This is a genomic window from Arthrobacter sp. BGA-UO-ETr-C19 (genome assembly GCF_059568005.1).
This window is the reverse complement of sequence record NZ_JCAQPC010000006.1, coordinates 1-113,487: the sequence shown is the minus strand read 5'-3', so window position 1 is coordinate 113,487 and position 113,487 is coordinate 1. Positions and strand designations below refer to the sequence as shown.

102 protein-coding genes, 1 pseudogene and 1 riboswitch (1 of these 104 only partly in view) are annotated in these 113,487 nt (G+C 67.4%); of the genes and pseudogenes, 57 read left to right on the top strand and 46 right to left on the bottom strand.

The features are described from left to right. A protein-coding gene (locus tag AC57BR_RS01535) for an MFS transporter (RefSeq protein ID WP_496358032.1) crosses the window boundary here: on the bottom strand, positions 1-764 show its 5' portion. It extends 556 nt beyond the left edge of the window; 764 of the gene's 1,320 nt are visible here — the first part of the coding sequence; the start codon lies at positions 762-764; the stop codon falls past the left edge of the window. Positions 765-994: 230 nt separating this feature from the next. Between AC57BR_RS01535 and AC57BR_RS01530 the strand changes: the two genes are divergently transcribed. From AC57BR_RS01530 to AC57BR_RS01475, 12 genes are all read left to right on the top strand, one after another. Further along, on the top strand, positions 995-1,825 hold the full coding sequence (locus AC57BR_RS01530; RefSeq protein ID WP_496358031.1) for an IclR family transcriptional regulator: 831 nt from the start codon (positions 995-997) through the stop codon (positions 1,823-1,825). 158 nt (positions 1,826-1,983) lie between these two features. Beyond that, entirely contained in the window at positions 1,984-2,865 is an 882-nt protein-coding gene (locus tag AC57BR_RS01525) for a shikimate dehydrogenase (RefSeq protein WP_496358030.1), read from the top strand. Continuing rightward, positions 2,865-4,811 carry a bifunctional sugar phosphate isomerase/epimerase/4-hydroxyphenylpyruvate dioxygenase family protein gene (locus AC57BR_RS01520; protein ID WP_496358029.1) on the top strand — a complete coding sequence of 649 codons (1,947 nt, stop codon included), beginning with the start codon at positions 2,865-2,867 and terminating at the stop codon, positions 4,809-4,811. Before AC57BR_RS01525 ends, AC57BR_RS01520 begins: the two co-directional genes overlap by 1 nt. Positions 4,812-4,840: 29 nt before the next feature. Next, the gene (gene pcaH, locus AC57BR_RS01515) at positions 4,841-5,746 is read left to right on the top strand and encodes a protocatechuate 3,4-dioxygenase subunit beta (RefSeq protein ID WP_496358028.1); all 906 of its coding nucleotides are present in this window, start codon (positions 4,841-4,843) and stop codon (positions 5,744-5,746) included. Continuing rightward, positions 5,739-6,329 (top strand): protocatechuate 3,4-dioxygenase subunit alpha, encoded by a 591-nt coding sequence (pcaG, locus tag AC57BR_RS01510; RefSeq protein WP_496358027.1) that lies wholly within the window; start codon positions 5,739-5,741, stop codon positions 6,327-6,329. Before pcaH ends, pcaG begins: the two co-directional genes overlap by 8 nt. After that, positions 6,326-7,849, top strand: coding sequence for a lyase family protein (locus AC57BR_RS01505; RefSeq protein WP_496358026.1), 1,524 nt, complete (start codon positions 6,326-6,328; stop codon positions 7,847-7,849). Before pcaG ends, AC57BR_RS01505 begins: the two co-directional genes overlap by 4 nt. Beyond that, positions 7,842-8,660 carry an alpha/beta fold hydrolase gene (locus AC57BR_RS01500; protein WP_496358025.1) on the top strand — a complete coding sequence of 273 codons (819 nt, stop codon included), beginning with the start codon at positions 7,842-7,844 and terminating at the stop codon, positions 8,658-8,660. Before AC57BR_RS01505 ends, AC57BR_RS01500 begins: the two co-directional genes overlap by 8 nt. Further along, positions 8,657-9,139: a 4-carboxymuconolactone decarboxylase gene (gene pcaC, locus AC57BR_RS01495; protein WP_496358024.1), complete on the top strand. Its 483-nt coding sequence runs from the start codon at positions 8,657-8,659 to the stop codon at positions 9,137-9,139. Before AC57BR_RS01500 ends, pcaC begins: the two co-directional genes overlap by 4 nt. A 78-nt stretch (positions 9,140-9,217) precedes the next feature. After that, entirely contained in the window at positions 9,218-10,420 is a 1,203-nt protein-coding gene (locus AC57BR_RS01490; RefSeq protein WP_496358023.1) for a thiolase family protein, read from the top strand. Positions 10,421-10,423: 3 nt separating this feature from the next. Next, entirely contained in the window at positions 10,424-11,122 is a 699-nt protein-coding gene (locus AC57BR_RS01485; protein ID WP_496358022.1) for a 3-oxoacid CoA-transferase subunit A, read from the top strand. Between the two features lies 1 nt (position 11,123). Further along, a complete protein-coding gene (locus tag AC57BR_RS01480) occupies positions 11,124-11,807 on the top strand; it encodes a 3-oxoacid CoA-transferase subunit B (RefSeq protein WP_496358021.1) in 684 nt (227 codons plus the stop codon). Between the two features lie 128 nt (positions 11,808-11,935). After that, positions 11,936-12,772, top strand: coding sequence for an IclR family transcriptional regulator domain-containing protein (locus tag AC57BR_RS01475; protein ID WP_496358020.1), 837 nt, complete (start codon positions 11,936-11,938; stop codon positions 12,770-12,772). A gap of 81 nt (positions 12,773-12,853) precedes the next feature. Here AC57BR_RS01475 and AC57BR_RS01470 read toward each other — a convergent pair whose 3' ends face one another. From AC57BR_RS01470 to AC57BR_RS01455, 4 genes are all read right to left on the bottom strand, one after another. Continuing rightward, positions 12,854-14,593, bottom strand: coding sequence for a DUF222 domain-containing protein (locus AC57BR_RS01470; RefSeq protein ID WP_496358019.1), 1,740 nt, complete (start codon positions 14,591-14,593; stop codon positions 12,854-12,856). Between the two features lie 282 nt (positions 14,594-14,875). Next, positions 14,876-16,150, bottom strand: a complete 1,275-nt coding sequence (locus AC57BR_RS01465; RefSeq protein WP_496358018.1) for an ArgE/DapE family deacylase — start codon at positions 16,148-16,150, stop codon at positions 14,876-14,878. Between the two features lie 97 nt (positions 16,151-16,247). After that, complete coding sequence (locus AC57BR_RS01460) at positions 16,248-17,579, bottom strand: MFS transporter (RefSeq protein ID WP_496358017.1); 1,332 nt, start codon at positions 17,577-17,579, stop codon at positions 16,248-16,250. A 203-nt stretch (positions 17,580-17,782) separates the two neighbouring features. Continuing rightward, positions 17,783-18,967, bottom strand: coding sequence for an RsbRD N-terminal domain-containing protein (locus AC57BR_RS01455; protein WP_496358016.1), 1,185 nt, complete (start codon positions 18,965-18,967; stop codon positions 17,783-17,785). Between the two features lie 191 nt (positions 18,968-19,158). On the opposite strand from AC57BR_RS01455, the gene AC57BR_RS01450 reads away from it, so the two are divergent. The 8 genes from AC57BR_RS01450 (at position 19,159) to AC57BR_RS01415 (ending at position 28,903) form a co-directional block, all read left to right on the top strand. Continuing rightward, positions 19,159-20,913, top strand: coding sequence for an amidohydrolase (locus AC57BR_RS01450; protein ID WP_496358015.1), 1,755 nt, complete (start codon positions 19,159-19,161; stop codon positions 20,911-20,913). Then, on the top strand, positions 20,910-22,241 hold the full coding sequence (locus tag AC57BR_RS01445) for a M20 family metallo-hydrolase (RefSeq protein ID WP_496358014.1): 1,332 nt from the start codon (positions 20,910-20,912) through the stop codon (positions 22,239-22,241). The genes AC57BR_RS01450 and AC57BR_RS01445 overlap by 4 nt, the downstream gene beginning before the upstream one ends. Before the next feature lie 101 nt (positions 22,242-22,342). Continuing rightward, complete coding sequence (locus AC57BR_RS01440) at positions 22,343-23,614, top strand: Re/Si-specific NAD(P)(+) transhydrogenase subunit alpha (protein ID WP_496358013.1); 1,272 nt, start codon at positions 22,343-22,345, stop codon at positions 23,612-23,614. Next, positions 23,614-23,997, top strand: a complete 384-nt coding sequence (locus AC57BR_RS01435; protein ID WP_496358012.1) for an NAD(P) transhydrogenase subunit alpha part 2 — start codon at positions 23,614-23,616, stop codon at positions 23,995-23,997. Before AC57BR_RS01440 ends, AC57BR_RS01435 begins: the two co-directional genes overlap by 1 nt. After that, a complete protein-coding gene (locus AC57BR_RS01430; protein WP_496358011.1) occupies positions 23,994-25,367 on the top strand; it encodes an NAD(P)(+) transhydrogenase (Re/Si-specific) subunit beta in 1,374 nt (457 codons plus the stop codon). Before AC57BR_RS01435 ends, AC57BR_RS01430 begins: the two co-directional genes overlap by 4 nt. A 161-nt stretch (positions 25,368-25,528) precedes the next feature. Continuing rightward, a riboswitch (cyclic di-AMP (ydaO/yuaA leader) is annotated at positions 25,529-25,699 on the top strand. A gap of 3 nt (positions 25,700-25,702) precedes the next feature. Beyond that, positions 25,703-26,650: a LysM peptidoglycan-binding domain-containing protein gene (locus AC57BR_RS01425; protein ID WP_496358010.1), complete on the top strand. Its 948-nt coding sequence runs from the start codon at positions 25,703-25,705 to the stop codon at positions 26,648-26,650. A 295-nt stretch (positions 26,651-26,945) separates the two neighbouring features. Next, positions 26,946-27,359 (top strand): YybH family protein, encoded by a 414-nt coding sequence (locus AC57BR_RS01420; protein ID WP_496358009.1) that lies wholly within the window; start codon positions 26,946-26,948, stop codon positions 27,357-27,359. After that, on the top strand, positions 27,356-28,903 hold the full coding sequence (locus AC57BR_RS01415; protein ID WP_496358008.1) for a purine-cytosine permease family protein: 1,548 nt from the start codon (positions 27,356-27,358) through the stop codon (positions 28,901-28,903). Before AC57BR_RS01420 ends, AC57BR_RS01415 begins: the two co-directional genes overlap by 4 nt. A 19-nt stretch (positions 28,904-28,922) precedes the next feature. Here AC57BR_RS01415 and AC57BR_RS01410 read toward each other — a convergent pair whose 3' ends face one another. Beyond that, entirely contained in the window at positions 28,923-29,834 is a 912-nt protein-coding gene (locus tag AC57BR_RS01410; protein WP_496358007.1) for an ArgP/LysG family DNA-binding transcriptional regulator, read from the bottom strand. Positions 29,835-29,903: 69 nt separating this feature from the next. Here AC57BR_RS01410 and AC57BR_RS01405 point away from each other — a divergent pair, with 69 nt between their 5' ends. Next, on the top strand, positions 29,904-30,509 hold the full coding sequence (locus tag AC57BR_RS01405; RefSeq protein WP_496358006.1) for a LysE/ArgO family amino acid transporter: 606 nt from the start codon (positions 29,904-29,906) through the stop codon (positions 30,507-30,509). A 52-nt stretch (positions 30,510-30,561) separates the two neighbouring features. On the opposite strand, the gene pdxR is transcribed toward AC57BR_RS01405, so the two are convergent. After that, positions 30,562-31,947, bottom strand: coding sequence for a MocR-like pyridoxine biosynthesis transcription factor PdxR (gene pdxR, locus AC57BR_RS01400; RefSeq protein WP_496358115.1), 1,386 nt, complete (start codon positions 31,945-31,947; stop codon positions 30,562-30,564). 126 nt (positions 31,948-32,073) lie between these two features. Here pdxR and AC57BR_RS01395 point away from each other — a divergent pair, with 126 nt between their 5' ends. The 3 genes from AC57BR_RS01395 (at position 32,074) to AC57BR_RS01385 (ending at position 35,290) form a co-directional block, all read left to right on the top strand. After that, positions 32,074-32,979 (top strand): dihydrodipicolinate synthase family protein, encoded by a 906-nt coding sequence (locus AC57BR_RS01395; protein ID WP_496358005.1) that lies wholly within the window; start codon positions 32,074-32,076, stop codon positions 32,977-32,979. Between the two features lie 11 nt (positions 32,980-32,990). Continuing rightward, on the top strand, positions 32,991-34,238 hold the full coding sequence (locus AC57BR_RS01390) for an MFS transporter (protein ID WP_496358004.1): 1,248 nt from the start codon (positions 32,991-32,993) through the stop codon (positions 34,236-34,238). A gap of 134 nt (positions 34,239-34,372) precedes the next feature. Then, positions 34,373-35,290, top strand: a complete 918-nt coding sequence (locus AC57BR_RS01385; protein WP_496358003.1) for a diacylglycerol/lipid kinase family protein — start codon at positions 34,373-34,375, stop codon at positions 35,288-35,290. An 84-nt stretch (positions 35,291-35,374) separates the two neighbouring features. On the opposite strand, the gene AC57BR_RS01380 is transcribed toward AC57BR_RS01385, so the two are convergent. From AC57BR_RS01380 to AC57BR_RS01350, 7 genes are all read right to left on the bottom strand, one after another. Next, complete coding sequence (locus AC57BR_RS01380; RefSeq protein ID WP_496358114.1) at positions 35,375-36,070, bottom strand: maleate cis-trans isomerase family protein; 696 nt, start codon at positions 36,068-36,070, stop codon at positions 35,375-35,377. 66 nt (positions 36,071-36,136) lie between these two features. Continuing rightward, complete coding sequence (locus tag AC57BR_RS01375; RefSeq protein WP_496358002.1) at positions 36,137-37,558, bottom strand: amidohydrolase family protein; 1,422 nt, start codon at positions 37,556-37,558, stop codon at positions 36,137-36,139. Between the two features lie 47 nt (positions 37,559-37,605). Beyond that, on the bottom strand, positions 37,606-38,385 hold the full coding sequence (locus AC57BR_RS01370) for an aspartate/glutamate racemase family protein (protein ID WP_496358001.1): 780 nt from the start codon (positions 38,383-38,385) through the stop codon (positions 37,606-37,608). Beyond that, entirely contained in the window at positions 38,382-39,065 is a 684-nt protein-coding gene (locus AC57BR_RS01365; RefSeq protein WP_496358000.1) for a GntR family transcriptional regulator, read from the bottom strand. The genes AC57BR_RS01370 and AC57BR_RS01365 overlap by 4 nt, the downstream gene beginning before the upstream one ends. Positions 39,066-39,122: 57 nt before the next feature. After that, positions 39,123-40,655 carry an amidase gene (locus AC57BR_RS01360; RefSeq protein WP_496357999.1) on the bottom strand — a complete coding sequence of 511 codons (1,533 nt, stop codon included), beginning with the start codon at positions 40,653-40,655 and terminating at the stop codon, positions 39,123-39,125. A gap of 11 nt (positions 40,656-40,666) precedes the next feature. After that, complete coding sequence (locus tag AC57BR_RS01355; RefSeq protein WP_496357998.1) at positions 40,667-42,034, bottom strand: MFS transporter; 1,368 nt, start codon at positions 42,032-42,034, stop codon at positions 40,667-40,669. A gap of 179 nt (positions 42,035-42,213) precedes the next feature. Then, positions 42,214-43,572, bottom strand: a complete 1,359-nt coding sequence (locus AC57BR_RS01350) for an MFS transporter (RefSeq protein WP_496357997.1) — start codon at positions 43,570-43,572, stop codon at positions 42,214-42,216. A 272-nt stretch (positions 43,573-43,844) separates the two neighbouring features. Between AC57BR_RS01350 and AC57BR_RS01345 the strand changes: the two are divergent. After that, a pseudogene (locus tag AC57BR_RS01345) lies at positions 43,845-44,827 on the top strand (aldo/keto reductase). A gap of 131 nt (positions 44,828-44,958) precedes the next feature. Beyond that, positions 44,959-45,465, top strand: coding sequence for an HPP family protein (locus AC57BR_RS01340; RefSeq protein WP_496357996.1), 507 nt, complete (start codon positions 44,959-44,961; stop codon positions 45,463-45,465). Here AC57BR_RS01340 and AC57BR_RS01335 read toward each other — a convergent pair. Continuing rightward, positions 45,413-46,360 carry an amino acid-binding protein gene (locus AC57BR_RS01335; protein ID WP_496357995.1) on the bottom strand — a complete coding sequence of 316 codons (948 nt, stop codon included), beginning with the start codon at positions 46,358-46,360 and terminating at the stop codon, positions 45,413-45,415. The genes AC57BR_RS01340 and AC57BR_RS01335 overlap by 53 nt on opposite strands. 247 nt (positions 46,361-46,607) lie before the next feature. On the opposite strand from AC57BR_RS01335, the gene AC57BR_RS01330 reads away from it, so the two are divergent. Further along, the gene (locus AC57BR_RS01330; RefSeq protein WP_496357994.1) at positions 46,608-47,600 is read left to right on the top strand and encodes an SMP-30/gluconolactonase/LRE family protein; all 993 of its coding nucleotides are present in this window, start codon (positions 46,608-46,610) and stop codon (positions 47,598-47,600) included. A 160-nt stretch (positions 47,601-47,760) separates the two neighbouring features. Then, positions 47,761-48,837 carry an FUSC family protein gene (locus AC57BR_RS01325; RefSeq protein WP_496357993.1) on the top strand — a complete coding sequence of 359 codons (1,077 nt, stop codon included), beginning with the start codon at positions 47,761-47,763 and terminating at the stop codon, positions 48,835-48,837. 31 nt (positions 48,838-48,868) lie between these two features. Here the strand turns inward: AC57BR_RS01325 and AC57BR_RS01320 are convergent, their stop codons facing one another. From AC57BR_RS01320 to AC57BR_RS01310, 3 genes are all read right to left on the bottom strand, one after another. Beyond that, positions 48,869-49,330 (bottom strand): hypothetical protein, encoded by a 462-nt coding sequence (locus AC57BR_RS01320; RefSeq protein WP_496357992.1) that lies wholly within the window; start codon positions 49,328-49,330, stop codon positions 48,869-48,871. After that, the gene (locus AC57BR_RS01315; RefSeq protein ID WP_496357991.1) at positions 49,327-51,708 is read right to left on the bottom strand and encodes a molybdopterin oxidoreductase family protein; all 2,382 of its coding nucleotides are present in this window, start codon (positions 51,706-51,708) and stop codon (positions 49,327-49,329) included. Before AC57BR_RS01315 ends, AC57BR_RS01320 begins: the two co-directional genes overlap by 4 nt. Before the next feature lie 159 nt (positions 51,709-51,867). Further along, positions 51,868-53,238, bottom strand: coding sequence for an MFS transporter (locus AC57BR_RS01310; protein WP_496357990.1), 1,371 nt, complete (start codon positions 53,236-53,238; stop codon positions 51,868-51,870). A gap of 106 nt (positions 53,239-53,344) precedes the next feature. On the opposite strand from AC57BR_RS01310, the gene AC57BR_RS01305 reads away from it, so the two are divergent. The 3 genes from AC57BR_RS01305 (at position 53,345) to AC57BR_RS01295 (ending at position 56,508) form a co-directional block, all read left to right on the top strand. After that, positions 53,345-54,094, top strand: a complete 750-nt coding sequence (locus AC57BR_RS01305; RefSeq protein WP_496357989.1) for an IclR family transcriptional regulator — start codon at positions 53,345-53,347, stop codon at positions 54,092-54,094. A 128-nt stretch (positions 54,095-54,222) separates the two neighbouring features. Then, positions 54,223-55,407 (top strand): 4-hydroxybenzoate 3-monooxygenase, encoded by a 1,185-nt coding sequence (locus AC57BR_RS01300; RefSeq protein WP_496357988.1) that lies wholly within the window; start codon positions 54,223-54,225, stop codon positions 55,405-55,407. A 69-nt stretch (positions 55,408-55,476) separates the two neighbouring features. Continuing rightward, the gene (locus AC57BR_RS01295) at positions 55,477-56,508 is read left to right on the top strand and encodes an FAD-dependent monooxygenase (protein WP_496357987.1); all 1,032 of its coding nucleotides are present in this window, start codon (positions 55,477-55,479) and stop codon (positions 56,506-56,508) included. 59 nt (positions 56,509-56,567) lie between these two features. Here AC57BR_RS01295 and AC57BR_RS01290 read toward each other — a convergent pair whose 3' ends face one another. The 4 genes from AC57BR_RS01290 to purB all read right to left on the bottom strand — a co-directional run bounded on the left by AC57BR_RS01290 (position 56,568) and on the right by purB (position 59,991). Continuing rightward, positions 56,568-57,002 (bottom strand): acyl-CoA thioesterase, encoded by a 435-nt coding sequence (locus AC57BR_RS01290; RefSeq protein ID WP_076799544.1) that lies wholly within the window; start codon positions 57,000-57,002, stop codon positions 56,568-56,570. Positions 57,003-57,079: 77 nt separating this feature from the next. After that, positions 57,080-57,583 carry a GNAT family N-acetyltransferase gene (locus AC57BR_RS01285; protein ID WP_496357986.1) on the bottom strand — a complete coding sequence of 168 codons (504 nt, stop codon included), beginning with the start codon at positions 57,581-57,583 and terminating at the stop codon, positions 57,080-57,082. A gap of 167 nt (positions 57,584-57,750) precedes the next feature. After that, positions 57,751-58,416 (bottom strand): histidine phosphatase family protein, encoded by a 666-nt coding sequence (locus AC57BR_RS01280; RefSeq protein ID WP_496357985.1) that lies wholly within the window; start codon positions 58,414-58,416, stop codon positions 57,751-57,753. Between the two features lie 132 nt (positions 58,417-58,548). After that, positions 58,549-59,991, bottom strand: a complete 1,443-nt coding sequence (gene purB / locus AC57BR_RS01275) for an adenylosuccinate lyase (RefSeq protein ID WP_496357984.1) — start codon at positions 59,989-59,991, stop codon at positions 58,549-58,551. Between the two features lie 203 nt (positions 59,992-60,194). Here purB and AC57BR_RS01270 point away from each other — a divergent pair, with 203 nt between their 5' ends. Next, on the top strand, positions 60,195-60,518 hold the full coding sequence (locus AC57BR_RS01270) for a hypothetical protein (protein WP_496357983.1): 324 nt from the start codon (positions 60,195-60,197) through the stop codon (positions 60,516-60,518). Next, a complete protein-coding gene (locus AC57BR_RS01265; RefSeq protein ID WP_496357982.1) occupies positions 60,518-62,017 on the top strand; it encodes a hypothetical protein in 1,500 nt (499 codons plus the stop codon). The genes AC57BR_RS01270 and AC57BR_RS01265 overlap by 1 nt, the downstream gene beginning before the upstream one ends. Here AC57BR_RS01265 and AC57BR_RS01260 read toward each other — a convergent pair. Continuing rightward, the gene (locus tag AC57BR_RS01260; protein ID WP_496357981.1) at positions 61,971-62,399 is read right to left on the bottom strand and encodes a phage holin family protein; all 429 of its coding nucleotides are present in this window, start codon (positions 62,397-62,399) and stop codon (positions 61,971-61,973) included. The two genes, AC57BR_RS01265 and AC57BR_RS01260, sit on opposite strands and share 47 nt — an antisense overlap. Positions 62,400-62,458: 59 nt before the next feature. On the opposite strand from AC57BR_RS01260, the gene AC57BR_RS01255 reads away from it, so the two are divergent. The 5 genes from AC57BR_RS01255 (at position 62,459) to AC57BR_RS01235 (ending at position 68,263) form a co-directional block, all read left to right on the top strand. Then, on the top strand, positions 62,459-63,577 hold the full coding sequence (locus AC57BR_RS01255) for a histidinol-phosphate transaminase (RefSeq protein ID WP_496357980.1): 1,119 nt from the start codon (positions 62,459-62,461) through the stop codon (positions 63,575-63,577). Between the two features lie 148 nt (positions 63,578-63,725). Continuing rightward, on the top strand, positions 63,726-64,952 hold the full coding sequence (gene pdhA, locus AC57BR_RS01250; RefSeq protein ID WP_496357979.1) for a pyruvate dehydrogenase (acetyl-transferring) E1 component subunit alpha: 1,227 nt from the start codon (positions 63,726-63,728) through the stop codon (positions 64,950-64,952). After that, positions 64,952-65,932, top strand: a complete 981-nt coding sequence (locus tag AC57BR_RS01245) for an alpha-ketoacid dehydrogenase subunit beta (protein ID WP_496357978.1) — start codon at positions 64,952-64,954, stop codon at positions 65,930-65,932. The genes pdhA and AC57BR_RS01245 overlap by 1 nt, the downstream gene beginning before the upstream one ends. 89 nt (positions 65,933-66,021) lie before the next feature. Further along, entirely contained in the window at positions 66,022-67,542 is a 1,521-nt protein-coding gene (locus AC57BR_RS01240) for a dihydrolipoamide acetyltransferase family protein (RefSeq protein WP_496357977.1), read from the top strand. Between the two features lie 91 nt (positions 67,543-67,633). Then, on the top strand, positions 67,634-68,263 hold the full coding sequence (locus tag AC57BR_RS01235; protein WP_496357976.1) for a phosphatase PAP2 family protein: 630 nt from the start codon (positions 67,634-67,636) through the stop codon (positions 68,261-68,263). Positions 68,264-68,277: 14 nt separating this feature from the next. On the opposite strand, the gene AC57BR_RS01230 is transcribed toward AC57BR_RS01235, so the two are convergent. The 3 genes from AC57BR_RS01230 to AC57BR_RS01220 form a co-directional block, all read right to left on the bottom strand. Continuing rightward, positions 68,278-68,619: a hypothetical protein gene (locus AC57BR_RS01230; protein WP_494021558.1), complete on the bottom strand. Its 342-nt coding sequence runs from the start codon at positions 68,617-68,619 to the stop codon at positions 68,278-68,280. Between the two features lie 161 nt (positions 68,620-68,780). Continuing rightward, a complete protein-coding gene (locus AC57BR_RS01225) occupies positions 68,781-69,212 on the bottom strand; it encodes a universal stress protein (RefSeq protein WP_496357975.1) in 432 nt (143 codons plus the stop codon). A 59-nt stretch (positions 69,213-69,271) separates the two neighbouring features. Then, complete coding sequence (locus AC57BR_RS01220; RefSeq protein ID WP_496357974.1) at positions 69,272-70,567, bottom strand: aminotransferase-like domain-containing protein; 1,296 nt, start codon at positions 70,565-70,567, stop codon at positions 69,272-69,274. A 125-nt stretch (positions 70,568-70,692) separates the two neighbouring features. Between AC57BR_RS01220 and AC57BR_RS01215 the strand changes: the two genes are divergently transcribed. Beyond that, positions 70,693-71,583 carry an isocitrate lyase/PEP mutase family protein gene (locus AC57BR_RS01215; protein ID WP_496357973.1) on the top strand — a complete coding sequence of 297 codons (891 nt, stop codon included), beginning with the start codon at positions 70,693-70,695 and terminating at the stop codon, positions 71,581-71,583. A 25-nt stretch (positions 71,584-71,608) separates the two neighbouring features. Here the strand turns inward: AC57BR_RS01215 and AC57BR_RS01210 are convergent, their stop codons facing one another. After that, the gene (locus AC57BR_RS01210) at positions 71,609-72,589 is read right to left on the bottom strand and encodes a GerMN domain-containing protein (protein ID WP_496357972.1); all 981 of its coding nucleotides are present in this window, start codon (positions 72,587-72,589) and stop codon (positions 71,609-71,611) included. A 214-nt stretch (positions 72,590-72,803) separates the two neighbouring features. Beyond that, positions 72,804-73,370 (bottom strand): NAD(P)H-dependent oxidoreductase, encoded by a 567-nt coding sequence (locus AC57BR_RS01205; protein ID WP_496357971.1) that lies wholly within the window; start codon positions 73,368-73,370, stop codon positions 72,804-72,806. A gap of 123 nt (positions 73,371-73,493) precedes the next feature. Between AC57BR_RS01205 and AC57BR_RS01200 the strand changes: the two genes are divergently transcribed. Beyond that, a complete protein-coding gene (locus AC57BR_RS01200) occupies positions 73,494-74,129 on the top strand; it encodes a TetR/AcrR family transcriptional regulator (protein WP_496357970.1) in 636 nt (211 codons plus the stop codon). Then, the gene (locus tag AC57BR_RS01195) at positions 74,126-75,193 is read left to right on the top strand and encodes a Gfo/Idh/MocA family protein (protein ID WP_496357969.1); all 1,068 of its coding nucleotides are present in this window, start codon (positions 74,126-74,128) and stop codon (positions 75,191-75,193) included. The genes AC57BR_RS01200 and AC57BR_RS01195 overlap by 4 nt, the downstream gene beginning before the upstream one ends. 75 nt (positions 75,194-75,268) lie before the next feature. On the opposite strand, the gene ald is transcribed toward AC57BR_RS01195, so the two are convergent. Beyond that, positions 75,269-76,387, bottom strand: a complete 1,119-nt coding sequence (gene ald, locus AC57BR_RS01190) for an alanine dehydrogenase (RefSeq protein ID WP_496357968.1) — start codon at positions 76,385-76,387, stop codon at positions 75,269-75,271. Between the two features lie 234 nt (positions 76,388-76,621). Between ald and AC57BR_RS01185 the strand changes: the two genes are divergently transcribed. Beyond that, positions 76,622-77,839: a PucR family transcriptional regulator gene (locus AC57BR_RS01185; protein ID WP_496357967.1), complete on the top strand. Its 1,218-nt coding sequence runs from the start codon at positions 76,622-76,624 to the stop codon at positions 77,837-77,839. An 8-nt stretch (positions 77,840-77,847) separates the two neighbouring features. On the opposite strand, the gene AC57BR_RS01180 is transcribed toward AC57BR_RS01185, so the two are convergent. The 4 genes from AC57BR_RS01180 to AC57BR_RS01165 form a co-directional block, all read right to left on the bottom strand. Beyond that, positions 77,848-78,162, bottom strand: coding sequence for a hypothetical protein (locus tag AC57BR_RS01180; protein ID WP_496357966.1), 315 nt, complete (start codon positions 78,160-78,162; stop codon positions 77,848-77,850). A 127-nt stretch (positions 78,163-78,289) separates the two neighbouring features. Then, positions 78,290-79,009: a cache domain-containing protein gene (locus tag AC57BR_RS01175; RefSeq protein WP_496357965.1), complete on the bottom strand. Its 720-nt coding sequence runs from the start codon at positions 79,007-79,009 to the stop codon at positions 78,290-78,292. A 1-nt stretch (position 79,010) separates the two neighbouring features. Continuing rightward, positions 79,011-79,787, bottom strand: a complete 777-nt coding sequence (locus tag AC57BR_RS01170; RefSeq protein WP_496357964.1) for a FadR/GntR family transcriptional regulator — start codon at positions 79,785-79,787, stop codon at positions 79,011-79,013. 135 nt (positions 79,788-79,922) lie between these two features. Next, positions 79,923-80,357: a helix-turn-helix domain-containing protein gene (locus AC57BR_RS01165; RefSeq protein ID WP_496357963.1), complete on the bottom strand. Its 435-nt coding sequence runs from the start codon at positions 80,355-80,357 to the stop codon at positions 79,923-79,925. A gap of 48 nt (positions 80,358-80,405) precedes the next feature. Between AC57BR_RS01165 and AC57BR_RS01160 the strand changes: the two genes are divergently transcribed. Further along, positions 80,406-81,257, top strand: coding sequence for an alpha/beta fold hydrolase (locus tag AC57BR_RS01160; RefSeq protein ID WP_496357962.1), 852 nt, complete (start codon positions 80,406-80,408; stop codon positions 81,255-81,257). A 56-nt stretch (positions 81,258-81,313) separates the two neighbouring features. Here AC57BR_RS01160 and ptsP read toward each other — a convergent pair whose 3' ends face one another. Beyond that, a complete protein-coding gene (gene ptsP, locus AC57BR_RS01155) occupies positions 81,314-82,999 on the bottom strand; it encodes a phosphoenolpyruvate--protein phosphotransferase (RefSeq protein WP_496357961.1) in 1,686 nt (561 codons plus the stop codon). A 162-nt stretch (positions 83,000-83,161) separates the two neighbouring features. On the opposite strand from ptsP, the gene AC57BR_RS01150 reads away from it, so the two are divergent. The 3 genes from AC57BR_RS01150 to AC57BR_RS01140 are packed head-to-tail and all read left to right on the top strand — an operon-like array spanning position 83,162 to position 87,125. Further along, complete coding sequence (locus AC57BR_RS01150) at positions 83,162-83,890, top strand: TetR/AcrR family transcriptional regulator (protein ID WP_496357960.1); 729 nt, start codon at positions 83,162-83,164, stop codon at positions 83,888-83,890. Positions 83,891-83,943: 53 nt separating this feature from the next. Continuing rightward, the gene (locus AC57BR_RS01145; protein WP_496357959.1) at positions 83,944-85,962 is read left to right on the top strand and encodes a PTS mannitol transporter subunit IICBA; all 2,019 of its coding nucleotides are present in this window, start codon (positions 83,944-83,946) and stop codon (positions 85,960-85,962) included. After that, a complete protein-coding gene (locus AC57BR_RS01140) occupies positions 85,962-87,125 on the top strand; it encodes a mannitol-1-phosphate 5-dehydrogenase (RefSeq protein ID WP_496357958.1) in 1,164 nt (387 codons plus the stop codon). The genes AC57BR_RS01145 and AC57BR_RS01140 overlap by 1 nt, the downstream gene beginning before the upstream one ends. A gap of 508 nt (positions 87,126-87,633) precedes the next feature. Here the strand turns inward: AC57BR_RS01140 and AC57BR_RS01135 are convergent. Next, complete coding sequence (locus AC57BR_RS01135) at positions 87,634-88,506, bottom strand: SDR family oxidoreductase (protein ID WP_496357957.1); 873 nt, start codon at positions 88,504-88,506, stop codon at positions 87,634-87,636. A 97-nt stretch (positions 88,507-88,603) separates the two neighbouring features. Here AC57BR_RS01135 and AC57BR_RS01130 point away from each other — a divergent pair, with 97 nt between their 5' ends. From AC57BR_RS01130 to AC57BR_RS01120, 3 genes are all read left to right on the top strand, one after another. After that, positions 88,604-88,984 carry a winged helix-turn-helix transcriptional regulator gene (locus AC57BR_RS01130; RefSeq protein WP_496357956.1) on the top strand — a complete coding sequence of 127 codons (381 nt, stop codon included), beginning with the start codon at positions 88,604-88,606 and terminating at the stop codon, positions 88,982-88,984. An 89-nt stretch (positions 88,985-89,073) separates the two neighbouring features. Next, entirely contained in the window at positions 89,074-89,517 is a 444-nt protein-coding gene (locus tag AC57BR_RS01125; RefSeq protein WP_496357955.1) for a MarR family winged helix-turn-helix transcriptional regulator, read from the top strand. A gap of 26 nt (positions 89,518-89,543) precedes the next feature. Continuing rightward, positions 89,544-90,770 carry an MFS transporter gene (locus tag AC57BR_RS01120; protein ID WP_496357954.1) on the top strand — a complete coding sequence of 409 codons (1,227 nt, stop codon included), beginning with the start codon at positions 89,544-89,546 and terminating at the stop codon, positions 90,768-90,770. Between the two features lie 118 nt (positions 90,771-90,888). On the opposite strand, the gene AC57BR_RS01115 is transcribed toward AC57BR_RS01120, so the two are convergent. The 3 genes from AC57BR_RS01115 to rraA form a co-directional block, all read right to left on the bottom strand. After that, complete coding sequence (locus AC57BR_RS01115; RefSeq protein WP_496357953.1) at positions 90,889-92,325, bottom strand: sugar porter family MFS transporter; 1,437 nt, start codon at positions 92,323-92,325, stop codon at positions 90,889-90,891. A gap of 268 nt (positions 92,326-92,593) precedes the next feature. Beyond that, positions 92,594-94,246 carry an MDR family MFS transporter gene (locus AC57BR_RS01110; RefSeq protein WP_496357952.1) on the bottom strand — a complete coding sequence of 551 codons (1,653 nt, stop codon included), beginning with the start codon at positions 94,244-94,246 and terminating at the stop codon, positions 92,594-92,596. Positions 94,247-94,367: 121 nt separating this feature from the next. Then, positions 94,368-94,856, bottom strand: a complete 489-nt coding sequence (gene rraA, locus AC57BR_RS01105) for a ribonuclease E activity regulator RraA (RefSeq protein WP_496357951.1) — start codon at positions 94,854-94,856, stop codon at positions 94,368-94,370. Positions 94,857-95,072: 216 nt separating this feature from the next. On the opposite strand from rraA, the gene AC57BR_RS01100 reads away from it, so the two are divergent. The 6 genes from AC57BR_RS01100 (at position 95,073) to AC57BR_RS01075 (ending at position 100,691) form a co-directional block, all read left to right on the top strand. After that, on the top strand, positions 95,073-96,374 hold the full coding sequence (locus AC57BR_RS01100; RefSeq protein WP_496357950.1) for an MFS transporter: 1,302 nt from the start codon (positions 95,073-95,075) through the stop codon (positions 96,372-96,374). Between the two features lie 198 nt (positions 96,375-96,572). Then, entirely contained in the window at positions 96,573-97,154 is a 582-nt protein-coding gene (locus tag AC57BR_RS01095; protein ID WP_496357949.1) for a TetR/AcrR family transcriptional regulator, read from the top strand. Positions 97,155-97,443: 289 nt separating this feature from the next. Beyond that, positions 97,444-98,649 (top strand): NAD(P)-dependent malic enzyme, encoded by a 1,206-nt coding sequence (locus AC57BR_RS01090; protein WP_496357948.1) that lies wholly within the window; start codon positions 97,444-97,446, stop codon positions 98,647-98,649. Positions 98,650-98,777: 128 nt separating this feature from the next. Then, positions 98,778-99,281, top strand: coding sequence for a DUF456 domain-containing protein (locus AC57BR_RS01085; RefSeq protein WP_496357947.1), 504 nt, complete (start codon positions 98,778-98,780; stop codon positions 99,279-99,281). A 26-nt stretch (positions 99,282-99,307) separates the two neighbouring features. Further along, entirely contained in the window at positions 99,308-100,270 is a 963-nt protein-coding gene (locus tag AC57BR_RS01080; RefSeq protein ID WP_496357946.1) for a hypothetical protein, read from the top strand. A 61-nt stretch (positions 100,271-100,331) separates the two neighbouring features. Then, complete coding sequence (locus AC57BR_RS01075) at positions 100,332-100,691, top strand: YybH family protein (RefSeq protein WP_496357945.1); 360 nt, start codon at positions 100,332-100,334, stop codon at positions 100,689-100,691. Positions 100,692-100,727: 36 nt separating this feature from the next. On the opposite strand, the gene AC57BR_RS01070 is transcribed toward AC57BR_RS01075, so the two are convergent. Beyond that, positions 100,728-101,375 carry a LysE family translocator gene (locus AC57BR_RS01070; protein WP_496357944.1) on the bottom strand — a complete coding sequence of 216 codons (648 nt, stop codon included), beginning with the start codon at positions 101,373-101,375 and terminating at the stop codon, positions 100,728-100,730. Between the two features lie 104 nt (positions 101,376-101,479). On the opposite strand from AC57BR_RS01070, the gene AC57BR_RS01065 reads away from it, so the two are divergent. Continuing rightward, positions 101,480-101,935 carry an Lrp/AsnC family transcriptional regulator gene (locus AC57BR_RS01065; protein WP_307098179.1) on the top strand — a complete coding sequence of 152 codons (456 nt, stop codon included), beginning with the start codon at positions 101,480-101,482 and terminating at the stop codon, positions 101,933-101,935. 111 nt (positions 101,936-102,046) lie between these two features. On the opposite strand, the gene AC57BR_RS01060 is transcribed toward AC57BR_RS01065, so the two are convergent. Together AC57BR_RS01060 and AC57BR_RS01055 are read right to left on the bottom strand one after the other, a co-directional pair. After that, positions 102,047-104,761: an FG-GAP repeat domain-containing protein gene (locus AC57BR_RS01060; RefSeq protein WP_496357943.1), complete on the bottom strand. Its 2,715-nt coding sequence runs from the start codon at positions 104,759-104,761 to the stop codon at positions 102,047-102,049. Between the two features lie 185 nt (positions 104,762-104,946). After that, positions 104,947-105,438: an Lrp/AsnC family transcriptional regulator gene (locus AC57BR_RS01055; protein ID WP_496357942.1), complete on the bottom strand. Its 492-nt coding sequence runs from the start codon at positions 105,436-105,438 to the stop codon at positions 104,947-104,949. A gap of 339 nt (positions 105,439-105,777) precedes the next feature. Here AC57BR_RS01055 and gluQRS point away from each other — a divergent pair, with 339 nt between their 5' ends. Next, positions 105,778-106,659, top strand: coding sequence for a tRNA glutamyl-Q(34) synthetase GluQRS (gene gluQRS / locus AC57BR_RS01050; protein ID WP_496357941.1), 882 nt, complete (start codon positions 105,778-105,780; stop codon positions 106,657-106,659). Positions 106,660-106,670: 11 nt separating this feature from the next. Here the strand turns inward: gluQRS and AC57BR_RS01045 are convergent, their stop codons facing one another. The 5 genes from AC57BR_RS01045 to AC57BR_RS01025 all read right to left on the bottom strand — a co-directional run bounded on the left by AC57BR_RS01045 (position 106,671) and on the right by AC57BR_RS01025 (position 112,906). Continuing rightward, the gene (locus tag AC57BR_RS01045) at positions 106,671-107,921 is read right to left on the bottom strand and encodes a low temperature requirement protein A (protein ID WP_496357940.1); all 1,251 of its coding nucleotides are present in this window, start codon (positions 107,919-107,921) and stop codon (positions 106,671-106,673) included. Positions 107,922-108,028: 107 nt separating this feature from the next. Further along, positions 108,029-109,354 (bottom strand): ATP-binding protein, encoded by a 1,326-nt coding sequence (locus AC57BR_RS01040; protein ID WP_496357939.1) that lies wholly within the window; start codon positions 109,352-109,354, stop codon positions 108,029-108,031. A 109-nt stretch (positions 109,355-109,463) separates the two neighbouring features. Next, positions 109,464-109,964 (bottom strand): universal stress protein, encoded by a 501-nt coding sequence (locus AC57BR_RS01035; RefSeq protein ID WP_496357938.1) that lies wholly within the window; start codon positions 109,962-109,964, stop codon positions 109,464-109,466. 65 nt (positions 109,965-110,029) lie between these two features. Next, positions 110,030-111,400, bottom strand: a complete 1,371-nt coding sequence (locus AC57BR_RS01030) for an MBL fold metallo-hydrolase (RefSeq protein ID WP_496357937.1) — start codon at positions 111,398-111,400, stop codon at positions 110,030-110,032. A gap of 114 nt (positions 111,401-111,514) precedes the next feature. Further along, positions 111,515-112,906 (bottom strand): FAD-binding oxidoreductase, encoded by a 1,392-nt coding sequence (locus AC57BR_RS01025; protein ID WP_496357936.1) that lies wholly within the window; start codon positions 112,904-112,906, stop codon positions 111,515-111,517. Between the last annotated feature and the right edge of the window lie 581 nt (positions 112,907-113,487).

The window sequence follows — 113,487 nt, the reverse complement described above, 5'->3', positions numbered from 1 at the left end:
AAGGCGCAGCAGATGACGCGGAGGACGTCGCGCCAGTGGGCCTTGAGCAGGTCCGCCACGGGCAGCTTGGCGATCTGGGCCGACTTCTGGGCGGCTTCGAAGGCCGGCGGCTCGTGCAGGGTGCGGCGGATGAAGAAGGCGACCAGGACAACAACGGCGCTGAGCCAGAAGGGGATCCGCCAGCCGATGCCGTATTTGATCTCGTCGGGCAGCGCGAGGACCGGAATGAAGACGAGGGCCGCCAGGATCTGTCCGCCCTGGGTACCGGTGAGGGTCCACGAGGTGAAGAAGGAACGCTGGTTGTCCGGAGCGTGCTCCAGGGTCATGGAGGAGGCGCCGGCCTGTTCACCGGCCGCGGAAAGACCCTGGCAGAGCCGGGCCAGCACCAGCAGCGCCGGAGCCCACCAGCCCACCGTGTTGAAGTCCGGCAGGCAGCCGATCAGGAAGGTGGAGGCACCCATGAGGACCAGGGTGAACATGAGGACCTTGCGCCGGCCTACCCGGTCACCGAAGTGGCCCAGGACAACGGCGCCGACGGGCCGGGCGATGTAGGCAAAACCAAACGTCGCAAAGGACATGATGGCGGCGTTGGCGTCAGCGTTCGGGAAAAACACGTGCGGGAAGATCAGTGCGGCTGCCGAGCCGAAGATAAAGAAGTCGTAGTACTCGACGGCGCTGCCGAGGAAGCTGGCAAGGGCTGCCTTCTTCGGTGTCCCGGCCGGGGCAACAGTGCCCGGCGCGGCGGACGGAATGGTCTGGCTCATGGTGTTCCTTCAGGGGGACGACGTTGTCGCGGGATGGATCAGGGGTCGCGGCCGCCGTCCTTGTTGGGCAGGGGGCGGCTGGAGGTCCTTGGTAAGACCGACCCGGACTAAGTAGCCACATGGTGAGAGCTACTTGTGCGATACAGCAATGATGGCTGTGAGGGCAGTCACCTGTCAAGAAACCTGCTCACGATCTAGAAATAGCTCTCACATTGTGGCAACATCGAACTATGAGTGTGAAGGAAGCCACAGGCGAAGACGCCTCCCCAGATGCCCCCGTTGCAGCAGCAGGACCCGCCAAGGGCGAATCCCGCACCGACATGGTGGGCAAGGCCCTGGGACTGCTGGTCCTGCTGGGGGATGAGCCCCGCGGAGCCAGCGCGGCGGAGCTTTCCCGGCGCGCGGACCTTCCGTTCAGCACTACTTACCGGCTCCTTGGCTCCCTCACCCGTGACGGGTTCGTGGACTACGAGCCGGACGGCCGCCGCTACCACCTCGGACTGCGCATCTTCCAGCTGGGCCAGCGGGTATCCAACCACCACGGCTTTGCCGGCACGGCGCTGCCCATACTGCGCCGGGTTACCGAGGAAACGGGGGAGGCCACCATCCTGTCCGTCCGTGACGGCATCCACCACCTCACTGTGAACAAGGTGGACGGCCCGCAGACGTTCCGCGTGACCAGCGATCCCGGCCACCTCGGTGCCCTCCACACCACCTCCGTCGGCAAAGCGCTCGTCGCGTTTGCTGAGGACGAGGACCGCGAACGGCTGCTCGAGGAGCTTCCGCTGGAGCCTCTGACCGCTCTGTCCATCACCGACCGGGACGCCTTCCGTGCCGAAATCGAGAAGGTCCGGCGGCAGGGATATGCGGTCATGGATGAGGAAAACGAGCTGGGCATGCGCGCCGTGGCGGTGCCGGTCTTCAACGCCCAGGGCATTGCCTTCGCCTCCCTGGCCACTGCTGTTCCGGTGTTCCGGCTCAGCATGGAGGCGCTGGTGGCGCTGGTTCCCCTCCTGCAGGCGGCCGCCGTCGAGCTTTCCGCCCGGCTGCCCCAGCGCTAAAGCGCGCCGGATGGGCTGCCCAGATCTATTATGTTCGTATCTAGAACAAGAGTGCATCATATGAACTTTTCCTGTACTGTTATCCGTATCACCGGGCCAGCACGGGGTGCAGCAGGCGCCCAAGCTGACCGAGTGCCGTTGTCAAAGGAGCCGCACGCATGAGCAATCGAACCGAGTCCTACCTCATAGGACTTGTCGGGGATGGCGTGATGCCGTCGCTCTCGCCCCACATGCACGAGCGCGAAGGCGACGTCCAGGGCGTCCGCTACCTGTACCGGCCCATCGACCTGCACGAGCTCGGCCTGCCGGCCGCCGCCGTCGGCGACCTGCTCCAAAGCGCCTACCGGATGGGCTTCAACGGGCTGAACATTACACACCCGTGCAAGCAGCTGGTCCTCGAGCACCTCGACGAGGTCGCCCCCGACGCCGAACGCCTGGGCGCCGTCAACACCGTGGTCATCCAGGACGGCCGGTTCATCGGCCACAACACAGACTTCTCCGGCTTCGCCGCCGCCCTCGCCTCCGGACTTCCGGAGGCCAGGCTGGACCGCGTGGTGCAGTTGGGGGCGGGCGGCGCCGGATCCGCCGTCGCCTACGCCCTGCTCACGGCCGGCGTGCAGACGCTGGAGCTCGTGGACATGGATCCGGTGCGCGGCGCCGAACGCGCCGCCGAACTTGCCGGCTTCTTCCCGGACCGCACCGTCACCGCGCGCACGACGGCGGAGCTGCCGCAGCTGATGCCCGCCGCCGTCGGGCTGGTGCACTGCACCCCCGTGGGCATGGCCGCCCACCCTGGCACCCCGCTGGACATGGCGCTCGTTGAGACCCGGCACTGGGTGGCGGACATCGTCTACCGCCCCATCGAAACCGAGCTCGTCCGCGAATCGCGGGCCAAGGGCTGCCAGGTGCTGGACGGCGGACGCATGGCCGTGGGCCAGGCCGCCGACGCCTTCCGGATCTTCACCGGACTCGAGCCCGACGCCGAACGGATGCGCGCCCACTTCCTGGAACTCATCGCGGCAGAAGAGGTGGCCGTCTGATGCGCACCGGAATCGCCACCGTCTGCCTCTCCGGCACGCTGAAGGAAAAGATGCAGGCCTGCGCCATCGCGGGCTTCGACGGCATCGAAATCTTTGAGCAGGACCTGGTCACCTCATCGCTCAGCCCCGAGGACGTCCGCAAGATGGCCGCGGACCTGGGCCTCACGCTGGATCTCTACCAGCCGTTCCGGGACTTCGACAGCGTGACCGAGGACCTGCTCGCCGCCAACCTCCGCCGGGCCGAGGCCAAATTCCGGCTCATGTCCCGGCTGGGCATGGACACCATCCTGGTCTGCACCAACGTCGCCACCGCCACAATCGACGACGACGACCTCCGCGCCGCGCAGCTCGCCGCCCTGGCCGCCCTCGCCGGTGAGCACGGCGTCAAGGTCGCCTACGAGGCCCTCGCCTGGGGGAAGTACGTCAACGACTACGAGCACGCACACCGCCTCGTGGAGAAGGTGGACCACCCCAACCTCGGCACCTGCCTGGACTCCTTCCACATCCTGTCCCGGGACTGGGACACCGCGCCCATCGAGGACATCAGCGCGGACAAGATCTTCTTCGTGCAGGTGGCCGACGCCCCCAAGCTCTCCATGGACGTGCTCTCCTGGAGCCGGCATTACCGCGTCTTCCCGGGCGAGGGCCAGTTCGAGCTCGCCAAGTTCATGGGCCACGTGGTCCGCGCGGGCTACACCGGACCCGTCTCGCTCGAGGTTTTCAACGACGTCTTCCGCCAGTCCGACGTCGAACGCACCGCCGTTGACGCGATGCGCTCGCTGATCTGGCTGGAGGAGCAGAGCGCCAAGTGGCTGGACACGAACGCACCGGCCTCCTCCGGTGGTGCCGGGGGCACTGTTGCTGGTGGTCCTCCGGCCCCTGGCCGCCGTCGGTATCCCATGGAACTGGCAACGCTCCCCCGGGTGGCGGAGCCCGCCGGCTTCAACTTCGCCGAGGTTAAAGCCGCGGACACCGGGGTGCTGGAAACGGTCCTCGGGCAGCTTGGCTTCGAGTTCAACGGCCGCCACCGGACCAAGGACGTCCAGCTCTGGACCATGGGCCATGCCCGGGTGATCATCAACGAACAGGCCCCCGAGGCCGCCGAGCCGGCCATCGCCGCCCTGGGGTTCGACGTCGACTCCCCGGTGATTGCCTCGGCCCGCGCCCAGCAGCTCAAGGCCCCCGTGGTTCCCCGGAAGAGCCAGGCCAACGAGGAAGTGTTCCAGGGCTTCGCCGCTCCGGACTCCACCGAGATCTTCCTGTGCCAGGGCAACCCGGACGGAACCGCCGCCTGGACCGCAGAATTTGGGCAGCCGCGGGAGTTCGGTGAGGGGCTCGAGGTACCGTCCGGCGCCCGGACCGCTGTGATCGACCACGTGAACCTGGCCCAGCCGTGGCAGCACTTCGACGAGGCTGTCCTCTTCTACACGAGCGCGCTGGCGCTGGAGCCGCAGCCGTACGCCGAGGTCGCCAGCCCCAGCGGGCTGGTCCGGTCGCAGGTCATGCAGACCTCGAACCGGGACGTGCGCCTGGTCCTGAACCTGGCCCCGGTCATCCAGCAGGACGGCACGGACCCTGGAAAGATGCCCCGGAAGACCTACCAGGAGCACATCGCGTTCGCCGTGGATGACCTGGTGGCCACAGCCCGCGCCGCCCGCGACCGGGGACTGGCGTTCCTGCAGATCCCGGAAAACTACTACGAGGACCTGGACGCCCGCTTCGACCTCGACCCCGGTTTCCTGGACACGCTCCGGGACCTGAACCTGCTGTACGACCGCGACGCCGACGGCGAGTTCCTGCACTTCTACACCGCCACGGTGGGCAGTGTGTTCTTCGAAATGGTGGAACGCCGCGGCAACTACGACGGCTACGGGGCGCCCAATGCACCGGTGCGCCACGCCGTCCAGTACGACCACCTGCATGACCTGACCCAAACCAACCACTGATTCCAACCACAGATTGAAAGGAGGCTGCTGTGCCTGAAGACGTGAATCTCGCAACGTACAACGCCGACGCGCTGACCGAGGACCTGTCGGACGCAGTACCTGCAACCCCGGCCGCCGCCCCGACGGCTGTCCCCGCTGAAGCGCCCCGCGTGGAAACCCAGCAGGATCTCAGCGCGGAGATCAAGGCCCTCGGAGACGCCTACGCCCGGGCTCTGAAGGACGGTGCTGCGCCGGAAACCCAGCCGCGCCTGGACTTCCCGCCCTACCGCAGCAGCCTCCTGCGCCACCCCACCAAGAGCCTGCACCACGCGGACCCGGAAACCATCGAGCTGTACGCCCCGGCGTTCGGCCACCAGGACGTCCACGCGCTGGAATCGGACCTGACAATCCAGCACAACGGCGAGCCCCAGGGTGAGCGCATCATCGTCGCCGGCCGCGTGCTGGACGGTGACGGCCGCCCGGTCGCCGGCCAGCTGGTGGAGATCTGGCAGGCCAACTCCTCCGGCCGCTACATCCACAAGCGCGACCAGCACCCGGCACCGCTGGACCCCAACTTCACCGGCGTGGGCCGCTGCATCACGGGCCCTGACGGCTCTTACCGCTTCACCACCATCAAGCCGGGCGCCTACCCGTGGAAGAACCACCTCAACGCCTGGCGTCCCGCGCACATCCACTTCTCCCTGTTCGGGACGGAGTTCACCCAGCGGATCGTCACCCAGATGTACTTCCCGGGCGACCAGCTCTTCCCGCTGGACCCGATCTACCAGTCGATCGTGGACCAGGACGCCCGTGACCGCCTCGTGGCCACCTACGACCACGACCTGACCGAGCCGGAATGGGCGCTGGGTTACAACTGGGACATTGTCCTGACGGGGTCCAAGCGGACCTGGACCGAGAACGAGGCGCTGGGCGCGGAAGGCGACGACCATGAGTAACTCCACCAAGCTTGTTCCCACCCCGGGCCAGACCGTGGGCCCGTTCTACGGCTACGCCCTGCCCTATGACAAGGACCGCGAGCTACTGGCCCCCGGCTCCCCGGGATCTATCCGCCTCCAGGGCACCGTCTACGACGGCGCCGGGCACGCCATCCCCGACGCCATCCTCGAGATCTGGCAGCCGGACTCCGAGGGCAACATCGTCCACCGGACCGGTTCTTTGGTCCGCGACGGCTACACCTTCACCGGCTTCGGCCGCAGCGCTGTGGGCAACTCCGGCGTCTACACCTTCACCACGGTCAACCCCGGCCCCACCGAACCCGGCGCAGCAGCCTTCATCTCCGTCGCAGTCTTTGCCCGCGGCCTGATGAACCGACTCTTCACCCGCGTGTACCTGCCGGAGAACGAGGAGGCGCTGGCGAATGACCCGCTGCTGTCCTCGCTGGACCCCGAGCGCCGCGAGACGCTGATCGCACGCCGCGACGCCGACGGCGGGCTCACCTGGGACATCCGCCTGCAGGGCGAGGGCGAAACCGTCTTCCTCGACTTCGAGGGAACCGGAACCGGGGGCGCCGCAAAGTGACCGGCTTCCAGGCAGCGGGCGCCGACGGGCTCGGCGACGTCGGGCTGCTCAGCCCTGTGTCGGCGTCGCCCCTCGTGGCGGCACTGACCGGTGACCGGGCCGTCCTCGCGGCGATTCTCGCCGTCGAGGCCGGCTGGGCCGCGGTGCTGGAGCAGCATGACCTCGCTCCCGCCGGCTCCGCTGCCGTGGTGGCCCACGCTGCCGACACCTCCCGGTACGATCTTGCCGATATCGCCAGGCGAGCCCAGGGCGGCGGAAACCCGGTGATCCCGCTGCTGGCCGATCTCCGGGCCCAGGTCAAGGCGCTGGACACTGCCGGCGTCAACGCCGCGAAGGCAGTGCACACGTCACTGACCAGCCAGGACGTGCTGGACACGGCCCTGATGCTGGTGGCGCGGAACACCGTTGAGGCGCTGCTCGCCGACGTGAAAGGCACGACGGCGGCGCTCGCCAGACTGGCGGAACGGCACGCGGATACGCTGTGCGTCGGCAGGAGCCTGACCCAACACTCGCTGCCGTTCACGTTCGGGCTTCGGGCGGCGCAGTGGTTCTCCGGCCTGGCGGCCGCGGGACGCCGGCTTGAGGCGCTGGAGCTGCCGGTGCAGTTCGGCGGCGCGGCGGGCACGCTCGCCGCCGGCACTGTGCTCACATCAAAGGCTGTGCTGGCTTCCAAGGCAGGGCTGACGGGCTCTGGCACGGACCCCTTTGCACTCTCCGACGCGCTGGCCGCCCAGCTGGGCCTCGCCGCCGCCCCCGCGCCGTGGCACACCAACCGGCTGGCCGTGACGTCGCTCGGCGACGCGGTTGCCTCGGTGATGGACGCCCTCGGCAAGATCGCCGCGGATGTCCTGTTCCTGAGCCGTCCCGAGGTGGCCGAAGTGGCTGAACCGCGCGCCCCGGGCCGCGGAGTGTCCTCGGCGATGCCGCAGAAGCAGAACCCTGTGTTGTCTGTCCTGGTCCGCAGCGCCGCCCTGCAGGCTCCCGGCCTGGCTGCGCAGCTGCACCTTGCCGCGGCCACCTTCAACGACGAACGCCCCGACGGTGCGTGGCACACCGAATGGCCGGCCCTGCGCCAGCTGCTCGCCCTGGCCCTCGGCGCCGCCGGCCACATGCGGGAACTCGCGGAGGGGCTGCAGGTTTTCCCTGACGGCATGCGGCGGAACCTGGACCTGTCCGGCCCGCTGCTGCTCAGCGAAGGCGTCTCCGCCGCGGTGGCGCCGCTTCTTCCCGCCGGCGAAGATGGCACCCCCGGGGCTGGCCTGGACGGGAAGCAGCAGCTGCAGGCCGTCGTCGACAAGACGCTGCAGGCGCCGCCGGCCGAACAGGCGGCCACCTACCGCCGCCTGCTGCGCGAGGCCGTCCCCGCGGACAGGCTCTCCGACGCCCGGCTGGAGGAGCTGCTCGACCCCGCCAGCTACCTCGGGCAGGCAGCCGAGATCTCGCGGCGGATCCTGGCGGCCTTCCCGGATTTTGCGCTTACTTCAACCGAACCAGACGGAAACGGAGATTCCCGTGGCTAAACCAGCAGTGAAGGCAGTGCTGCTTTCCCCCCAGCGCGCGCTGGGGGACAAACCGCTCCTGATCGTCGGGCCGTCACTCGGCACCTCCTCGGTGCTGTGGGCCCAGGTCGGCTCGCTCCTGGGCAACGACTTCGATGTCGTCGCCTGGGACCTGCCCGGACACGGTGTCTCAGCCGCCGCCGACGAAACGTTCAGCGTCGCGGACCTGGCGGACGCCGTCGTCGAACTTGTTGACTCGATCGCCCCCGGCGAGAAGTTCCACTACGCCGGAGTGTCCCTGGGCGGGGCCACCGGCCTGCAGCTGGGCATCAAGCACGGCGACCGGCTCAAGAGCCTCTCCGTGCAGTGCTCTGGCGCCAAGCTCGGCACGCCCGAGGGCTGGCTGGAACGCGCCGAAACGGTCCGTACCCAGGGCACCCCGGTGATGATCCAGGGCTCGGCCGAACGCTGGTTCGCGCCCGGGTTCATGGACCGCGAGCCCGAACTCAGCAGCCGGCTCCTGCACTCCCTGCGCGACACCGACCGCTTCAGCTACGCCTACTGCTGCGAGGCCCTGGCCGGCTTCGACGTCCGGGAAGAGCTCGGCAGTATCACCGTCCCGACGCAGGTGGTGGCGGGTGCGCTGGACGGCGTGGCCCCGCCGTCGTTCGCCGAAGAGGTGGCCGCCGGCATCACCGCCGGCGGCGGCACAGCGTCCGCAGCCACGCTCGAGGGCGTGGCGCACCTGGCGCCCGCCGAGGCACCGGCGCATGTGGCCGAGCTGATGCGGAGCCTCATTTCCTGGGCCGAAACCCGCGGGATGACCAAATGAGCGGCCGCGAAGCTACTGGTATCCAGCGCAACGGTGTGGTCCAGCCGGACGCCACCAGCCAGGAGATTTACGACGGCGGCATGGTGGTCCGGCGCGAAGTGCTCGGCGACGCGCATGTGGACCGGGCCAACGCCAAGAAGGACGCCTTCACCGAGGACTTCCAGGACATGATCACCCGCATCGCGTGGGGCGGCATCTGGACCCGTCCGGGCCTGCCGCGCCAGATGCGCTCCGCCGTCACCATCACCGCCATGGTGGCGCACGGGCACTGGGAAGAACTGGCCATGCACATCCGCGCGGCCATCACCAACGGACTGAGCAGGGACGAGATCAAGGAGATCCTGCTGCAGACCGCCATCTACTGCGGGGTCCCCTCCGCCAACACCGCCTTCAAGACAGCCCAGCAGGTCTTCCATGAAATGGACAACGCAGCAATGGACGGCGCCGGGCCTGACAACACCCCCACCCCACCCAACTAGGTAGCAGCAGAGGGCGTTCTGAGCCGTCATAACGCCCTGAAGTGCTACCCAGTTGGGCCCAGAAAATTCGAGGAATTCATGAACCAGGCATTTGTTTACGACGCCGTACGCACGCCGTTCGGGAAGTTCGGCTCCGGCCTCGCCGGGGTCCGGCCCGATGATCTTGCTGCGCATGTGATCGGTGAGATCGTCAAGCGCGCGCCCGCCCTGGATCCGGAGCGGATCGACGAGGTGGTGTTCGGCAACGCGAACGGCGCCGGCGAGGAGAACCGCAACATCGCCCGGATGGGTACGCTGCTGGCCGGCCTGCCCGTCTCGATCCCCGGCACCACGGTCAACCGGCTCTGCGGATCGTCCCTGGATGCTGCCATCATCGCCTCCCGTCAGGTCAACGCCGGCGACGCGGAGCTGATGCTGATCGGCGGCGCGGAGTCCATGTCCCGCGCCCCGTGGGTGCTGCCCAAGACGGAGAAGCCCTACCCGGCAGGGGACATGACCCTGGCCTCCACCACCCTCGGCTGGCGGCTCGTGAATAAGGCCATGCCGAAGGACTGGACCATTTCCCTGGGCGAGGCCACCGAGCGGCTGCGCGAGAAGTACGGGGTGACCCGCGAGCAGCAGGACGAATTCGCCGCGAACTCGCACAACCTGTCCGCTGCTGCGTGGGACGAGGGGTTCTACGACAATTTGGTGGCCCCGGTGCCGGGTACGGACCTGGTCCGGGACGAGGGCATCCGTGCCGGCTCCTCGGCCGAGAAACTTGCCGGGCTCAAGACCGTGTTCCGGACCGAGAACGGCACCGTCACTGCCGGGAACGCGTCCCCGTTGTCCGACGGCGCCTCCGCGGCGTGGATCGGGTCCGATGCTGCCGCCGGGCTGCTGGGCCTTGAGCCGCTGGCCCGTATCGCCGGCCGCGGCGCGCACGCCAACGACCCCCAGTACTTCGGCTACGCCCCGGTGGAGGCCGCCAACAAGGCCCTCGCGAAGGCGGGCATCGGCTGGGACCAGGTGGGCGCCGTCGAACTTAACGAGGCGTTCGCCGCGCAGTCCCTGGCGTGCATCAACGCCTGGGGCATCGATGCCTCGATCGTGAACCGGCACGGCGGCGCGATCGCCATGGGCCACCCCCTCGGTGCCTCCGGCACCCGGATCCTGGGCACCCTCGCCCGGAGCCTGCAGGCCTCCGGGCAGCGCTGGGGTGTTGCGGCGATCTGCATCGGCGTCGGCCAGGGCCTGGCCGTGGTCCTCGAAAACGTGACTGCTACTACAGGAAAGGCATAGGCGATGCTGAATTTCGTTGACACCGTCGGGGCGGCCGTCGCAGCCGTCAAGGACGGCTCCACCGTGATGATCGGCGGGTTCGGCAACGCCGGCCAGCCGTTCGAACTGATCGACGCGCTGCTGGAGTCCGGCGCCACGGACCTGACCGTGGTGAACAACAACGCCGGCCAGGGCGACCAGGGCCTGGCGCTGCTGATCAAGGAAGGCCGGGTCCGCAAGATGATCTGCTCCTTCCCGCGGCAGTCCGACTCCTGGCACTTCGACGCGAAGTACAAGGCCGGGCAGATCGAACTCGAACTCGTGCCGCAGGGCAACCTGGCCGAACGCATCCGCGCCGCCGGGGCCGGGATCGGCGGATTCTTCACCCCCACCGGGTACGGCACCATGCTGGCCGAGGGCAAGGAAACCCGCATCATCGACGGACGCGGCCAGGTGTTCGAAACCCCGATCCACGCCGACGTCGCCCTGATCAAGGCGCTGAAGGCCGACGGCGTCGGGAACCTGGTCTACCGCAAGACGGCCCGCAACTTCGGCCCGATCATGGCCGCCGCGGCCAAGCACACGATCGTCCAGGTGTCCGAAATCGTGCCCACCGGCGCGCTGGACCCGGAAAACATCGTGACCCCCGGCATTTACGTCAACAGCATCGTCCGAATTGATTCCAACGGTGCCGCCGCCGGCACCGCAGAACAGGTGGCCTGAGATGAGCCTTGTCGAAACGTCCATCCAGACGTCCGAAACCCCGCTGGGCCGCGACGACCTCGCCCGCATGGTGGCCCGCGACATCAAACCGGGTTCGTTCGTGAACCTCGGCATCGGCCAGCCCACCCTGGTGTCGAACTACCTGGTGCCGGAGCAGAACATCACGCTCCACACCGAGAACGGCATGCTGGGCATGGGCCCGGTCGCTGAAGGGGACCAGATCGACGGCGACCTCATCAACGCCGGCAAGATCCCCGTCACCGAACTCCCGGGGGCCTCCTACTTCCACCACGCCGACTCGTTCGCGATCATGCGCGGCGGACACCTGGACATCTGCGTCCTCGGCGCGTTCCAGGTCTCCGCCACCGGCGACCTCGCCAACTGGCACACCGGCGCGCCCGACGCCATCCCGGCCGTGGGCGGCGCGATGGACCTGGCCACCGGAGCCAAGGACGTGTTCGTGATGATGACCCTCCTCACCCGGGACGGCGCATCCAAAATCGTGGAAGCCTGCACCTACCCGCTCACCGGGGTGGGCTGCGTGACCCGCGTCTATACCGACAAGGCCGTGTTCCTCACCGGCCCCGACGGCGTCCGCGTCCGCGAAACCTTCGGCTGCACCCTCGAAGAACTCCAGGCCCTGGTACCCGTCCCCCTCACGGCAGCCCCCGCCGTCGAGCACTAACCCGCCCTTACCCTAAGCGCGAACTGGCAGCAGATGCCCTCAAATCCCAGATCTGAGGGCATTAGCTGCCAGTTCGCGCTCCGGGTGGGGCCGGAAGTGTCCGTTCGCGCCGATTAGGATTGGTAACCATGACCGACGCAGCAGCAGGGACCACGCCCCGGGCGGGCCGCCCGCCGAAGGACGGGGCGCCGGCGGCCAGTGACCAGTACGTGCAGTCGCTCGCGCGCGGGCTGGCGGTGATCCGCGCGTTCGACACCGAACATGCGGACATGACGCTCACCGAGGTGGCTGCCCGCACGGATCTCACGCGTGCGACGGCGCGGCGTTTCCTGCACACGCTCGTGGAGCTCGGTTACGTCCGGACCGACGGCAAGACTTTCGCACTCACGGCCCAGGTGCTCCAGCTCGGCTACGCCTACCTGTCCGGGCTCTCCCTGCCGCAGCTGGCACAGCCGCACCTTGAAGAGCTGTCCCTGAAGCTGGGGGAGTCGACGTCGGCAGCGGTGCTGGACGGGACGGACATCGCCTACATCGCCCGGGTTACCACCCGCCGGATCATGACGATCGGCATCACCGTGGGGACCAGGTTCCCCGCGTATGCGACGTCGATGGGCAGGGTGCTGCTCGCCGGGCTTCCGCCGGAGCAGCTGAAAGAATACCTGGCCGCGGCGGAGATCAAGCCCCTCACCCCGCGCGCGATCGGCACGGTAAAGGACCTTCTGGCCGTCCTCGACAAAGTCCGGGCTCAAGGCTGGTGCCTGCTGGACCAGGAGCTGGAGCTTGGGCTGATGTCCGTGGCTGCGCCTGTTTACCACGGGCCGAAGGTGGTAGCGGCCGTCAACGTGTCGCTGCAGGCCCAGTCCGTGGCTGCCAAGCCCGATCCCGAGGCGTACCTGGAATCCGTGACGAAGGAAATCGTGGCCACGGCCGAGCGGATCTCGTCGGACTTCTCCAGCGGGCGTTAGCCGTACTAACCCGGTTGGCTGGTGAGGCGGCGGAGGATCTGCGCCTTCCCACAATGGAGCTCAGAGAAACCAGCAGTGAGCTTATTCCCGCTGGGGTCGTGAGCGGAAGTAGTGGTTGCGGCGGGGTTTTCGGTGGGGGTCGAGTTCTGGTGGGGGTTTGAACCAGGGGACCTCGTTGGTGACTTCGATGGTCCAGTGTTCTTTGTGGATGAGGTGGTGGTGATGGCTGCAGAGGAGGACGCCGTTGCCGGTGCCGGTGGTGCCGCCTTGGGACCAGTAGGTGATGTGGTGGGCTTCGCACCAGGGTGCGGGGATGGTGCAGTCGGGGAAGGCGCAGCCCTGGTCCCGTGCGGTGATGGCTTTGCGGATGTGGGGCGGGAAGACCCGTGAGGCGCGGCCGATGTCCAGGATGCGGCCTTCGCTGCCGAGGACGACGGGGATGATGTCGGCGTCGCAGGCGATTTTGCGGATCGTGGCCGGGTTCACGGGCCCGGTGAACGCGAACAGGGCGGTGCCGTCGCCGGTCCGGCCGGTGTAGCCCGGCCGGGGGCCCTGCACGCCCTGGGACCACTGCGCGCCCTGGGCCCAGTCAGAAGGCGGCGCGGCCCACTGTGCACTTTGCGCTCCCTGAAGATCGTGCCGTTGGTGGAGTTCGGCGAGGAGGTCGCGGTAGTTGATGGTGACCAGGATCTGGGGCCGGTGGCCGCCGTTGGCGGGCAGGGTGTCGGTGGTGAGGGCGGTTTGGCAGGCGCCGACGAGCCCGTCGAGTCTCTTTTGGCCCTGTGACCGGTGATCCAGGGGGATCTCCGGGAGGCCCGGGGTGTCCCAGCCGGCCAAGCCGCCCTGTTCAGCGTCCCCGTCACCACCGGTCCCGCCGCGACCTGTCCCGTCATTGTCTGCCCCGGTACTGCTGGTCCTGTCGGTGCCGGTCCCGTCGGTGCTGGTTGGGGTGCCGGGGGCCGGGGTGCGGGGGTTGGTGGCGGTGTTCATGACGGTGGTGAGGGTTTCGAACTGTTCGGCGGTGGCGAAAATTTCCAGGTGCTGCAGTCCGTGTTTGGGGCGGCGGATGAAGGCGCCCTGGATCTGGCGGAGGGCCGGTTCGGAGGGTTCGGTCCCGTCCTGGTCGATGGCCTCGGCCCAGTGTTTGGTGACCCGGGTCAGGAAGTCGCCGTCGCTTTCGACGGCGGTGCGGGTCAGGGCGTGTTCCATCTCGGCGGTGACGCCCGGGGTGGTGAGATGCCGGGCCCGGTCCAGGGCCAGGGTGATGGTGGTCCCGGCGCGGGAGCTGATCTGGGCGGTGCTGAGCGCGGCGGCGAGTTCTTCGTAGCGGGGCGGGAGCTGCTGGCCGCCGAACCCTGCCCGGGGCAGGACGGCGTCGGCCAGGGAGAGGCGGCGGCGGGCTTCGGCGGCGGTGATCCGCAGCCTTGCCTGCAGGAACTCGACAGTGGTGCGGGCCCCGTCATCCCCCGGACCCGGGCACCCTGCGGCGGCAGCGGTCGGGACGAGGGGTGACGCGGCGGTGGTCAGCGCCGTGGTGCGGGCCCGGTCCACGGCACCGGCGGCGATCACCTGCAGATGCTCCACGTGGCGGGAGAGCTGCTCGACCCGGTCCGCGAAATCCGCGGCCTGCCCGAAACCCCACAACCCCGTGTCTTCGGCGGTGATCGCGTCCGATGACAGCAAATCAAGGGCGTGGTCCACCACGTCCGCTTCGGAAGAAACGACCTGCAAGGCGTTGGCGCCGGCAGTAGCCAACCCACCGGCACCGGGCCCTAAGGCCCGGTCTGCCCGGTCTGCGGTGAATCCCCCAACGGCTTCCATGGATCCAGTCTGGTCCGGGGGTCTGACATTAATAGCCCCGCCGCTGTCCGACCGGCCGCTGTGAGACCGGCCGTTGGCCGACCGGCCGACCGAAGTGCCGCCGTCGGACGGCAACCGATCAGGCCGGCTACCGCCGTCGTTCCCTGAAACGGAAGCCAACCCACCGACACCGGGCCGTCCGGCCCGGTCTGCGGTGAATCCCCCAATGGCTTCCATAAATACAGTCTGATCCGAGGCACTGACATTATTCGCGGAGGGCTGAGGAACAGCGGGACCAGGGTCCTAGCTGCGTTCCTTGACCCCGCACCAGTTGGCGATGAACAAGGCAATGCTCTTGGTGATGCGGCGTACCGACTCCACGGAGACGCGCTCGTCGAACCCGTGGATCGATTCCGAAACCGGCCCATAAACCAGTGCCGGAGTGTCCGCATACAACGCGAAAACCCGCCCGTCCAGGTATCCCGGCGTCGTAAAGCTGGAAAGGTCCGCGTCGAAAACCTGGCGGTGCGTTTGTTCCAGCAGGCCTTCGGCGTCGCTGCCGGGCTCAAGGACGTAGCCCTCCGAGTAGAAACCGGTCTTCGTGGGAACGGCGTTGATGGGCGCAGGTCCCCGGCAGAGTCCCGCCAGGCACTCCTGCAGCTCAGCCCAGGCCGAGTCGGCACTGATTCCGGGATAGATGGCGGCGCGGACATCGAACTCACACCAGGCGGGCACGCTCGATGGCCAGTCCCCGCCGGCAATGCCACCAAAATTGAAGTTGATGGGGTGTTCAAGGTTCTCGAAGTACGCGTGGCTGCCCCGGTCCGCATTCCACTTCTCTTCGACCTCACGGAGTGCAGCCATGGCTGTGTACGCCGCATCGATCGCGTTGAAGCCGGAGCCCATCTCGCGTGGGTGTGTGGGGTTTCCGGTCACCCGTACCTTGAACCAGAGAACGCCAACGTTGGCGCGCACCAGCATGTCCTCTTCGGGTTCCGGGATGATGACGGCGTCTGCCCGGTAGCCGCGCAAAAAGGCGGCCAGCGAGCCGTTACCGGTGCATTCTTCTTCAACGACTGACTGAAAGTGGATCCGCCCCGCGGGTTCCAGGCCAGCGGTGCAGACGGCGTCGAAAGCAAACAGATTCGCGGCAAGACCTGCCTTCATATCTCCCGCGCCCCGGCCATAGAGCCAGCCGTCGATGATCGGTGCATCCCACGGCGAACGGGACCATGCCTCGTACGGACCTTCGGGAACGACGTCGACGTGGCCGTTGAGAATCAGCGAGCGACCTTCCTCACGGGCTGGCCGGTAGGTGCCGACGACGTTTGTCACCCCCTCATAGGAGACCGTCACGGGGCCAAATCCTACGTGGCTGGCGAGTTCTTCGGGATCGAGCTCCCAGCGGTCCATCTCCAGCCCGCGTTGGGCCATCGCAGAGTGCAGCAGATCCTGGGCACTCCCTTCGTCGGTGCGCAGGGACGGGTGCCTGACGAGTTCCTGGGTGAAGGCGAGCTGGGCGTCAAAGGCGGCGTCCACGGCGTCGAGGATCCGGCGGCTCTGTTCTTCGGTGATCATGTTTTCTCCGGGGGCGGTGGGGGAATACGACGGCGGGATACGGCTTGGGGGAGCCGTCCCGCGGACGGCTCCCCCAAGAAAAGGCGATAAGCGGTGTTTAGTTGTCGGTCACGATGCGCTTGTCCTGCACGCGCATACGCTCGCCGATGAGTCCGCCGGCTGCGGTCATCAGTGCGATGATGGCCAGGATCAGCGCGGCACCCCACGACTTGTTGCCGGAGACTCCGAGCATGGCGGTGGCAATCATCGGCATGAAGCCGCTCGTGGCGCCGGCGATGTTGTAGCCGAGGGCGACGCCCGAGTAGCGCAGCTTCGGCGGGAACAGCTCGGTCAGCAGCGCGCCGTTGACGGCGTACGCAACCCCGACGAGGACAATGCCGATGGTGATTGCCAGGGTGATCAGCACCGGAGACTTTGTGTCGATCATGGCAAACAGCGGGAACGCTGCTACGGCCGTGAGCAGGCCGCCCCACATGGTGACCTTGCCGGGGCCGATCTTTTCGGCCAGTCGTCCCATGAGGACAGTGATGACGATCTGTGCGACGGCGGCAATCAGGGTTGCGTTGACCATGACACTTCGCGGCACGCCCAGGCTGTTGGAACCGTAGCTGACGGTGAAGGTGGTGATCATGTAGAAGCCGCCCACACCCAGCATTGCCGCAAGTACCGCGATGATCAGGCGGCCGCCGGCGTGGCGGAGGACGTCGAGTGCCGGGACCTTGGCGGTCTCCTCATGGGCCAGGAGGTCCTTGAAGATCGGGGATTCCTCCACCTTCATCCGGATCCACAGTGCGATGACCAGCAGGGGGAAGGCCAACAGGAAGGGAATGCGCCAGCCCCAAGCGTCAAAGGTCTGCGAGGGGAACAGGAGAACCAGGGTGAAGGCGCCGGAGGAGAGCAGCGTTCCCACAGGCGAGCCGATCTGCACCAGGGCTGCGAAACGTCCGCGCTTCTCTGCGGGGGCGTGTTCCACGGCCATGGTCACGGCACCGCCCCATTCGCCGCCCACGGCAAGGCCCTGGACCAGGCGCAGTATCGCGAGCACGACAGGGGCTGCCAGGCCGATCGTGCCGAAGTCCGGCATCAGGCCGATCAGGCCGGTGGCAACGCCGATCATGACGATCGTGGTCAGCAGCGCAGGCCGCCGTCCGTAGCGGTCTCCGATGTAGCCGAAGAGGATGGCGCCAATGGGCCTGGCAGCGAAACCCACGCCGAAGGTCGCGAACGACGCGAGCAGGGCCGCCGTCGGGTCCAAATCGGTGAAGATGAGCCGGTTGAAGACCAACGCGGCTGCCGTGCCGAAGAGGTAGTAGTCGTACCACTCGAGCGCGGTGCCGACGAACGCGGCGCGGGCAATCGTGCCCGCATCCTTGCCCGAGATGGTGGGAGGAGCAACTTGTGCGCCTTCAAGTGAGTGTGACGTCGCCACGTGGATGCCTTTCGAACTGTGCGTGCCCCGTTCCGCAGCATGTGCGGCGGCCGCAGCCTGAAGATTCCGTGAGTTCCCATCCGGGGAAGCGGAGGGTGGGCGCCTAGCGGATAGGGCCGGGCTACAAGTTCGAGCGTAAAGGAGTGACAATCTCCTAAACAATGACATTTTTCACCCAGAATCCGCTTCTAGCGTGTGCATTGTCACAACGCGGGTTGCTCGTAAGAGGCAATCGAGACCAGGGCAAGGGCGGCCTGCGCCGGCACCGTCAGGTCGAGCCCGATCACCTCTTGCAGGGCATTGAGCCGGTTGACCACGGTGTTCCGGTGGCAGTAGAGCTCTTCGGAGGTGAGCTTGACGGAGCCGGTGCGGCCATAGCTCACGGCCACGTCCAGGAGGCGCTGCCGTTCATGGGGGCTGCACTTGTCCAAGGCGTTCCATACCGGGGCGGCAAAATCGGGCAGTGCCTTTTCCAGCATCTCCGCCGCCACGCCCATCCAGGTATCGGCGACGGTGCCCAGCCGGGTTCCGGGCGCCAGGTGCGTCGCGAGGACCAACGCAGACGATGCCGCCTTCGGCACGGCGGAGAGCCCCCCTGCCTTCGGGATGTAACCGGCCGAAAAGTCAGGCTGCTTCTGCCGCCAGGTGTGCTCCTTGCGGACCACCCGGAACAGGTAGAGTGCACCGGCCTTTTCGAACATGAAGGTCCGGCGGTCCGACTCGTACTGCTGCTGCGCCTGCGTCACGGCGTCCCCGGTCACCGCCAGCACCTCGAAGGTGTCCGAGATTCCCACGCCAAGGGCAGTGGCAATGTCCGGCAGGTCCGCCGGGTTGGCGTGGTCGAAGAGCCTGGTGAGCAGGCGCTGCCGGTACAGCTGCTTGTTCCGGGCCAGGAGCGCTTCTTCCTCGGCAAAGGCCTGCTGGATGCTGCTGACGTAGCCTTCGACCGTATCCAGCAAGCGGTCCATATTGGCCACCAGGACATCCATGCGGTCCTCGCGGGCCACCCGCTCCAGCCCTTTCCACAGAACCCGGAAGTCATTGCGAACAGCCTCCAGGAAGGCGTTCAGCGGAACACCCTGGCGTGCCCTGCGGACGGCCACGGCACGGGGGAGGGCCTCCAGGTCGGGCGGAAGTGGCGCGCCGGCCAGCTGCAGCAGGAACATGTCCATACTGTCCGCGGCCGTCTGGTAGATGTCCTCCTCCGGGACGAGGGCCTCGTCGTAGGAGACGGCCTGGAAGCGCTCGAGGAAGTCGCGGACCAGGGTGTCCCGCTCCTTCCACAGCCTCCCGATGAGCTCCGCCCAGTCCGGTTCGGCTGAGGGCGCCTGCGGAAAGTTCCTGACTTTCGCCGCGCCGACTGGTGGGGTTGGGGTGCGGGTGTCCATGTGACCATTTTAGGCATTTGCCCAAGTTGTGGGCCCAAACCGGAGGCTTTTTTCCATTGAGAAGGATATTTTTCCAGTGTTGAATTGCAGAGTCAGCAGGGTCACCCTGCGCCGGCTCGCGGAACCCCCGACGCCGGGACAACCACCGGGAACCGCACCGCGGGGCCGGGAACCGCACACCAAGAGGACTCATGCTGGTCGATCTCCTAATCCGCAATGCCCATATCCTGACCCAGGATCCCGCGCACCCGCACGCAGGGGAGCTGTGGATCCACGATGGAAAAGTCATTGCCGTGGACGAGGGCCCGGACTGCGGACTCCGCGCCCGCCGAACCATCGACGCGGCAGGCAGCACCGTGGTTCCGGGCTTCAACGATGTCCATGCGCACAGCGTCTGGTTCGGGCTGACCCTCATGGAGGCCAACCTCGGCGCGGCCAGGAGCCTGGACGACGTATACGCCATCATCGCGGAAGCGTCAGCATCGCTCGGTTTGGATGAGTGGGTGGTCGCCTCGGGCTTCAGCCCCCTGCTGCTGGCCGGGACTCAGCCTGACGGGGCCCAGCCTGACGGGACCCAGCCTGACGGCGCCCAGCCCGACCGCGACCGCCTGGACGCGGCCGCCGGCGGCCGGCCAGTCTGGATCAAACATTCCTCGGGGCACGCGTGCACCCTCAACGGCGTGGCTCTTGACCTTGTGCTGAAGGACGTTGACCCGGCCAGGCCGATTGAAGGCGGAGCAGTCGTCACCGACCCGTCCGGGCGGCCCACGGGTTTGCTGGAAGAGAATGCCATGCGGCTGGTCCAGGACCTCATGCTGCCGTATCCGCTGGAGACCATCGAGCGGGCACTGGACCTCGCCACCACCCACTATCTGTCCGAAGGCATTACCAGCGTCACCGACGCCGGCATAGCAGGCGGCTGGATCGGGCACAGTCCGCGTGAATTCATGGCCTATCAAAATGCCCGGGACAAGGGCATGCTCAGTGTGCGTATGCAACCCATGCTGGTCCTGGACGCGCTGCATGCCGCTACAGGCCACTCGTCGGAGCCGGAAGCACGGGGCATCGACGCCGGGATACGCACCGGGCTGGGGGACGACTGGCTCCGCCTGGGGTCGGTGAAGATCTTCAGCGACGGCTCCCTCTTGGGGAGCACCGCGTACATGACCGAGGACTACGTGGGCTGCACCCACAACCACGGCTACCTGCAGATGGATGCACAGGAGCTGCGCTCCGCCGCTCTTGAGGCCTACCGTGCGGGCTGGGCGATCGCGATGCACGCCATCGGCGACCATGCCATTGACCACGCCATCGACATCATCAGCGAGGCCCAGGATGCCTACGGACTCAACTCGCTGCCCAACCGGATTGAGCACGGCGGGGTGCTGCGGCCGGAGCAGCTGGACAGGATCGCCGAGGCCGGGATTGTGGTGGTTCCGCAGCCGCACTTCATCACCGAATTCGGTGACGGGATGGCCCGCCTGCTCGGCCCCCGACGGACGGAATTGTCCTACCCCGCGAAGAGCCTGCTGCGCCGGGGCTCGATCCTGCCGGGAAGTTCGGACCGCCCCGTCTCGGAGGGCCGGCCGCTGAACGTGATGCAGTCATTCGTGGAACGCCTGACTCCGTCCGGCGCGGTATACGGTCCCGCGGAGCGGATTACGGCTGCCGAAGCGCTCGCCGCCTACACCACGGGTTCGGCGGCGGCCACGGGGGCGGCCGACGTCAAGGGCAGGCTCTCACCCGGATATCTTGCCGACCTGGTCTTTCTTAACCAGGATCCGACGGCGGTGCCCTCCTCGGATATCGCCGCAACCCAGGTTCTGGCCACCATGGTCGGCGGCGACATGCGGTTCGGGGCAGACAGGTTCCCGGCGACCGACACGGACACGGACCCGGACGCGACAGAATTCGCGACAGCACTTAGCGGGAAGGAAACCCCATGAGCACCACCAACGAACAGTTCCTGGACGATTTCAGGGCGATGTCCGCCTTCGGCGCAACGGATGGCGGCGGCGTGGACCGCCAGGCCGGAACTGCAGCCGACCATGAAACCCGCAAGTGGTTCGGCGAATGGCTTGCGCGGCACGGCTTCGACGAAAAGGTGGACCATGCGGGCAACCAGTTCGGCACCGTTGAACTCGTACCCGGCGCACCCTACGTTCTGGTCGGTTCGCACCTGGACTCCCAGCCGCTGGCCGGCCGCTACGACGGCGCGTACGGTGTGCTGGCCGCCGGGCACGCCGCTGCCCGCGTTGCGGGGGAAGTGGCAGCCGGGAAGGTGCAGCCGCGCTACAACCTGGCGGTAGTGAACTGGTTCAACGAAGAGGGCAGCCGGTTCACCCCGAGCATGATGGGCAGCTCGGTGTTCACCGGCAAGCTTGGGCTTGATGCCGCGCTGGCCACCACAGATGCGGCCGGCGAGACCGTTTCGTCTGCGCTCGCGTCCGGACACCGGCAGGCGGCCGAGGACGCTCCGTCCCTGGCAGACGTGGCCAACTACGCCGAGATCCACATCGAGCAGGGCCGGGTCCTGCAGGAGCAGGGCGTCCAGATCGGCATCGTGGACAAGACGTGGGCCGCCAGCAAGTACCGCGTGACCGTCAACGGAAGCCAGTCGCACACCGGAGCCACCAGGATGGAGGACCGCCAGGACGCCCTCTACGGCGCGGCGCTGATCATTGCCGCCGCACGGGACCTTACGGCGGAATTCGAGCCGGGAATGCTGCACACATCGGTCTCCGAGATGCAGGTCCTGCCCAACTCACCCGTCACCATTGCGCGGCAGGTACTCATGAACCTGGATTTGCGCTCCCCGGACGAGGACGTGCTGGCCCGTGCCCGGGACATCCTGGCCAAGTGGATCGGCGATGCCCAGGACCGTTCCCGCACTGACATCCAGCTGGAACTCACGCACCAGTGGGGGCTTGTGTCCTATCAGGCGGAAGGCGTGGCACTGGGAACCGCCAGCGCCGGGCACCTCGGTTTCAGCCACATGAACATCATGACGGTGGCCGGGCATGACTCCACCAACATGAAGGATGCTGTGCCCACGGTGATGCTGTTCGTTCCAAGCGAAGAGGGCATTTCCCACAACGAGGCGGAGTTCACGCGTGATGAGGACGCGGTGCGCGGCGTAGCGCTGCTCACCGAGGTGGTGCGCCGGCTGGTCCGCGGCGAACTCGAGACAGGGCGAACTCGAGACAGCCAGGATGAACAAGGAGTAAGCGGGCCGTCACCCTCCCGCCGCGCGCCCTTGGGCCATAGACTCTAGCCAACTACGTGCAGCAGCGCCGCTCCGTCCATCCGGCCTCGAAGGTCCGGAAAACTCCAGGGGAGCAGAGCGCCGCTGCACCCGTTGGAAGGAAGTGGCGCGTGAAGCTGGGCATAGTGCGGGAGCGCCGGGAAGGCGAGCGGCGGGTCGCTGCGACGCCGGAAACCGTAAAGCAGCTGGCCGGACTGGGCCTGGAGGTGCTGATCGAATCCCGGGCGGGCGTTTCCGCCGGGCATGCCGACGATGAATACCGCGAGGCAGGCGCCCAGATCGTTGCCGACCTCGATCCCGCCGGGCTGGATATCCTCGCCCATGTCCGCCCGCTGGAACTCCCGACGGCGGCAGCCCTGAAGCGGGGTGCCGTCACCGTGGGCTTAGCCTCGCCGTCGTCCGAACTCGCCACCGTCAGGGCGCTCGCCGAAGGTGGGGTCACGTCCTTCGCGCTGGAACTGGTGCCGCGCATCTCCCGTGCCCAGTCCATGGACGCCCTCTCCTCGCAGGCGCTCGTGGCAGGCTACCGCTGCGTCCTCGAAGCTGCCATCCGCCTGCCGCGCTTCTTCCCGCTGTACATGACAGCGGCCGGAACGGTGCCGCCCGCGCGGGTGCTGGTGCTCGGCGTCGGCGTGGCGGGGCTGCAGGCGATCGGAACGGCTAAACGGCTGGGCGCCCGCGTGTCCGCCAACGACATCCGGCCCTCCTCGGCGGAAGAGGTCACCTCCATGGGCGGCACCTTCATCAAACTGGACCTGGAGACGGCGGAGGCGGCCGGCGGATATGCCCGCGAGCTCAGCGCCGACCGCGGCGCCCTGCAGCGGCAGTTGCTGGCACCGCACGTCGCCGGTGCCGACGTGTTGATCACGACGGCGGCGGTCCCGGGCAGGCACGCACCGCTCCTGGTGACCCGCGAGATGGTGCAGGGAATGCGCCCGGGGTCCGTCGTCGTCGACCTCGCCGCGGAATCCGGCGGCAACGTCGAGGGGTCCGTTCCAGGCCGGGACATCCATGTCCCCACCGCCGACGGAAAGGGGACCGTCACCGTCGTCGGCCTGAGGGACGCGCCGTCCGCCATGCCCACGGACGCCTCCCGGCTCTACGCGAAGAACGTGGCCAACCTGTTGGCCCTGATGACCCGCGACGGGACGGTGGCCCCGGATTTCGACGACGACGTGATAGCAGGTGCGTGCCTGACGCACGACGGCGTGGTGCGGCACCCGCCGACGGCGGAAGCTCTCGCGGCGCTCACTGGAGACAACGTGCCAGGCGGCGCGTCAGCCGACGCGCCAGAAGACACTGCCGACGAGGCGGACAACGAACTCGCAGACCAGATGGCCAATGACCCGGTGAAGGCGTCGGAAAACGAAGGGGTGGTCTGATGGACGGTATCAGCCTGCTGACCATCACCGTGCTTGCGGTGTTTGTCGGCTTCGAGGTGGTGTCCAAGGTCTCCAGCACGCTGCATACGCCCCTGATGTCCGGTGCGAACGCCATTCACGGGATCATCCTGGTGGGCGCCATCATCGTCGCCGGCCAGGCCACGCACCCCTGGGTGCTCGCGGTGGCGCTGCTGGCGGTGGTCCTCGCCACGGCGAACCTTGTGGGTGGCTTTGTGGTGACGGACCGCATGCTGGAGATGTTCCGCGGCCGCAAGGAAAAACCAGCCAAGCCCGTTCCCGAGGTCGGAGCCCCCGACGTTGGCGCCCAAGGGCAGGGTGTCCCCCCGGGTGAAACCAAGGAAAACACGGAGGCCACGCGGTGATCCTCCTCGACCCCAGCGTCACCGCCCTGCTGTACCTCGCGGCCGCCGTCTTCTTCATCCTGGCGCTGAAGGGCCTGAATTCCCCGCGCACCGCCCGCCGCGGCAACCTCATCGGCGCCTTCGGTGCGCTGGTCGCCGTCGTTACCGTCTTTTTCTCGACCCGGCTGGACAACGTCCCCCTGATCCTCGGCGCCATAGCCGTCGGTTCCGGTGTGGCCGCCCCCGTGGCCAGGCGCGTCAAGATGACCCAGATGCCGCAGCTCGTCGCCCTCTTCAACGGGGTGGGCGGCGGCGCCGCCGCCCTCGTGGCGCTGCTGGAACTGCCGCATGCGGAGGACGCCTGGGTGCGCGTCGCCGTCGTCTTCACCCTGCTGGTGGGGGCGGTGTCCTTCGCCGGCTCAGCCGTGACGTTCGCGAAGCTGCAGGAGCTCATGACCACCCGCCCCGTGGTGTTCCCCGGCCTGCCGGTGCTCATGGGCGCGGTGCTGCTCGCCGCCGTCGGTGCCGCGGCCGCCGTGGTGACGGGCGGGTCTCTCGTGCTGGCGCTGCTGCTCCTGCTGCTGGGCCTGGTGGCAGGCGTGCTGCTGGTGCTGCCGGTGGGCGGCGCAGACGTGCCGATTGTCATTTCGCTGCTCAACGCCTTCACCGGCCTCGCGGTTGCCGCGTCCGGACTGGTGCTGGGCAACGTGCTCCTCGTGGTGGCCGGGACGCTCGTGGGGGCGTCGGGCACCATCCTCACCCGGGCGATGGCCGCGGCCATGGGCCGCAGCGTGGCCGGCATCCTGTTTGGCGCGTTCCGGGGAGGTTCGACGGCGGGATCCACCGCCGTGAGCGACCGTCCGGTCCGTTCGTCCAGCCCGGAGGACGTGGCCGTGCTGCTGGGCTACGCGCAGCGGGTGATCATCGTTCCCGGCTACGGCCTGGCCGTGGCGCAGGGACAGCACACCGCGGCAGAGCTGGCTCAGGCCCTGGAAGCCCGGGGAATCCGCGTGGACTTCGCCATTCATCCTGTGGCGGGACGCATGCCCGGGCACATGAACGTGCTCCTCGCCGAAGCCAATGTCCCGTACGAATCGCTCAAGGAAATGAGCGAGATCAACTCCGAGTTCCGCACCGCTGACGTCGCGCTGGTGGTGGGGGCGAACGACGTCGTGAACCCCGCAGCGAAGACCACCGCCGGCTCGCCCATCTACGGCATGCCGATCCTCGAGGTGGCGGACGCACGCCAGGTGGTGTTCCTCAAACGCTCCATGCGGCCCGGGTTCGCTGGGATCGAGAACGAACTCATGTTCGAGCCGCAGACCACGCTGCTGTTCGGCGACGCGAAGGAGTCCCTGACGAAGGTGCTGGGGGCGGTGAAGGCCCTGTAGGGTGGGGCCTTCGGGGACTGTGTACCCCGTTACCGGGAGGTCCGTCCCGCACCCCGCCGTTACCGAAATGTGACTTTTGGTGTGGAGGTGCGATAGCCTCGGCCGGTGCCCTGGTTCCGCTCAGGGCATTCCCGGGCAGATGCCGAGCCCTGCCGCTGACCGGGATCCGTTCGCTATCACCAACAGGCAGGGACGGGGGAACCACCTTTTTACCGGTCTTGCCAGTCAAGGCCTAGGGGTTAAGTCCAGACGCTCCGCCTAGAGGCGGGCAGGACCGGGTGACTCCCATCCGAACCCGACAGCTCACCCCGCAGGCATGGGAGAGGCAATCCACCATGTCACGTAAGTTCACGCCCGCGCGCCACCGCGCCACCCCGACGACGTCCATCGCCCTGCAGGGCCTGTCGTATTCCCTCAAGTCCAACGCCGCCTCGGTTGCCAAGCCGGCGGCCGCCGCCGCCGTCGCTTCCGGTCTTCTCTTTGGCGCCGGTGCACCCGCCCATGCAGGTGCCTACGCCCCCGAGACGCCGGACGCCGCCGCACAGTCCGCCACCGGCCAGGCGCTGGGCGCGCCGGCCGCCGCTGCCCAGTCCGTCGCTGGCCAGGCGCTCGCCGCCCCGGCCGCACCGGCAGCTCCGGCCCCGGCAGGCGGCGGATCTGCTGTTGCCGGTGCGTCGCACACCGTTGAGCCCGGCGACACCCTTGGTGCGATCGCAGCACGGCACGGTGTCAGCCTTGATGCACTTCTGGCAGAGAACGGCCTGTCCCTGGCCTCGGTCATTTACCCCGGTGACCAGATCTTCATCCCCGGGCCGGGCGCAGCCGCAGTGCCTGCGGCCCCGGCAGCACCCGCAGTACCCGAGGTTCCTGCCGCGCCGGCAGCCCCTGCGGCCCCGGCTGTCCCGACCGGCATGGGGATCTACAACGCCTCCGCGTCGATAACGCCAGCAGCAACCGCTCCGGCAGCCAGCGGCGTTGGCGCAGCCATTGTGTCCTCCGCCCGGGCGCAGCTCGGTGCCACCCAGGACTGCACCGTCCTGGTGGAACAGGCACTGCGCTCCGTCGGCAAGTCCGTGGGTGACCTCGCGCCCGCGCAGTTTTACCAGTACGGCACTCCGGTCTCGGCCCCGCAGCCCGGGGACCTGATGATCAGCGCCGGACACGTCGGCGTCTACATCGGCGGCGGGCAGGCCATCAGCAGCGGCATGAACGGCGTCAACGAAACCATCGTGCACCCGGCCTCCTGGCTCACCGGCGCCACGTACGTGCGGGTGAACGCGTAATTAGGGTGAACGCCTAACAGGCGGGACGCATTACACAGCAGCGGCGGGTGCATCGGCACCCGCCGCTGCCGCGTTTGGTGGCCGTTGGAATACCGGAGAGATTGCTCAGCGCCCGCCACACGGCTCCGCGACCGCCCACGGCTACGCGGCGGCGGTCGGCAACTGAAACAAAAGTCACTTCCACGCAACAATTGTTGACCTATGGATACCCGGGCGGTTAACTGATGGCCTGACCGGATGTGAGCTGGGGCACGTCACGGCTGAAACTTTGCAAGCACGCCGAGAGTGAGTTCCCGTGGACCTAATCACCACCGCCGAGGTTGAGGCAGCAGCGACGAGGCTGATGACTGCCTTCGCGGCCACCAACACAGACGACTACTTCGACTGTTTCGCGCCTGATGCGACGTTCGTCTTCCATTCCGAGCCGGACCGCCTCACCTCGCGCGGGGAATACCGCGCCCTGTGGCAGAGCTGGCTCGAGGATGGTTGGCGGGTCGCAGGGTGCGCAAGTTCCAAAGCGGACATCCAGATAGCCGGCCCAACCGCAGTATTCAGCCACGATGTCGAAACCGTCATCGATGTGGCCGGTACAAGCGAGACCCTTCACGAGAGGGAGACCATCATTTTCACCAGGACGGAGTCTGGCAGCGTGCTCGCGGTTCATGAGCATCTTTCTCCGGCGCCTGCTAACCCGAAGGTCCTCTCATGACAAAAGATTCCAAAGCCCCCGCCGTGACTGAGGTTGAAAAGCACGGTATCGAACCGATTCCCGCAGCCGACAGGACCGCGAAACCCTTGGATCTGTTCCGTTTGGTGTTCGGGGGCGCGAACACCTTCGCCACGGTGGTCCTGGGATCGTTTCCCATCCTCTTTGGGCTGTCCTTCAAGGACGCATTGTTGGCCACGGTCCTGGGCGTGGTGGTTGGCGGGCTGGTCCTTTGCCCAATGGCCGTTTTCGGCCCGACCAACGGAATGAACAATGCCGTTTCATCGTCAGGGCACCTGGGCGTGCACGGCCGTGTGGTGGGATCCTTCCTGTCACTCCTGACGGCCTTCGCTTTCTTCTCCATCTCCGTGTGGAGTTCAGGGGACGCGCTGGTAGGAGGCGCGAACCGCCTGGTGGGCCTGCCCCAAAACGCCGTGACGCTAAGCCTCGCCTACGGCGTCTTTGCTGTCCTGATCCTGACCGTGTGCATCTACGGGTTCCGTTTCATGCTCTGGGTCAACAAGATCGCCGTGGTCGCTGCGTCCCTGCTCTTCCTGCTGGGCATCTTTGCATTCGCGGGTTCGTTCGACGCTTCCTACGCCGGGACGTTCGGACAGGCGGCGGATGCTGCCACCAATGCGCTGTTCTGGCCGTCCTTCATAGGATCGGCACTGATCGTCATGTCCAACCCGATCTCCTTCGGCGCCTTCCTGGGCGACTGGTCCCGGTACATCCCGGCTGAAACGCCAAAGCGAAAGGTCATGGCTGCCGCTTTTCTCGCCCAGGTAGCCACTCTGGTGCCGTTTGGCTTCGGGCTGGTCACCGCCACCATCATTGCCACGGAGGCGCCGTCGTTCTTTGAAAACTCTGATTACGTGGGCGGCCTCCTGGCCGTTTCCCCTGCCTGGTATTTCCTGCCGGTATGCCTCATTGCCCTGGTGGGCGGAATGTCCACCGGCACCACCGCGCTCTACGGAACGGGCCTCGACTTCTCCAGCGTCTTTCCCAGGTTCTCCCGCGTCCAGGCCACCCTGTTCATCGGGTCCATCGCGATCGTCTTCATCTTCGTGGGCCGCTTCGCCTTCAACATTGTGCAGAGCATCTCCACCTTCGCGGTGCTCATCATCACTTGCACTGCTCCGTGGATGATCATGATGATGATCGGGTACGTGACGCGGCGGGGATGGTACGACGCCGACTCCCTCCAGGTCTTCAACCGCCGCCAGGTGGGCGGCCGGTACTGGTTCAATCGCGGGTGGAACTGGCGCGCCATGGGCGTCTGGATCTTCTCCGCGGTCATGGGAATCATGTTCGTGAACGTTCCGAACCAGTTCGTCGGTGCCCTTGGAAACCTTGCCGCTGGAGTGGACCTGAGTATCCCCGTTTCGATCGGCCTGGCGGCAGTTCTCTACCCCGCGGTGCTGTGGCTCTTCCCCGAACCGGCAGACGCGTACGGCCCGGCCGGACCAAGGTTCGTCAGGGCGGCCGCCTCGAAGAACATCCCCATTGTGGACGAAAAGAAGGATTTGGAGCCCGTGCTGTCCTGACGGGCTGGCCGCACCGAAACTAGTCCCGGTGCGGCGGCAGCGTTTGGGCGGCGCGGACGACGGCGTCCGTCACCTCCGCGAGGCCCGGCGAGTCAAGCGTCCATACCTGCCAGTAGAGCCGCAGGTCCTCGCTCCACGCCGGGTCAAGCTCAACGAGCGAGTTCTCGGGGTCCTGCTGGTCCGGCACCATGCCCCAGCCCAGGCCAGCGTGGATCGACTCGACGAACTGAACTGAATCGGGCATGAAAAGCTGCGGGGGCGTGGCGTCCGGCGCGATGCGCGCGAGGACGGCGAGCTGGTGCGTGTCCTTCCGGTCGTACTGCATGACGGGGGCGGCGGCGAGGGCCACCGGGGTGGGGCCGTCCGGGAACCAGCGGCCCGCGAAATCGCGTGACGCCTTGGCCCGGTACACCATGGTGCCGAGCGGGCGGAGGGTGCAGCCCTGCACCGGCCGGGGATCCGCGGTGATTGCGCCGACGGCATCGCCGGACCGCAGGAGATCGGCCGTAGCGTGCTCGTCGTCGCGCAAGAGCTCGAGGGCCACGCGGCCGCCGAGTGCGATCTCCCGGTAGGCCGCCGGCAGCCACGTCGCGATGGAGTCCGCGTTGGCCACGACGGGAACCCGCAGCCGTTCGGCGCTGGGCGGCGCACCGTCGCCGTCTTCCTCCTCGGCAGACCCAGGCCCGCGCAGGGCAAGGACCGCCTCGTCGGCGAGGAGCAGGAGCTGGCGCGCCGAACGGAGGAGCTGCTCACCCGCCGGCGTAGGCCGGACCGGCTTGAGGCGCCGCACCAGAACGCTGCCCACGGAGCGTTCGAGCGCCTTAATGCGCTGGCTCACGGCTGAGGGAGTGAGGCGGAGTTCCCCCGCGGCGGCATCGAACGTCTCGTGGTCAACGACGGCGGCAAGGGCCCTGAGCTGGTCGAGTTCCATGAAGCAATTCTAATGGAACTACAGAAAAAGTGAATTGCTTTTCAGATGTTACGACCGTACCTTCGAAGAATGCTTCCCTTTCTGACCGGTCTCGGAGCCGGCCTCAGCCTGATTGTCGCCATCGGAGCGCAGAACGCGTTCGTCCTGCGGCAGGGCCTCAAACGTGAGGGCGTCCTGCCGGTCGTCCTGGTGTGCCTCGTCAGCGATGCGCTCCTGATCCTGGCCGGCGTCGCGGGGATCGGCGCCCTCATCCAGGGCGCACCCGTCCTGCTCGCGGTGGTGCGCTGGTTCGGCGTTGCGTTCCTTCTCGCCTACGCAGTTTTCGCCGCGCGGCGCGCCTTGCGCCCCGGCGCTCTCAAGGCAGCGGATTCTCCCGGCAGGGGGACCGTCTGGTCGGCCGTACTTACCGCCGCCGCCATCACCTGGCTCAACCCCCACGTGTACCTCGACACGCTGGTGCTGCTGGGCTCGCTCGCCAACTCCCACGGTGATTCCGGGAAATGGCTCTTCGGGGCTGGAGCCGCCGCCGGCAGCGCCGTCTGGTTTCCCCTGATCGGCTACGGGGCGCGCGGACTCAGCGGCTTTTTCGCGCGGCCGGCGTCGTGGCGCATCCTCGACGGCGTCGTGGCACTGCTCATGCTCACCCTGGCCATCGTCCTCGCAGCCGGACACTGAGGCTCACAACTAAAGACCGACGGCGGCGTCGCGGTCAGCCGCGGCAGCTTTGTTATCCGCTGTCGCCAGCCATTCGGTCGAGTATCCCGGCGATAATGTCCAGTGCACGCGCAAGCTGCAGATCGGTCGGGGCGCCGTACCCGATGACCAGGCCGTTTTCCGGTGTCCGTTCTGCAAAGTAGCCTGCCAGTGTCACAACCCGCACCCCCAGCTCCAGTGCTTCCTCGGCCAGGCGCTCGGCCGGAACGTTCTGCTGGAGCCGGATGACGGCGTGCAGGCCGCCGTCCAGGGCAGCCAATTGCAGGTCTGCCCGTCCACCAAGGCGCTCGAGCAGCAGTTCGCGGCGGTGCGCGTACTGGCGCCTCGCCCGGGCGATGTGCCGTGCGAGGCCTCCGCCCGCGATGTAATTGGCCAAGGCATACTGCAGTACCCCGGGGACAGGTGTGCCGAGGGCAAGCCGTGCGTCCTTGAGGCGCTGCCCTGAGGGGCCGCGAACTACGAGGTAACCGCACCGCAGCCACGGGCTCAGGGACTTTGAGAAGGTGCCCACCAGGACGACTTCGGCAGCGGAGGGCAGCGAAGCCAGGGCGGGCAGGGGCATCCGCCGGTGCCGGAATTCGCTGTCGTAGTCGTCCTCGAGGATGAGCACCCGGTTGGTTTCAGCCCAGGCCAGCAGAGCCAGTCTTTCCTTCACCGGCATCCGGCCGCCCAGGGGGTACTGGTGGCTGGGAGTGACCAGGATGGCGTCAGGGCGGGGATCAACGGCCGCAAGCTGTGCCGCTTCCAGCCCGTCGTCGGCAACCGGCAGGGTTTCCACCGCGGCTCCCGCCGCGGAAAGCACCCGCCTGGCCGTGGGATAGCCGGGGTCCTCCATCAGCACGCGGGGCCGGTCCCCCGCGCCGCGGAGTGCCGTGACGATCAGCTGCAGGGCGTCACTGGTACCGGCTGTGATGACGACGTCGTCAGCACTCACCGTAAGTCCGCGGGACGCAGCGAGGTGCTCAGCCACGGCAGCGCGAAGGGCCGGAGTGCCCAGGCTGGCCGGAAGCTCCACCTCCACCGGCTCGGCAACGGCCGTCCGCCACGCGGCCCGCCATTCGCGGTCACGGAACGGGGCACCGGACGGCCGTCCCGGCGTGAGGTCGATGGTTGCCGTTTGCTCCATGCCGGATACGGCCAGATCGCCTGCCGTCGCCATGCCCCGGCCGTCGGAGCGTACCGCCACGCGCGTGCCGCCCGAGCCCCGGCTTTCCAGATACCCTTCGCCGGCAAGCTGCTCATAGGCGCGGACCACCACTCCGCGGGAGACGCCAAGCCCGGCGGCGAGGCGCCGCGATGCCGGCAGGGTGTGCTCGGGCCTCAGGGTTCCGTCCAGGATGGCGCCCCTTAGCCGGACAACCAGCTGGGAGGTAAGCGGAACACGGCTCTGCTGGTCCAGAACCAGTGGCAGTTCGGCTTCGATCTTGGTCCTCCTGAATCGTGGATTCTTGGATCTATGTTAGGACCAATGCGGCTGTGAGCATGAAGGGAGAAACCAAAACTGACTGAAGAGAGGACGCCTTTCATGTTTAAGGGTCTTTGTGCATTTCCCCTGACTCCGCTCGCCGGGGACGACGTCGACGAAGCCGCACTGGTGCGGCTGGTGGCGCGGTCCGTCGGCGCGGGCGTGGACTCCATCGGCGTGCTGGGTTCGACCGGCATCTACACCTACCTGCTGCGCGAGGAACGCCGCCAGGTGGTGGAGGCCGCCGTTGACGCTGCCCAGGGAACTCCGGTGGTGGCAGGTGTCGGCGCCATGCGCACCCGTGACGTGCTGGACTGCGTCGAAGATGCCCAGACTGCGGGTGCCTCCGGCCTGCTGCTGGCTCCTGTCTCGTATCAGCGGCTTACCGAGGACGAGGTCTACGGGCTCTACCGCGAAGTCTCGTCCGCGTCGGATCTGCCGATCGCCGTCTACGACAACCCTGCCACCACAGGGTTCACCTTCTCCGATGAACTGCATGGCCGGATCGCCGAGCTTCCCGGCATCGCATCGATAAAGTTCCCGCCCCCCGTTCCGGGCCAGGCCGCCGAACGCATCGCGAGTCTCCGCGCCGCAGTTCCCAAAGGCGTTTCCCTGGGTATCAGCGGTGACTGGGCCGCGGCGGAGGCACTTCTGGCCGGGTGCGACGTTTGGTATTCGGTTATCGCCGGTGTTTTCCCCAAGACCGCCAAGGTGATCGTTGATCTTGCCATGACCGGCCGGACCGGCCAGACCGGCCAAGGTGACCAGGCAAGGGATGCCTCTGCCGCGCTGGAACCGGTGTGGGCCCTCTTCCGCACCTACGGGAGCCTGCGCGTCGCTGCCACTATGGCCGAAGTCCTTGGCTTTGTGGAGGCGCCGTGCCTGCCCCGCCCACTGCAAAGCCTGGATGCCGAGGGCCGCAGCAGGGTCGAGGAAGCCCTGCGGCTCAGCGGACTGGGCGCCTGAGCAGGTGCGGGATGGGTAGCCTGAACCGCGGCACTGCGGAGCAACAAGCACTGGAGCAAGAAGCACCGGACCTGGCCCCGGCCAGCGGAGGACTGGTCCGCTATGTGGCGGCCGCGACGCTGGCACGCACCGCGGACGGCGGAGCCGTTGTGGCAATAGTCCTCATGGTCACTTCCAGCGGGGCGCCGGGTTGGCTTGCCGGCCTGCTCGGCGCCTGCATCACCGCGCCGCACCTGCTGGGGCCGCTCGTGGCGCGAAGCCTGGACTCCTGCCGCGACGGCCGCGTCCTGATCGCGGGGGCGTGCGTCGTCCATGGCGCCACGCTGGCGGCAGCCGTGCTGCTGTACCCGGTGGTCTGGCCGGCGGTGACCGGCCTTCTGCTGGTGGTTTCGGGGCTGGTGGGGCCGCTGCTGACCGGCGGCATCAGCAGCCGCCTTCCGGCGATCGCCGGACCGGACCAGGTCACCCAGCGCCGTGCCCAGGGCTGGGATGTGGCCACCTACGGCATCGGCGGGACCATCGGCCCAAGCGTCGTGGCCGCTGTCTCCGCCTGGGCCGGACCCAGTGTAGCCGCGCTGATCCTGGCGGCGGCCACCTTCGTGGCTGCCGCCGTCGTTCGATTGCTGCCCTACGTTCCTCCCCCAGCAGTGGCAGCCGATGTTCCGAGGCCTGCCCAGACCCTGCGGCTGATGGCTGTCACCGGCCGCCTTCGGAGGATGCTGTACCTGACCATCACGGTGGCGTTCTCCGTGGCCGCACTTCCCATCGCGGCCGTCGCCTCCACCTCCATGTTCGAAGTACAGCCTGCCGCTGCCGGCGTGCTGACTGCCGCTTATGGGCTGGGCGGCCTGGCGGGTTCGGCCGGAGTGATGTGCCGCCCGCTGCGGGGCGACGCGGACCGACTGGTGACGCGCCTCGCGGGATTCGTCGCCGCGGCGCTGGCCGTCGCCGCCTTGTCCGGGTCCTTTGCGCCTGCCGTCGCCGCGTACGCAGCCGCTGGGGCCATGAACTCGTACTTCTTCGCGGCGACCCTCGCCGCCCGCAGCGAGTTTGCCCCGCCGCAGGTCCGGGGGCAGGTCTTCGTTTGGGTTGGCGCCCTCAAGATCGCCGCCGGGTCAGCGGGAACAGCCGCGGCGGGCGCCGTCATCACAGGGCAGCCGCAGCTCCCCCTGTTCCTTGCTGCCGCACTCATCCTGGCCGTTGCCGGGGCCTCGGTCCTGGACCGCCGCGGCGCCGGCGGGCTGAAGACGGCGCGCTGAGGTTCGTCGGCTGCCGTCCGATCGCCCTGGTAAGTATCAGCCGGATTGATTGGGCCGTGCCCCATATCCCGGGAACGCGGTTACGATTTGAGTTCCGGGGCTTTCGGGCCCGCCCGCAGCAGCCGAAGGACACCATGACAGCCCAGAATGCTTCCTCGCCGCCACGGGCCGCCGTGGTGGTCAACCCCGCCAAGGCCGTGGGCGCCGACCTCCGCGCCTCGCTGGTCCGGCTGTGCGACACACAGGGCTGGGCCGAGCCGCTGTGGCTGGAAACCACGGTTGAAGACCCGGGCGTAGGCCAAGCCCGCGAGGCACTGGAGGCGGGGGTCGACGTCGTGATTGCCGCCGGCGGCGACGGTACCGTGCGGTGCGTGGCTGAGGTGCTGGCCGGCACCGAAACGCCGATGGGGCTGGTGCCGCTGGGAACGGGCAACCTGCTGGCCCGCAATATGGGCGTGGACATTACGGATCCGGTTTCCGCCGCGTACGACGTCCTGAACGGCACCGACCGGACGATTGACGTCGCCAGGTCCACCTTTGACGGGTCCGACGACGAGAACGTCTTCCTCGTGATGGCCGGCGTAGGCTACGACGCCGCAATCATGGCGGACACGGTGGACGCGCTGAAGGACCGCATGGGCTGGCTCGCCTACGTCGAAGCCGGGATCCGCAAGCTCCCGGGGAAGCCGGTCAGGGCCACCATCACGGTGGACGACAAGCATCCGGTCAGGCGCCGGATCCGCAGTGTCATGGCCGGCAACTGCGGCCAGATCATGGGCGGCATCGAGATTTTCCCCGAGGCGAAGGTCGACGACGGCGTCCTGGACCTGCTGATCCTGGCACCCCGCGGGCACTTCGGCTGGCTGGGCGTTGCGGCGGGCATTTTCGGCCGCAGGAAGAACAGGAAGGAATCCGCGGAGTACTTCCAGGGCAAGAAAATCGAGGTCACCCTGGAGGACGAGGAAGAGTTCCAGCTCGACGGCGACCACGTAGGCGCCGTCAGGCAGCTGTCCATTTGGGTGGAGCCCGGGGCGCTCAAAGTCCGGATGTAGACCCGATCCGGGTGTAGATCCGCTCCGGAAGCAGAGCGCCCCGGGCTTGGGAGTGCCGGGACCTGTCCTATTTGAACAGGTGCGTCAATCCCCGAGGAGCCGGCCCCACCTTGGTGCGAGCAAGGGTGAGCCGGCAAGTTTCAGGCAGTGCCACAGCGTCACGGCCACCGAGTCCAGGACCGGTACGCCCGTGCCGGCCTCGACTTCGGCCGCGATGTTGGCGCCGTACAGGTTGGTGCAGAGGTAGATCAGTGCATCCGGAGCATCGGCCGCGAGCTCCAGGGAGCCGGGACGCATTTCATCATCGGTGACCCGGGCGAAGGACTCGTTGTCGCTCAGGCCCAGGCAGCGGTGGCTGACGGTTTTGATGCCGTCCCGCTCATAGGACCTGATGATGGCCTCGTTGACGTCCTCCGTGTATGGCGTGAACAGGCCGATCCGCTCGGTGCCGAAGGACCGGAACGCATCGAGGTATGCGAGCGTGGACGTCGTGGCGGGGATGCCGGTGGCGTCCGTGATTTCAAGGACGAGATCGCGGTCGTGCGCGGACCCCAGCCACGATCCCGAGGTGCCGTTCCAGGCGATCACGTCCACGTCCGCCGTCGCCAGCAGCCTGGCGGCCTCGCGCATGACGGCGGGGTCGAACTGCCTGTCCGACGAATCGTCCAGCGCGATCCGGGTGACCGGGATCCGGGTGAAGTGGATGGTGACGTCGGTGCGGTCACCCAGGATGCGGTAGCTCTGCGGTTCCAGGCAGGTGTTGGAGGACGGCACGATCATGCCGATCCGGGTGGGGCGGACAGGCGGGGTGCGGAAGGGGGAAGTCTGGCGGTTCAACGCGTGCTCCTAGAGGGTCGCGGCGGACAGGTCGGCAGCGGCGGCAAGGTGTTCCCGGAACCCGTTCCGGGGAACGAAGCGGCCCACCGCGCCCGGATCGTGGAAGCCCTCCCGGTCCAGCACCACGCGGCCCGCGGAAACCACGACGGCGGGCCAGCCGGTCAGCGTGCGGCCGTCAAACGGCGAGAAGTCAGTTCCCATGTGCAGCGCGCCGCCGTCCACGGTCCGCTGAACTGAAGGATCAAAGAGCACCAGGTCGGCGTCGAAGCCCTCGGCGATGGACCCCTTGCCGGGCAGGGCGTTGATGCGGGCCGGTCCGGCGGAGAAGACCTCCACGAAGTCCTCCACGCTGCTGCCGGCTTCGGCCATGGCCGTGAACGTGACGGGCATGCGGGTCTCTACTCCCGGGAGGCCGTGCGGCATGGCGCGGACGTCGTCGGTGCGTTCCCGCTTCTGGGTCAGGTCGTAGCAGGAGTGGTCGGAGGACACGGTGTGGATGGCGCCGCCGGCCAGCCGTTCCTTGAGCGCCGCGACCGTTTCCGGGCTGCGCATCGGCGGGCAGCAGGCGTACCACTCCGGGAACGCCGAGCCGTACACCGTGTCGTCGAGCGTGAGGTAGTGCGGGCACGTTTCCGAGTAGGCCTCCTGGCCGCGGGCGCGGGCCTCGGTGACCAGGTCGACCGCCCCGGGCGTGGACTGGTGGACAAAGTACACCGGGGCCTTCGTGTACTGGGCCATGGCCAGGGTTTCCTTGACTGAGGTTTCCTCTGCGAGCTCGGGGCGCGTGCGGTGCAGGTGCTCGATGCCGATCCTGCCGTCGTCGGCGTGCTGCGCCGTGCAGTCCGCGATGATGGGGTCGTGCTCGGCGTGGATGTACGTGAGCCCGTCCAGCCGGACCATTTCGCGCATCACCTTCAGGATGGTGTCCCCGTCCGCCATGGTGGTGCCGCGGTTGGTGGTGTACATCTTCACGGAGCGGACACCCTCGGCGGCGAGCTGTTCGAGCTGCCACGGCACGGTCTCGTCCCAGCTGACCACGGATCCGTGCAGTGCCACATCGCAGCGTGACTCCTGCGCCAGTTCCTTCTTGTTGAGCACGGCCGCAAGCGGGGTTTCGCGGGCGTCGCGGGGGATGCCGAAGTCGATGATGGTGGTGGTGCCGCCCCACAGGGCGGCGGTAGAGGTGGTCCGGTAGTCGTCCAGGGTCCGGAACCGGCCGGTTACCTGGGCCACGTGGCAGTGCCCGTCCACGCCGCCGGGGATCACCAGCTGGCCGGTGGCGTCGATGGTGCGTTCGGCGTCGGGCACGGGCTCGGTGGCGTCGACGAGCTGGCTGATCTTGCCGTCCACCACTACGATGTGGGCGTGCCGGCGGCCAAAACTGTTGACCACGGTGCCGTTGGCGATGATGAGTTCTGGGATGTGGGACATCGTTGTCCTCCTGACTGGGAAGCTGATGGGAATGGAAGCTGCTGGGACTAGCTGGGCGAAGGCGCCGCGGCGTTCGACGCCGTCTGGGCGGCCGTCAGGGCGGCGTCGAGGTTTTTGGACAGGCCCTTGCGGGCCTTGACCGGAGGGGGAGCGAACGCGCCGGCCCGATGCGGGCCGGACTGGAGCCCCACCACGGCCTCCGCCATCCGGATGCCGGCGGAGATGCCATCCACCACGGGAACGGGGATCTGACCCTGGAGTTCCCGGGCCAGCCCCGCCAGGGGCGCTCCGGCGAGGATGACGACGTCGGCCCCGTCCTCCGCGACGGCCTGCCGGCTCAGTGCCAGGAGGGTTTCCTGGAAGTCCTGCTGCACGGAGCCGATGGCGTTCAGGGTCTCGTTGATGGAGCGGATGGAGGCCAGCCGGCCGCCGAGGCCGAAGCGCTCGACGCAATCCAGGTACCAGGGCCGGATCCGGTCGGAGATGGCGATGATGGAGAAACGGTGCCCCTGCAGCGCAGCGGCGCAGAGGGCTGCCTCAGTGATGCCGATGACCGGCACGTCAGCGAGTTCCTTCAGGGCCGGCATGCCCGGGTCCCCGAAGGCGGCGACAACGACGCCGTCCACCTCGCCGGTGTATTCGGCAATGATTTCGGCGACGGCGCCGGCCGCGATGAGTGATTCAAAGCGCGTTTCGATGTATTCGACGCCGTGCCCGGCGGTGCGGACCACCAGTTCGGTGCCCGGGGAGGCGGAGCGCCGGGCCTCGGACTCGATCAGGGCGGTGACGTCGTCGCTGATGTTGGGGTTGATGACAAGGAGTTTCATTTTTTCTTCCGGTGAAGGTCGGGTTCTGTTTTCTGGAAGTCGTCGGGGAACTGTTCGCGGTATTTGCCGATGTGCGACGCCGACTGTGCGGCGGCACGGTCGGGATCGCCGCTGGCAATGGCGCCGTAGAGTTCCCGGTGTTCCTGGATCAGTTCGGGCAGGTCGCTGACGTGGCGGAACAGCCAGTGCATGCGGCCCTGCAGCGGTTCGAGGGCGGATTTGAGGAAGCCGTTGTCCGCGATCCGGGTGATGGCGTCGTGGAATTCGCTGTTGGCCCGGTGGGCCTCCATGACGGCGCCCTTGGCGAGGCAGCGTCCGGCCTCGTCCAGCAGCCCTTCAAGATACGCGAGGTCCTCGGGTGTTGCACGGACGGCGGCCAGGCGGCAGGCCAGCACCTCCAGCGACTGGCGGACATCGAAGAGATCCTCCACGTCCTTGGGGCTGAGCGAGCTGACCTCCGCGCCGCGGGCACCCCGGTCGCTGAGGAGGCCCTCCTGGCGCAGCATCCGCAGCGCCTCGCGGACCGGCAGGCGGGAGACGTTGAATTCGGCTGCCAGGTCGCGTTCCACGAGCCGTGTGCCCGGAGCGTAATGCCCTTCGAAGATCCTGGTGCGCAGCGTGTCCCGGACAGTCTCGCGGAGGGGACGTTCCTTGTTCTGGGTTTCTTCTGCGGCAAGCATGGTGCTCCATTCGTGGTGTTTTAGAGACTCTATGTCCTCGGCGGCTTCCATCTCTGCTCAGTCCGCCGGATCTGGCCTGGACCTGAATCGCGGGGGGCTGAAGCGGCCAAACTCCCGTTCAAGGGCGCCCGCGACGGCGAGTACTTCGCGGTCGCGGTACGGCCTGCCCACCACCTGGATGCCCACGGGGAGACCTTCGCTGGAAAGCCCGCAGGGGACAACCGCCACCGGGAAACCAAGGATGCTGATGGCGCGGCAGCAGGATCCCAGCTCCGTCCATGGGATGTCCTTGCCGCTGACGTTGAAGGTTCCGGTCCGCGGATCCGACGCCGGCAGGCTGGCCACAGGCAGCAGCAGGATGTTGTGCTCCTCCATGAACCCCAGCACCTGTGCGCGGATCGCATCCCGCTCCGCAGCGGCCTTGCGGTAGTCCGCCACGGTGCTGGATTGAGCGCCCAGCAGGGAGTTGCGCAGGCTGCTGCCCAGCTCGTCTTCGCGCCCTGTGGCAAGCTCCACCACTTCAGGCATTCCCTCGGCCGTGCGAAGAGCCACGAAAGCTGCCGCCGCCCGGTCCAGGCCTGGCGGCCTGCCGTGCTTCGTCGGAACACCCAGGCCCTCAAGGGCGTCCGCGGCCCGCCGGACGGCAGCGACCAGGTCGTCCCGGACGGGGTGGGTGCCCTCGTCCTCGAACCAGGCAGTGCTGATCCCGGCCAAGGAATCCACCGGACCGCCCAGGGGCACCGGCACGGTGGAGGGATCGACGCCGTCCGGCCCGGCGAGGATGCCGAGTAGTACGCCCAGATCCTCCACACTCCGGGCCAGCCACGCCACGGTGCCGAGCCTGTGCAGGGCAGACATCGAGTTGGGTGCGGGGAGGCTTTCTCCGGCCGCTGGCACCACGTACGGCAGGAGCCCTGTCTCGGGCACCAGTCCGACGGTGGGCCGCAGGCTGGCCAGGCCCGTGCAGTGGGCCGGCCAGCGGATGGAGCCGCCGAAGTCGGTGCCGAGCCCGAAGGCACTCATGCCGGAAGCCACGGCTGCGCTGTCGCCGCCGGTGGAACCGCCGGACGTCAGGCCCGTGTCCCAAGGATTCCAGGTGTCACCGAAGAGCGGGTTGCGGGTGTGTGTCTCAACCGCGAACTCCGAACAGTTCGTCTTGCCCAACAACACCGCTCCTGCCTCCTGCAGGCGCCGGACCGCCGTCGCTGACTGCTCGGGAACGTAAGCCCCCAGAAGAGGGCTTCCCGCCGTCGTGCGCAGGCCCTTCGTAGCCAGGGTGTCCTTCACCGTGAACGGCACTCCGTGTAAGGGGCCCAGCGACCTTCCCCCCGCGGCAGCCCTGTCCGCGGCGGCAGCTTCCCCAACGGCCAGCGGGTTGAGCGTGACGATGGCGTTCAGGCGGGGGTTTTCCTCGGCGATCCATTCGAGGTGCAGTTCCAGGCATTCTGTCGCCGTCAGGCGGCCCTCCCGCAGGGCATTTGCCCATTCGGTCATGGAAAGCCGGGCCAGTGCCTCCTTGTCCACGGAGGTCCCGTCCATGGACGTCTTGTCCACGGTGGCCTGCACTGAAGGCAGGGCGGTGTTGTTCATGTCCATGATCCTTATCGTGTGGTGCTGGCCGTCTTGCCGGCCTCGTTCATGGTGATCTTGGACGTTTCCTTGGCGACGTAGACGCAGAACACCATGAGCAGCAGCGCGGCGGACAGGTAACCGGCCACGGCGAAGCCCGAGCTGGTCAGGACGATCAGCTGGATGGCGATCAATGGGGCAAAGCCACCGCCGAAGACGCCGGCGAGCTGGAAGCCGACGGCGGAGCCGGTGTAGCGGATCTTGGTTGCGAACAGTTCCGGGATGAACGAGGCCACCGGGGCGTACATGGCCGCAACGATCACCAGGCCGATGGCGGGGGCGATGAGCACCAGGAACGGATCCTTGGAGTTGAGCATCGCAATGAACACGAAGCTGTAGATGATGCCTGCGACGGCGCCGCCGATCATGACGGGCCTGCGGCCCACACGGTCCGAGAGCGCGCCGAACAGCGGGATGCTGATCATCTGCGCAACAGCCGAAATGGTAGATGCGGCCAGGGCCAGGCTCTTGGGCAGGCCCAGGTGTTCGGTTCCGTAGACGAGGACGAACAGCGCGAAGATGTAGAACGCGATGTCGCTGCCGATGCGGGCACCGACTGCCAGGGCGAGCTGCTTCTTGTAGTGCTTGAAGACGTACAGGAGTGGAGCTTTGACTTCTTCCTGCTTCTTCTCAGCGGCCTTCTGTTCCGTCTCTTCGAAGATCGGCGATTCCGCGAGCTTCAGTCGGATGTAGAGGCCGATGGCAACGAGCGCGAAGCTGATCAGGAACGGGATCCGCCAGCCCCAGGCGAGGAAGGCTTCCTTGGAGAGGGCCGAGGTCATGAGCGTGAAGATTCCGGTGGCCAGGAGCAGGCCCGTGGGCGCGGCGGTCTGGACAAGGCTGCCGAACAGCCCGCGCCGGCCGCTCTTGTCCGACTCGGTGACCATGAGGGCGGCGCCGCCCCATTCGCCGCCGATGCCGATTCCCTGCAGGAAGCGCAGGCTGACCAGAAGGACCGGAGCCCAGACGCCGATGTTTTCGTAGGTGGGCAGGAGCCCGACGGCGGCACTGGCCAGGCCCATCAGGAGCAGCGTGGTGACCAGGACGTTTTTGCGGCCGATTTTGTCGCCGAAGTGGCCGAAGATGGCGGCGCCCAGTGGCCGCACCACATAGCCCACCGCGTAGGTGGCCAGGGCCAGCAGAAGGCCGGTGGCCGGTTCTGAACCTGGGAAGAAGAGGATGGGGAAAACGATGGACGCTGCCGTGCTGTAGGCAAAGAAGTCGTAGTACTCAAGCGTGGTGCCGACGAAGCTTGCGGCAACGACCCTCTTCATTGAGTTCCCGCCGCCCTTCTGTTTGGCGTCGGACACGGAACCGCGGGTTTGGGAGTTGATCGACATGTGGCCCTCCTGGGCGATGCGACGGGGTGATTGGACCGGGTTGGGTTGTTGAGTTGAGGACGTTGTCCTCGTGTGCCGGTTTGGGATCCCAAATATGACGGTAGGTTGTGCGTGAGCCGATGTCAATGGTTTTGGGATCCCAAACAGGGGGTGGGTGTTGCAGGGGTGGCTCGGCCGCTTTAGACGGGCAGGCGCTTGTTGTAGTTCAGGGTGAGCACGGAGACCCCCATGATGATGGCGGATCCCACGAAGTAGAGGAGCGCCCAGGTGTAGGAACCGGTGGCACCCACGATCAGGCCGACGGCGATCGGGGTGACAAACCCGGAGATGTTGCCGCTGAAATTCATGGCCCCGCCGAGGACGCCGGCGTTGGTGCGGCCGCCCAGGATGGACGGGATGCTCCAGAACAGGCCCACCCAGCGGAGGAAGAACATCACCACGGAGAGAAGGACGACGGCGGTGGTCGGGTCGGCGACGACCGTCACCCCGACGAGGCCGCCCACCACCACGACGCTGGAGATGCCCAGCAGTGTCCGCATGACGCGGTTGGCCGAGGCTCCGGACGCTCGCCACTTGTCGGCGATGGTGCCGCCCAGGATCTCGCCGACGAAGCCGGCCCCGAAGATTACGAAGGTGGACCAGCCGATGGTTTTCAGGTCGAAGCCCTTGGCCTGGGCGAGGTAGAGCGGGCCCCAGGTGAGCAGGCCGTAGAACACGCCGTTGAAGCCCAGCCAGCCAAAGCACATGGCCCAGAAGGAGCGGAATTTCAGGTAGGGGAGCAGTGCCCGCTTGCCCTTGCTGCCTTCCTTCTCGGCTTCGGCGTCCTCCGCGGCATGCGAGGCTTCGATGTAGTCGGCTTCGGCGGCGTTGACCCCGCGGTGCTGGCGCGGGTTGTCGCGGACATACCACCAGACGGCCAGGCCCATCAGGACAGTGGCGGCGCCGGCGATGACGAAGGAACTGCGCCAGCTGCCGGTGGCGGCAATGAGGCCGGCGATAAGGATGCCGCCCAGGCCGGCGCCGAGGGGAGCACCGGCGTCCAGGATCGTGGCGCCGCGGCCGCGCTCCGACTTGTGCATCCAGATGGCATTCAGCTTGCCGCCGGCCGGCATGACGCCGGCTTCGGTGACGCCGATGCCCAGGCGGGCAATGAACATGCTCAGGAAGCCGCCGGCCATGCCTGAGGCGGCGGTCGCAGCACCCCAGCCCACGCAGGAGGCTGTCATGACCTTGCGCGGCCCGAATTTGTCGATCAGCAGGCCGACCGGGATCTGCATCAGGGCATAGGTCCAGAAGAAGGCGGAGAGCAGGAGGCCCACGAGCTCCGGGGGGAGGTTGAATTCCTTTTGGATGATGGGCAGCGCCACCGAGATGGAGCCGCGGTCGATGTAGTTGACGGAGACCAGGACGAGCAGCAGCAGGAAGAGTTTCCAGCGGACGCTGGTGCGCCGTTGCACGCCGTCCTTGCCGGGCTCGGTGCCGCGGGATTCGGTGGATTGGGCCGGGGTTGTCACTGCTTCAGTATCTGGAAGAGACACAGCTTCTCCTTTGCGGGAAGGGTGCGGACAGGGGATGGGGGATGAAGTGGGGCGGTGCGGCCGCGGTTTGGCGGGAATCTTCGGGCTGGCGGTGGTGGGTTTGGGCCAGCAGAGAAGTCCTGCGGTTTGGGATCCCGCTTTGGGATCCCAAACTCAAGGTAAAGAGTGGCGTGGGACACTGTCAAGGGTTTTCGGAGATGATGTCCGTGGCCCGCGAAAAAACGAATTGTGACAGCGGTTCAAATGGCAAAAGCATCGAAAGGGAGAACCGAATGAAGACGGTCCGACTTGGAAACTCCGGGCTGGAAATCAGCGCCGTTGTCCTGGGCATGATGAGCTACGGTGATCCGGGGAGGGGTCGCACGGGTGGAGCGTGGGCCTCGATGACGCCAGGCCGTTCGTGCGCCGCGCCTACGAGGCGGGCATCACCACGTTCGATACAGCAAACGTGTACTCGGCTGGCTCCAGCGAAGAGATTACCGGCACCCTGCTCAAGGAACTGGCCCCGCGTGAGGAGGTCCAGATCGCCACCAAGGTCCACGGCCGGATGCGCCAGGCCCGCAACGGGGCCGGGCTCAGCCGGGCAGCGATCTTGCACGAGATCGACGCATCCCTCACCCGGCTTGGCACCGACTACGTGGACCTGTACCAGATCCACCGCCATGACCCGGTGACTCCCGTCGAGGAGACGATGGAGGCCCTGCACGACGTCGTTAAGGCAGGAAAGGCCCGCTACATCGGGGCGTCCAGCATGTGGGCCTGGCAGTTCGCCCGGATGCAGCATGTGGCGGAGCTGCACGGCTGGACCAGGTTCGTGTCCATGCAGGACCAGTACAACCTCCTGGAGCGCGAGGAAGAGCGCGAAATGCACCCGTTCTGCCAGGCAACCGGCGTGGGTGTCATCCCCTGGAGCCCGCTGGCGCGCGGAAACCTGACCCGGCCGTGGGGTGCCGCCGGATCCGGGACCCGGAAGGACACGGACGAGTTCGGCAAGGGCCTGTATAGGCAGGACGAGGACGCGAACAGGGCAATCGTCGACGCAGTCGCCGCCGTGGCCGACGAACGTGGCGTCCCGATGGCGCAGATCGCCCTGGCGTGGAGCGCGGGCAAGTCCGCCGTCACCGCCCCCATCATCGGGGCGACGAAGGAACGCCATATCGACGACGCCGCTGCCGCCGTCGGGCTTGACCTGACCGAATCGGAAGTCCGGCGCCTCGAAGAAAGCTACACGCCCCGCTACCCCTCGGGGTTCTGACGGTCCGGCCTCCCGGCTGCCGGATGAGGATAAGTCTGCGGCTGAGGGGTACGGGTCACTACAACACCGGATGCAAGGCGTTGAGGGACCGAGGAGGATCGGCGATGGCACAGGCTTCTTTGCTGGAGAGAATGAAAAGTCAATGGCACGGGCTTGGGGTTGGCGTGTACGCGGCTGCCTTGGTGATCGTGGTTCTGGGACTCTGCGGCGTCGCCGGCGTTCTCCTCCACCTCCCGTGGCTTTTCCCAAGCCTCGGTCCTACGGTGATGCTGTTCTTCGAATCCCCTGAGCAGGAGGCCTCGAGGCCGGTCAACGCACTCGCTGGCCACGGCATCGGACTGCTGGCGGGCGCCCTGTGCCTTTACGCCTTCGGATTGCAGGACCAGCCCTCGGCTCCCGTGGGTGGACTGACGCCGCTGCACGTGATCAGCGGAGCCGTGTCGGTGGCGCTGACAACGCTGGTGCTGTCATGGATCGGCATGCCTCATCCGCCAGCGGGAGCGACGACACTGATCATCAGTCTCGGCATCCTCACCACGCCGGCCCAGCTGGTGTCCGTCGCCGCGGCAGTGGTCATGACCACCCTCATCGGCTGGGGTCTGAACCTGATGCTGGGGACCCGCCCGGCGCCGAAATGAGCCCGGGTCCTTGAGCCTCCCGGGATCCCTGAGCGTCCCGGTGCGCCAGGATTTCGGCGAGCTCCGCGAGCCGGTGGGCACGGGCCGATTCGGCCGGCGTGAACGGCTCGCCGGGACGGAAAAAGGTGATGGGTCCGTGCCAGGCGGTCGGGATCTTCAGGACGGTCCCGGCGTCGTTCGTTTCACTGCCGTGGCGGGCCGATTCGCTGCCGGGATCGAGGATCCTGGCGGACAGCAGTTCCGCCACGGCGAGCGGAAGCTCTCCCGGTGTGGCGGCGATCCGTGCGGCCAGGCTCAGGGCCTTGGTCTGCCCGTCGGCCATGGCCAGGGCAGTTGTGGGCCAGACCTGCGTGCTCCGTCCGCCGCCGTCCGCCAGGGCCTCCAGCAGCTGGCGCTCGCTGACCTCGCCCGGGGCGGACAGGACGAATTCATCCATCACCCCGCCCCGGACCGGATGGACGTGGATGCCCAGGATGTTGGTGTCCAGCAGCGCCAGGGACCTGGTGATCCGCTTGAGGGAGCCGGGCTCGTCGCGGAGCACCGTCCGCGCACGCCACAGCGCCGGTGCCGTACCAAGGCGCCGCCGGTGCCGGAGCGCTGGTGCGTGGAGCCAACGCCGCAGGATCCGCGCCGCGGAGGGCTCGGCCACCCAGATCACCAGGACAGTGGCCGTCAGGGTCAGGACCAGCACCTTGGCCAGGTAGGGCAGATGCGTCTGCACCACCAGCGCGTGCACCAGCAATTCGATTGGGAGCATGACGGCGACATTGGCCACCGTGAGGCGGGTCTTGGTGGGCTCGGGCATCTGCCCGCAGACTTCGCAGCTCAGATCGGCCGCGGCGGGGGGCGGGTTGTGGCGGCCCGGCGTGCGGGGCTTCGGCGCATGGGGCTTCATGGTGCCAGCCTGCCCGGCCGCTGTTACGGCAGGATTGCCCCCGCGTTCCGATCCCGCGAAACATTCCCCGGATGCATGGAGTTTTTGTACAGATAATGGCCGCTGACGGGGCTTTTGCGCCCAATATCTGGACAAAAACTCGCGGCGGGGGTGCGGCTATGGCCAGCCTCCGGCCCGGTCCCTACACTGAAGGGACCAGCGTGCGGAGCTCCCGTACAACGGCCTGCTCGCACGGAAGAGTCGACTCGTGGAGAGCACCGTCATGCCCATCAGCATCAGTTCAGGTCAAACGCGCCGCCGTGCTGCGGCAGGGTTCCTCGCCCTCGCCGCGCTCCTGGTCCCCGCACCCGTCGCCTCGGCCGGCGAGACCCGGGCAGTGCAGTCCCGTTCGGGGGAAGTTGCGCCGGTCATCATGCTGGACGGGGCCAAGGGTGCCGAAGGCATCGCGGCCGCCGGCAGCACTAAATTCTTCGCCGGTGACCTCGTTACCGGGGACATCTACCGCGGCGACATCCGCAAGGACAAGGCGACCAAGTTCATCGATGCGCCCGACGGCAGGGTGGCGGTGGGCATGAAGGCGGACCGGCACAACGATCTGCTGTTCGTCGCGGGCGGCCCGACGGGTCAGGCCTACGTGTACGACACCGACACGGGAAAGGCGGTCAAGACCTTCCAGCTGACCAAGAAGGAAGCCTTCATCAACGACGTGGTGCTCACGGACCATGGCGCCTGGTTCACCAACTCGCGGCAGGCTGAGCTGTACTTCATTCCGGTGGACGACGACGGGGACCTCGGCACCGTGCGGACGCTGGCCCTGAAGGGCCCCGCGGCAGACACCAGCAAGCAGTTCAACCTCAACGGCATCGCCTACTCACGCGACGCCCGCCGTCTGGTGGTGGCCCACACGGGCAACCAGGCCCTGTACACGGTCAGCCCGCGGACCGGCGCCAGCACCGAGATCACCGGCGTGAAGGTGCCCAACGTCGACGGCGTCCTGGTCAAGGGCGACACCGTCTGGGCTGTGCAGAACATGTCCAACCAGATCAGCCGGCTGCGGGTGAACTTCCACGAATCGACGGCAAGGCTGCGCGAGGTCATCACCAGCCCGGACTTCAACATTCCGACGACGGCCGCCCTCTTCGATGACACCCTCGCCGCCGTCAACGCGAAGTTTGGCGTGCCGAACGCCAAGACCTTCGAAGTGGTCACGGTGGACGCACGCACCAACGCCACCAAGTAGGCCCACGAATTCCGGCGGCGAAGCCGGACTAGGAGACGGACGCAACAGGGAAGTACGCGGCCTCCACGGGGAAGGTGGGGGCCGCCGCGGTTAAACTGGTAAGCGGACGCCAGCGCCGCCGTCGTCAGTTCGAGACTGCAACGAAAGGCGCGATTCGCACGTGAAGCTGCTGGCCGAGATGTTCACCCTTGCCCCGGGAAACAAGGATCATCACGTCGCCATGCGGTGCGCCGTGGGCGTGTTCGTACCGCTGATAACCCTGGTGCTGCTGGGCCGCCTGGACCTGGCGGTCTTTGCCTCCTTCGGCGCGTTCACCGGCATCTACGGCCGCGGCGAGCTGCATCGCAAGCGGTTCTTCATTCAGGTGCGGGCGGGTGCGCTCATGCTCCTGGTGATCCTCCTGGCCACGCTGACCGCCCGCGTCGTGCACGCCGGCGGCCTGTCCCAGGAGGCGGGCATCTGGCTGCAGGTTCTGGCCACCACCCTTGTGGCCGGCGGCTGCTCACTGGTGATAGCCCGCTGGCGGCACCGGCCGGCCGGCTCGCTGTTCCACATCTTCGCCTTCGCCGCGATCGCGTCCATCCCCAACCAGCCGCCGCTGTGGCAGTGCCTGCTGGTCTCCGTCGCGACCACGCTTTTCTGCCTGGCCGTGGGGCTGTCCTCCCGGGTACTCCGGAGCCGCCGGACGCCGTGGGAGATGCCTCCGCCCGTCCGGCTTACCGCCGAGGAGAAGCGTGCGGCCGGACTCGAGGCCGTGGGCTATCTGGTGGCCGCGGGGCTGGCAGGCACCCTCGCCACCCTCGTGGGCCAGTTGCTCGGCTTCGGGCATAACTACTGGGCCATGGTGGCGGCGGTGGTTCCGCTGGTGGGACGCACAACGCGGCACCGCATTGCCCGCGGAGTCCAGAGGATCATCGGAACCGTGCTGGGCCTCATTCTCCTGGCGGGCATCCTGCTGCTTCAGCCCGTGCCGTGGCAGACGGTCCTGGTGATTGCCATCTGCCAGTTCGGCGCCGAGCTCTTCATTGCCCGGAACTACGTGCTGGCCCAGGTCTTCGTCACACCGCTGGCACTGATCTCCACGCTGCTCGTCTCGCCTGCCGCGCCCGGAATCCTGCTCCGGGACCGGATCGTGGAGACGGTGATCGGCGCCGCCGTCGGCATCGCCGTGGTGCTGGCCCCCGCCGTGTGGTCCCGGCTTTCGCGGCGGACTTCGGCGGGCGTGGCCGCGCGCTGACGCGCGCGCCCACAGCTCACTCAGCCACGGTTCACTCAGCCACGAGGAGCGCCTGGGGCGCGGCCTGCTTCATCCTGGTCTGGAGCCACCGGATCTCCAGCGCGGAGTCGCCCTCGCACTGCTTCACAACGCCCTGGAGCTCCTTGTCCCGGTCACCCTTGGCGGCCTGCCCCACCATCATCCAGGTGACGTCGATGTGGTTGACCAGCACATACAGGTCCTGCAGGTCCAGCATCAGAGCCAGCGGCCCGGACCGGACCTCCTTCACACCATTGGCCGTCAGCCGGTGCTCCTCCTCGCCCTCGACGTCTTCGCCGTAGCGGTCGATGACAGGCTTCAGTGCCTCCCGGTGCGCGTCGCACTTCTTGGCGAACGTCTGCAGGATGAAGTGCACGTCAGGTTCGTCGCCGTGACCGTCCGCCACCACCCGGAAGGACGACGCCAGCGTGGCTTCCGCCTCGTCCAGCAGGCCGATGTAGACCGGGAGTTTCATCGCTGGGCTCCTGTCGCGCGGCGGGATGCGGTGGTGTCCGGGGCCTTCGACGGGCCGTCACCGCTCCGCAGCTTTTCCACCCGGACGGCCGCGTTCTTGAACAGCGGCTGCTTGGACACCGGGTCCCATTCGGTGACCGTGAGTTCGTTCGCGGCACGGTGCCGGCCGCCGTCGGACGTGTCCCAGTATCCGTAGTGGAACGGTGCGAAGACGGTGCCCGGCCGGATGTCCCCAACCCGCACCGGAACCTCCAGGCTGCCGCGGCGGGACGTCACCCTGGCGATGTCCCCCTCCTGGCAGCCGGCGCGTGCGGCGTCCTCCACGGACATCTCGATCCACGGCTCCGGCGCTGCGTCATTGAGGCGGCGGCTGCGGCCAGTCTTGGTCCGGGTGTGGAAGTGGTAGGCCGTCCGGCCGGTGGTGTAGCGCAGCGGGTACTCGGCGTCGGGTTCCTCGTGCGGCGGGGTGTAGTCGAGGGCCTTCAGCCAGGCCTTCCCGGGTTCGACGGTTGCCTTGTACTGGGTTTCGCCCGTGGTGGCGCCGGTGAGGAGGTCGTGCCCAAAGGACTCGCAGTACTCGGGCGCGGTGGGGAACTGAGCGTCGGTGTACAGCCGCTCGGTGCCTGCGGGCTGCTCCGCCGTGCAGGGCCACTGGATGCCGCTGCCGCCGCGGAGCTTGTCATAGCTGAGGCCCGTGTAGTCACACGGGCGGCCGCGCGAGCATTCCTTCCACGCCTCGAAGCCGTCCTCGGGGCCGGACCAGTCCAGCAGCGGCTGCCCGTCCTTGTCCGTAAACCCCATCCGGCGGGCATAGTCGAGGAAGACGTCGAGGTCGCTCCGTGCCTCGCCCGGCGGGTCGACGGCCTTCTCGGACAGGTGGACGGTCCGGTCGACGTTCGTGAAGGTGCCGGTCTTCTCGCCCCAGGCGGCGCAGGGGAGGACAACGTCGGCATACTGCGCCGTTTCGGTGAGGTAGATGTCCTGCACCACCAGGAACAGGCTGTCCTTGTCCAGGATGTGCCGGATGCGTTCGAGCTGGGGCATGGACACGGCCGGGTTTGTGGCGGAAATCCACAGCAGCCCGATGGAGCCCTGTTCGACGTAGCGGAAGATCTGCAGGGCGTGCGTCGGCGGGGCCCAGTCCGGGATGATCCCGGGGTCGACGTTCCACAGCCGGGCCAAGTCCTCCACGTGCTGCGGGTTCTCCCAGTTGCGGAAGCCCGGAAGGTCGCCGTCGGCCCCGCATTCCCTGTTGTTCTGGGCGGTGGGCTGGCCATTCATCTGCAGTATGCCGCAGCCTGGCTTGCCGAGCATGCCGCGGAGCAGGTGGAGGTTGTTGACCTGGCACGCGGACGCCGTCGCGTGGGCCGACTGGTAGTAGCCCTGCAGGACCGTGGAAAGCACCCTGCCTTCGGTGCCGAAGATCTCCGCCGCGCGCCGGACGTCGGCGGCCTCCACGCCGCAGGTTTCGGCCACTTTCTCCGGGGTCCACGGCTCCACCACGCTGCGCAGCTGGTCCACGTTGGCGGTGTGCTCCGCGATGTAGGCCTCGTCGATCCAGCCGTTGGCGAAGAGTTCGCGGACCAGCCCGTTCATCAGCGCCAGGTTGGTGCCGGGGTGAACCGCAAGGTGCACATCAGCGCGGCGGGCCACCTCGGTGTCGCGCGGGTCGACGCACACGAGCTTCGGCGGGTTGGGCCCGTCCAGCCGGTCCAGCACGCGCGACCACAGCACCGTCTGCGTCTCGGCCATGTTGTGGCCGTACAGGAAGATGGCGCTGCACTCATCGACGTCGGCATAGCTGCCGGGCTGGCCGTCGGCGCCGAAGGATTCCTTCAGTGCGGTAGCGGCTGTGGCGGTGCACAGCCGCGTGTTGCCGTCCATGTGCGGCGTGCCGATTCCGGCCTTGCCGAGGATGCCCAGCGCGTAATACTCCTCCAGGAACAGCTGCCCGCTGGTGTAGAAGCCGTGGCTGAGCGGGCCCTTACTGGCCAGGAGTTCCTTGCTGCGCTCCACGATGCGGCCCATGGCGGTGTCCCAGTCCGTCTCCACCAGCTTGCCGTCCACCCTGATCAGCGGATGGGCCAGGCGGTCCCGGTGCTCCTCGCCCTGCCAGCTGCCATAGAGGCCTTTCGGCCCGAGCCTGCCGCGGTTCACCCGGTCTACCGCACGGCCACGGATCCCCACCATTTTCCCGTCCTTGACGGCGATGTCGCAGCCGCAGCCGTTGCTGCACAGGACGCAGGCCGACTGCACCCAGCGGTCCACGTCGGCGTCGGCCAGCCCCTCGGCCAGGACCTGGTCCACACGCTCGGGCCACGCCTGGCCGCTTCCGTGGGGAGTCCGTTCGCCCCAGATGTCTGCGATCCGGTCCGTCATGGTCAGCCTCCATGGATGGTAAGGGAACTTACTGTCCCTAGGTTACCCGCCGCCGTCGGCAGCGGAAGTGGCTGGCTCATGGGCGTCCGACGGCGGTCTCCCGGCCGTGGCGGGACCGGCCCGCCCCATCCGCTCGTGCGGGGGAGGGCCAGGTTCCGTCTAGGAACGCCCGACGTCGGACGGGTGGCCGGGTGCCGGCGCGATGGCGTGGGGGACGGTCGCCAGGGCCAGCAGGCCCAGCACCGCGGCACCGGCGAAGACGTAGAATCCCCACGGGTAGGCGATGCCGGCCGCCACGAGCGTTCCGGTGACGGCCGGTCCCATGATCGCGCCGAGTCGCCCGACCCCCGCAGCAAAGCCCAGGGCCGTGCCGCGGAGCCGGGCCGGGAAGAGCTGGCTGACCCAGGCATAGACGAGAACCTGGGAGCTGAACACGAAGACGCCGGTCACGAACACGGCAGCGTTGAGCAGCAGTTCGCTTTGGACCTTGATGCTGAGGACGGCCAGGAAGAGGGCAGACAGGCCGAACCAGAGGAGCACGATTTTCTTGGTGCCGTGCTTGTCGGCCAGGATGCCGGCCACGATCAGGCCCACCACGGCGCCCACGTTAAGCACCAGGAGCAGCACCAGGCCCGTGCTGAGTGTGTAGCCGGCGGAGGACATGAGTTGCGGCAGCCAGGTATTCAGGCCGTAGACCAGCAGGAGCCCCATGAATGATGCCACCGCAATTCCCAGGGCAACCAGCGGATACGGCTTGCGCGTGAGGTCCCGGAAGCTGGCCCGCTCGCCGGCCTGGTCGGCCAGCAACGACGCAGGCGCAGCCTCGGGCTCGGCCGTCGGCACGGCGACGGGCCGCTGTGTCCGGGCGGGCCCGGCGTTGCGGGCTTCTGTGGCCCCACTTTCGGCACGGTAAGCCTCGGCATTGTTGATTGCCGCGGGCTCCGCGTGGACGGGCGGCAGGGTTTCCGGCAGCCGGAACCATAGGAACGGCACCAGCACGAACCCGGCAAGGCCTCCCACGACGAACATGATGCGCCAGTCAGGCACCACCAGGATTGCCAGGAACGCTGTGGCCACGGCGCCAACGTGATAACCGGTCATGGTCCGGGTTGTGGACTTGCCTGCGGTGCCCGCGGGGGCGTAATCGTTCATGTAGGCCAGGGCTGCGGGCAGGCAGGCTCCGAGCCCCACGCCCGCGAGGAGCCGGAAGATGCCGAACATGGCAACGTTGGGGGCAAAGACGACGGCTATGGTGAAGAGCGAGAACCAGGCCACGCAGGCAACAAGGAGCCGTCGGCGGCCGAAACGGTCCGAGAGCGGCGCGATGAAGAGCGCCCCGATGCCAACGCCCACCAGCGAGATGGTGGCCACGTAGGTGGCCCCGATAGCGTCGAAGCCCAGGTCCTGGGTCTTGATCAGGGTGGGTATGACGGTGCCCAGCACCACCAGGTCGAATCCGTCCAGCACCATGGCCAGCCAGCAAAGCCAGACGGGCCACTGGGAATGGCGGGCAACAGAGAGCGTTGACATGGGAACCTCATCGTCCGAATAGAAGCGTCACATAAAACATGAGAGTTGTATCACCACCGGGTGTAATCTGAGACAACTCAAACCATTCAATGGAAGTGAAAACGCGGTGGCCAATTCAGTTTCGGGGGATTCGGTAGTGGACCGCGTGGTGCGCGTCATTGCGGCGTTCCCGGCCGGCGTCACCGTGCTGCCGCTGTCCGAGCTCGCTGAGCGCGCGGACCTTCCGCTCACCACTGCCCACCGCCTGGTGCGGCAGCTGGCCACGCACGGGCTCCTGGAAACCAGCCCCGGCGGCTCGGTGCGCCTGGGGCTGCGGCTGTGGGAGCTGGTGAACCGCAATTCGCCGACGCTGGCCTTGCGCCAGGCGGCCATGCCCTTCATGGAGGACATCCAGCATGTGCTGAACCAGAACGTGAATCTCGCGGTGCTCGACGGATGGGAAGCGCTCTTTGTTGAGCGGCTGTCCCGCCGTGGCTCCGTGGCCAACCGGGCCCAGATAGCGGGCCGGATGGCAGTCCACGTGTCGTCGGCCGGGCTGGCCCTGATGTCCCACCAGACAAAGCACGTCAAGGCCGAGTACCTGGACCAGTTCACGGACCCTGCCGGAAAAGTTGGCCGCGACGAGGTGCGCGCCCTGCTGGCCGAGGCCGCGAACCAGGGCTTCGCCGAACTGGCGGGCGTGATCGATCCCGACACCTGGGGAATCGCTGTTCCCGTGCTGGACGGCCAGAAGCGCGCGGTGGCGGCGATCGGCGTCGTGGTTCCCCTGCGGGAGATGCGCATGCAGGCGCTGGTGCCGGCGCTCCAGACGGCGGCGCGCGGCATCGCCCGGCGGCTCGGCGAGGGCTCCGGCTAGGCCTTCTCACCGCCACGCTTCCATTCAGCGGAATTGTTGTAACGCCGACCACACTCTCCGGCGCACACTGTTAGCCAGCAACCACCTTCCGCCCGGACTCCCGGGCACGCAACGGAGCGAGGAACACCATGGCACGACAGATCATCACCACCCAGGTGGCCATTCTGGGCGCGGGCCCTGCAGGACTCATGCTGTCCCACCTGCTGGCCAAGGCCGGAATCGAATCCACCGTGATCGAAATCCGCAGCCGCCAGGAAATTTCGGAGACCGTCCGCGCGGGCATCCTGGAGCATGGCACGGTGAACATGCTCGTCGACGGCGGTGTGTCCGACCGCGTGCTGCGGGAAGGAGACCGGCACGACGGCATTGAACTGCGGTTCAACGGCGAAAGCCACCGCATCGACTTCAAGGAACTCGTGGGCGAGTCCGTCTGGCTCTACCCGCAGACCGACGTCTTCATGGACCTTGCCGCGCGCCGGGAGGCCGACGGCGGCGACGTGCGCTACAGCGTCACCGACACGACCATCCACGACATCGAGGACAAGCCCAAGGTCTGGTTCACGGATGCCGACGGCGTTGAGTACGAGCTGCGGGCCGACTTCATCACCGGTGCCGACGGCTCGCGCAGCCACTGCCGCTTCCAGATCCCCGAGGCGCACCGCAAGTGGTACTTCCACGAGTACCCGTTCGCGTGGTTCGGCATCCTTGCCGAGGCGCCGCGCAGTTCCGACGAGCTGATCTACGCCAACTCCGGGAACGGCTTTGCCCTCATCAGCCAGCGCACCGAAACCGTGCAGCGGATGTACTTCCAGTGCGACCCCAAGGAAAACGTGGCCGACTGGAACGATGAGCGGATCTGGGCGGAGTTCCGCAGCCGGGTCAACGGCAACGGCTTCGAGCTGAAGGAAGGCCCGGTCATCGACAAGATGGTCCTGCCGTTCCGCAGCTTCGTGCACACGCCTATGCGGCACGGGAAGCTGTTCCTCGCCGGCGACGCCGCGCACACGGTGCCCCCGACGGGCGCCAAGGGCCTGAACCTGGCGATCCACGACGTGAAAGTGCTCTTCGAAGGTCTGGACAGCTACTACAACAGCGGCTCCACCGCCCTCCTGGACTCGTACAGCGACCGCGCCCTGGACCGCGTGTGGAAGGCCCAGCAGTTCTCCTACTGGATGACCACCATGCTGCACACCCCGGCGGATGCCGGCGACTTCGCGCGGGCCCGCCAGCTGGGCGAGCTGAACTCCGTGGTGTCCTCGCGGCACGGCCAGGCGTACCTTGCCGAGGCCTACACCGGCTGGCCGTCGGCCTGAGTCCCGGGGCGCCCACGAGGGGGCGGCCCGCACACCCGGGGTCCCCGCCGTCGGGCTTAACATCGGTCCATGGAACCCATAACCATCATCGGCGGCGGCATTGCCGGCCTGGCGCTCGGGGCCGGCCTGGATCCGAAGCGCTTCGACGTGACCCTCCACGAGCAGCGGCCCGGTGTGCCGGCGGTGGAGACGTCGCTGGCCATGTGGCCGGAGGCTCAGGCGGCGCTGGCGGACCTGGGAGTCCTGCCGCAGATCAGGGAGGCGGGCACGACCTTCAGCGGGATGGCCCTGCGTGACGCCACGGGCACGGCCCTGGTGGTCCCCGAGGTGCGCGGGGTCCTGGGAGTCTCCCGGACGGATCTCATCCGGATCCTCGAAGCCGCCGTTCCCGCAGCCGTGCGGCGCGTCGAGGGCAGGGTGGACGGCATCCCCGCTACCGGACCGCTGGCTTCGGGCCTGCTGGTGGGGGCCGACGGCGTCCGCAGCGTAGTCCGCCGCTCCTTCTGGGGTGCCAGGTCACAGGCAAAGCTGACGCCGTACCTGGCCTTGCGCGGCGTCCTGCCCGTCCCCGTCAAGACCGCCACCGGCGGGGAATACTGGGGACGCGGGCAGCTGTTCGGCATCACGCCGGCGTCCGGCGGAAGGACCTACTGGTATGCCTCGTTCCGCTCAAGCCTGGGCCCGGCAGGCGTTGATGCGGCCGAAGCACTGAAGCAGGCAAGGGAGCGCTTCGCCGGAAGCGCGCCGGCCGTCCGGGCAGTCCTGGAGCTGGCCACGCCAGACGCCACGCTGGCGCAGCGGATCTGGACCACGCCCAACCTCGGCAGCTTTGTGCGGCCGGGCGCCGTTCTGGCGGGCGACGCCGCCCACGGCATGACGCCGAACCTTGGCCGCGGCGCCTGTGAGGCACTCGTTGACGCCGTCACGCTGGCCGAACTGCTCAACGCCCGTCCGCTGGAGGACGCGCTCAAGGCGTACAACCGGCAACGCGCCCTCAAGACCCAGCTGCTCCGGCTGGCCTCCTCCGCCATGGCGGGCGTGGCCCTGGCCGAGCGGGCGCAGCCGCTGCGCGACGGGCTGCTGAGGCTGGCTTCGCGTTAGGGCCCTGGCGGCACGCCAAAACCATGGTCTGCCGTTAAAACCCGGACGACGGCGGCACGCTAGTCCTGCTGCAGCGTTTCAGTGAGGTGGTGGGTGGGGATGCGGTCGCGGTCGTAGGTGATTTCCGTGTAGCCGTGCGGCTCCGGCTTGCCGGTGGGGCTGAGGTTGACGAACACTATCTCCTCAATGGTGAGGATGCTCTGCCGGGTGATCATGTTGCGCACCTCGGCGCGCATGGTCAGCGACGTGCGGCCGAAGCGGGTGGCGGTCAGGCCCATCTCGATCAGATCGCCCTGGACCGCGGAGCTGACGAAGTTGATTTCGGAGATGTACTTCGTGACCGCGCGCCCGTTGCCCAGCTGGAGGATGGCGTAGATCGCGGCTTCCTCGTCTATCCACTTCAGCAGGCTGCCACCGAACAGCGTGCCGTTGGCGTTGAGGTCCTCAGGCCGCACCCACTTGCGGGTGCGGAACGTAATGTCTTTGGTTTCCATAGCGCGAGATTAGCCGACGGCGGCCCGCCCCACCTGAGTGTGACGGCCGCCGTCGGGCTCTAAGAACGGAGCCGGGCTCAGGCCATGGCGGTGTGCGCAGCGCTGTGGCAATTGATCTGCTTGGCGAAACAGTACGAGTTCTCGACGCCGATGTAGGGGCCGAAGTTTGGAACGGGATCGAAGCCGGAGCTCGCGTAGAAGTTGCGGCCGTCAGTCTGCGCCGAGCCGGCCTCCGCCGTGATCCGGGTGATCCCCTGGGCAAAGGCCTCCGCCTCGAGGGCTGCCAGGATGGAACTGGCCACGCCGGAGCCGCGGGTGTAGGGGAGAACGTAGAGGCGCTTGATTTCCGCCGTCTCGGAGTCGAGCAGCCGCAGGCCGCCGCAGCCCACCGGCTGGCCAGACCCCTTGTCGTAGGCCACGAGGAACACGGCCGTGTCCACTTCGGACGGCTTGGGTCCCGGCTCATGGTCGGCACATCCGAAGCGGGCGTCCAGTTCAGCCTGCTGAGCCGCGCGCAGGTCGGCGCCCACAGGGTTCGACCAGCTGACTTTCCGGATGTTGAGCCTGGGATTGGTCTGCATCTGTGCCTCGATTCGCCGAAGGGTTGTGCGAATTAAGGCTAGAAGCGCGCCGTTACCGCGGTGTTTCCTGCCGGTAAGCGCCGTGGGAACACTTGGCGCTGCGCTGTTACGGCTGGCACACTCACCGCCCCTCTGGACCAGTACCCAGTGCGATGGCGCCGGCGGGCCTAGCCCGTGCTCTTTCCCATCGGGTCCTCGGCGGTGGGGTCGGCCAGGGCCAGGCCGCCTACCGGGCTGGCGTCCCAGTGGATCAGCTGCCAGCCGCCGTCGGGGTCGCCTTCCAGCGCCACGATGCCGGTGTTGGCGAGGACGTGCCGGGCGGCGAATTCCATGTCGATGTTGTCCGCGCGGTGCCCTGCCCAGACGCGGATCGCGGCGCCATGGCTTACCAGCGCGATTGCGCCGGCGCCGGCGGATTCCGCGGCCACCTTGGCGATGGCCGCGTCATAGCGCTCGAAGAACTCGTGCCCGTCCGGTCCGGCGGGCATCCGGCGGTCGAAGTCGCCGTCCGTCCAGGCGAACACGGTGCTCATGTACCGCCGGTGGGACTCGTGGTCCGTCAGCTTTTCCAGGGCGCCCGCTTCGATCTCGTGGATTCCGTCCAGGATCTCCACGTCGAGGCCGAGCTCCCGGCCCAGCGGTTTGGCCGTGATCTGGGTGCGAAGCAATGTGGAGGCGTACAGGGCGCTGATCGGCTCGTTCACCAGGGCCCGCGGCAGGGCCTCCGCCTGGCGCTCGCCCAGCTCGGTCAGGCCCGGGCCCGGGTGGGCGGTGTCCAGCTGCCCCAGCACGTTCCCGGGAGTTTCGCCGTGGCGGATGAGCAGCAGCCTCATGGTTTCGCGTTCCTTGTCATCGTCGGAAAGGTAGGCGGCACGAGCCGCCGTGGGCGGGATCGGCCGTTTCTATGCGGAGGCCGCCGGAAACGGAAGCGGTGCCGGGCAGCAAACCCGGCACCGCCGTCGTACTTATTTGAGGTGGTCCACCAGCTGGTCCGCGATGCCGGTGTACTTGCCCGGCGTCAGGGCGAGCAGCCGCGCCTCGGCCTCTGCGGAGAGGCCCAGGCCCTGGACGAACTCCTGCATCCGGGCGGCGTCCACGCGCTGTCCGCGGGTGAGGTCCTTGAGCCGCTCGTACGGGTTCTCCATGCCTTCGACGCCGGCAATGGACTCCGCGCGCATTACCATCTGGATCGCTTCGCCCAGGACTTCCCAGTTGGTGTCGAGGTCCCCGGCCAGCACGTCTTCGGCCACATCCAGCCGCTCCAGGCCCTTGGCCACGTTGGAGATGGCCAGCAGGGAGTGGCCGAAGGCCACGCCGATGTTGCGCTGGCTGGAGGAGTCCGTGAGGTCGCGCTGCCACCGCGAGGTGACCAGGGTGGAGCCCAGCACGTCCAGGAGCCCGGAGGAGATCTCCAGGTTGGCCTCTGCGTTTTCGAAGCGGATCGGGTTGACCTTGTGCGGCATCGTGGAGGAACCGGTGGCACCTGCCACGGGAATCTGCGCGAAGTAGCCGATCGAGATGTAGCTCCAGATGTCGGTGCAGACGTTGTGCAGGATCCGGTTGAAGCGGGCGACGTCGGCGTACAGCTCGGCCTGCCAGTCGTGGCTTTCAATCTGGGTGGTCAGCGGGTTCCAGGTCAGTCCCAGCTTCTCCACGAACGACTTCGCGACCTGCTGCCAGTCCGCACCCGGGACGGAGGCCACGTGGGCGGCGTACGTGCCGGTAGCGCCGTTGATCTTGCCGAGGTATTCGGTCCTGGCGATCCGCTCCAGCTGCCGGTTCAGGCGGTGCGCGATGACGGCGAGTTCCTTGCCCAGGGTGGTGGGCGTGGCGGGCTGGCCGTGGGTGCGGGAAAGCATCGGAACGGCACGGTTATCTTCGGCCATCCTGCCGATCTGGGCCACGAGGGCCCGGGCGGCGGGCAGCCACACGTCCTCCACAGCGCCCTTCACGCCGAGCGCGTAGGACAGGTTGTTGATGTCCTCGGAGGTGCAGCCGAAGTGCACCATGGCGGTCAGGTTCTCGATCCCGATGGCGGGCAGGCGGCGGCCGATGTAGTACTCCACGGCCTTGACGTCGTGGACGGTGACGGCTTCGATTTCGGCCAGCTCGGTGACGGAGGAGGCATCGAATTCGGTGACGATGGCCCGCAGCTGCTGCTGCTGCTCCTCGGTCAGGGGCCCGGCGCCCGGGAGGACGTTGTCCCCGGTCAGGTGGATAAGCCACTCCACTTCGACGGCGACGCGGTCGCGGTTGAGGGCTGCCTCGGACAGGTAGTCAACGAGGGGTGCAACGGCGGACTTGTAGCGGCCGTCCAGCGGGCCGAGCGCGATTTGTTCCCCTGACGCGGCGAGGGCAAGGCGTCCGGAGGGCGTACGGGTGTCAGCTGTGGCGGCAGTTTCAGGCATGACCTGATTCTTTCATGAAGTTCTGTGCCCGCTGAAGCACGGGATTCCGTGTGACTTCTCCTCCACAGCCCCGCCCTCACGCACTTTTCCACATGGACGACGCCGGCCGTTCCGTCGGCGGCGACCGGCGCCTTAGCGTCGTGGGTAGGAACCGAGGAAGGGCGGACGCCGGGGCGCCGGCCCGCAGGGATGGGGGTATCCGAATGAGCGCCAGCATCACAGCGATGAGCGCCAGCATCACGGCTTTCGACGCCGCGGCATGTTCGTCGCGCAGTTTCGAAGTCCAGCTGTTGGCCGGGCGGATGGAGGCCTGCGCGGAACAAATCGAAGCCGTCCGGGCCAGCCTCTCGCAGCTCCAGCTCATGGACTGGCAGTCGCCTGCCGGGCTGGCATACCGGTCCAAGCTCGGGACGCAGGCCATTGTCCTGGGCGGGGCACGGGAAAAGGTGCTTGCCGCTGCACTTGCCCTGCGCCGGCACTCTGTGCACGTCGCCGAGTCCGCGCTCCCGGCCGCCGGGGGCTACTGATGGCCGAAGCCGCGCCGGGCGGAGGCGGCGGGCAGCTCCGTCCCGCCGAGCCGGCCTCCAATGGTGTCCTCTCCGTGCGCGGCGGAGTAGGCGGGATTTCCTTCCAGCTCGAGGAACTGGACACGGGGGCGCGGGAGCTGGATGCGCTCGCCCGGGATCTGGCGGCTGTGGAACTGGGCATCTACAGGGTCTGGGAGGCGTTGGGAAGCTACCAGCGGGATGATCCGTTTACCGGTGCAGAGGCCCTGACTGCCGTCTGGGAGGGTCGGCGCTCCGTGGCGGCGGTGCGGGAGGAGCTGGAGCGCCTGGCCGGCGGCGTGCGCGCCTGCCAGCTCGAATACAGCGCCGCCGAGGCGGCAAACCTGCTCTGGATGCAGCTCGGTCTGAATGCGTCATGGCTATGGGGCCGGCAGGTGGTTGACTTTGGTCTGTCGGGGGACTGGCGTCCGAACAGGGCGAGCACCGAGGCGGTCACCGGGAGCGACCCCCTGCTGGGCGGCGCGATCCTGGCGGCGCTCCTGGGGACGCGGTCCGGCGAGGTCGACGCCGCAGCGCGGATGGCCTTGACCTCTGGTGGGCAAACCAGTGTGCCGGTCCTCCTCCGCATGCTGCTGGACCGGATCAGGCCCGATCTCCGGCCGCGGCCGGTCAGGGCAGTGAACGAGGGTTCCGCGGAGATTGACCTGGACGCCTCCCCGGCAGGCCTTCTCGCCCGGGCAGGGGAGGTGGACAACGCCGGTGCGGGCCACATCGAGGTCATCCACACATCCAAGGGGGGACGGGACGCGTTCATCGTGATCATTCCGGGAACCCAGCCCGGCAACACCGGGGGCCCCAACCCCTTCGACGAGGCCGGCATCGGCGAAGCCTTCGGGTACGGATCCGAGTACACCACCGCGGCAATCCGGGCAGCCCTTCGCCAGGCCGGGGCAGAGGCCGGGGACCAGGTGGTGGCCGTGGGCTACAGCCAGGGCGGCATCCATGCGATGAACCTGAGCCAGGACAAGGCCTTCCTTGCCGAGTACAACCTCAAGTACGTGCTGACCGCGGGATCACCGGTGGGGGCGATAACCCCGGCGCAGGGCGTCAGCAGCCTGCACCTGGAGCACCGGCAGGACTGGGTCCCGGGCAGCGAGGGCCTTCCCAACCCGGACACCAAGGACCGGGTGACAGTAACGCTGAACGGTGTGGTCAGGACGCCTGCCGGTGAGGACGCCGGGCTCGGCCCCGGGCACAGGCTCACCAACTACGAGGCCGGAGCCCGGGCAGTCGCCGCGAGTCCGGATCCTTCGCTGGTGGCCTCCACCGCCGCGCTTGCCGGAGTGGTGGGTGCGGGAGGAACGGCCAAGGCCACCCGCTTCCAGCTGGTCCGCGTGCCAAAGCCGCCCGCGCCCGCGCCGCCCGGTGGCGGGGGTGCCAGCAGTGGTGCGGGTGCCAGCAGTGGTGCGGGTGTCAGCGGTGGCGGGCGCCGGGGAGCCGGTCTGCCACCAGCGAAATGACGGTGATGATGACGGCGGCCAGCACTGCGGTCCAGAAGAACGAATCGATGGTGAAGTGCACGGGCGTGTAGCTGCTGATCCAGGAGGTGAGGTAGAGCATCGCGGCGTTGATTACCACCGTGAACAGCCCCAGCGTCAGGATGGTGATGGGCAGGGAGAGGAAGCTGACCACGGGCCGCACGAAGGCATTGACCAGGCCGAAAATCAGCCCGACGAATAGGTACGCAAGGACAATGCCGGCGGCGTCGGTTCCCTGGTTCACCCCGGTCTTGGCTACGGCTTCCGTGGTGGCTGTGGTGGAGATGTCCAGGCCGGGCAGAAGCCAGCTGGCAATCCACAGCGCCAGCCCATTAATGATCACGCGCATGATGAAAGACCGCATGCGCCCATGCTGTCACACCGCAAGGTCAGGCAGGCAGTCAGGGGCATAGGCTAGGTGGCATGACTTCACCAGAGACTATGGCGGGGGGCCTGAGGCCCCGACCGGTGGTCGACCGGCTGCCCCGCTACGCTGCCGGAAAGCCGCCCGTCGCCGTCGACGGCCTTGCAAGCTACAAACTGTCGTCCAACGAGAACCCGCTGCCTCCCATCCCGGCCGTGGTGGAGGCCATTGCCGCCCAGACCGACTTCAACCGCTATCCCGACCCCCTCAGCACCAAGCTGCGCACCGCGCTCGCCGGGTTCCTTGACGTCCCGGCCGAGGACATCGTCACCGGTGCCGGCAGCCTCGGCGCCCTTACCCAGCTGCTGACGACGTTCGCGGGCCAGAATGACGACGGCAAGCCGGACGAGGTGATCTACGCGTGGCGGTCCTTCGAGGCCTACCCCATCTGCGTCGGGCTGGCCGGGGCAGAGAGCGTCCGGATCCCCGTGACGGCTGACGGGCGCCATGACCTCGACGCCATGGCCGCGGCCGTGACCGCGCGGACAAGGGTGATCCTGCTCTGCACCCCTAACAACCCCACCGGCCCCATCCTGACCGCCGCGGAAACTGAGCGGTTCATCAGGTCCGTGCCTTCGGACGTTGTGGTGGTCATCGACGAGGCCTACCAGGAGTTCGTCCGGGCAGAAGACGCCGTGGACGGCATCCGGATGTACCGCAAGTACCCCAATGTGGTGGTGCTCAGGACGTTCTCCAAGGCGCACGGCCTCGCTGGCCTCCGCGTCGGCTACAGCGTCTCCCAGCCCCAGCTCACCCAGCACCTGCGCGTCGCCGCCACGCCGTTCGCGGTCTCGCAGATCGCCGAACGGGCGGCGGTGGTGTCCTTGCAGAATTTTGACCAGGTTGTAGAAAGGGTACAAAGCCTGGTGGAGGAGCGGGACCGCGTGACAGCAGGTCTCCGGGACCTCGGCTGGTTCGTTCCAGACGCGCAGGGGAACTTTGTCTGGCTTGATCTGGGCGAGAACAGCGCGGAGTTTGCGCAGCTCGCCGGGGAGCGGGCACTGTCTGTGCGCGCTTTCGGAAACGAAGGCGTCAGGGTCAGCATCGGCGAAGTGGAAGCGAACACGCGCTTCCTGGAACTCTGTGCGGTTTACACAAAACCGCCACGCCGTTCCTAGCGCTTAACAAACAGCCGGCGCTACCTACGCCGGATAAAGTAAGGAACAGTAAGCCAAATATATATGCCTCGCCGGGAATGCATTCCTGACGAGGCATATATCCCAGCGACATTGCAACGCATCCGGATGCGGCAGGCAAGGAGACGGTATGGGCGCAACACATCTGCCCTCCACCGAGTTCGACGGCACGGAACTGGACGACCAGCTCGAGGCGCAGGCCGAGGCTGCCTTGGGCGTGCCTCCGACGGAAATGGTCCAACTTCTGGGCCCCGATGGCACGCTGGGCACAGACGCCGTGTTCTCCGAATACGCCGAGCGTCTCGACGCCGAAAAGCTCCGGGGCTTCTATGCGGACATGGCGGCCATCCGTCGCTTTGACCAGGAAGCCACGGCCTTGCAGCGGCAGGGCCAGCTGGCATTGTGGGTGCCGCTGACGGGGCAGGAGGCCGCCCAGATCGGGTCCGGCCGGGCCAGCCAGCCGCAGGACTACATCTTCCCCACCTACCGCGAGCACGGCGTCGCCCTGACCCGCAACGTGGACCTGGCCGAACTGCTGAAGCAGTTCCGCGGCGTCTCCAACGGCGGCTGGAACCCCAAGGACACCAACTTCCACCTGTACACGCTGGTGCTGGCTGCGCAGACCCCGCACGCCGTCGGATACGCCATGGGCATCCAGCGCGACCAGCGGCTGGCAGAGGCTCAAGGTGTGGAAGGCTCGGCCGAACCGAAGGCCGCCGTCATGGTCTACTTCGGCGACGGTGCGAGCTCCGAGGGTGACGTCCACGAGTCCATGGTCTTTGCCTCCTCCTACAACGCCCCGGTGGTCTTCTTCTGCCAGAACAACCACTGGGCCATCTCCGTGCCCACCGCTGTGCAGACCCGCGTCCCGCTCGCCAACCGCGCCAAAGGTTACGGCTTCCCGGGCATCCGCGTGGACGGCAACGACGTCATCGCTGTCCATGCCGTCACCGAATGGGCGCTCGAACACGCACGCCAGGGCAACGGCCCGGTCCTGATTGAGGCCTTCACCTACCGCGTGGGAGCCCACACCACCGCCGACGACCCCACGAAGTACCGCGAGTCCTCAGAAGAGGCCCTGTGGCGCGAAAAAGACCCGCTGGACCGCCTGGAGAAGTATCTCCGCGCCGAGGGCATGGCCGACGAAGCCTTCTTCGCCAAGGTTGCTGCCGAGGGCGACGAACTCGCCGCCTACATCCGCAAGTCCACGTACGCGTCGGACGCCCCGGATATCAGGACGGCCTTTGCCAACACCTACGTCGAGGCGCATCCGCTCGTGGCCGAGGAACTGGCGTGGTTCGAAGAGTACAGCGCGGGCTTTGCCGGCGAGGACGAGGGAGAAGGGGCAGGCCGCTGATGACCACCATGACCATTGCCAAGGCCATCAACGAAGGCCTGCGCGCCACGCTCAGCAGCAATCCCAAGTCCCTCCTTATGGGTGAGGACATCGGCCCTCTTGGCGGCGTGTACCGCGTCACCGACGGCCTGATCGGCGAGTTCGGGGCCGACCGTGTGGTGGACACCCCGCTCGCAGAGTCCGGCATCATTGGCACGGCGATCGGCCTGGCGCTGCGCGGCTACCTGCCCGTTGCCGAGATCCAGTTCGACGGCTTCGTCTTCCCCGGCTTCAACCAGATCACCACCCAGCTGGCCAAAATGCACTCACGCAGCAACGGCAACCTCACCGTGCCCGTGGTCATCCGCATCCCGTATGGCGGCGGCATCGGCTCCATTGAGCACCACTCGGAATCGCCGGAGGCGCTGTTCGCGCACACCCCCGGCCTGCGCATCATCACCCCGTCCAACCCGCACGACGCCTACTGGATGATCCAGCAGGCCGTGAACTGCCAGGACCCGGTGATCGTCTTCGAACCGAAGCGCCGCTACTGGCTTAAGGGCGAGGTCGACACCGAATCGGCCGGACCGGCTGAAGACCCGTTCAAGGCCCATGTGGTCCGGGAGGGCACCGACGCCACCGTGGTGGTCTACGGCCCGCTTGTCCCCGTGGCCCTCGCCGCCGCCAACGCCGCGGCCGAGGACGGGCGCAGCATCGAAGTGATCGACCTGCGCTCCATCTCGCCGATCGATTTCGACGCCATCGAGGCCTCCGTCAAAAAAACGGGCCGGCTGGTCGTGGCGCACGAGGCTCCCACCTTCGGCGGCATCGGCGGCGAAATCGCTGCCCGCATCAGCGAACGGGCCTTCCTGTCGCTCGAGGCGCCGGTCATCCGGGTAGGGGGCTTCCACATGCCGTACCCCGTGGCCAAGATCGAAGAGGACTACCTCCCGGACATCGACCGCATCCTTGAGGCGCTGGACCGCACCTTCGCGTACTGACGCCGCGTTGCGCACCAGCGCCTGCTGACTCTTTCGCCTACCGCCTCCGCACCTCCCGGAGCGCCCGAGCTTTCGAACCCGAGGATCCCATGACGCTTAACAAGTTCAACCTCCCCGACGTCGGTGAGGGCCTGACCGAGGCAGAGATCGTTTCGTGGAAGGTCAAACCCGGCGACGAGGTGGCCATCAACGACATCCTGTGCGAGATCGAGACGGCCAAATCCCTCGTTGAGCTCCCGTCGCCGTTCGCCGGTACCGTCACCGAACTGCTGGTTCCGGAAGGGGCAACTGTCGACGTCGGGACCGCCATCATCAGCGTGTCTGACACCATGTCCGGCGACCCCACGCCTGCCGACGCGCCGCTGCCCCCGGTCCCGGATGCCGAGCCGGCGCCGATGTACGGAAAGCTGAAGGACGACGGCGAAACTGGCGTGAGCGGTCTTGCTGGGGGTCCGCTGGTGGGTTCCGGTCCGAAGGCCGACGCCGTGCAGCGGCGGCCGCGCAAGACGGGGCACGTTATTCCGGCAGACGCAATGCACGGTGCTCCGGAGGTTGAGCCTGTCCAGCCCCGGTCTGCCGAGGAGGTACTCTCGGACGGTCCGGCCAGCGCCGGCCCGGTGGCCGGCGTTGCCGTGACGAGGCGGCCCGAGTGGACTCCCGCACTCGAGGCCGACAAGCCGACCTTTGGCGGGGCCATCTCCGGGCTCATGAACAGGGTCCTGGCCAAGCCGCCGGTGCGCAAGATCGCCCGCGACCTGGGGATCGACCTCGCCGACGTCGTGGCTACGGGCGCGCGCGGCGAGGTGACGCGCGAGGACCTGGTCAGCTACCAGGCGCAGCGAGATGCGGAACTGGACAAGGCAGACACCTTCTGGGGCGCGTCAGGCCGTCCCCAGGAGCAGCGGATCGAACGGATCCCCGTCAAGGGCGTCCGCAAGGCCACCGCGAAGGCCATGGTGGAGTCGGCGTTCTCCGCGCCGCACGTGAGCATCTTCGTGGACGTGGATGCCAGCCGGACCATGGAATTCGTCAAGCGGCTCAAGGCCTCGCGTGACTTTGAAGGCATCAAGGTCTCACCCCTGCTGATCCTCGCGAAGGCCGTCATCTGGGCGGCGGCACGTAACCCGAGCGTCAATGCCACCTGGGTGGACAACGCGGACGGCAGCGACTCCGCCGAAATCCACGTCAAGCACTTCATGAACCTGGGCATCGCCGCGGCCACGCCGCGCGGGCTGATGGTCCCGAACATCAAGAACGCCCAGGACCTGTCCCTCAAGGAACTGGCGCTGGCACTCAACGACCTCGCCACCACCGCTCGGGCCGGCAAGACCCAGCCGGCGCAGATGCAGGGCGGCACGCTGACGGTCACCAACATCGGCGCCCTCGGCATCGACACCGGAACCCCCATCATCAACCCCGGTGAAGTGGCCATCGTGGCGTTCGGCACCATCAAGCAAAAGCCGTGGGTCCTGGACGGCGAGGTCATTCCGCGCTGGATCACCACCCTCGGGGGATCCTTCGATCACCGCGTCGTGGACGGCGATCTTTCCGCCCGCTTCATGGCCGACGTCGCCGCCATCCTGGAAGAGCCGGCACTGCTGCTCGACTGACCTGCTGGACTGGCCTGCTCGACTGACGGTCCCCGGAGGCGTACCCTCCGGGGAAAGGGGGATGGACCGGACAGGCAGGGACGGGGTTCCCATGGGTGAGGATCGCGGGATCGTCAGCATCCGCGTGAAGAACCGTGTGGCCCGGGTCATCACGGAGGCCCTTCAGCCGCCCATCACCGTGGCGCTGCTGCTGCTCCTCAGCCCGGCAATGGAACCAGGCTTTCCGGGCACCGTCTGGTTCGGCGCTGTAGCGGTGCTGTTTGTGTGCGTGCTGCCGCTGGCCGCCGTCGTGGTCCTGGTCCGGATCGGCAAGGTGACGGATCACCACGTCAGCGACCGCAAGCAACGCTTCCCGGTGCTCGCCATGTCGGTGGTGTCACTGCTCGCGGGGCTGGGAGTCCTGCTCGCCATCGATGCCCCGTACAGCGTCATCGTGGTGGTGCTGGCCATAGTGGGCGGTGTGGTGGTGCTCGCCGTCATCAGCCTGTTCTGGAAAATCAGCGGCCACGCCGGGGCCATCGCCCTGACCACTGTCATCACCGTGCTGATCCTGGGCGCGCCCTGGCTGCCGCTGCTGCTGCTGATTCCCGCTGTCGGGTGGTCCCGGGTGGTGCTGCGCGCCCATACGGTGGCGCAGGTTGTTGCCGGCGCCCTGGTGGGAGGCGGCGTCACCGCCGCGCTCTGGTGGCTGCTCCGCGAACTGCTGGTCCGGATCGGCTGACGCCTGGGGCTGGCTTAGTAGGCGGCGTAGGAGTTGGCCAGCAGCTGGGCCATGGCCGGATCCGCCGACATGCCTGCCATGCTCACCGCGGCGGCCAGCATGACGCCACATACGGCGGCGATGCCGCTGCTCACGAGGGTGAGGAACTTCCAGTCCTCGCGCAGGACGCTCTTCAGCGTGTCAGGCAGCTGCAGGTCGGGGGAGATGAGGTTCGGGGCGCTGTCCACCGAGCCGTCGTCGAGGAGGGCGATCACGCGGCCGGCGGAGCGGTCCACGCGCATGGCGCTGATGTGGTTGCCGTGGCGGGCAAGGAGGATGTCGTGACCGACGAGGTGGCGACGCTGGAGTGTAAGCACAGTGTTCCCCTGAAAGGTAGATTTGGGTTTGGCCGCACCATCGGGGGCACTCCAATTTTATCTTTCAGGGCATGCCGGATTGCCCGAAAACGGGGTGAGGCTGCCCACCAGCCCGGGTGATCCGCGTCAAGTCAGGCGGTACTGTGCCTAGCTGGCTCCGGCTAATCTGCTCCGTAGGTATTTGCGATGTAGACGTCGCAGGACGCGCTGTGGGCAACGCTGTTCGCCACACTGCCCAGCACGCGCCCCAGGCCCTGCATGCGGCGGTTGCCCACCACGATCATGCTTGCGTCGAGCCGGTCTGCCTCCCTGACCAGGGCTTCGGCGGGCTTGCCCCGCGCGGAGGAATAGGTGATCTGGAGCTCGCCGCCGGCCAGGGCAGCCGCCACATCCCGGGCGACCTTTTCCGCTTCCCCGGCGTCCGACACAATCCAGCGGTCACTGCCGCTGCCGAAGACTTCGGTCCGGTCGGTATCGAATGCTGACACGACATGCAGCCTCGCGCCCAGCGCCGCAGCCAGGTCCCGCGCCACTTCCGCTGCCTTGCGTGCGGTACCGCTTCCGTCCACACCCACAACAATTGTTCCCGCCATGGCCTTATCTCCTTTGATGTTGGTGACTTATCTGATATCCGCCGGTTTGCGGCCGCAGCTCAGGCCAGGGCGTCTATGGCTTCCCGCAGCACCGGAGCCAGGCGTCGCACACCCTCGGCGATGGCCTCCGGCGGAACGGCGCTGAAAGCCAGGCGGAGTTTGTTCGACGGGGAGTCCGAATGCGTGAAGGCCGCGCCGGGAATGAAGACGACGCCGGCATCAATCGCCTTGTGGAGCAGGGGGTATGTGTCCACGCCCTCCGGCAGGGTCACCCAGACGAAGAATCCGCCCTGCGGCCGGGTCCAGCTGAGTCCCTCTGGCATGTGCTTCTCCAAGGCCGCCAGCATGGCGTGGCAGCGCTCGGCATACAGCCCGCGGTACGTCTCGATCTGGCCCTTCCAGTCGTAGTCCCGGAGATAGGCCGAGACGAGCATCTGGTTCAGCGTGGGCGGGCAGAGCGTCACTGACTCGGAGGCGAGGTAGTAGCGGCGCTGCAGGTGGGCGGGAACCAGGGCCCAGCCGATGCGCAATCCCGGGGCAAAGATCTTCGAGAACGAGCCCATGTAGATGACGTCGTCGGGGTTGCCTGCGCGCAGCGGGGCCAGCGGCTCGCCGTCGAACCGCAGCAAACCGTAAGGGTTGTCCTCCAGAACCAGGACGTTGGCGCGGCGGCAGATGTCCACGATCTGCTGCCGGCGATCCTGCGCCAGCGTGATGCCCGACGGGTTGTTGAAGTTGGGGATGGTGTAGAGGAATTTGATGTTCTTTCCGGCGGTCTGGAGCGCCGCGATCCTGGCCTCGAGAAGCTCAGGCACCAGGCCGTCGTCGTCCATGGGGACGGCCTCCACCTGCACCTGGTAGGCCTCGAACGTGTTCAGCGCCCCCACGTAGGTGGGTTCCTCCACGAGGACCACGTCGCCGGGGTCGCAGAACACCTTGGTGGCCACATCCTGGGCGGACTGCGAACCCGCGGTGATCACCACGTTCTCCGGCCGGGCGTCCAGGATGCCTTCGGCGGCCATGACTTGGCAGATCTGCGTGCGCAGTTCCTCGGTGCCCTGGCCCCCGCCGTATTGGAGTGCAGTGAGGCCGTCCTCGGCGATGATCCGCGCGGCCGTTTGCGCGAGCTTTTCAAGGGGCAGGGACTGCAGGTAGGGGCTGCCGCCGGCGAGCGAGACCAGGCCCGGCCGCATGGAGATGTCGAAAACATCGCGGACCGCCGACTGCTTGATGTTCGCCGCGCGCTCGGAGAAGAGTTCGTCGTGGCGGTGGGCTGATGTCGCGGCCCGCTCGATGGCGTCGATGGCTTCGGCGGGGAGGACGGCTGCGGCGGCGTCGAGTGTCTCGTGGGTCACACCCCCAGAGTACAGCCATTGGTTGCTGATTAGGCAACAGCTGTTGATCAAAAATCTCGAAGGGAATCTGAACTGGTGCCTGAGGACGCCTTTACGTCCGGCAGGGCAGGGCATGGAATGGAGCCATGACGTCACTCGAGCCTACGCCCGCCCTGTCCCAGCCCGCCAAGGCCGACGCCTTCCGCCAGATGCACGGGGGCGGCGCTGTTCCGCTGGTCCTCGTCAACGTCTGGGACGCCGCGTCGGCCCGGCTGGTGGAGAAGGCGGGGGCGCGCGCCATTGCCACCTCCAGTTCGGCCATCTCGTGGAGCCTCGGGTTTCCGGACGGCAGCCACGTGCCGCCGGGCCTGGCCTTCGAGGCGCTCCGCAGGATTACCGCGGCCGCCACCGTCCCGGTGACGGCGGACATCGAAGCCGGGTACGCGGGTGCGGACGGCGCTTTCGACGACGGCCTGCTCCGGCAGGCCGTCACGGCGGTGCTGGAGGCAGGCGCGGTGGGCGTGAATATCGAAGACTCGGGCGGGACGTCCCTCACAGCCGTGGACGAGCAGGCCCGCAGGATCAGTCTGGTCCGCAGCATCGCAGCGGAGTCAGGTGTGGGCCTCTTCATCAATGCCCGGACGGACACGTACCTTTCCGGGCAGTTCGGGGACTCCGCCTTCGAAGAGACGCTGGAGCGTGCCGAGGGCTACCTCGCCGCGGGAGCCGACGGAATCTTCGTTCCCGGCGTGACAGACCTCCATATCCTCCATGAACTCAGCAGGCGGATAGCGGCGCCGCTCAATGCCCTGGCCGGCGTCGGGTCGGCTTCAGTGGGCGAACTGCACGACGCCGGTGTTCGGCGGGTCAGCATCGGCGGCAATGCGGCGAAGGCGGCATACGCTACGGTTTCCCGCGTGGCAGCCGAAATCCTGGGCGACGGCAACTGGTCCGAACTTGCCGGTTCGCCGAGCCATGCTGAGATGGATGCCCTGTTCTTCGGGGAGCCGGGCTCCCTCGGGACGCCGGGTGCCTGACCTCCGGGGCCCATGTCCGGGCGGGCTACCGGAGGCCGAGAACGTCGGCAAGCGGTACCCCGCCGACGTAGATTTCCGCCCGGACGGCACCCGCGGCGGTGACGGCTGTATGGGTGAGCTGCGCTTCAATCCGCGGAAGATCGCAGACGCCGCCGGGCTGCACCGCGCCGGTCAGGTTCACCACCACGGTGGTGCCGTCCAGGTAGCCGGAGACGTACTGGAGCGAGGAAGCTGACAGCGCGTTGTACAGTCCGCTGGCCGGCGGCGCGCCCGGGCCGGACAACAGCCGGCTCATGGCGGCCTGCAGCGGCTCGCTGATGGTGGAGTCGGCATTGTGCACTGCCACCAGGCTGTCGTTGCAGCCGAAGCGCACGCCGGACCGGCCGCCGTCGTCGAGGGCAACGTAGTAGACCGCAGTGCCGGCGCTGGCAGCGCCGGAGGGCTCACCCGTACCGCCACCCGGTGGGGTGGAACCCGGTGCGTCGGAGCCGGTTGTGGGCCCGGGGGAAGCGGGGCCGGCTGCGGTTCCGGAAGCAGGCGCGGGCTGGTGCCCGGTTCCGCCCGGCAACTGTGCCGGGGTGTCCGGACCTGCGACGCCGGCCCCCAGGCCGCTGGACGGAAGGCTGCCAGGGTTTGATCCGCTGCCGGCTGATCCGCCAACAGTCGCGCCGCCCGGGTTTGAGCCCGCGGACGGGGGAGCTGAACCGGCAGAAGGCACGGGTTCGGAAACCCCGGCCGCTGTTCCCTGACCTGTTGTGCCTTGACCGGCACCCTGGCCGGAGGCTCCCAGCGCGGAGCCCAGGCCGGATCCGGAGGCGGTGGGCGCGCCGGCTTCCTCGGGCGGGCTCACCGGAGGCGCCGGGCGGGGTTCGGGGGCCGCGGCAGGGGCGGCCCCGGCGTCGTACGCATTTTGGAGGGGGGCGCAGGAGACAAGCCACAAGGGGAGCGTCAGGCAGAAGACGGCCACCGCCGTCGTCAGCGGTTTGACTCCCCAGCTCGACTTCATGACTGCACCGCACTCCCTGCCCCGGCACGTCCCGTACATCAACGTTACGGCGGGGCGGCGGGGCGGGGAACGGTGCCCGGGTGTCAGTTTGGCTGCAGCTCAGTCACGGATTGGTTGCAGCCCGTCCCCGCTGGCGGAAAGCAGGCAGAGGCCGGAAGAAAGCGCATGCCCCCGGCCGCTGGACGGCCGGGCGCATGCGAAGGAGGAAAGCTGCTTAGGCAGCTGCTCCGGCAGGCTCGACGGCGGCAAGGGCACCGAAGAGTTCCTTGATCTGCCCAACCACCTCGGCGTCGTCCTTCGGGTGGGTTTCCGCGAAGCGGACCATGGAGCCGGGGACGGCGAGCTTGGCGTCCTCCAGGACGCGGGCGCCGGCGATGCCGACGGCCTTGCGGGCCTCGTCCTGGGCCCAGACGCCGCCGAACTGGCCGAAGGCGGTGCCGACAACGGCGGTGGGCTTTCCGGCGAGGGCGCCCGCGCCGAACGGGCGGGACAGCCAGTCGATGGCGTTCTTCAGCGAGGCGGGCATGGTGCCGTTGTGCTCGGGGGTGACCAGCAGCAGGGCATCTGCCTGGCCGGCGGCCTCGCGCAGCGCGGTGGCTGCTGCCGGGACCTGGCCTTCGACGTCGATGTCCTCGTTGTAGAACGGGATGTTGCCCAGGCTCTCGTGGATCACAATCTCGACGCCTTCCGGCGCGTTCAGCTGGATGGCTTCGGCAAGCTTGCGGTTGTGCGAATCGGCGCGCAGGCTTCCCACCAGGGCGAGTACGGTGCTCTTGGACATGTGAACTCCTTAGGTCTTGCCGCGGAACGCTCCGCGGCGAGTGGTTCTGGAGGCGTTTGGTGCCTTCATCAAGACTAAACGGACTGCGGTCCGGATATTATTCCCGGGTCTAGAATGCTTGGTGTGAGCCTCATCCCAATTCGCCCGGGGTCCTCCTCCGGGTCCGGGTCCTCGCCCGGCTCCGGAACGGAACGCAGCGATGCTGCCCGCAACCGGGAGTTGCTCCTTTGTGCTGCCCGGCAGCTCGTGGAGGAGTGCGGCGCCGACGGCGTGACCATGGACAAGCTGGCGGAGCGCGCAGGCGTGGGCAAAGGGACTGTGTTCCGCCGCTTCGGCAGCCGCGCCGGCCTCATGATGACCCTGCTCAGCGACGCCGAGTCCGAATTCCAGGGCCGCTTCATGTTCGGTCCGCCGCCGCTTGGTCCCGGGGCGCCTCCGCTGGAACGGCTGATCGCCTTCGGTGCCGAACGCATCCGCTACGTCCTGGAATACGGTGAGCTTGCGAGGGCCGCGGAAGCGTCCCTGCACAACAGGTTCGAGGCACCCCCGGCGGTGCTGTGGCACCGGCACATCGAGCACCTGCTGCGCTCGGCGGGCTTCGATGCGGACCCGTGGCTGATGGCCATGTCCCTCAGCGCAACCCTCGATCCCGAACGGCTGTTGCACGCCGTCCGCGTGCAACACGTTTCGCCGGAACGGCTGGAGGAGTCCTGGCGCGAGCTCGCCACCCGCGTCGTTGGGGGTAGCGTGGCACCATGAGCACCGATTCCTCCACGTCCCCCGCCCCCATACGCACCGCCGTGGTGGGCTTCGGCCTGTCCGGCCGGGTTTTCCATGCCCCGCTGGTCGCTGCGGACCCCAGCTATTCGCTGGACGTGATCGCCACCTCTGACCCCGGCCGGCAGGCCGCCGCTGCCGGGCAGTACCCCGCCGTGAAAACAGTGCCCGACGGCGATGCCGTCCTTGCGCTGGCCGCTGACCTTGACCTTGTGGTGCTGGGGACCCCGCCGGCCACCCATTACCCGCTGGCGAAGGCCGCGCTTGAGGCCGGGCTCGACGTCGTCGTCGACAAGCCGTTCGCCGTGACGAGCGCCCAGGGGCAAGAACTGATCGCGCTCGCAGAGCGGCTGGGGCGGGTGCTGACGGTGTTCCAGAACCGGCGCTGGGACGGGGACTACCTCACGGTCAAGGCCCTGCTGGAGGGCGGTGTGCTGGGTGAGGTGACGCGGTTCGAGTCACGCTTTGAACGGTGGTCGCCCGAAGTTTCCAAGGCCTGGAAGGCGGAGGCCACGGCGGCCGACGGCGGCGGTGTCCTGTTCGACCTCGGCACCCACCTCCTGGACCAGGCGCTGCAGCTCTTCGGCCCGGGAACAGTGGTCCACGCCGAGCTCCTGGCCCGGCGCCCGGGCGAGAAGACAGACGACGACTGCTTCGTGGTCCTGCGGCACGGGAACGGTGTGTTCAGCCATCACTGGATGAACATGCTCTGTGCCCAGCAGGGACCGCGCTACCGGGTCCTCGGCTCCGGCGGCGGCTACACCAAGCACGGCGTGGACCCGCAGGAGCCTTACATCGTCGCCGGCGGGAGCCCGCTGGACGCGGAGTACGGTGTGGAGGCCGCCGAATGGGCCGGGCAGCTGGGCAGGGACGGGCACCTGGACCGGCTGCCGACCGAACGCGGGAACTATCCGGAGTTCTACCGGATCCTCGCAGCGAAGATCTCCGACGGCGGCACTGCCTCGGCCCTGCCGGTTCCGGTGGACCCGGCCGGGCCCGTCGAAGTCCTCAAGCTGATAGAACGGGCACGCGAACTGGCCGGTTAAGCAGCATCGGCTGCTCCGTAACTGCCGTTCTGAGGGCTCAAAAGGGCGGTTACGGAGCAGCCGACGGTGGTGGTGCTACGCGGAAACCAGCTCGTGCCAGTCCTTTACGAGGGGCAGGTTGTGCGCCTCGGAGACGGAGCGGTGTGCCACGTGGCCTGCGGCGATGTTCAGGCCGGCGGCCAGGGCCGGGTCCTTCTCAAACGCAGCCTTGACGCCGAGGTTGGCCAGGGCCACGCCGTAGCGGAGCGTGACGTTGGTCAGCGCGTAGGTGGAGGTGTTCGGGACGGCGCCGGGCATGTTGGCCACGCAGTAGAAGATCGTGTTGTGGACCTTGTACGTGGGTTCCTGGTGCGTGGTGGGGTGGGTGTCCTCGAAGCAGCCGCCCTGGTCCACGGCGATGTCCACCAGTACCGAGCCGGGCTTCATGCGGGCCACGAGTTCGTTGGTCACCAGCTTGGGTGCCTTGGCGCCGGGGATCAGGACGGACCCGATCACGAGGTCGGCGTCAACCACGGACTTCTCGATCTCGTACTTGTTGGATGCCACGGTCTTGAGCCGGCCCTGGTACTGGGCGTCGAGTTCGCGCAGCCGGTTGATGTTGATGTCCAGGATGGTGACGTCGGCGCCGAGGCCCAGCGCCATGGCGGCTGCGTTGGTGCCGGCGACACCTGCGCCCAGGACCACAACCTTGGCGGGGCGGACGCCCGGAACGCCGCCGAGGAGCACGCCCTTGCCGCCGGCCGGCGCCATCAGGGAGGTCGCGCCGACCTGGACGGAGAGCCGGCCGGCCACCTCGGACATGGGGGCGAGCAGGGGCAGGGTGCGGCCTTCCTGGACGGTCTCGTAGGCGATGGCGGTGACGCCGGAGTTGATGAGGGCCTGGGTGAGTTCGGGCTCGGCGGCCAGGTGCAGGTACGTGAAGAGGATCAGGTCCTTGCGGAAGTGGTGGTACTCGGCCTTGATGGGCTCCTTGACCTTCATCACCATGTCCGCGCGGGACCAGACCTCGTCGGCGTCGGCGATGATTTCGGCGCCCGCGATGGCGTATTCCTCGTCCGTGATGCCGGAACCCAGGCCTGCGCCGCGCTCCACCAGGACCGTGTGGCCGTGGGTGCGGAATTCGTGAACGCCGGCTGCCGTGATGGCGACGCGGAATTCGTTGTTCTTGATCTCTTTGGGGACACCGATGATCATTTTTTGGGCTCCAGATTCGATGGCTGCAAGGCCGGAATGTGTGGGGGAAGTTGTGATTCCAGAATAGATCCGGCTGTGAGGCGCACTACAGGAATCCGCCGCTGGGCCCCCAGCTCAACCGCGTGTTTCCGCGGTTTTCAAGTACGGCGGCTCGACTAATGTCGAACGCTCGGGCGTCAGGTGTCGCCTGATGTCCGTTCGCCCGGGGCCCCCTGCGGGACGTAGTCTGTCACCATGCAGCAGGATGTGGAACAGCTCGTCGAGCGGGTGGCCGTGAAGCTGGGCCGCGGGCTTTCCCTGGAGGACCTCGACGGCGTTTTGCTCGCCTACAGCTCCAACCAGTCGCATGCGGACCGGGTCCGGGTTAACTTCCTGCTCAGCAAGCGGGTGCCGCTGGACGTCAAAAACTGGCAGCTCTCGCACGGCATCGCCACCGCGGTACGCCCTGTGGTGGTGCCTGCCAACGAGGAACTGGGGATGCTCGGGCGCGTCTGCGTCCCGCTGCTGGTCCGTGGGTTCCGGGTAGGTTACCTCTGGGTGCAGCTGGACGTGGAAGATCAAAGTGCGACGGCGATCCTCGCCGAACTGCCCGGCGTCCGGGACGAGCTGGACCTGCTGTCCGGACTCCTGCTGGACTCCAACACCGCGGAATCCGAGTTCAGGCGCAGCCGCGAACGGGAGTTCCTGGCGGCCTGCGCCGGGGAAACCAATGCGGTGGCTGCCGTGGCGGGCTGGAAGGAAGTGCAGGACCGCGGGCCCTGGCAGCTGGTCACCGTCCTTGATGCCGACGGCTGGATGGCCGGTCCGGATCCGATCGCCTCGACCCTCATCCACCGCGCTGCGGCGCTGCAGGCCACCATCGGCGTGGACGCCGTTCTGTTCAGCGCCGGCGCGGAAACCCATTCGGTGCTCCTTTTCCGGGAGTCCACCGGGCGTGCCAGCCAGGCCCAGGTTCTGGTGCACTACCAGCTGGAGCTAGCCAAGCGTTCCGGCAGGTCCGTGGAGCGGATCATCCTGGGAACCAGTGAGGGATTCAGCCGCATCAAAGACCTGGGCGAGGCGTACCGGCAGTCCAAGGTTGCCGCCCTGGCAGCAGCGGTTGATCCGCGGCTCGGCGAGCTCGTGGATTGCCGGGCAACGGGCGTCTACCAGCTCCTGGCGTCGGCCGGCGGCGGGGCCGGGGTCTGGAGCGATGCAAGTTCGGTGAATTTCCGGGCCCTGGAGGACCATGACCGGAACGGGGAGCTGCTTCCCGTCCTGGAACTGCTCTACGACAATGACGGCTCCGTCCAGGATGTGGCCGAAAAACTGCACCTGCACCGCAGCAGCATCTACAACCGGCTGGGCCGCATCCGTCAGCTGCTCGGCGTCGATCCGCTCAAGGGGATGGTGCGGCTGGAGCTGCACGCCGCCCTGAAAGCCCGGCGCTGGGCATCACGGCCAAGAATCTGAGGAACCGGCTAGGCGGCGTTGCCTTCGCCGCTGGGTAACTGGCCGCTGGGTAACTGCTCGGCGGCTCGTTCGGCAGGACGATCTGTGATCCGCTCGGCGGTCCGTTCCAGCGCGACGCCCTCGGGAAGATGTTGCGGGAGCCCGTGGATCCGGGTGCGGAACTTGGCGACGCGGCTCTGGACCCACAGGGATACTGCCACGAAGACCACGCAGCTGGAGGTGAAAACGGCGGTGTTGTTCAGGCCCATGATGATTCCCAAGGCAGCCGCCACACCCATGGCGACGATGCCCGCCACGATGTGCAACCCCCTGAATCTCACCACGAGTAAAGAGTAACCCCGGGCGCAAGCCGGAAACCCTGGTTCCGGGGGATCGTTGCTTGATCCTTATCACCCCGTCATTTTTGCGTGCACAGCGGCAATTTACTGCCCGCGCAGCGAAGCAAGGAGCCTAGTCCCGGAGGGTGATCAGCTTCCAGGGCAGGCGCGTGGGGTTGGCGGGCGAAACGTCCACGGAGATGTCGGCCCGTGCCATGTCCTCTTCCAGGAACAAGGTTCCTGTGGCGATGCGTGCGTTGTTGGACGCGATGACGCGGCCATTGGGTCCAAGCAGCACCACTATCGGCTCGCGGAGCTGAAGGGCACGGAGGAAGATTCCCTCAAGGTTCGCGAGGGTCAGGTCGCATCCCAGGATCTGAATCCCCTGCGCGGTGGGCGCCGGAACGCAAAGCGTGATGATGTTGACGTTGATGCCGCCGAAATCAACGTAGGGTCCGACGGCCACGGGCTGTCCGCTGGCGGACGGAATGGTGAACCAGTCGCGGGTTGTGTAGTCGTAGTAATTCAGGGAGTCCGGGTTGAGGTCATGCGTGACGAAGCGGGGTTCGCCCGTCCGCTGAGTCCGCCACCATTCCAGCCAGTGGGTCGCTTCCCGGAGGCTCCCCGGTGCGTAGGCGATGCCGGCTCCGACGATGATGTCCGAGTGCTGCTTGATGAAATTGGCCAGTTCCTGCTTCAGGTACAGGAATTCGCTGCGGCGGGGTACGCCTGATGCCGTCGCCGCCGCGGCCGTGACTGTGTCCGCGATTTTCTCCAGGTCGACGAAAACGCGGCTGATGCTCGAGGAGAGTGCGGCGGCTGTCCGCTCGAGGGCTTCTTCTACGGTCTCCACGTCACGCACCTTCTTCGGGCCGCATCGTCAATCTGAGATGCTGCTCTATCAAGTATTCGGTCTCGTTTCGGCTGTGGCGCTCTGCCGCGCTGGCGGCCGCGTCAGCGTCCCGCGCCCGGATGGCATCAACGATTGCGGCGTGTTCTTCCACGGACTTGCCGTTATTACCGGCCTGGCTGGAGTGCCCCCACCACAGGGTCATGAGTTCGGCTTCAAGCTGAAGGGCGACCGAGGTCAGCCTGCTGGACTGCGCGGCGATGCTGACGGCAACGTGGAACCGGCTGTCCATCCGGCGGCGCGCCCGGTCATCGGCCGAATCCCGGTGGCGTCTCGCCAGATCCTCGAGGTGCTCCACATTCTTGGGATCCGCCCGGCCGGCGGCAAGCCGCGCCGACATTGACGCGATGGCGGCACCCAGGTCGCCGAGGTCCCTGAGCGCCTCGGTGCTGGTTTCCCGAAGCTTGTCCTGCAGTTGTGAATCTGTGAATTCGATTTGCCGCCGAATCACACTGCCGCCGCTGCGTCCCCGGCTGGTTTCGATCAGGCCCTTGGTCCGCAGGGCGGCAAGGGACTGCCGGAGGGTGATCGGGGAGATGCCCAGTTCCCCGGCAAGCACGGACTCCGTGGGCAGCCTGTCGCCTTCGGTGAGGATGCCCATCAGAATGGCGGTTTCGATCTGGTAGGAGACCTGGTCCGCCCGGCCCAGCCCCTCCGGTTCGCTTCCGCGCAGGAGGAGCAGCAGGTCGAGCGCGGAGGTGGAAATTGCCGCACTTTCCATTCCCAGGCCTCCTGCTGTCCGTGGCTCAGATCTCACCGGCGCCGATGCCCGGCTCTTCGGGTGCCGGCGCCATTCCGATTACCTTCAATCTTTGCACGTTTAACGTTTTCGGCCACTGCCGCGCCGGGTAAGGCGCTATTTTCCGGTCCCGCCCTCGGAGGTCCGTCCGGCGGCGGCTTCCCCGGCAGCACCGGCCGCCGCCTGCTTCTTTTTCTGCCCCTCCAGCCAGCTCATGATGGCTGCCAGCCTGATGCGGCGGTGTGTGCCGCGGTATTCCACCGGTATCTCGCCCCGGTCCGTCATGTTCCGCAGGTAGGTGTGGGAGATCCCGGCCAGTTCGGCCGCCTTTGAGGTGGTCAGCATTTCCTCCACGCTGCTCACGGTCACCGCTTCGCCGCGGCTGAACCTTGCCAGGAGGTCCACGACGGCGTCCCTCGCCTGCGGCGGGAGGCGGTGGACGGTGCCGTCCACGAACACGGTGATGTCAGTGCCGCCGTCGAGCGCGCGCTGCAGCGCCAGCGCGTCTTCGGCAGGAAGGGCGGGCGCCACCCTGGGAGCAATCAGAGCCATGGCAGAAGCCTAGCCGTTGCGGAACGGTGCGTTGGGTATGCTCGGCGGATGAGACTTGCCAGCGGTGCAGCAGTGACGGCGAACGGCCTGACCGGCCGCCTGTACTCGTCCAACGCGCCGTCGGCCGCGGGGCGACCGGCCTACGTGCTGCTCCACGGCATCGGCGTCTCGCACCGCTACCTCGCCCGGCTTCACGTCGAACTTGCCCAGGGCTCGGATGGACAGGGAGCGGATGGGAAGAGCGGGCAGACGGGGGGCGCCGATCAGGGCGCCGCCGTCTACTCCTTCGACTTGCCGGGGTTCGGGGGCACACCCCGTCCCGGGCGCCAGGTGACAGTTGGCGAATATGCGGCCTTCGTCGCGGCGGTCCTGGCGGAGCGTGGCGTCGGGTCCTGCATTGTGGTGGGCCACTCCATGGGCGCGCAGTTCGGGGTGGAGTTGGCGCTTCAGGAGCCCGGGCTGGTGACCCGGACCGTGCTTCTGGGTCCTGTGGTGGATCCCGCGCGCAGGAGTGCCGCCTGGCATGCGCTGGCGCTGACGCGGGATGCCCTGTTCAGCGAGCCGCCAACCACCAACGCCGTGGTCTTCACCGATTATTTCCGGACGGGGATGCGGTGGTACCTGACCGAACTGCCCGTGATGATGGAGTATCCATTGGACTTGCGGATTCGGGGCGTAGGCCAGCCGGTGCTCGTGCTCCGCGGCGGAAGGGACCCGATCGCCCGCCGGCCGTGGTGCGAACTCCTCTCCGCACAGGCACCTGACGGTGCGTTTGCCGAGGTGCGCGGACGCGGGCACGTTGTCCAGGATACCGCTACCGAGGATGTCGCCCGGATCATCCGGCACTGGGCCGGCACCGCCGCCGAGGGTTCTGCGGCGGCCGGCGGCTCCATGGCGTGAAGCCCGAAAAGCAGGCAGGCCCCCGGTACCCCGGGCACCTGCCCGCTCCGGCCGAACTACAGGCCGAGCTCTTCCAGAACGGGCAGCTTCTCCCGGACCCAGGCCCGGGCTTCGACGGCGCTTGGCGCGGACAGGGCCAGCTTGGCCAGCTCCTGGGCCTCCGCCAGGGTGACGGTCTTCAGCACGGCGGCCACCGCAGCCAGCGACCGGGCGGTCATGGACAGGGTGGTGACGCCCAGGCCGGTCAGCACGACGGCGAGGGCAGGGTCCGCAGCGGCCTCGCCGCAGACGCCCACCGGCTTGTTGTGTCCCTCGGCCCTGGAACCCTCAACGGTCAGGCCGACGAGGCGCAGCACCGCGGGCTGCCACGGCGTGTTCAGCCCTGCGAGCGGACCCAGCTGGCGGTCGGCGGCCATGGCGTACTGGGTGAGGTCGTTGGTTCCCAGGCTGGCGAACCCCACTTCGCGCAGGATGGTGTCGGCCGTGAGGGCGGCGGACGGAACCTCCACCATCACGCCCGGCGTCTTGATGCCGGCCTCGGCGCACATGGTGGCGAAACGGGCCGCCTCCTCCGCCGTCGAAATCATCGGAGCCATGACCCAAACGTCAGCCTCCGACTCCTTTTCGGCCTTCGCGATCGCCTCCAGCTGCCGATCCAACACTCCCGGAGTGGTGAAGTCGGTGCGGTAGCCGCGAACGCCCAGCGCCGGGTTGGGTTCGGTGGAGTCGGTGAGGAACGGGAGCGGTTTGTCCGCGCCGGCATCCAGGGTGCGGAGCACCACCTTCTTGCCGGGGAAGGCGTCGAACACGCCCTTGTACGCGGCGGCCTGTTCCTCGACGGTGGGCTCGGTGTCACGCTCAAGGAAGCAGAACTCGGTGCGGAACAGGCCCACGCCCTGGGCGCCGAGCTTGGCCGCCGCCTGGGCGTCCTTGGCCCCGCCCACGTTGGCGAGGAGGGGCACCAGGTGGCCGTCCGCCGTCGAACCCGTACCGCTGAACTCGGCCAGTAGGGACGCCGTGGCGGCCCAGGCCTCGGCGGCTGCGCGCAGTGAGTCGTCCGGGCCGGCCGTGATGGAACCGGCGGCGCCGTCGACGTAAACCTCGGTGCCGTCCGGGAGTTCGTCCACGCCGACGGCGGCCACGACGGCGGGCAGGCCGAGTGAGCGGGCGATGATCGCGGTGTGGGACTGCGGACCGCCGCCGGCCGTCACGAGTGCGAGGACCTTGTTGGGATCGAGGGTGGCGGTGTCGGCTGGGGCCAGGTCCTCGGCCACCAGGATGAACGGTTCGTTCGACGTCGGGATGCCCGGGGCGGGCACTCCGCGGAGTTCGGCCACGATGCGGGCGCGGACGTCCAGGACGTCGGTGGCGCGCTCCGCCATGTAACCGCCGAGGTTGTGCAGCATTTCCGAAACGGAGGAGCCGGATTCCCAGATGGCCCGTTGCGGCGAGGAACCGCGGGCGATCAGCTTCGCGGCGCCCTTAATCAGCATGGTGTCCTTGGCCATCAGGGCCGTGGCTTCCAGGACGGCCTTGCCATCACCGGTGGCGTGGTCCGCGCGGGCCTTGAGCTCATCATGGACGGCACCCGCCGCGGCCTTGAGCGCCGCCGTTGCCTCTTCGGGTGTGGTCCCGGCGGCCAGCTGCTCGCCGGCTGGAGGTTCGCTGATGGGCTTGGGCATTTGGCGGATCGTGCCGATGATGCGGCCGGGGCTGACGCCTACGCCTGGGAAGTTCTGCACTGAAGGTCCTCGTTCTCTGCCGGTTGCCAGGCCCGCCGGTATCTGCCCGGACGGGAGCCCGGAAGGTCGGAACGGCTGCGTCCGATGATGATTTGCGGTACCTGAAAAAATTGTATGTGATTCAGTTCATATAGCGTTGCTATAGGTGCTAGGGTAGCGGTTATGAGTTTCGATGGCCAGCTTCCGCCCAAGATGAGGCTGTTGCGTGCGGCAGCTGAGTTGCTGGCCAAGTCCGCGGGGGCGGCTGTTTCCACCCGCCAGATCACGCAGCTGGCGGGCGTTACAGCGCCCACCCTCTATCACCACTTCGGTGACAAGGAGGGCCTGTTTGACGCAGTTGTCGCCGCGGGCTTCGAAGAATATGTGGCGGGCGAGAGGGATTTCGCCCCGTCCGGACAGCCGCTGGTGGACATCCGGCGGATGTGGGACAACCACGTGCAGTTCGGCCTTAACCAGCCGGAACTTTATTTGGTCATGTTCGGTAATATCCGCCCGGAGAGCCGCCCCGCCATCGTTGCCGATGCGGAGGGCCTCCTGGAGGAAATGCTGAGCAAGGCGGCCGCGGCCGGGCAGCTGAATGTCCCGCCACGGGAAGCCGCCAGGAGCATCCTCGCCGCGAACGTGGGCGTGACGCTCATGCTGATCGCGGAACCGGCGGCGGAACGGAACCTTGAGCTGTCCACCATGACCCGGGACGCGATGATTTTTGCGGTGTCCAGGGACCAGGGGCGGGAAGCGGGACCGGAGGACTCCGGGAAGTCATCCGTGGTGGTGGCTGCCATCGCGCTGAACGCGGCGCTGCAGGCATCCCACTCGGACCAGCTCAGCAGCTCGGAACTCAAGCTTTTCCTCGAATGGCTCCACCGGATCTCCACCAGTTCCACCGGCTAGTCGAAACTATCGGACCATCCTGCGGTGCCGCAGGGACCACGTTAGGAATTCACATGGCAACAGAGACAGTTGCAAAACCCAAAACCAGCGCGCGGGTGCACGTCCAGAAATTCGGGACGTTCCTGTCCGGGATGATCATGCCCAACATCGGCGCCTTCATCGCCTGGGGCCTCATTACCGCGCTCTTCATTGAGAAGGGATACATTCCCGTTCCGGCACTCGGCGGCTTCGGCACGAATGCGGCCGGGGCTCCGAACGTGGGCCTCGTCGGCCCCATGATCACGTACCTGCTGCCGCTTCTGATCGGCTACACCGGCGGCAAGATGGTCCATGATGTCCGCGGTGGCGTCGTTGGCGCCATCGGCACTATGGGCGTGATCGTGGGTGCAGGCATCCCGATGTTCATCGGCGCCATGATCATGGGCCCGCTGGGCGGCTGGACCATGAAGAAGCTCGATGCGATCTGGCACGGCAAGGTCCGCCCCGGTTTCGAGATGCTGGTGAACAACTTCTCCGCCGGCATCTGGGGCGCCCTACTGGCCTTGCTTGGCTTCTACGGCATCTCGCCACTGGTTAGCGCCTTCAGCACGGCTGCCGGCAATGTGGTCCAGTTCCTGGTGAACAATGGGTTGCTGCCTCTGACCTCCATCTTCATCGAGCCTGCCAAGGTCCTCTTCCTCAACAACGCCATCAATCACGGTGTACTGACCCCGCTGGGCATCCAGCAGTCGCTGGAGCAGGGCAAGTCCATCCTGTTCCTGCTCGAGGCCAACCCGGGCCCCGGGCTCGGCCTTCTGCTTGCGTACATGTTCTTCGGCCGCGGCGCCGCCAAGGCCTCCGCTCCCGGTGCTGCGATCATTCACTTCCTGGGCGGCATCCACGAGATCTACTTCCCGTACGTTCTGATGCGCCCGCTGCTGATTCTCGCCACGATCGCCGGCGGCATGACCGGCATCGCTACCCTGGCCGTTACGGGCGCCGGCCTGGTTGCCCCGTCGGCCCCCGGGTCCATCATCGCTGTGCTCGCCCAGACCTCCCGTGACAGCTACTTCGGCGTGATCCTGTCCGTGCTGCTGGCCACCACCGTTTCCTTCCTCGTTGCCTCAGTGATCCTGAAGACCACCCGCCACAGTGACGAGGACGACCTCACCGCCGCTACCAGCCGCATGGAGGAGATGAAGGGCAAGAAGAGCTCAGTCGCCTCCACCCTCACCGGGGCAGGCGGCGGCGGGGTCGGAGTCCTGGCCGGTCCCATCAAGAACATCGTGTTCGCCTGCGACGCCGGGATGGGCTCGAGCGCCATGGGCGCCTCCGTGCTGCGCAACAAGATCAAGGCCGCCGGGTTCCCGGAGGTCAACGTCACCAACGCGTCCATCGCCAACCTCAGCGACACCTATGACGTGGTGGTCACGCATCAGGACCTCACCGAGCGTGCAAAGCCGGCCACGTCCAGCGCCGTCCACGTCTCCGTGGACAACTTCATGAACAGTCCGCGCTATGACGAGATCGTGGAGCTGGTCGAACGCAGCAATGCGGAAGAAACGGAGGCTCCTGCCGCTGGCGCAGCTACGGCGGCAGCAGCCCCGGCTGCCGCAACCACCTCCGAAACCGCCGCTGCCCCCGACGCCGGCGCAGCGCCGTCGGACATCCTGGTGCCGGAGAGCGTGGTCCTGAACGGCTCCGCCTCCACCCGGGATGCCGCGATCGACGAGGCGGGCCGGCTGCTCCTGGCGCGCGGGGCCGTGGACAACGACTACATCCTCGCTATGCACGAGCGCGAGGAGTCCGTGTCCACCTACATGGGCAGCTTCCTCGCCATCCCGCACGGCACCAACGCCGCGAAGGACCACATCAAGAAGTCAGCCGTCTCCGTGGTCCGCTACCCGGACGGCATCGACTGGAACGGCAAGCAGGTCAAGTTCGTGGTGGGCGTGGCGGGCATCAACAACGAACACCTGCACATCCTCTCCTCGATCGCGAAGGTCTTCACGAACAAGGCGCAGGTGGCGCAGCTTGAGGCGGCGACATCCGTTGAGGAAGTACTGGAACTGTTCGGAAAGGTCAACGCATAGTGAAGGCTGTACATTTTGGGGCCGGCAACATCGGCCGGGGGTTCGTAGGCCTGCTGCTGCACGAGGCCGGGTATGAGGTGGTGTTCGCGGACGTCGCGGACGCCCTGATTTCCCAGCTCGCCGCGGCGGACAGCTACAGCGTGCACGAGGTGGGGGAGAACCCCGCCGTGCGTACGGTGGACAACTTCCGGGCACTGAACTCCGGCACCCAGGAGGCGCAGCTGATCGAGGAAATCGCGACGGCGGATATCGTCACCACCGCGGTGGGTCCGCACATCCTGAAGTTCGTGGCACCCGCGATCGCCAAGGGAATTGCCGCCCGGGCCGCGGGACTGCCGCCGCTGCAGGTGATGGCCTGTGAGAACGCCATCAACGCCACGGACATCCTGCGCGAAGCGATTGTCTCGTCCTGGGACGAGGCCGCCGGGTCTCTGGCGGACTCGGCCGTGTTTGCGAACACGGCCGTGGACCGCATCGTGCCCAACCAGGAACCGGGCCAGGGCCTGGACGTGACGGTGGAGACGTTCTATGAGTGGGTCATCGACCGCACGCCGTTCGGCGGTGCCGCCCCGGTGATTCCGGGCGCCACCTTCGTGGACGAGCTCGGCCCTTACATCGAGCGCAAGCTGTTCACGGTAAACACGGGGCACGCGTCTGCTGCCTACTTCGGCTTCGAAGCCGGGCTGGAGAAGATCTCCGACGCCATGGCCGACGAGGACGTTGCCGCCGACGTGCGCGCCGTGCTCGACGAGACCAAGCAGCTGCTCGTGTCCAAGCACGGCTTCAGCTACGACGAGCAGGAGGCCTACGTCCAGAAGATCCTGGCCCGCTTCACCAACCCGCATTTGCCGGACACCGTGCACCGTGTGGGGCGCGCGCCGCTGCGCAAGCTCAGCCGGCACGAGCGCTTCATTGGTCCGGCGGCGGAACTGGCCGAACGCGGGATCGTCCCCGAGGCGCTGCTCGGGGCGATCGCAGCCGCCCTGCGGTTCAACGACCCCGCCGATGCGGAGGCCGTGGAGCTGGGCCAGATCCTGGCGGACTCCGACCCCACAGCCGCCACCGAGCGCATTACCGGGCTGGCGCAGGACCACCCGCTCTTCGCCGCGGTCTGCGGACTCGTCGAGGAGCGCAAGGCGGAGGACGTCGCCGCCCCCGCGTAGCCTTCCCGCTGCCGCGGCCCTGCTGCGCCACATAACGGCTGCACGACTGAACCGCTGCACGACTGAACCGCTGCACAACGAAACGCCCGACGCCGGAACTCATCCGAGTTCCGGCGTCGTGCATTAAGGGGCCTCATTCATACGCGTCCTCAGGTCCTGCCGCTTTTTTCCCGACGCGTCCTCAGGTCTTGTCGCCTTTTTCCTGACGCGTCCTCAGGTCCTGTCGCCTTTTACCTGACGCGTCCTCAGGTCCTGTCGCGTTTTTCCCGACGCGTCCTCACATCTTGTCGCCTTCGCCGCAACGCTCCCGCACTTGAAGCCGAGGCATGCCAGACCTACCTACGCCAAGTGCAGGAGGGTTTGAAGAGAATCTGCAGGACGTGAGGGACCGTTTGAGGAAAACCTGCAGGACGTGCGGAAGGGTTTGAGGAAAACCTGCAGGACGTGAGGAAGGGTTTGAGGAAAACCTGCAGGACGTGAGGAAGGGTTTGGGGCGGGCGGTTGGTGGCTAGCTCGCCTCGAGGCTCACGGCGGCAGCTTGGACCGCCTCGCGCAGCGGCGTGGTGGGGCGGCCGAGCAGGGAGCTGAGGTCTCCACTGGTGACCAGGAGGTCGCCGCGCGCAATGCCGAGGTCGCTGTCCGCCAGGACGGCTGCGTAGGACTCCGGCAGCCCGGCCTCCACGAGGACCTGGGTGTACTTCTCTGCTGGCAGATCCGTATACGTCACCGGCTTGCCGGACGCCGCGCTGACTTCACCGGCCAGCTGGCTGAGGGTGAAGGCGTCGTCCCCGCCCAGCTCATAGATCTTGCCCGCCTGGTCGTCCCGGAGCAGCACGGCCGCTGCCGCCGCGGCATAGTCGGCCCGGGCGGCGGCGCTGACGCGGCCTTCCCCGGCGCTGCCGAACACGGCGCCGTGCTGGACCTGAACCGGGAGCTGGCCGGTGTAGTTCTCCAGGTACCAGCCGTTGCGGAGCAGGACGAACGGGACGCCGGAGTCCCGGAGGATCTCTTCGGTGGCCAGGTGCTCGGCGGCCAGCTGCATGGCAGTGGTGTCCGCGTTGGCGATGCTCGTGTATCCGATCAGGCCCACGCCAGCCTCCTTGGCTGCGTTGATCGCGTTCCGGTGCTGCGCGACGCGCTGGCCCACCTCGCTGCCTGAAACCAGCAGGACCTTGTCCGCGCCGGTAAAGGCCTCCCGCAGGGATTCCGGCTGGCTGTAGTCGATGCTGCGGACTTGGACACCGCGCCGGCCGAGGTCGGCGATCCTGTCCACGGTCCGGCCCGCGGCCACGATCTGTTCCGCCGGGAGGCCGCTTTCAAGCAGTGCTTCGACGACGAGCCGGCCCAGCTGGCCGGTGGCTCCAGTAATGACGATGGTCATGATTAGTCCTTTCTGAGGTGACTGTCAGTAGTGCCAACCGGGCCCATTCCCGATTACTTCCCAAAAGAGAGTACGCACTTTCAGGTAAGGTACTGGCATGAAGGTAAGTACCCCAGTCAAGGTCCCCGCGTTCCCGTTCGCCGACGGGATCTTCCCCGCCGGTTGCCCGAGCCGGACCGTGCTGGATCATGTCACCAGCAAATGGGGTGTGCTGATCCTCGTAGCCCTGTCCGAAGGTCCCCAGCGCTGGAGCGAACTCCGCCGGCGCGCCGAGGGCATCAGCGAGAAGATGCTCGCCCAAACGTTGAAGACCCTTGAATCCGACGGTTTCGTCCGCCGGGACGCGCAGCCGATCATTCCTCCCAGAGTGGACTACAGCCTGACCGGCCGCGGGGAAGAGCTGGCCGCCCTGCTGCTGCCCTTGGTTGCCTGGGTGGCCGAGCACGCCGAGGCGATCGTGAGCCGCCCCCAGTCCTAGGCGGCAGCTTCAGGCGGCGCGGGCCGCGGTGTGTTCAAACTTCCGCGAACCCTTGATATTAGGTTACCTAACTATTAGGATACCTAAGTATGACATCCAAGAATGCCCCGGCACTGCAGGAGCTTGCCCAGGACTTCCGCGAGGCCCTGCGGCACAGCGTGTACCTGGTCCGCCGCCTCGACGCGGACGGTGAACTGAGCGCCGCCCAGCTGAGCACCCTCAAGATGCTGCTCGACGACGGCGTCCGGGTGGGGGAGATCGCCAGGAACCTCGGCGTCAGGGTGCCCAGTGCCACCGAGCAGATCATCAAGCTCGAGCGGGCAGGACTGGCCCGCCGGGAGGCGGATCCGGACGACTCCCGCGCGGTCCGCGTGGTGCTGACCCCGGAAGGCCGTGACGCCGTCGAATCCGCCAACCGGCGCCGGAACGCCGTCATGGCCGGCATTCTCGAATCCCTCACCGATGATGACAGGCGTGCCCTCGCCGCCGCCCTCCCGGTCATCGAAAAGATCAACAGCACCATCCAAAACTGACACAGCGACACTTAGGAGTTCCCTCCATGGACGGCCAGCTCGCAGACACCCTGCCGGCACCACAAACCACCCTCGAGGCTGAGAAGGCCTCGTTCCTCAAGCAGCCCAAGGCGGTTTGGGCCACGGCGCTCGCGGCCGTGTTCGCGTTCATGGGCATTGGCCTGGTGGATCCCATCCTGCCGGCCATCGCCAGGAACCTGGATGCCAGCCCCAGCCAGGTCTCACTGCTCTTCACCAGCTATTTCCTGATCACCGCGGTGGCCATGCTCGTCACCGGCTTCATCTCCTCGCGCATCGGCGGAAAGCGCACCCTGCTGGCCGGGCTGGCCGTGATCGTGGTGTTCTCCTCGCTCTCCGGCATGTCCGGCAGCGTCGGCGACCTGGTTGGATTCCGCGCGGGATGGGGCCTCGGCAACGCGCTCTTCGTGGCCACCGCGCTCGCCGTCATAGTGGGCGTGGCCAGCGGCGGCGCCGGGACGGCGATCATCCTCTATGAGGCGGCACTGGGCCTGGGCATCTCGCTGGGGCCGCTCCTCGGCGCCCTCCTCGGGGGTTGGCAGTGGCGGGCCCCGTTCTTCGGCACGGCCGCGCTGATGGCGGCAGCCTTCATTGCGCTGACCGCGCTGCTTCCGAAGACCCCGTTGCCCGCCCGCAAGGTAAGCCTGGCCGATCCTCTGCGGGCCCTGGGCAACAAGGGACTGCGGACGACGGCGGCCAGCGGACTGTTCTACAACTACGGCTTTTTCACCGTGCTCGCCTTCACCCCGTTCATCCTGGGCATGGACGCGTACGGCATCGGCGGGGTGTTCTTCGGCTGGGGCGTCGCCGTCGCCGTCTTTTCGGTCTTCGTGGCCCCGGCGCTGCAGAACCGCTTCGGCGCCACGAAGGTGCTCCTCGGCACGCTCGGCCTGCTGATGCTGGACCTTGCGGGCCTTGGCCTGGCCGCGGGCCATTCCGTGCCCGCCGTCGTTGCTCTGGTGGTGGTCTCCGGCGCGCTGCTGGGCATCAACAACACCATCTACACCGAACTGGCCATGGGCGTCTCGGACTCGCCGCGCCCGGTGGCCTCGGCGGGCTACAACTTCGTCCGCTGGATGGGCGGCGCCCTGGCGCCGTTTGCCGCAGCCCAGCTGGGTGAACACTTCGGGCCGCAGGTGCCGTTCTTCGCAGGCGCCGTGGCGATGATCGTGGCCATGGCCGTGGTGGCTGGCGGGCGCCGTTACCTCGCGGCCCACGAACCGCACGTGGTCTGAGCCTAGAGGCCGTCAGCCCAAAAGCACGCACAAAACAAAAGACGCCCACGCTCCCGGGACACAGTCCGCAGGGAACATGGGCGTCTTCCGTTTTCATGCCGGAGGAGCCAAGAGCCGGTCAGACCTTGACGGACCCCTTCGGAACAAACAGGGTCTCAGCCTGTTCCAGCGACATGCCGTTCGTCTCCGGCACCTTGTACATGACGAAGAAGAACGAGGCTGCCGCGAATAGTGCGTACATGGCGTACGTCAGCGGCAGCGAGCCTGCGGCCATCACGGGGAAGCTCAGCGTGATGGCAAAGTTGGCGATCCACTGGGCGGCGGCAGCCAGGCCCAGGGCACGGGCGCGGATCCGGGCCGGGAAGATCTCGCCCAGCAGGACCCACACCAGCGGTCCCCAGGATGCGCCGAAGCTGATCACAAAAACGTTCGCGGCCACCAGGGCAACGGGGCCCCAGGCGCCGGGCAGCGCGATGTCCGAGCCGGTGCCCGTGGCCGAGGCGAACGCCAGGGCCATGGCGCCGAGGGAAACGGCCATGCCGATGGAACCGGCCAGCAGGATGGGGCGGCGGCCGATCCTGTCCACGAGGGCGATGGCCACGAGCGTGACCAGGATGTTGGTGATGGACGTGGCCACCGAGATGGTCAGCGAATCCTTCTCCTGGAAACCCACGGCCTTCCACAGCGTGGTGGAGTAATAGAAGATCACGTTGATGCCCACGAACTGCTGCAGGACGGACAGGGTGATGCCGATCCACACCACCGCCTGCAGCCCGAACGCCTTGCCGCGCAGCGAGCCCTTCCTGCCGGCGAGCTGGTCCTCCTCGATGGCTTCGCGGATTTCGCGGAGGTGGCGGTCCGTGTCCTCGTCCGGGGCGATGGAGTCGAAGACCTTCCGGGCCAGGTCCTCCTTGCCCTGGACCACCAGGAATCGCGGGGACTCGGGCAGCGTGTACGCGATGACGCCGTAGAGCACGGCCGGAACGGCGGCGGCCAGGAACATCCAGCGCCAGGCCTCAATTCCCAGCCAGAATGCCTGGTGCGCGCCGCCGGCGGAGGTAGCGAACAGGGCGTCGGACAGCAGGGCGGCGAAGATGCCCGTGGTGATGGCCAGTTGCTGCAGCGACGCGAGCCGGCCGCGGACGTGCCGGGGCGAGATTTCGGAGATGTAGGCAGGGGCGATCACCGAGGCCAGGCCGATGCCGAGCCCGCCCACCAGGCGCCAGAAAATGAGGTCCCAGACGCTGAAGCAGAAGCCGGTCCCGATGGCGCTGATGAGGAACAGCAGCGCGCCGAGCTTCATCGCCGGGATGCGGCCGTAGCGGTCCGCCACCTTGCCGGCCATGTACGCGCCGGCTGCGCAGCCCAGCAATGCTACTGCCACGGCGAAACCGGTGACGGCCTCACTGAGCGCGAATTCGTCCTTCATGGCATCCACGGCGCCGTTGACCACGGAGGAATCGAAACCGAACAGGAAGCCGCCCACGGCGCCGGCAAGCGCCAGCCAGATCACCCGCTTGGGGATCTTGGCGGTTGTCTGCTTGTCGGTGGACATGGTTCTCCCTTGGTTCGGGGGTGGGTGGATGCGGTGCAAACGTCGTCGGCTGCGGAAACCGGCCCTGTCGGCCGGCGCACACGCGCCTAACAGTGTGCCACGTCACCGGGCGCTGATCCACTCCGGGACGGAGGACGACGACGGCGGCCGGTCCCGCCGTCGTCGTCCGTTTGGTGCCGTTTACGGCGGATTTACGGGGTAAACGAAACGGCAGGCACCCCGGAGGGTGCCTGCCGTAACGCAGCTGCGGAAGTGCCGTAAGCGGTGCCTAGTGGGCGGCCGCGGGCTCCTTCATGGCTGCCTTGGGGTCCGTCAGTTTCTTCTTCGGCAGCGCGAAGCTGATGAGGAAGGCGATGCCGGTAAGGACGGCAGCGGTGAGCATGACCGCGTCGATCGAGTGTGCAAAGCCCTCCGTGATGGGACGGGTGAGCACCGGGTTCGCGGTGTGCAGCCAGCTGGTGTCGTTGAGGGAATCGTTGCTGGCGCCGTTCTTGAAGAACTCGTAGAGCTTGGCGTTGGCGGGGTCGGCGGCGACGGCGGGGTCCTGGAGAACCTTCACGTAGTCGGGGTTCTGCATGGCGTCCTTCATGCCGTTGGCGATCTTGTCCGCGGCCATGCTGAATAGCATGGAAATGAAGACCGCCGTACCCACCGCACCGCCCATGGAGCGGAAGAATGCGGCGGTGGAGGTGCCCACACCCATGTCCTTCGAGGGCACCGAGACCTGCATCGCGAGGGTGAGCGGCTGCATGCAGAAGCCCAGGCCCAGGCCGAAGAAGACCGCGATCAGCCCGGGAACCCAGAGCTCGGTGTCAGCGCCAAGCGACAGCCCCATGACGACGGCGGCGGTGGTCAGGATGGCGGTGCCGAGGATCGGGAATATCCGGAAGGTGCCCGACGACGAGATGGTGCGTCCGGCGGTGATGGAGCCGGTCAGGATGCCGATCGTGAAGGTGATCATCATCAGGCCGGCTTCGGTGGGTGTCAGGCCCTTGACCAGCTGCAGGTACATCGGAAGCATGGCGATGGCGCCGAACATGCCGATGCCGATGATGAAGTTCAGCAGCGAGGACAGCCCGAACGTGACATTCCGGAAGAGGCGCAGCGGGATCAGCGCGTAGTCCCCGGCGCGGCGTTCGGCCAGCAGGAACGCGACGATGCCGACGATGCCCAGGCCGTAGCAGACGAAGGAGTTGGCCGAGGTCCAGCCCCAGCTGCGGCCCTGTTCGGCCACGAGCAGCAGCGGCACGATCGCCAGGGTGATGGCGGCGGCGCCCCAGTAGTCGATCCGCTGCTTGACGTGCTTGGCGGGCAGGTGGAGGTAGAGGAACACCACGGCCAGCGCGGCCAGGCCGATGGGCAGGTTGATGAAGAAGACCCAGCGCCAGCCGTCGAAGCCGAGGATGCTCTCCGAACCGGCGAAGGCGCCGCCCACCACCGGTCCGAGGACAGAGGAGATGCCGAACACGGACATGAAGTAGCCCTGGAACTTGGCCCGGTCCTTGAGCGGGACGATGTCGCCGATGATGGTCAGCGCCAGGGCCAGCAGGCCGCCGGCGCCCATGCCCTGGATGCCGCGGGCGATGGCCAGTTCGGTCATCGAGTGCACGGAACCTGCATACAGCGAGCCGGCGAGGAAGATGATGATCGCGGCGAGGTAGAGCGGGCGGCGGCCGAAGATGTCGCTGAGCTTGCCGTACAGCGGCGTGGTGACCGTGGACGTGATGAGGTACGCCGTGGTCGCCCACGCCTGGAGGGACAGCCCGTCGAGGTCGTTGGCGATGGTGTAGATGGAGGTGGACACGATGGTCTGGTCCAGCGAGGACAGAAACATGCCGAGCATCAGCCCCACCATGACGGTGATGGTCTGCCGCTGCGTCAGGGCCTCTCCGGGCGCGGGGCCGGCGGTGGTTTTGGACATGGCTGCTCCAGGGTCAAGAGAAAGGGGGATCGCACTTGATAGTTGCTTTCAGTAACTATGTTACTTCCTGCTTTGTTCCCCGGGGCAACGGAAATTTTTTCCGGGCTGCGGCGAGCCAGGATCAGCGTTCGATGAGGATGCCGTCGGGGTCGCACCAGATCGTGGCGCCGGTGCGGATGGCCACGCCGTCGATCAGCAGGTCAACGTCAATCTCTCCCGCCCCGGCCTTGGCGCTCTTGCGCGGGTTGCTGCCGAGGGCCTTGACGCCGAGCGGCAGTTCCGCGATGGCCTCGCGGTCGCGGATGGCACCGTTGATGACGACGCCGGCCCAGCCGTTTGCCACGGCGCTCGCTGCAATCATGTCCCCCATCAGGGCGGTCCGCAGTGAACCGGCGCCATCGACGACGAGCACGGCTCCGTTGCCGGGTGTGGCAAGAACCGACTTGACCAGGGCGTTGTCCTCGAAGCAGCGCACGGTCCGGACCGGACCGCTGAAATGTGAGCGGCCGCCCAGGGATTGGAACTGCAGGGAGATGGAGCCCAGTTCGTCGCCGCGCTCATCGTAGAGGTCGGCGGTGTTGACGGCGGCATTGGCAGGCGAAGCGGTCATTGGTTCTCCTAGGACGGTGGTTGTGCCTCGGTCTGGAGCAACGCGGGGTCACGTAACGCCCGGTGTGATGCCCGGATTGGGCCGTAAGTGACCCCGCCTGCACCCTAACCTCGCAAGCTCGGCCAGGGAACCCTGCAGGCGTGGGCCCACCCGCGTTGCTGTTGATGCCCACGATAGTCTGATTCCATCATCACGATGTTCCAGGGGGAGACCGCTATGAGCCTGTCCGACATACCCGGTGCGGTACCAGACCCCGGCCTGGTGGGCACGCGGTCATCCGCCGCGTTCACCGAGCCGACGGAGCGGGCCAGGTCCCTGTGGATCACGGGCGTAGTTCTGGTCAACCTTGGGATCAACGCAGCGTTTTTCGGCCCCATCCAGGTGCTCCTCGGACAGCAGGCGGAACATTTCGACCCCGGGCAGAAGGAAGCCATCCTCGCCCTCGTCACCGGTGCCGGCGCGGCTGTATCGCTGGTGGCCAACCCGCTCTTTGGCGCCTTCAGTGACCGCACGGCGTCCCGGTTCGGCCGGCGCGTGCCGTGGGTGCTGGCCGGTGCCGTCCTTGGCGCGGCGGCGCTGGTGGCCCTGGCCGGCGCTCCGAATGTGGCGCTGATGACGGTCCTCTGGTGCCTCGTGCAGGCCGGCTGTAACGGTGCTTACGCCGCGATCACCGCAGCCGTTCCCGACCGCGTCCCCGTCCCGCAGCGCGCCACCGTGGGCGGCCTGGCGGCGATGGGGCAGACGGCCGGGATCCTGGTTGGCGCGGTAATTGCTGCCGTCGTCAGCGGAAACTTTGTGCTTGGCTACCTCATCTGTGCAGCGGCCCTCGTGGCCGGGGTTGTGATGTACCTGGTCATGAGCGACGACGCTCCGCTTCCGGCAGGGTCTGTCCATGCTATGAACTGGGCCGGTTTCCTGCTCGGGTTCATCAGGCCCCTGCGGCACCCCGACTTCGCCTGGGCCTGGATTACCCGGCTGCTGGTCAACATCGGCAACCACATGGTCACCCTGTACCTGCTGTTCTTCCTGGCGGATGCCGTGCACCTGAAGGAGACCACTGGCCTCGAGCCCGCCTTTGGCGTGCTGGTGCTGACCGGTCTCTACGCCGTGTTCGTGATCATCACGAGCGTGGTGGGCGGCAGGCTCAGTGACAGGATGGGCAAGCGCAAGCCGCTGGTGATCGCGTCATCCGTGATCATTGCGCTGGCATCGCTGATCCTGGCCTTCGCGCCCACCTGGGTGGGTGGCATTGTGGGTGCCAGCGTTTTGGGAATCGGGTTCGGCGCCTACCTCGCCGTGGACTTCGCCCTCATCACCCAGGTACTTCCCAGCGCTGCCGACAGGGGCAAGGACCTTGGCGTCATCAACATCGCCAATTCCCTGCCGCAGGTCATCGCCCCGGCGCTGGCGTGGCCGTTCGTCACCCTCTGGGGCGGCTACGTGTCCCTCTACGTAGCCGCCGCCGTCATCGGGCTGCTGGGTGCTGTGTTCGTGGCGAAGATCAAGGGCGTTGCCTAGCACCTGTCCCAACTTGCCGGGCGCAGAGGTGGGCCCGGCAATACCCCGGCGGCAAGGGGCCCCGGCGGCACGTCCGGGTCCCAGGGAACCCGGCGACAGGTGCCGTATAGTGGAGTCCGAATTGCGGCAGGACCGGGAATGGGGCTCTCCCTGACTGCACCAGGAATCTCAACCTCCGGACTGATGATGCTTGACTCTATGCCTGATCTTCCGCCCATGGCCGCCCCGCCCTCCCTTCCCCGGCAGCAGCGCCGCTATAACCGCATCCTCGAGGTGGCGGCCGGGTTCGCGCGTAAAGGCCTCCAGTCCGTAACCCTTTCCGAGGTTGCCGCCCAGGCCAACGTCCCCCTCGGCACCCTGTACCGCTACTTCCCCTCTGCCACCCATCTGATGCTGGCCCTCTACCGGCACCAGCTCGGCGAGCTCAAGACGGGGACCGGGCCGGGCACCGTCCGTATCCATGCACTCTCCGGCGTGGCAATGGAGATCTTCCACATGCGCGTCATGCAGCCTGCCGTGGAGCAGTGCCTCAGCCAGGGCGTCTACCTCAAGGACCGGGACACCACCGGCCTGCTGCGGGAGATCGACTCCCTGGCGGAACGGGCCGTCACCGCCGTGTGCGGCGACGCGGGTGTCGCCCGCGTCCTCTTGCCAACGGTAGCCGGTCTAGTCCAGTCGGTGCGCTGTCGCCGGCTTTCCCTGTTTGAGGCGGAGGAAGATTTGAAGAAGGCGTGCACATTGCTGATGCCGGCACCCCGGCTGGCGCGGAATACCGCGTAACTGGTCTAGACCGGCAGGTCATAAAAGGCCCGAAAAACGGTGAAACAGGCCACAACTTCGCTCAAAATCTGCTTTATTCTGTCAAACCGGCCCGATTTGGCATCGGGTGGGCCTTTGTCCTGTCTAGCATGGCAGTAGCGGAGTGGCCAGCACCCAGCAGCTCCACGGGCTTTCTGACGGAACCCACCACCCCTGGGCCATCAGAAAGCGCGTTTCTGACCATCTTGAGCCTCGAATGCTTGAGCCATACTGTGCCGTGCGCCCACGGCTAGCAACAGGAGACAACGACGTGTCCACTGAAACCATCGCTCCGAATGACACCAGCGCAGCCGCAGAGCTGACTGACCAGGAAATTTTCGCTGCCCACGAGGGCGGCAAGCTTTCCATCGCCAGCACCGTTCCCCTCAGCAACAAGCGTGACCTCTCCATCGCCTACACGCCGGGCGTTGCCCAGGTCAGCCGGGCCATCCACGCTGACCCGGAACTCGCCAAGAGCCACACCTGGGCACAGCGCCTCGTGGCCGTCGTCAGCGACGGCACGGCCGTCCTCGGCCTGGGAAACATCGGCGCCAGCGCCTCGCTGCCCGTCATGGAGGGCAAGTCCGCCCTCTTCAAGGCCTTCGGCGAGCTGGACTCCATCCCGCTGGTCCTCAACACCACCGACGTGGACGAGATCGTGGAGACCCTTGTCCGGCTGCGCCCCAGCTTCGGCGCCGTCAACCTTGAGGACATCGCCGCTCCGCGCTGCTTCGAGCTGGAAGAAAAGCTCATCGAAGCCCTCGACTGCCCCGTTATGCACGATGACCAGCACGGCACTGCCGTCGTGGTCCTCGCCGCGCTGACCGGAGCCGCCAAGGTCACCGGCCGCGGGCTCGAGGAACTGCGCGTGGTGATCTCCGGCGCCGGCGCCGCAGGCATCGCCATCGCGGAAATCCTCCTCACCGCGGGCATCGATGACGTGGTGCTGCTGGATTCGCGCGGCGTGATCAACTCCGAGCGGGCCGACATCGCCGCCGACCCCGCCAGCAAGAAGGCCCAGATGGCGCAGCGCAGCAACCCGCGCGGCATCTCCGGAGGCCCCGGGGAAGCCCTGCTGGGTGCGGACGTCTTCGTGGGCGTTTCGTCCTCCAAGCTGGACGAGGAGCACCTGAAGCTGATGAACCACAGCTCCATCGTGTTCGCACTGTCCAACCCGGACCCCGAAGTCCTGCCCGAGGTCGCGTCCAAGTACGCCGCGGTTGTGGCCACCGGCCGCAGCGACTTCCCCAACCAGATCAACAACGTCCTGGCGTTCCCCGGCATCTTCCGCGGCGCCCTGGACGCCGGTGCGCGCCGCATCACCCCTGCCATGAAGGTTGCCGCGGCCCGCGCCATTGCCGAACTGGCCGATGACAAGCTGTCCGCGTCCTACATTGTGCCCAGCCCGCTGGACCCGCGCGTTGCCCCGGCCGTCACTGCCGCGGTTGCCGCGGCAGTCGAAGCCGAAGCCAACTAAAGGCGCAGGGCTCACTGGAGCCCGACGGCGGTGCCTCCCGTGCTGGGGAGGCGCCGCCGTCGTCGTTTCCGGGACAGTCCGCGTTCCGCGGACCAATACCCGCGACCCCCGGACCCTAGACTGGGGGCATGAACGCCCAAACCCTCGTGACCGTCCTCTGCGGCCTGGCCATCCTGGTTGGCGTTGCCGGCACCGTCATCCCCGTCCTGCCGGGCAGTTTCCTGATCGGGCTGAGCCTGCTGGCGTGGGCAATCTGGGGCGGTGAGGGCGTGGCCGGCTGGGTGGTTTTCGCCGTGGGCATGGTGTTTGTGCTGGCAGGCATGGCGGCCAGCGCCGTCCTCGCCGGCCGCAAACTGAAGGAACATCGTATTCCCAACCGGAGCGTCGCCGTCGGGGTTGTCCTGGGCATTGCCGGCATGTTCGTCATTCCCGTGGTGGGCCTGTTCGTGGGCTTCGCCGCCGGGCTGCTGCTCAGCGAAGTCCAGCGCACGCGCAACTTCCGGGCGGCGCTGACCTCCAGCTGGGCTGCCCTGAAGGCCACCGGGCTGGGAATGCTCGTGGAGTTCGGCCTGGCCTGCCTCGCGGCCAGCACGTGGGTGGTGGGCGTCTGGGTGGGCGCCGCTTCGGCTTAGTTCCGGCCCGCCATTAGCATGGAGGAATGAGCGCGGGGCAGTTTCCAGGACCGATCTACCGCGACACGCGCGACCTCACCCCCTTCGGCGGCGGCAAGGTCCGCACCCCGGTGCGCGAAATAGCCGAGGGCATGGGCGGGCTGATCCACGGCGTACTCGGGGGAGGTGACTCCCGGATCAGCGTGGACGGCAGCGTTCCGCGGCTCAAGCTGTTGCCCGGCAAGGCTGCCAGGACCGTGTACGACGCCATCTTCTCCGGCACCGACCCCAACCGGCTCATCGCCGCCGGCCGCGCCTATCCCGGCTGGGCCGGGCTCTGCTGCGTGATGGCCGGTCTCCTCGCCTACAAGCAGGGCGGTTACTTGCGGGCCGCGGAACTGCTGCAGCGCGGGCTTTCCACCAGGAACGACGACGAGGCCAACGAGTTCGCCGCCAGTTACCTGACGCGGGTGGTCACCCGGGTGGAGGTCGCCGAACGGATCGTGGTGCCGGTGCTGTTCAGCGAGGAGTCGGTCTTCCTCGCGCTCTCCCATTCCCTCCGGGAAACGGGCCAGACCGAGGCGGCCTTTGAAACCCTGGTCAGGCTGCCGCCGTCGTTGCCCACCGCACTGGCGAGGTGCGCACTCGCTGCCGCCCTGGGAAGGGACCAGGAGGTGGTCGTGTGGACCGAAGGCCTGCTGAACGCCGACGACCTGTCCGCGGCGCTGCTCCTGGTGCGTGCGCGCTCCCTCCGCCGGCTCGGCGCGTACAGCCAGGCCCAGCAGGCGCTCAAGGAAGTCCTGCGGCGGCAGAAGACCAGCATGTCCCTGCGCAACGACGCCCTGACCGACCGTGCCCTGATGCTCCTGGACAACGGGCGCAAGTCCCTCAACCCGCGGGACTGGCAGCGCGGCAAGCAGGCGGAGCTCGAAACGTTCGAGGTCATCCGGAAGGACATCGAGGCGCGCCGCGCGTGGGAACAGAAATGGAAGCAGTTCGGGGGCGACTAAGGGCGTCTTTTGTGGGCGGCAGGCTCTTGTGGCTGGTACAGGGCCGCGATACAACGGACCCATGACTGACGCAATCAGGCAGTGGATGGACAAGTACATCGCGGCGTGGACCACCAATGACCCCGCGGATATCGGGGCGCTCTTCACGGAGGAGGCCGTGTACGCCACACGGCCCTATGATCCCGATCCGTGGCGCGGCCGGGCACAGATCGTGGAGCGGTGGATCGGCTCTTCGGACCAGCCCGGGGACTGGAGATTCGAATGGTCCCTGCTGGGGTCCGACGGAGACCTCGCGTTCGTGCAGGGCCGCACCACGTACCTTGATGACCGCCCCAGCTACGAGAACCTGTGGGTGGTCCGGCTCGATTCGGACGGGCGCGCGTCGGGCTTCACCGAATGGTTCATGGAGCGCAAAGTCTGAGCCAGCCGCTGGGCCGGCTCCTATGCGAACCGGGCGCTATGCGAACCGGGCCAGGGCGGGAAGCAGCTGCTCCGCGAGCAGAGCGGCGCCAAGGACCACCATGATGATGCCGCTGGTCAGGGTCACCCTGCGGGCTGCGTTCGGCCGGGACTGCAGCAGTTTCCGCGACAGCAGCGCCACGCAGGTGTATACGAGGGCCGCGAGCAGCACGAAGGTCAGCCCCAGCAAGCCGGACTGCACCGGCACCGGCAGCGCCGCATCGGCGCTGACGAACTGCGGCACCAAGGCCAGGAAGAACAGCAGCCCCTTGGGGTTGATGCCGCTGGTCCCCATGCCCTGGAGGAAGGACCGCAGCTGGTTCTGCCCCGGATTTCCGACGGCGGTTGCTGCCGTGAAGCTCGCACCCCGCCACGACCTGATGGTGACAGTTCCCAGCCACAGCAGGTAGACGGCCCCGGCCACCGTGATCCAGCCCAGCAGGCCCGGCATGCTCGCCAGGACGGCCGCGAGCCCGGCCACCATGAGGAGGGTGTGCAGGACGTATCCGCTGCACAGCCCCGCGACGGCGGGGACGAAGCTGCGGCTGCCGAGGCCCGCCGTGATGGAGTAGGCCCAGTCCACCCCCGGGGTGCAGGCGAGGGCGGCCGCGACCACGATAAAGGCGAGGAAAAGCTGGGGGTTCATGGCGGGCTCCTGCGTGTTTGGCTGTAAGAAAAGCCTAGGCAAAACGGCCCCAGATGTGCTCTCCAATTTCGCGCGGATCGCTGCGGGTGGAGTAAGATTTTTGCGTGATTGACCACATCGACAGAAGTATTTTGCGCCACCTCAAAGAGGACGGCAGAATGACTGCCACGGCCCTCGCCGCCAAGGTGGGCCTGACGGTGGCGCCCTGCCACCGCCGGCTCCGCGACCTCGAGCAGTCCGGCGTGATCCGCGGCTATAAGGCGGACATTGACCCGGCCGCCGTCGGGCTTGGCTTTGAAGCGATTGTCTTCGTAACCCTCCGGCAGGTGGACCGCCCCACCATGGAGATCTTCGAGAACCGGGTGGCGGAGAACCCGAACATCGTGGAGGCGCAGCGGCTGTTCGGTTCCCCCGACTACCTGCTCAAGGTGATCGCGGCGGACCTGCCCTCCTACCAGCGTTTCTACGACAGTGAGCTGACAGTGCTGCCCGGGGTGGAACGGCTGACCTCAACCCTGGTGATGAAGAACCTCAAATCCAACGCCGGTCCGCCCGTCTGACTTCCTTCCAACAGTCAGGCCGTCGAGAAAGCGCAAACGAACACTTGAGGCCCCTGATCCGGATGGATCAGGGGCCTCAAGTGTTCGTTCGCGCTGGACTGACTCCCGTGCTCAGCGGGGGTTCAGCACGACGTTCTGGAAGGTGCCCTTCCCGGTGCCGGTGTGGAGCCAGAGCGCCCCGTCGGCCGACACGGACACGACGTTCGGGTTGCCCGTGCCGGCGAAGCGGCCCACGCTGGCGAAGGTGGTGAAGGCGTTCCAGCCGGTGCCGAGCTGCGTGCGGGTGAGGAAGCCGGAGGCGCCGCTGCCGGGGTAGAGCCAGAGCGTGCCGTCCGACGCGCGGGCCATCAGGTCGGCCTTTCCGTCACCGTTGAAGTCGTTGCCGGCAACCACCTGGCTGAAGCCTGCCCAGCCGGAACCGATCTGCTTCCGGGCCAGGAAGGCGCCCGCCCCGTTGCCGGGGTAGAGCCATAGCTTGCCGTCCGGTTCCTGGGCGATGATGTCCGCCTTTCCGTCGCCGGAGAAGTCGCCGGGAGCGATGATCCGCGCGAAGGCCTGCCAGCCGGTGCCTATCTTCTTCGCTGCCTGGAAGAGGCCCGTTCCGTTGGTGGGGTAGAGCCAGAGCGAGCCGTCGGGCTTCCGGGCCAGGAGGTCGGGGCCGCCGGCGCCGTTGAAGTCTCCGGCCGATACCACCTGGTCAAAGGCCTGCCAGCCGGTGCCGAGCTGCCGGGACGTGCGGAACCCGCCCGAGCCGTTGCCCGAATAGAGCCGCAGGACGCCCTGGGCCGTGCGGGCCAGGAGGTCGGGCTTGCCGTCGCCGTCGTAATCGCCGGCTTCCCAGACCTGGCTGAACCCGGCCCAGCCTGTGCCGATCTTCAGCTTGGTTGCGAAACCGCCGACGCCGTTGCCCGCGTACGCGGTGATGGCACCGCTGGTGCTGGCCGAGAGGATGTCCGTGAGCCCGTCGGAGGTGAAGTCCTGGCCGGCGATCAGTTCCGTGCTGGCCCATCCGGTGGCCAGCGTGCGGCGTGCCAGGAAGCCTCCGGTTCCGCTGCCCGGGTAAAGGTAGACGGTCCCGGTGCTGGAGCGGGCGAGCAGGCCGGGGCCCGTGGCGAGCCCTCCCGCTGCCGTGACGGCGGTGAAGCCCTGCCAGCCGGAGCCGACCTGTTTGGCCGCCAAGAAGCCGCCGGTTCCGTTGCCGGGGTACAGCCACAGGGTTCCGTCGGCGCGCATGGCCAGCAGGTCGGCCCGCTTGTCGCCGTTGAAATCACCGGGGGCAATGATGCGTTTGAAGCCCTCCCAGCCGGAGCCGATCTGCTTGCGGGCCAGGAAGCCGCCAGTGCCGCTGCCCGGGTACAGCCACAGGGCTCCGTTGGACGTCCGGGCAATGAGGTCCGTCTTCCCGTCCCCGTTGAAGTCGCCGTTGCCGAGGACCATGTTGAAGATATTCCAGCCCGTTCCGATTTTCACGGCCGTTCCGAGCTTGTTTCCGCCCAGGCCCGCGAACAGCAGGAGTGAACCGTCGGCTTCGCGGGAGACCATGTCCGGGCGTCCGTCGCCGTTGAAGTCGCCGGCCGAGAACTGGATCTTGGTGTGCAGGGCGAGGTCGGCGTCGATGGTGACCGTGGCCGAGGTGGCGGTGACGGCATTGATCGTGACCCGGGTTCCCGCGTGCGTGGTGAACGTGCTGCCGGCCTGCCAGGTGTGGTTGGTGGCGTAGTACCCGCTGAACGGAATGGTGGACGGCATCAGCGCCAGCGAGGACGATGGGGTGGCGCCGCCCCGCTGGACCACTTTGACGCCTCGGTTGCCCGCGGGCCCGCTGGCCAGGTAGGCGTCGTAGCCGGCGGGCTGCCGGAGCTCCAGGTAGTAGACCTCCCTGCTGACCGGATCGGTGAACTTCACCGCGCGGTAGGCCAGCCTCGTGTCGCCCCAGGGCTTCAGCGTGTAGCTCTTCACGCCGGATGCCACGCCGAGGTCCCGGATGTCGGTAGCCGCGCCCAGGCCCTTGGCGTCCCAGAACGGCGAGCTGATCACCGGCATGTTGTAGCTGGACAGCCCCATCAGGTCGGTGCTGTCGCCGTATTCGCGGATATAGCAGGAGGTGTCGGTGAACTGGCCGGTGCTCGTGGTGCCTACGTCGGAAACGCCGCTGTTGCACTGCAGGGCGTCGGCGTGCATGGACCCGAGGACGTGCCCGAATTCGTGGGCGATGACGCTGTTGGTGAAGCCGCTGATCTGCGGCATCAGAACCCGTCCGCTGTTGCCGGTGCTGCTGTAGCCGGCACCGAGGGCGCCGCCGGAGAGCGTGGCGCTGGGAACGAAGACCACCAGCGCCTTGTTGGCGCCGTAGGTCCATTTCAGCTCGGTGGTGATCTTGTTGATCATGTCGTAGTACGAGTCGGTCGACCTGGCCGTCTTGGACGCCAGTGTGGCTCGTTCGGTCACGGTCATGGAAATGCGGCCGCCGGACATCGCCTTCCAGTAGTTGCTGGAGGCCGTCACGGCCGCTTCGGCCTGGGCCATCGGAACCACGGCCTTGTTGTCCACCAGCGTGGCGACGACGACCTTGACGGTGAGGGCAGCAGCAGCCGTTCCGCCCGCCTCGGTCTGGAGGGCCAGCCCGGCAGGCGGCCCGTCCGCCGGCACCCCGGGCGCGGATTCGTATCCGTGGTGGTGTTGTTCCGCTCCCGACTCGACCGGCAGTGACGTGCCGCTTCCGGCAGGATCCGTGGCTGCCGTTGCGGTGGCGGGAAGCGAGACGAGGCCTGCGGCGAAAACCAGCAAGCCGGTGGCCGACGCGATTGAACGGGAAAAAGAGCGCATTGAGTTCCTTATTGAGACCGACCCCCCGGCGGAGACCCTGAGTGAACAATGCACCCGCTGCGTGCCCAGCGCCGCGGCAGATGCTGAATCAGGTTACAGTTGCCGCCGCAGGACAGCCGCCGGAATATCCGCAGTTTTCCCCAATGATTAGCGCAATATCGGAGCGGCGCTCCGCAGGCCCACAATCAGTGCTTTAGCAGCCCCGTGGTCCGGTAGGGAATCACCTCGCGCAGGAACATGCTGGTGGACGTCCGCACGATTCCCGGGCACAGCCGGATCTCCTCGGAAACCCGGTACAGGTCGTCAGGGCTGGTAGCCACCACGCGGATCAGCAGGTCCGTGTCGCCGGCCGGGGCGTGGCACTCCAGCACCTCGGGAATCTCGCGCAGCGCGGCAATGGCCTCGTTGAGGTGGCTCTGGTCCAATTCGGCGCTGACAGCGGCGGCAACGCCCCGGCCCAGGGCCGCGGGCAGCACTCGGCTGCTGTTGGGCCGGAGGGCGCCCGACGCCGTCATCCTCTCCAGGCGCGACTGTACAGTGCCGCGCGCCAGGCCCAGCCGCTGGGCCAGGACCATGATCGGCAGCCGGGGATCCTCGTCGAGGGCCGCAAGGATCCGACGGTCCGTGGCGTCCAGCTGCTGCAATCTGATCACTTCCTGTCCGGTTTCCGGGTGCATGACCGGTCAGATTGACCAGTCCGTTGCATGCCCGTTGCGCCTACTGTAGGTCTTCTGCTCAGATAGTGGCAACGCAGGCGGTGGTTACCCCCACAGTCTGCAGGCTACAGGCTTACGGCACACCACCCGGCCCCCTGGACCACGCTTCCCGCAAGGAGGCAGCCGCTGATTGACACTTGTTCACGCATCCGTCTTTCCGCAAGAAGTGCCTCGATTTCCCTGACGGAGTCCCGTCCGGGGCAGGCACGGCAAGAGCCCCTGAGCCACCGATTTCCGGCCAACGTCCGGAGCGCGCGGTAGCTGAGGGGCTCTTGTGGTGTTCGGCATAGGCTGGAGGGCATGACTCGCGCTGGCCGCTTCGCCCCCAGCCCGTCCGGTGAGCTGCATGTGGGAAACCTCCGGACGGCAATGCTGGCCTGGCTCTTTGCCCGTTCCACCGGACGCCGGTTCCTGCTGCGGGTCGAGGACCTTGACCGCGCGCGGGCCGGGGCTGAAACGGGTCAGCTGCGGGACCTGGCCGCCGTAGGAGTGACCTGGGACGGTGCGGTGGTGCGGCAGACGGACCGCGAACCGCTGTACACGGCCGCCATCGGAGAGCTGGCGGCAGCCGGGCTGACGTACGAATGCTTCTGCACCCGCCGTGAGATCCAGGAGGCACCCTCCGCGCCGCACGCGCCCCAGGGTGCCTACCCGGGAACGTGCAGGGGACTGCCGGCGGCGGAGCTCCAGTTCAAGCGGTCCACCCGCCCGGCGGCCATCCGGCTGCGTTCCTCAGTGGCGGAATGGACTGTCGAAGACGTGCTGCACGGGACGTTCACCGGAGTGGTGGACGACTTTGTCCTGCGCCGGAACGACGGCGTGACCGCGTACAACCTGGCCGTCGTCGTGGATGACGCCGAACAGGGCATAGACCAGGTGGTCAGGGGCGACGACCTCCTGCCGTCCACGCCCCGGCAGGCATATCTCGCCTCACTCTTGAATATGCCGGTTCCGGAATATGCACACGTGCCGCTGGTGGTCAATGCCGACGGCGCACGCCTGGCCAAGCGGGACGGCGCGGTTACCCTGCGCGACCTGGCCGCCGTCGGACATCCCGCGGAAGCCGTGCAGAGGACGATTCTGGAGTCGCTGGGTCTGCCCGGCGCGTCCCTGGAGGCCGCCCTCCAGGGGTTTTCGCCCGCCCGCCTGCCGCGTGAACCGTGGGTGTGGCCCGGGGCCTAGCGCCAGGCGCGTCAGGCGGTCTTGGCCCGCTGTTCCAGCTTCTCCAGCGACGCGTGGAGCAGGTCCGTGCTCCGGCGTTCATCGATGACGATCGAGGCCCCGAGTGCGGCAACGATGATGAGCAGGCAGACGGGAACCGAAACGCCCGCCGCCGCCAGGCCCACGGTTCCGGCGAGTACGCACACCACTCCGGCGGTGACGGCGACGAGGGTGCGGTCGACGCACGTCATGACGCTGAAGAGCGCCGTGAGCGAGACCTTGAACAACGCCACGGGAACGGCAATGCTGGCCACTGCCACGGCAGCGCTGATGTGTGCGGCATGGTCGATGTAGTACGCCGCGACGTGCAGGCCCGCCCCGGTGGCGGCGATCGCGGCGAAGACGGGGATGTGGCCGTAACCGAAGAAGAAGGAACGGTGACGCTGCAGGTGCAGGGCCCGGCCGGCGGGCATGATGAAGTAGATCCACCACATGCCGAAGGCCAACGCCGTGCCGCCGAAACCCACCAGCGCGGCATCAAGCGACCAGCCATGGTTGGCCACGATGGCCCGGAGCGTCTCGACGGCTCCGATCAGGCATTCGCCCAGCGCGATGATGGCCAGCAGTCCGTAGCGCTCGGCGATGTGGTGGGCGTGCCAGGGAGTGGTTGCATTCCGCTCGGCCGCATATGGGGTTGCCAGTTCCAGGACAAACAGTGGTGCAATCATCAGGAACGTGGTGGGCACGTCCGCCTGGATGAACAGCACCGCGATCCACCCCAGCTGGACGGCCGCCAGGTATCCGGCGTAGCGCAAACATGTCTTCCTGCGGGCCGGGTCCTGCCGGGCGGCCCGCAGCCACTGGAAGACCAGGGCCAGCCGCATGATGATGTAGCCGCCCACGATGACGGTGTTCTCCACGTGCTTGCCCTCCACGAGGGAGTGGAACATGGGCTCGATCCCCATCGCCAGGATCAGGACGCCCACCAGCTGGACCATGGTGACCACCCGGAACACCCAGTCGTCGGTGTCGTACGCGCTGGCGAACCAGGTGAAATTGATCCAGGCCCAGATCACCGCAAACATCGCGAAGGAAAAGCCGAGCAGCCCGGCGCCGAAGTGTGCCTCCGCGATCTCATGGGCAAACTGGCTGCCGGCCACCCCGAAAGCGATCACGAAGGTGAGGTCGAAAAAGAGCTCCAGAGGGGTGGCGGTCCGGTGCGGCTGGTGCGGATCCCGGCCGCCCATGCGGGCCACGGCGTGCCGGAGGGGATTAGGGGGCATGGGTCAAACAGTAGCGCGATGACTGCAACGCGGGGTCACTTGCCGCCCAATCCGGGCCCGGAATTGGGCTGTATGTGACCCCGCGTTGCTTGGCTACACCGCTGCGGCTACACCCGGCCCAGGGCGTCGATGTCCTCCAGGAACTCCTGGTGCACCTCGTCGCTGACGGTGGTGCGGGTATCCGCAATGGCGTCGAGGTAGTCCTGGGTGGCGGGGCCCCTCCGGACGGCCTCGCGGACGGACACGCCGCCACCGGACACCTGACCGCCGTCGCTGCCATTGCCGTAGACAGACTTTTCCAGCGCCCGCTGGGAGGCGCTGCGTGCGGCAAACTCGATGTCCGCGGGGGAGAAGCCCTCAGTGCGGTCCACCAGCTGCTCCACGTCCACATCGTCCACCACGGCAGGGGGGATGAAGCGCTGCCACATGGCTTCGCGGGCCCGCCGGTCGGGCAGGCCGATGGGGATGACGTAGTCGAACCGGCCGTGCCGCAGGAAGGCGGAGTCGAGGGCGCGGATGAAGTTGGTGGCGCAGACGAGGAGGCGGCCGGGCTGTTCGCGGAAGGCCGGGATGATCTTGAGCAGTTCGTTGGTGACGCCCTGCAGCGGCGATGGCGGGTCCCCGGCGCGCTGGGAGGCGATCTCCTCCACTTCGTCGATGAAGACGACGGCGTGCTCGAGTTCCGAGATCTCCAGGAAGGTCTCCCGCAGCGCGCCGGCCAGGCCCTTGGGGTCGGCGGCAAGGCGGGAGGGGAAGACCTCCACGAACGGCCATTCCAGCCGGGAGGCGATGGCCTTGGCGAAGGTGGTCTTGCCGGTGCCGGGCGGCCCGAACAGCACCACGGCACGCGGCGGAACGACGCCGAACTCGTCGGCGAGGTCGGCCTCGGCCAGCGGCAGGACCAGGCGGCGCTCCAGGAGCTCCTTCTCCCGGCGCATGCCCGCCACGTTCTCCCACAGGTCCCGGGCCAGGATGCGGCCGCCGAGCAGGCCGAGGGCGCCGAGTTCCTGGCGCTGCACGGGGATGGTTCGCTCGAAGTACCGCAGGTTTTTCTTGAGCACGAAACCGCGGCTCAGGAAGGCCTCCACCCGGGTCTCCGACTCGGGCATCAGGGCGGACAGCTTGTTCAGTCCGTGCGGCGCCATCCGGTTTTCGACGGCGGCCAGCAGGGACGTGCCGATGCCCCGGCCGCGGAATTCGGGCAGCGTGGCCAGGAAGACAATCCAGCCCTGGTCATGTGCCGCGCGGCCGACGGCGGCGCCCACCACCTGGTCGCCGAGCACCGCCACCACGGCATGGTCCTTTTCGCAGGATGCCAGCACTTCGGAGAGCGCATAGACCGGCTCTACGTTGGTGGCCTTCAGCGATTCCCAGAGGTGCAGGATGCCGTCAAGGTCCGCGGAGTGGAAGTCCCGGATCCGCCAGTTGGTCATGAGGTTGTCTCCCGTGGTTCGACGCTGAGCCAGTTCTGAGCTGCTCAGCCGAGCATAGGCGATGGCGCGCCCGCACGGGGTTGCAGGTGCGTTGCGTTACGCGGGGAGGTCAGCCCTTGGCCGCGTCCACGGGTGCGTCTTTGGCCGCTGTGCCCCTGCGGAAGTGGTGGTTGCTGTGGTGGTCATCCTTGGTGTGCACCACGAGCACCGGGCATTCGGCATGCGCGACGCATGCGGTGCTCACCGAGCCGAGGTGCAGGCCCATGAATCCGCCGTGGCCCCTTCGTCCCACCACCAGCATCGCCGCTCCGGCGGCGGCCTCCACCAGCTTGGCCGGGGCGGGGCCCCGCACGAGTTCACTGGTCAGGGTCTCCGGGACGTCCGGCCCGAACGCCTTCTCGATCGACTGGGCCAGGATCTTGGCAGCCGAGGCCTCGAACGCCTCGAAATCCGGCGGGATGTACCCGGCATACATTTCCGGGAAGTGCCAGCAGGCCACGGCATGGACGCGGGCACCCAGGCCCGGTGCCAGCCGCGCCGCCAGACGGAGGGCCTCCACTGAGGAGTCCGAACCGTCCACGCCCACAACCACTTTGCCTTGTCCATCCATCGTTGTTCTCCTTCGCTACCTGGACTTTGCAACTTCAACCGGATCTTCGGTCACGGACAGGCCGGTCACCGCCGCTGCAGCGGCTGCATCTGCAAGGCGACGCCGGCGGCCGCGGCGTCCCGGAAGCGGGCATCGATCTGCACCACGTCCCGCCCGGCCCGCTGCAGCAGGCTGGCCGCGACGCCGGCACGGTAGCCGGTGGCGCAGTGGACCCAGAGGCACCCCTCGGGCAGTTCGCCCAGACGGTCCAGCAGTTCGTGCAGCGGCACGTTGATGGCGCCGGCCACGTGGGAGGCAGCAAACTCGTCCGAGCGCCGAACGTCCAGCACAGGGTCGCCGTCGGGCTTTTCATGAACGACGGCGGGCCAGCCCGCCCGGGGGTAGGAGGCGACGGGAGCTCCCGGCGCGAGTTCGCCGGGTTCCGTTCCCACCGCGGCATCGGGGCGGTCGATGCCGATGCGGGAAAGGTCCCGGAGGGCGTTTTGCAGATCCTCACGACCGCCGACGAGCGTCAGCTTCTCGCCCCAGGGCAGGACCCAGCCCAAGTAGGAACTGAAGCTTCCCCCCGAGCCGTATTCGAAGCTGACGGTGCCCTGCAGGTGGTTGCTGGCGAACAGCATGCGGTGGCGCAGGTCCACCACCCACTCGCCGCCCGCCAGCCGCTCCGTCAGTTCACCGGCGCCAAGGGACTCCGGCAGGTTCAGGTCCGCAGCCTCGGGGCCGGTCATGTTGATGGGGGCCATGTGGGCGTAATACGAAGGGTAGTCGGAGAGGTTGGCCATGAGTTCGGCCGCGAAGTGCTCGGGATCCTGGTCCGTGAGCGCGTGGTTGGCTTCGCGCTGCTCTGCGATGGTTGACGCCTCCGCGCGCGTGGCGGGTCCGATCGAGCAGAACGAGCCGAACCCGTGAGTGGGGTAGAGGGCAGCCTCGGGGCCCGCTTCGTTGGCGAGCCGGCGGACGGACGCGTACTGATCCCGCGTCAGCCCGGCCGTGTATCCGGGGCCGAGGAGATCGGTGCGGCCCACGGAGCCGAAGAGCAGGCTGCCGCCCGAAAAAACGGCCCGGGCCCGTCCGTCCGTGACGATGTAGGACAGGTGAGTGTGGGTGTGCCCCGGAGTGGCCAGCGCGCGGAGCGTGAGCGCGCCGATCTGCATGGTTTGGCCATCCTCAACCGGCTCGCGCTCGTAGGCCACCTGGTCCGCGGCGTTTATCAGGTATTTGGCGCCGTACGCACGGGCGAGGATCAGGCCGCCGGTGAGGTAGTCGTTGTGGATGTGTGTTTCTGCCACGTGGGTGATCTGCACCCCGGCTTTCCGGGCGGCCTCCTCGATGCGGTCCGTGTCCCGCTGGGCATCGACCACCAGCGCCACGCGGCCGTCGTGGACCAGGTAGCTGCGGTCCCCGAGCTGCGGGGTTTCGATGACAACGACGTCCATTGGTCCGGCCCCTTCGACGCACCAGGGAGGCGCCGCTCGTCGCGGGCCTCGCCCCGGATGCCTCCATGGTAGGCCGATTGGCGGCAGAAGGGGCCTGCAGTTCAGGATGGCCTGTTAGGAAGCCGGCGCAGAAACGGCAGGCTTGATGTTCTGGTTGATGTGGAAAAGGTTGCCGGGGTCGTACTTGGCCTTGACTTCGGCCAAGCGGGCGTAGTTCCCCGCGTAGGTGTCCTTGATGTGCGACTGGTCGTCGGCGTCGAGGAAGTTCACGTAGCCCGCACCGGATCCGAGCGGATGGAGCTCGGCGTAGTAGTCGCGCACCCACTTCACGTTGGCTTCGTTCTGAGCCGGATCCTCCCAATGGCAGGCAATGTCCACGGCGAAGTCGGCGTCGCGGTACGGGAATGCGGTCTCGTCCCGCCCGACCCGCTGGACGGCGCCGTTAATCGGGTAGACGTGGTTGGCTGTCTGGACGCTCGGAATGGACTTGCCGAACTTCTCAGCGACACGGACGACGTCGTCGGTTAGGCCGGGCAGGAACTCTGACTTCCAATAGGCCTGCAGGCCCTTCGTGTACATGGGGTCGAAGAGTGTGTTGAGAACCGTGTACGGCAGGGGGCCAAGGAAGGAGCCGGCGACGGGCGCAACGTCAAGGAACGGCTGCCATTGACGCTCACCCTCGTTGTGGGGGCCTGCCCAGCCGCCCACCAGCACCACTACGGGCTTCCCGTGATATTCCTCAGGCAGGAACGGGACCGGGGGCCCCTGGTGGAAGCCCAGGAACACGCCCATTTCCTCCGGTGCCGTGGCAATGTAATCCCGGTAAAGCCGTGCCACCGCGTCGGCGTGCTCCAGAAGATAAATGACCACTCCGCCGTAGAGAACATCCACGGGGTGCAGGTTGAACTCAAGGGAAGTCACGACGCCGAAGTTGCCGGTTCCGCCGCGAAGCGCCCAGAAGAGATCCTCATTTTCCGTGGTGCTGGCGACAAGGAACTTCCCCTCGGCGGTCACCACGTCCGCGGATTTCAGGTTGTCGTACGACAGCCCGTACTTTCGGGCGAGATAGCCGATGCCTCCGCCGAGAGTTAGTCCGGCAACGCCCGTTGACCCAATGATGCCTCCGGTGGTGGCGAGGCCGAATGCACCCGCGGCGTGGTTGAAGTCCGCCCATGTGGCTCCGGCTTCGACCCGTGCTGTCCCACTGGCAGGGTCCACGCGCACTCCCCGGCAGCCTGCGAAGTCGACGACGAGGCCGCCGTCGCAGGTCCCGAACCCGGGCGCGCTGTGGCCGCCGCCGCGCAGGGCCAGATCCAAGGCTGCATCACGTGCGAAATTGACGGCGGCAATGACGTCCGCGACTTGTGACACACGGAGGATGGCTGCAGGGCGTTTGTCGATCATTCCGTTGAAGACGGCCCGCGCGTCGTCGTAGTCCGCCTGATCGCTGGTGATGACTTGGCCCCGCACTTTCTCCTGGAGGGCCTGGAAAGAGCTGTTGTCCACCGTGTACTCCGATTCACCCAGGCAGGCATGCCCGGGCAACTGGGCGCGGCCTACGGTCGTGCCGGGTGATTTGTTTAGCAGCCGATGGGGCCCTGCATCTTGGAGGGCAAGAGCCTATGCCGCAGGCTTCCTCAGCGGCGGAGACCGGATGCACCTTGGCAACGCAGCAACGTCGCGCGGTTTGCCGTGGCGTGTTTGGAACGAGGTTCGCCTTCGTGTCGGCGGGTTCGGGCCAGTGGCCCAGCGGTTACAGCAGGGCTAGTCGTAAATTACTCCCGCCCCAAACGCCGGTCAACAGCCGGAAGCCCGGCGCCGGCCGTGAGATGCGAACGGACACTTGCGGCCCTTGGAGGAGGGGCCTCAAGTGCCCGTTCGCGCTGTGTTGCGGGTTGGAACTAGCTGGTTGGTTAGATCCGGTCCGCGGCGCCCGGGCTGGGGCGGTTGGCGACGACCGGGGACATGCCGGTGAAGCCTTCGCGGGCTTCGGCGATTTCGTGGATGCGTTTGCGGCAGGCGTACCAGCCGGCGACCATGAGGGCGATGGCGATGAGGGTGACCAGGAGGGTCAGGGGTGAGTCGAT

Excerpts from the sequence above, each read along its gene's own strand:
- AC57BR_RS01530 (WP_496358031.1), top strand. The coding sequence starts at position 995 with ATGAGTGTGAAGGAAGCCACAGGCGAAGACGCCTCCCCAGATGCCCCC.
- AC57BR_RS01525 (WP_496358030.1), top strand. The coding sequence starts at position 1,984 with ATGAGCAATCGAACCGAGTCCTACCTCATAGGACTTGTCGGGGATGGC.
- AC57BR_RS01520 (WP_496358029.1), top strand. The coding sequence starts at position 2,865 with ATGCGCACCGGAATCGCCACCGTCTGCCTCTCCGGCACGCTGAAGGAA.
- pcaG (WP_496358027.1), top strand. The coding sequence starts at position 5,739 with ATGAGTAACTCCACCAAGCTTGTTCCCACCCCGGGCCAGACCGTGGGC.
- pcaC (WP_496358024.1), top strand. The coding sequence starts at position 8,657 with ATGAGCGGCCGCGAAGCTACTGGTATCCAGCGCAACGGTGTGGTCCAG.
- AC57BR_RS01490 (WP_496358023.1), top strand. The coding sequence starts at position 9,218 with ATGAACCAGGCATTTGTTTACGACGCCGTACGCACGCCGTTCGGGAAG.
- AC57BR_RS01485 (WP_496358022.1), top strand. The coding sequence starts at position 10,424 with ATGCTGAATTTCGTTGACACCGTCGGGGCGGCCGTCGCAGCCGTCAAG.
- AC57BR_RS01480 (WP_496358021.1), top strand. The coding sequence starts at position 11,124 with ATGAGCCTTGTCGAAACGTCCATCCAGACGTCCGAAACCCCGCTGGGC.
- AC57BR_RS01475 (WP_496358020.1), top strand. The coding sequence starts at position 11,936 with ATGACCGACGCAGCAGCAGGGACCACGCCCCGGGCGGGCCGCCCGCCG.
- AC57BR_RS01470 (WP_496358019.1), bottom strand. The coding sequence starts at position 14,593 with ATGGAAGCCGTTGGGGGATTCACCGCAGACCGGGCAGACCGGGCCTTA.
- AC57BR_RS01465 (WP_496358018.1), bottom strand. The coding sequence starts at position 16,150 with ATGATCACCGAAGAACAGAGCCGCCGGATCCTCGACGCCGTGGACGCC.
- AC57BR_RS01455 (WP_496358016.1), bottom strand. The coding sequence starts at position 18,967 with ATGGACACCCGCACCCCAACCCCACCAGTCGGCGCGGCGAAAGTCAGG.
- AC57BR_RS01450 (WP_496358015.1), top strand. The coding sequence starts at position 19,159 with ATGCTGGTCGATCTCCTAATCCGCAATGCCCATATCCTGACCCAGGAT.
- AC57BR_RS01445 (WP_496358014.1), top strand. The coding sequence starts at position 20,910 with ATGAGCACCACCAACGAACAGTTCCTGGACGATTTCAGGGCGATGTCC.
- AC57BR_RS01435 (WP_496358012.1), top strand. The coding sequence starts at position 23,614 with ATGGACGGTATCAGCCTGCTGACCATCACCGTGCTTGCGGTGTTTGTC.
- AC57BR_RS01425 (WP_496358010.1), top strand. The coding sequence starts at position 25,703 with ATGTCACGTAAGTTCACGCCCGCGCGCCACCGCGCCACCCCGACGACG.
- AC57BR_RS01415 (WP_496358008.1), top strand. The coding sequence starts at position 27,356 with ATGACAAAAGATTCCAAAGCCCCCGCCGTGACTGAGGTTGAAAAGCAC.
- AC57BR_RS01410 (WP_496358007.1), bottom strand. The coding sequence starts at position 29,834 with ATGGAACTCGACCAGCTCAGGGCCCTTGCCGCCGTCGTTGACCACGAG.
- AC57BR_RS01405 (WP_496358006.1), top strand. The coding sequence starts at position 29,904 with ATGCTTCCCTTTCTGACCGGTCTCGGAGCCGGCCTCAGCCTGATTGTC.
- AC57BR_RS01395 (WP_496358005.1), top strand. The coding sequence starts at position 32,074 with ATGTTTAAGGGTCTTTGTGCATTTCCCCTGACTCCGCTCGCCGGGGAC.
- AC57BR_RS01390 (WP_496358004.1), top strand. The coding sequence starts at position 32,991 with ATGGGTAGCCTGAACCGCGGCACTGCGGAGCAACAAGCACTGGAGCAA.
- AC57BR_RS01385 (WP_496358003.1), top strand. The coding sequence starts at position 34,373 with ATGACAGCCCAGAATGCTTCCTCGCCGCCACGGGCCGCCGTGGTGGTC.
- AC57BR_RS01380 (WP_496358114.1), bottom strand. The coding sequence starts at position 36,070 with ATGATCGTGCCGTCCTCCAACACCTGCCTGGAACCGCAGAGCTACCGC.
- AC57BR_RS01375 (WP_496358002.1), bottom strand. The coding sequence starts at position 37,558 with ATGTCCCACATCCCAGAACTCATCATCGCCAACGGCACCGTGGTCAAC.
- AC57BR_RS01370 (WP_496358001.1), bottom strand. The coding sequence starts at position 38,385 with ATGAAACTCCTTGTCATCAACCCCAACATCAGCGACGACGTCACCGCC.
- AC57BR_RS01365 (WP_496358000.1), bottom strand. The coding sequence starts at position 39,065 with ATGCTTGCCGCAGAAGAAACCCAGAACAAGGAACGTCCCCTCCGCGAG.
- AC57BR_RS01360 (WP_496357999.1), bottom strand. The coding sequence starts at position 40,655 with ATGAACAACACCGCCCTGCCTTCAGTGCAGGCCACCGTGGACAAGACG.
- AC57BR_RS01355 (WP_496357998.1), bottom strand. The coding sequence starts at position 42,034 with ATGTCGATCAACTCCCAAACCCGCGGTTCCGTGTCCGACGCCAAACAG.
- AC57BR_RS01340 (WP_496357996.1), top strand. The coding sequence starts at position 44,959 with ATGAAAAGTCAATGGCACGGGCTTGGGGTTGGCGTGTACGCGGCTGCC.
- AC57BR_RS01335 (WP_496357995.1), bottom strand. The coding sequence starts at position 46,360 with ATGAAGCCCCATGCGCCGAAGCCCCGCACGCCGGGCCGCCACAACCCG.
- AC57BR_RS01320 (WP_496357992.1), bottom strand. The coding sequence starts at position 49,330 with ATGAAACTCCCGGTCTACATCGGCCTGCTGGACGAGGCGGAAGCCACG.
- AC57BR_RS01315 (WP_496357991.1), bottom strand. The coding sequence starts at position 51,708 with ATGACGGACCGGATCGCAGACATCTGGGGCGAACGGACTCCCCACGGA.
- AC57BR_RS01310 (WP_496357990.1), bottom strand. The coding sequence starts at position 53,238 with ATGTCAACGCTCTCTGTTGCCCGCCATTCCCAGTGGCCCGTCTGGCTT.
- AC57BR_RS01300 (WP_496357988.1), top strand. The coding sequence starts at position 54,223 with ATGGCACGACAGATCATCACCACCCAGGTGGCCATTCTGGGCGCGGGC.
- AC57BR_RS01295 (WP_496357987.1), top strand. The coding sequence starts at position 55,477 with ATGGAACCCATAACCATCATCGGCGGCGGCATTGCCGGCCTGGCGCTC.
- AC57BR_RS01290 (WP_076799544.1), bottom strand. The coding sequence starts at position 57,002 with ATGGAAACCAAAGACATTACGTTCCGCACCCGCAAGTGGGTGCGGCCT.
- AC57BR_RS01285 (WP_496357986.1), bottom strand. The coding sequence starts at position 57,583 with ATGCAGACCAATCCCAGGCTCAACATCCGGAAAGTCAGCTGGTCGAAC.
- AC57BR_RS01280 (WP_496357985.1), bottom strand. The coding sequence starts at position 58,416 with ATGAGGCTGCTGCTCATCCGCCACGGCGAAACTCCCGGGAACGTGCTG.
- purB (WP_496357984.1), bottom strand. The coding sequence starts at position 59,991 with ATGCCTGAAACTGCCGCCACAGCTGACACCCGTACGCCCTCCGGACGC.
- AC57BR_RS01270 (WP_496357983.1), top strand. The coding sequence starts at position 60,195 with ATGAGCGCCAGCATCACAGCGATGAGCGCCAGCATCACGGCTTTCGAC.
- AC57BR_RS01265 (WP_496357982.1), top strand. The coding sequence starts at position 60,518 with ATGGCCGAAGCCGCGCCGGGCGGAGGCGGCGGGCAGCTCCGTCCCGCC.
- AC57BR_RS01260 (WP_496357981.1), bottom strand. The coding sequence starts at position 62,399 with ATGCGGTCTTTCATCATGCGCGTGATCATTAATGGGCTGGCGCTGTGG.
- AC57BR_RS01255 (WP_496357980.1), top strand. The coding sequence starts at position 62,459 with ATGACTTCACCAGAGACTATGGCGGGGGGCCTGAGGCCCCGACCGGTG.
- pdhA (WP_496357979.1), top strand. The coding sequence starts at position 63,726 with ATGGGCGCAACACATCTGCCCTCCACCGAGTTCGACGGCACGGAACTG.
- AC57BR_RS01245 (WP_496357978.1), top strand. The coding sequence starts at position 64,952 with ATGACCACCATGACCATTGCCAAGGCCATCAACGAAGGCCTGCGCGCC.
- AC57BR_RS01240 (WP_496357977.1), top strand. The coding sequence starts at position 66,022 with ATGACGCTTAACAAGTTCAACCTCCCCGACGTCGGTGAGGGCCTGACC.
- AC57BR_RS01235 (WP_496357976.1), top strand. The coding sequence starts at position 67,634 with ATGGGTGAGGATCGCGGGATCGTCAGCATCCGCGTGAAGAACCGTGTG.
- AC57BR_RS01225 (WP_496357975.1), bottom strand. The coding sequence starts at position 69,212 with ATGGCGGGAACAATTGTTGTGGGTGTGGACGGAAGCGGTACCGCACGC.
- AC57BR_RS01215 (WP_496357973.1), top strand. The coding sequence starts at position 70,693 with ATGACGTCACTCGAGCCTACGCCCGCCCTGTCCCAGCCCGCCAAGGCC.
- AC57BR_RS01210 (WP_496357972.1), bottom strand. The coding sequence starts at position 72,589 with ATGAAGTCGAGCTGGGGAGTCAAACCGCTGACGACGGCGGTGGCCGTC.
- AC57BR_RS01205 (WP_496357971.1), bottom strand. The coding sequence starts at position 73,370 with ATGTCCAAGAGCACCGTACTCGCCCTGGTGGGAAGCCTGCGCGCCGAT.
- AC57BR_RS01195 (WP_496357969.1), top strand. The coding sequence starts at position 74,126 with ATGAGCACCGATTCCTCCACGTCCCCCGCCCCCATACGCACCGCCGTG.
- ald (WP_496357968.1), bottom strand. The coding sequence starts at position 76,387 with ATGATCATCGGTGTCCCCAAAGAGATCAAGAACAACGAATTCCGCGTC.
- AC57BR_RS01185 (WP_496357967.1), top strand. The coding sequence starts at position 76,622 with ATGCAGCAGGATGTGGAACAGCTCGTCGAGCGGGTGGCCGTGAAGCTG.
- AC57BR_RS01170 (WP_496357964.1), bottom strand. The coding sequence starts at position 79,787 with ATGGAAAGTGCGGCAATTTCCACCTCCGCGCTCGACCTGCTGCTCCTC.
- AC57BR_RS01165 (WP_496357963.1), bottom strand. The coding sequence starts at position 80,357 with ATGGCTCTGATTGCTCCCAGGGTGGCGCCCGCCCTTCCTGCCGAAGAC.
- AC57BR_RS01160 (WP_496357962.1), top strand. The coding sequence starts at position 80,406 with ATGAGACTTGCCAGCGGTGCAGCAGTGACGGCGAACGGCCTGACCGGC.
- AC57BR_RS01150 (WP_496357960.1), top strand. The coding sequence starts at position 83,162 with ATGAGTTTCGATGGCCAGCTTCCGCCCAAGATGAGGCTGTTGCGTGCG.
- AC57BR_RS01145 (WP_496357959.1), top strand. The coding sequence starts at position 83,944 with ATGGCAACAGAGACAGTTGCAAAACCCAAAACCAGCGCGCGGGTGCAC.
- AC57BR_RS01135 (WP_496357957.1), bottom strand. The coding sequence starts at position 88,506 with ATGACCATCGTCATTACTGGAGCCACCGGCCAGCTGGGCCGGCTCGTC.
- AC57BR_RS01130 (WP_496357956.1), top strand. The coding sequence starts at position 88,604 with ATGAAGGTAAGTACCCCAGTCAAGGTCCCCGCGTTCCCGTTCGCCGAC.
- AC57BR_RS01125 (WP_496357955.1), top strand. The coding sequence starts at position 89,074 with ATGACATCCAAGAATGCCCCGGCACTGCAGGAGCTTGCCCAGGACTTC.
- AC57BR_RS01120 (WP_496357954.1), top strand. The coding sequence starts at position 89,544 with ATGGACGGCCAGCTCGCAGACACCCTGCCGGCACCACAAACCACCCTC.
- AC57BR_RS01115 (WP_496357953.1), bottom strand. The coding sequence starts at position 92,325 with ATGTCCACCGACAAGCAGACAACCGCCAAGATCCCCAAGCGGGTGATC.
- AC57BR_RS01110 (WP_496357952.1), bottom strand. The coding sequence starts at position 94,246 with ATGTCCAAAACCACCGCCGGCCCCGCGCCCGGAGAGGCCCTGACGCAG.
- rraA (WP_496357951.1), bottom strand. The coding sequence starts at position 94,856 with ATGACCGCTTCGCCTGCCAATGCCGCCGTCAACACCGCCGACCTCTAC.
- AC57BR_RS01100 (WP_496357950.1), top strand. The coding sequence starts at position 95,073 with ATGAGCCTGTCCGACATACCCGGTGCGGTACCAGACCCCGGCCTGGTG.
- AC57BR_RS01095 (WP_496357949.1), top strand. The coding sequence starts at position 96,573 with ATGCCTGATCTTCCGCCCATGGCCGCCCCGCCCTCCCTTCCCCGGCAG.
- AC57BR_RS01085 (WP_496357947.1), top strand. The coding sequence starts at position 98,778 with ATGAACGCCCAAACCCTCGTGACCGTCCTCTGCGGCCTGGCCATCCTG.
- AC57BR_RS01080 (WP_496357946.1), top strand. The coding sequence starts at position 99,308 with ATGAGCGCGGGGCAGTTTCCAGGACCGATCTACCGCGACACGCGCGAC.
- AC57BR_RS01075 (WP_496357945.1), top strand. The coding sequence starts at position 100,332 with ATGACTGACGCAATCAGGCAGTGGATGGACAAGTACATCGCGGCGTGG.
- AC57BR_RS01070 (WP_496357944.1), bottom strand. The coding sequence starts at position 101,375 with ATGAACCCCCAGCTTTTCCTCGCCTTTATCGTGGTCGCGGCCGCCCTC.
- AC57BR_RS01060 (WP_496357943.1), bottom strand. The coding sequence starts at position 104,761 with ATGCGCTCTTTTTCCCGTTCAATCGCGTCGGCCACCGGCTTGCTGGTT.
- AC57BR_RS01055 (WP_496357942.1), bottom strand. The coding sequence starts at position 105,438 with ATGCACCCGGAAACCGGACAGGAAGTGATCAGATTGCAGCAGCTGGAC.
- gluQRS (WP_496357941.1), top strand. The coding sequence starts at position 105,778 with ATGACTCGCGCTGGCCGCTTCGCCCCCAGCCCGTCCGGTGAGCTGCAT.
- AC57BR_RS01045 (WP_496357940.1), bottom strand. The coding sequence starts at position 107,921 with ATGCCCCCTAATCCCCTCCGGCACGCCGTGGCCCGCATGGGCGGCCGG.
- AC57BR_RS01040 (WP_496357939.1), bottom strand. The coding sequence starts at position 109,354 with ATGACCAACTGGCGGATCCGGGACTTCCACTCCGCGGACCTTGACGGC.
- AC57BR_RS01035 (WP_496357938.1), bottom strand. The coding sequence starts at position 109,964 with ATGGATGGACAAGGCAAAGTGGTTGTGGGCGTGGACGGTTCGGACTCC.
- AC57BR_RS01030 (WP_496357937.1), bottom strand. The coding sequence starts at position 111,400 with ATGGACGTCGTTGTCATCGAAACCCCGCAGCTCGGGGACCGCAGCTAC.